The 113,966-nt window shown below is 72.1% G+C and carries 96 protein-coding genes, 1 tRNA gene and 4 pseudogenes (1 of these 101 running past the window's edge); 33 read left to right on the top strand and 68 right to left on the bottom strand.

Annotation, left to right across the window (positions count from 1 at the left end; genetic code table 11):
• The 3 genes from ACIQPQ_RS32450 to bldG form a co-directional block, all read right to left on the bottom strand.
• Positions 1-1,425, bottom strand: partial view of a sodium-translocating pyrophosphatase gene (locus tag ACIQPQ_RS32450; RefSeq protein WP_401311091.1) — the 5' portion only. The gene continues 999 nt to the left of window position 1, outside the view; the window shows 1,425 of its 2,424 coding nt (coding positions 1-1,425); the start codon lies at positions 1,423-1,425; its stop codon lies off the left edge, out of view.
• 393 nt (positions 1,426-1,818) lie between these two features.
• Positions 1,819-2,250 (bottom strand): ATP-binding protein, encoded by a 432-nt coding sequence (locus tag ACIQPQ_RS32445; RefSeq protein WP_383771965.1) that lies wholly within the window; start codon positions 2,248-2,250, stop codon positions 1,819-1,821.
• Positions 2,251-2,384: 134 nt separating this feature from the next.
• Positions 2,385-2,726 (bottom strand): anti-sigma factor antagonist BldG, encoded by a 342-nt coding sequence (gene bldG / locus ACIQPQ_RS32440; protein ID WP_383771963.1) that lies wholly within the window; start codon positions 2,724-2,726, stop codon positions 2,385-2,387.
• An 81-nt stretch (positions 2,727-2,807) separates the two neighbouring features.
• Here bldG and ACIQPQ_RS32435 point away from each other — a divergent pair, with 81 nt between their 5' ends.
• Positions 2,808-5,384 carry a DEAD/DEAH box helicase gene (locus ACIQPQ_RS32435; protein ID WP_401311088.1) on the top strand — a complete coding sequence of 859 codons (2,577 nt, stop codon included), beginning with the start codon at positions 2,808-2,810 and terminating at the stop codon, positions 5,382-5,384.
• A gap of 384 nt (positions 5,385-5,768) precedes the next feature.
• On the opposite strand, the pseudogene ACIQPQ_RS32430 reads toward ACIQPQ_RS32435, so the two are convergent.
• The 7 genes and pseudogenes from ACIQPQ_RS32430 to ssd all read right to left on the bottom strand — a co-directional run.
• Positions 5,769-6,140 (bottom strand): annotated as a pseudogene (locus ACIQPQ_RS32430) (Rv3654c family TadE-like protein); the annotation flags it as partial.
• On the bottom strand, positions 6,137-6,541 hold the full coding sequence (locus ACIQPQ_RS32425) for a TadE family type IV pilus minor pilin (RefSeq protein WP_401311085.1): 405 nt from the start codon (positions 6,539-6,541) through the stop codon (positions 6,137-6,139). The pseudogene ACIQPQ_RS32430 and the gene ACIQPQ_RS32425, both read right to left, overlap by 4 nt.
• Positions 6,528-6,752, bottom strand: coding sequence for a DUF4244 domain-containing protein (locus tag ACIQPQ_RS32420; protein WP_401311082.1), 225 nt, complete (start codon positions 6,750-6,752; stop codon positions 6,528-6,530). Before ACIQPQ_RS32420 ends, ACIQPQ_RS32425 begins: the two co-directional genes overlap by 14 nt.
• Before the next feature lie 235 nt (positions 6,753-6,987).
• The gene (locus ACIQPQ_RS32415; protein ID WP_401311079.1) at positions 6,988-7,776 is read right to left on the bottom strand and encodes a type II secretion system F family protein; all 789 of its coding nucleotides are present in this window, start codon (positions 7,774-7,776) and stop codon (positions 6,988-6,990) included.
• 157 nt (positions 7,777-7,933) lie between these two features.
• Entirely contained in the window at positions 7,934-8,821 is an 888-nt protein-coding gene (locus ACIQPQ_RS32410) for a type II secretion system F family protein (protein WP_401311076.1), read from the bottom strand.
• Between the two features lie 63 nt (positions 8,822-8,884).
• Entirely contained in the window at positions 8,885-10,081 is a 1,197-nt protein-coding gene (locus ACIQPQ_RS32405) for a TadA family conjugal transfer-associated ATPase (protein WP_401311073.1), read from the bottom strand.
• On the bottom strand, positions 10,078-11,193 hold the full coding sequence (gene ssd, locus ACIQPQ_RS32400; protein WP_401311070.1) for a septum site-determining protein Ssd: 1,116 nt from the start codon (positions 11,191-11,193) through the stop codon (positions 10,078-10,080). The genes ACIQPQ_RS32405 and ssd overlap by 4 nt, the downstream gene beginning before the upstream one ends.
• 573 nt (positions 11,194-11,766) lie before the next feature.
• Here ssd and ACIQPQ_RS32395 point away from each other — a divergent pair.
• Positions 11,767-12,600 carry an HAD family hydrolase gene (locus ACIQPQ_RS32395; protein WP_401311067.1) on the top strand — a complete coding sequence of 278 codons (834 nt, stop codon included), beginning with the start codon at positions 11,767-11,769 and terminating at the stop codon, positions 12,598-12,600.
• A 477-nt stretch (positions 12,601-13,077) separates the two neighbouring features.
• Here the strand turns inward: ACIQPQ_RS32395 and ACIQPQ_RS32390 are convergent, their stop codons facing one another.
• The gene (locus ACIQPQ_RS32390; protein WP_401311064.1) at positions 13,078-13,902 is read right to left on the bottom strand and encodes an oxidoreductase; all 825 of its coding nucleotides are present in this window, start codon (positions 13,900-13,902) and stop codon (positions 13,078-13,080) included.
• Positions 13,903-14,003: 101 nt separating this feature from the next.
• On the opposite strand from ACIQPQ_RS32390, the gene ACIQPQ_RS32385 reads away from it, so the two are divergent.
• Positions 14,004-14,984, top strand: a complete 981-nt coding sequence (locus tag ACIQPQ_RS32385; protein WP_401311061.1) for an ATP-binding protein — start codon at positions 14,004-14,006, stop codon at positions 14,982-14,984.
• Positions 14,985-15,002: 18 nt separating this feature from the next.
• On the opposite strand, the gene ACIQPQ_RS32380 is transcribed toward ACIQPQ_RS32385, so the two are convergent.
• Positions 15,003-16,283, bottom strand: coding sequence for a hypothetical protein (locus tag ACIQPQ_RS32380; protein ID WP_383771939.1), 1,281 nt, complete (start codon positions 16,281-16,283; stop codon positions 15,003-15,005).
• A gap of 266 nt (positions 16,284-16,549) precedes the next feature.
• On the opposite strand from ACIQPQ_RS32380, the gene ACIQPQ_RS32375 reads away from it, so the two are divergent.
• The 6 genes from ACIQPQ_RS32375 (at position 16,550) to ACIQPQ_RS32350 (ending at position 25,361) form a co-directional block, all read left to right on the top strand.
• On the top strand, positions 16,550-19,522 hold the full coding sequence (locus ACIQPQ_RS32375; protein WP_401311057.1) for a SulP family inorganic anion transporter: 2,973 nt from the start codon (positions 16,550-16,552) through the stop codon (positions 19,520-19,522).
• A 287-nt stretch (positions 19,523-19,809) separates the two neighbouring features.
• Positions 19,810-21,765 carry an acetate--CoA ligase gene (gene acs / locus ACIQPQ_RS32370; RefSeq protein ID WP_401311054.1) on the top strand — a complete coding sequence of 652 codons (1,956 nt, stop codon included), beginning with the start codon at positions 19,810-19,812 and terminating at the stop codon, positions 21,763-21,765.
• Between the two features lie 150 nt (positions 21,766-21,915).
• Complete coding sequence (nhaA, locus tag ACIQPQ_RS32365; RefSeq protein ID WP_401311051.1) at positions 21,916-23,451, top strand: Na+/H+ antiporter NhaA; 1,536 nt, start codon at positions 21,916-21,918, stop codon at positions 23,449-23,451.
• Positions 23,452-23,612: 161 nt separating this feature from the next.
• A complete protein-coding gene (locus ACIQPQ_RS32360; protein WP_401311048.1) occupies positions 23,613-24,101 on the top strand; it encodes a phage holin family protein in 489 nt (162 codons plus the stop codon).
• Entirely contained in the window at positions 24,098-25,051 is a 954-nt protein-coding gene (locus tag ACIQPQ_RS32355) for an alpha/beta fold hydrolase (protein ID WP_401311045.1), read from the top strand. Before ACIQPQ_RS32360 ends, ACIQPQ_RS32355 begins: the two co-directional genes overlap by 4 nt.
• A 127-nt stretch (positions 25,052-25,178) precedes the next feature.
• The gene (locus tag ACIQPQ_RS32350; RefSeq protein ID WP_383771928.1) at positions 25,179-25,361 is read left to right on the top strand and encodes a hypothetical protein; all 183 of its coding nucleotides are present in this window, start codon (positions 25,179-25,181) and stop codon (positions 25,359-25,361) included.
• A gap of 58 nt (positions 25,362-25,419) precedes the next feature.
• Here ACIQPQ_RS32350 and ACIQPQ_RS32345 read toward each other — a convergent pair whose 3' ends face one another.
• From ACIQPQ_RS32345 to nth, 3 genes are all read right to left on the bottom strand, one after another.
• Positions 25,420-26,619, bottom strand: coding sequence for a MarP family serine protease (locus ACIQPQ_RS32345; RefSeq protein ID WP_401311042.1), 1,200 nt, complete (start codon positions 26,617-26,619; stop codon positions 25,420-25,422).
• 95 nt (positions 26,620-26,714) lie between these two features.
• Positions 26,715-27,410, bottom strand: coding sequence for an NUDIX hydrolase (locus tag ACIQPQ_RS32340; RefSeq protein ID WP_401311039.1), 696 nt, complete (start codon positions 27,408-27,410; stop codon positions 26,715-26,717).
• A 124-nt stretch (positions 27,411-27,534) separates the two neighbouring features.
• The gene (nth, locus tag ACIQPQ_RS32335) at positions 27,535-28,533 is read right to left on the bottom strand and encodes an endonuclease III (RefSeq protein WP_401311036.1); all 999 of its coding nucleotides are present in this window, start codon (positions 28,531-28,533) and stop codon (positions 27,535-27,537) included.
• Between the two features lie 353 nt (positions 28,534-28,886).
• Here nth and ACIQPQ_RS32330 point away from each other — a divergent pair, with 353 nt between their 5' ends.
• A complete protein-coding gene (locus ACIQPQ_RS32330; protein WP_133928442.1) occupies positions 28,887-29,561 on the top strand; it encodes a Crp/Fnr family transcriptional regulator in 675 nt (224 codons plus the stop codon).
• A 222-nt stretch (positions 29,562-29,783) separates the two neighbouring features.
• On the opposite strand, the gene ACIQPQ_RS32325 is transcribed toward ACIQPQ_RS32330, so the two are convergent.
• The 4 genes from ACIQPQ_RS32325 to ACIQPQ_RS32310 all read right to left on the bottom strand — a co-directional run bounded on the left by ACIQPQ_RS32325 (position 29,784) and on the right by ACIQPQ_RS32310 (position 32,347).
• Complete coding sequence (locus ACIQPQ_RS32325; protein WP_401311033.1) at positions 29,784-30,614, bottom strand: MBL fold metallo-hydrolase; 831 nt, start codon at positions 30,612-30,614, stop codon at positions 29,784-29,786.
• Complete coding sequence (locus tag ACIQPQ_RS32320) at positions 30,611-31,537, bottom strand: NUDIX hydrolase (RefSeq protein WP_401311030.1); 927 nt, start codon at positions 31,535-31,537, stop codon at positions 30,611-30,613. The genes ACIQPQ_RS32325 and ACIQPQ_RS32320 overlap by 4 nt, the downstream gene beginning before the upstream one ends.
• Positions 31,538-31,727: 190 nt before the next feature.
• Positions 31,728-32,192, bottom strand: a complete 465-nt coding sequence (locus ACIQPQ_RS32315; RefSeq protein ID WP_383771915.1) for a RidA family protein — start codon at positions 32,190-32,192, stop codon at positions 31,728-31,730.
• Complete coding sequence (locus tag ACIQPQ_RS32310; protein ID WP_020129281.1) at positions 32,189-32,347, bottom strand: DUF4177 domain-containing protein; 159 nt, start codon at positions 32,345-32,347, stop codon at positions 32,189-32,191. The genes ACIQPQ_RS32315 and ACIQPQ_RS32310 overlap by 4 nt, the downstream gene beginning before the upstream one ends.
• Before the next feature lie 163 nt (positions 32,348-32,510).
• Here ACIQPQ_RS32310 and ACIQPQ_RS32305 point away from each other — a divergent pair, with 163 nt between their 5' ends.
• Together ACIQPQ_RS32305 and ACIQPQ_RS32300 are read left to right on the top strand one after the other, a co-directional pair.
• Entirely contained in the window at positions 32,511-33,491 is a 981-nt protein-coding gene (locus ACIQPQ_RS32305; protein ID WP_383771913.1) for an ArsA family ATPase, read from the top strand.
• Positions 33,488-35,035, top strand: a complete 1,548-nt coding sequence (locus tag ACIQPQ_RS32300; protein WP_401311025.1) for an ArsA-related P-loop ATPase — start codon at positions 33,488-33,490, stop codon at positions 35,033-35,035. The genes ACIQPQ_RS32305 and ACIQPQ_RS32300 overlap by 4 nt, the downstream gene beginning before the upstream one ends.
• 108 nt (positions 35,036-35,143) lie before the next feature.
• Here the strand turns inward: ACIQPQ_RS32300 and wblA are convergent, their stop codons facing one another.
• Positions 35,144-35,482, bottom strand: coding sequence for a transcriptional regulator WblA (gene wblA, locus ACIQPQ_RS32295; protein ID WP_383772153.1), 339 nt, complete (start codon positions 35,480-35,482; stop codon positions 35,144-35,146).
• A gap of 633 nt (positions 35,483-36,115) precedes the next feature.
• On the opposite strand from wblA, the gene ACIQPQ_RS32290 reads away from it, so the two are divergent.
• The 3 genes from ACIQPQ_RS32290 (at position 36,116) to ACIQPQ_RS32280 (ending at position 39,631) form a co-directional block, all read left to right on the top strand.
• Positions 36,116-38,428, top strand: a complete 2,313-nt coding sequence (locus tag ACIQPQ_RS32290) for a transglycosylase domain-containing protein (protein ID WP_401311022.1) — start codon at positions 36,116-36,118, stop codon at positions 38,426-38,428.
• 226 nt (positions 38,429-38,654) lie between these two features.
• On the top strand, positions 38,655-39,161 hold the full coding sequence (locus tag ACIQPQ_RS32285; RefSeq protein WP_401311019.1) for a hypothetical protein: 507 nt from the start codon (positions 38,655-38,657) through the stop codon (positions 39,159-39,161).
• 215 nt (positions 39,162-39,376) lie between these two features.
• Positions 39,377-39,631 carry a LuxR C-terminal-related transcriptional regulator gene (locus ACIQPQ_RS32280; protein WP_401311016.1) on the top strand — a complete coding sequence of 85 codons (255 nt, stop codon included), beginning with the start codon at positions 39,377-39,379 and terminating at the stop codon, positions 39,629-39,631.
• A gap of 298 nt (positions 39,632-39,929) precedes the next feature.
• Here ACIQPQ_RS32280 and ACIQPQ_RS32275 read toward each other — a convergent pair whose 3' ends face one another.
• Complete coding sequence (locus ACIQPQ_RS32275) at positions 39,930-40,394, bottom strand: GatB/YqeY domain-containing protein (protein ID WP_401311013.1); 465 nt, start codon at positions 40,392-40,394, stop codon at positions 39,930-39,932.
• Between the two features lie 142 nt (positions 40,395-40,536).
• On the opposite strand from ACIQPQ_RS32275, the gene ACIQPQ_RS32270 reads away from it, so the two are divergent.
• The 3 genes from ACIQPQ_RS32270 (at position 40,537) to ACIQPQ_RS32260 (ending at position 42,466) form a co-directional block, all read left to right on the top strand.
• Complete coding sequence (locus tag ACIQPQ_RS32270; protein ID WP_383771905.1) at positions 40,537-41,466, top strand: metallophosphoesterase; 930 nt, start codon at positions 40,537-40,539, stop codon at positions 41,464-41,466.
• Between the two features lie 93 nt (positions 41,467-41,559).
• Positions 41,560-42,351, top strand: a complete 792-nt coding sequence (locus ACIQPQ_RS32265) for a Pr6Pr family membrane protein (RefSeq protein ID WP_401311010.1) — start codon at positions 41,560-41,562, stop codon at positions 42,349-42,351.
• A 41-nt stretch (positions 42,352-42,392) separates the two neighbouring features.
• Positions 42,393-42,466 (top strand) — tRNA-Pro (locus tag ACIQPQ_RS32260).
• Between the two features lie 116 nt (positions 42,467-42,582).
• Here the strand turns inward: ACIQPQ_RS32260 and ACIQPQ_RS32255 are convergent.
• From ACIQPQ_RS32255 to ACIQPQ_RS32185, 15 genes and pseudogenes are all read right to left on the bottom strand, one after another.
• Positions 42,583-42,825, bottom strand: a pseudogene (locus ACIQPQ_RS32255) (tyrosine-type recombinase/integrase); the annotation flags it as partial.
• A 28-nt stretch (positions 42,826-42,853) separates the two neighbouring features.
• Positions 42,854-42,934, bottom strand: a pseudogene (locus ACIQPQ_RS32250) (hypothetical protein); the annotation flags it as partial.
• Between the two features lie 241 nt (positions 42,935-43,175).
• Positions 43,176-43,484, bottom strand: coding sequence for a SpdD protein (locus tag ACIQPQ_RS32245; protein WP_401311007.1), 309 nt, complete (start codon positions 43,482-43,484; stop codon positions 43,176-43,178).
• A 37-nt stretch (positions 43,485-43,521) separates the two neighbouring features.
• A complete protein-coding gene (locus ACIQPQ_RS32240; RefSeq protein WP_179165911.1) occupies positions 43,522-43,677 on the bottom strand; it encodes a hypothetical protein in 156 nt (51 codons plus the stop codon).
• A gap of 15 nt (positions 43,678-43,692) precedes the next feature.
• Positions 43,693-43,872 (bottom strand): mobile element transfer protein, encoded by a 180-nt coding sequence (locus ACIQPQ_RS32235; RefSeq protein ID WP_085212113.1) that lies wholly within the window; start codon positions 43,870-43,872, stop codon positions 43,693-43,695.
• Between the two features lie 12 nt (positions 43,873-43,884).
• On the bottom strand, positions 43,885-44,610 hold the full coding sequence (locus ACIQPQ_RS32230; RefSeq protein ID WP_401311002.1) for a DUF2637 domain-containing protein: 726 nt from the start codon (positions 44,608-44,610) through the stop codon (positions 43,885-43,887).
• An 88-nt stretch (positions 44,611-44,698) separates the two neighbouring features.
• Positions 44,699-46,078 (bottom strand): FtsK/SpoIIIE domain-containing protein, encoded by a 1,380-nt coding sequence (locus ACIQPQ_RS32225; protein WP_401310999.1) that lies wholly within the window; start codon positions 46,076-46,078, stop codon positions 44,699-44,701.
• 5 nt (positions 46,079-46,083) lie between these two features.
• Positions 46,084-46,431 carry a hypothetical protein gene (locus tag ACIQPQ_RS32220; protein WP_085212119.1) on the bottom strand — a complete coding sequence of 116 codons (348 nt, stop codon included), beginning with the start codon at positions 46,429-46,431 and terminating at the stop codon, positions 46,084-46,086.
• 220 nt (positions 46,432-46,651) lie between these two features.
• The gene (locus ACIQPQ_RS32215) at positions 46,652-47,485 is read right to left on the bottom strand and encodes an integrase (RefSeq protein ID WP_401310996.1); all 834 of its coding nucleotides are present in this window, start codon (positions 47,483-47,485) and stop codon (positions 46,652-46,654) included.
• Positions 47,482-48,336 carry a sigma-70 family RNA polymerase sigma factor gene (locus ACIQPQ_RS32210; RefSeq protein ID WP_401310993.1) on the bottom strand — a complete coding sequence of 285 codons (855 nt, stop codon included), beginning with the start codon at positions 48,334-48,336 and terminating at the stop codon, positions 47,482-47,484. The genes ACIQPQ_RS32215 and ACIQPQ_RS32210 overlap by 4 nt, the downstream gene beginning before the upstream one ends.
• 172 nt (positions 48,337-48,508) lie before the next feature.
• Complete coding sequence (locus ACIQPQ_RS32205; RefSeq protein WP_401310990.1) at positions 48,509-48,913, bottom strand: ATP-binding protein; 405 nt, start codon at positions 48,911-48,913, stop codon at positions 48,509-48,511.
• Between the two features lie 95 nt (positions 48,914-49,008).
• On the bottom strand, positions 49,009-49,854 hold the full coding sequence (locus ACIQPQ_RS32200; RefSeq protein WP_401310987.1) for a helix-turn-helix domain-containing protein: 846 nt from the start codon (positions 49,852-49,854) through the stop codon (positions 49,009-49,011).
• A gap of 429 nt (positions 49,855-50,283) precedes the next feature.
• Positions 50,284-51,174: a restriction endonuclease gene (locus ACIQPQ_RS32195; protein WP_401310984.1), complete on the bottom strand. Its 891-nt coding sequence runs from the start codon at positions 51,172-51,174 to the stop codon at positions 50,284-50,286.
• Between the two features lies 1 nt (position 51,175).
• Positions 51,176-52,252, bottom strand: coding sequence for a ParB N-terminal domain-containing protein (locus ACIQPQ_RS32190; RefSeq protein ID WP_401310982.1), 1,077 nt, complete (start codon positions 52,250-52,252; stop codon positions 51,176-51,178).
• A gap of 933 nt (positions 52,253-53,185) precedes the next feature.
• A complete protein-coding gene (locus tag ACIQPQ_RS32185; RefSeq protein ID WP_401310979.1) occupies positions 53,186-53,584 on the bottom strand; it encodes a hypothetical protein in 399 nt (132 codons plus the stop codon).
• A gap of 182 nt (positions 53,585-53,766) precedes the next feature.
• Here ACIQPQ_RS32185 and ACIQPQ_RS32180 point away from each other — a divergent pair, with 182 nt between their 5' ends.
• The 7 genes and pseudogenes from ACIQPQ_RS32180 to tyrS all read left to right on the top strand — a co-directional run bounded on the left by ACIQPQ_RS32180 (position 53,767) and on the right by tyrS (position 65,618).
• The gene (locus tag ACIQPQ_RS32180) at positions 53,767-54,168 is read left to right on the top strand and encodes a hypothetical protein (RefSeq protein ID WP_401310976.1); all 402 of its coding nucleotides are present in this window, start codon (positions 53,767-53,769) and stop codon (positions 54,166-54,168) included.
• Positions 54,169-55,677: 1,509 nt separating this feature from the next.
• Positions 55,678-57,471, top strand: coding sequence for a DNA/RNA helicase domain-containing protein (locus tag ACIQPQ_RS32175; RefSeq protein WP_401310973.1), 1,794 nt, complete (start codon positions 55,678-55,680; stop codon positions 57,469-57,471).
• Positions 57,472-57,578: 107 nt separating this feature from the next.
• Positions 57,579-57,794, top strand: a pseudogene (locus tag ACIQPQ_RS32170) (transposase); the annotation flags it as partial.
• 239 nt (positions 57,795-58,033) lie between these two features.
• Positions 58,034-60,442: a UvrD-helicase domain-containing protein gene (locus tag ACIQPQ_RS32165; RefSeq protein WP_401310971.1), complete on the top strand. Its 2,409-nt coding sequence runs from the start codon at positions 58,034-58,036 to the stop codon at positions 60,440-60,442.
• Between the two features lie 127 nt (positions 60,443-60,569).
• Positions 60,570-60,908, top strand: coding sequence for a hypothetical protein (locus ACIQPQ_RS32160; protein WP_401310968.1), 339 nt, complete (start codon positions 60,570-60,572; stop codon positions 60,906-60,908).
• 453 nt (positions 60,909-61,361) lie between these two features.
• A complete protein-coding gene (locus ACIQPQ_RS32155; RefSeq protein WP_401310965.1) occupies positions 61,362-63,758 on the top strand; it encodes a hypothetical protein in 2,397 nt (798 codons plus the stop codon).
• A 444-nt stretch (positions 63,759-64,202) separates the two neighbouring features.
• Complete coding sequence (gene tyrS, locus ACIQPQ_RS32150) at positions 64,203-65,618, top strand: tyrosine--tRNA ligase (RefSeq protein ID WP_401310962.1); 1,416 nt, start codon at positions 64,203-64,205, stop codon at positions 65,616-65,618.
• A 56-nt stretch (positions 65,619-65,674) separates the two neighbouring features.
• Here the strand turns inward: tyrS and ACIQPQ_RS32145 are convergent, their stop codons facing one another.
• Entirely contained in the window at positions 65,675-66,454 is a 780-nt protein-coding gene (locus tag ACIQPQ_RS32145; protein ID WP_401310959.1) for a TIGR03943 family putative permease subunit, read from the bottom strand.
• Complete coding sequence (locus tag ACIQPQ_RS32140) at positions 66,451-67,539, bottom strand: permease (protein ID WP_401310956.1); 1,089 nt, start codon at positions 67,537-67,539, stop codon at positions 66,451-66,453. The genes ACIQPQ_RS32145 and ACIQPQ_RS32140 overlap by 4 nt, the downstream gene beginning before the upstream one ends.
• A 167-nt stretch (positions 67,540-67,706) precedes the next feature.
• On the opposite strand from ACIQPQ_RS32140, the gene ACIQPQ_RS32135 reads away from it, so the two are divergent.
• Positions 67,707-69,764, top strand: coding sequence for an NAD-binding protein (locus ACIQPQ_RS32135; protein WP_401310953.1), 2,058 nt, complete (start codon positions 67,707-67,709; stop codon positions 69,762-69,764).
• 202 nt (positions 69,765-69,966) lie between these two features.
• Here the strand turns inward: ACIQPQ_RS32135 and ACIQPQ_RS32130 are convergent, their stop codons facing one another.
• Positions 69,967-71,802, bottom strand: a complete 1,836-nt coding sequence (locus ACIQPQ_RS32130) for a prolyl oligopeptidase family serine peptidase (RefSeq protein ID WP_401310950.1) — start codon at positions 71,800-71,802, stop codon at positions 69,967-69,969.
• Between the two features lie 228 nt (positions 71,803-72,030).
• On the opposite strand from ACIQPQ_RS32130, the gene ACIQPQ_RS32125 reads away from it, so the two are divergent.
• Positions 72,031-72,915 (top strand): SURF1 family protein, encoded by an 885-nt coding sequence (locus ACIQPQ_RS32125; protein WP_401310948.1) that lies wholly within the window; start codon positions 72,031-72,033, stop codon positions 72,913-72,915.
• On the opposite strand, the gene ACIQPQ_RS32120 is transcribed toward ACIQPQ_RS32125, so the two are convergent.
• The 7 genes from ACIQPQ_RS32120 to ACIQPQ_RS32090 all read right to left on the bottom strand — a co-directional run bounded on the left by ACIQPQ_RS32120 (position 72,885) and on the right by ACIQPQ_RS32090 (position 79,712).
• On the bottom strand, positions 72,885-74,228 hold the full coding sequence (locus ACIQPQ_RS32120) for a hypothetical protein (RefSeq protein ID WP_401310945.1): 1,344 nt from the start codon (positions 74,226-74,228) through the stop codon (positions 72,885-72,887). The genes ACIQPQ_RS32125 and ACIQPQ_RS32120 overlap by 31 nt on opposite strands.
• Entirely contained in the window at positions 74,225-74,893 is a 669-nt protein-coding gene (locus ACIQPQ_RS32115; RefSeq protein WP_383780514.1) for a SigE family RNA polymerase sigma factor, read from the bottom strand. Before ACIQPQ_RS32115 ends, ACIQPQ_RS32120 begins: the two co-directional genes overlap by 4 nt.
• A 443-nt stretch (positions 74,894-75,336) precedes the next feature.
• Positions 75,337-76,398, bottom strand: a complete 1,062-nt coding sequence (locus ACIQPQ_RS32110) for an aspartate-semialdehyde dehydrogenase (protein ID WP_401310942.1) — start codon at positions 76,396-76,398, stop codon at positions 75,337-75,339.
• A 25-nt stretch (positions 76,399-76,423) separates the two neighbouring features.
• On the bottom strand, positions 76,424-77,716 hold the full coding sequence (locus ACIQPQ_RS32105; RefSeq protein ID WP_383780510.1) for an aspartate kinase: 1,293 nt from the start codon (positions 77,714-77,716) through the stop codon (positions 76,424-76,426).
• Between the two features lie 236 nt (positions 77,717-77,952).
• A complete protein-coding gene (locus ACIQPQ_RS32100; RefSeq protein WP_401310938.1) occupies positions 77,953-78,615 on the bottom strand; it encodes a DUF5063 domain-containing protein in 663 nt (220 codons plus the stop codon).
• A complete protein-coding gene (gene recR / locus ACIQPQ_RS32095) occupies positions 78,608-79,207 on the bottom strand; it encodes a recombination mediator RecR (RefSeq protein WP_401310935.1) in 600 nt (199 codons plus the stop codon). The genes ACIQPQ_RS32100 and recR overlap by 8 nt, the downstream gene beginning before the upstream one ends.
• A 166-nt stretch (positions 79,208-79,373) precedes the next feature.
• Entirely contained in the window at positions 79,374-79,712 is a 339-nt protein-coding gene (locus ACIQPQ_RS32090) for a YbaB/EbfC family nucleoid-associated protein (RefSeq protein WP_401311341.1), read from the bottom strand.
• Positions 79,713-80,011: 299 nt separating this feature from the next.
• On the opposite strand from ACIQPQ_RS32090, the gene ACIQPQ_RS32085 reads away from it, so the two are divergent.
• Positions 80,012-80,749 carry an SLATT domain-containing protein gene (locus ACIQPQ_RS32085; protein WP_383780547.1) on the top strand — a complete coding sequence of 246 codons (738 nt, stop codon included), beginning with the start codon at positions 80,012-80,014 and terminating at the stop codon, positions 80,747-80,749.
• A 367-nt stretch (positions 80,750-81,116) separates the two neighbouring features.
• On the opposite strand, the gene ACIQPQ_RS32080 is transcribed toward ACIQPQ_RS32085, so the two are convergent.
• From ACIQPQ_RS32080 to ACIQPQ_RS32070, 3 genes are all read right to left on the bottom strand, one after another.
• Entirely contained in the window at positions 81,117-83,024 is a 1,908-nt protein-coding gene (locus ACIQPQ_RS32080; RefSeq protein ID WP_401310932.1) for a protein kinase, read from the bottom strand.
• Between the two features lie 78 nt (positions 83,025-83,102).
• Positions 83,103-83,516: a MarR family winged helix-turn-helix transcriptional regulator gene (locus ACIQPQ_RS32075; protein ID WP_383780545.1), complete on the bottom strand. Its 414-nt coding sequence runs from the start codon at positions 83,514-83,516 to the stop codon at positions 83,103-83,105.
• Between the two features lie 185 nt (positions 83,517-83,701).
• The gene (locus ACIQPQ_RS32070; RefSeq protein ID WP_401310929.1) at positions 83,702-84,358 is read right to left on the bottom strand and encodes a DJ-1/PfpI family protein; all 657 of its coding nucleotides are present in this window, start codon (positions 84,356-84,358) and stop codon (positions 83,702-83,704) included.
• A gap of 241 nt (positions 84,359-84,599) precedes the next feature.
• On the opposite strand from ACIQPQ_RS32070, the gene ACIQPQ_RS32065 reads away from it, so the two are divergent.
• The 4 genes from ACIQPQ_RS32065 (at position 84,600) to ACIQPQ_RS32050 (ending at position 90,425) form a co-directional block, all read left to right on the top strand.
• Positions 84,600-85,955: an aspartate aminotransferase family protein gene (locus ACIQPQ_RS32065; protein WP_383780498.1), complete on the top strand. Its 1,356-nt coding sequence runs from the start codon at positions 84,600-84,602 to the stop codon at positions 85,953-85,955.
• A gap of 289 nt (positions 85,956-86,244) precedes the next feature.
• Entirely contained in the window at positions 86,245-86,946 is a 702-nt protein-coding gene (locus ACIQPQ_RS32060) for a GntR family transcriptional regulator (protein WP_401310926.1), read from the top strand.
• Between the two features lie 89 nt (positions 86,947-87,035).
• Positions 87,036-89,663, top strand: a complete 2,628-nt coding sequence (locus tag ACIQPQ_RS32055) for a glycosyltransferase (protein WP_401310925.1) — start codon at positions 87,036-87,038, stop codon at positions 89,661-89,663.
• A 111-nt stretch (positions 89,664-89,774) separates the two neighbouring features.
• Positions 89,775-90,425 (top strand): hypothetical protein, encoded by a 651-nt coding sequence (locus ACIQPQ_RS32050; RefSeq protein WP_383780489.1) that lies wholly within the window; start codon positions 89,775-89,777, stop codon positions 90,423-90,425.
• A 110-nt stretch (positions 90,426-90,535) separates the two neighbouring features.
• Here ACIQPQ_RS32050 and ACIQPQ_RS32045 read toward each other — a convergent pair whose 3' ends face one another.
• Positions 90,536-91,819, bottom strand: coding sequence for an adenylosuccinate synthase (locus tag ACIQPQ_RS32045; RefSeq protein WP_383768789.1), 1,284 nt, complete (start codon positions 91,817-91,819; stop codon positions 90,536-90,538).
• 218 nt (positions 91,820-92,037) lie between these two features.
• Here ACIQPQ_RS32045 and ACIQPQ_RS32040 point away from each other — a divergent pair, with 218 nt between their 5' ends.
• Positions 92,038-92,958 carry a diacylglycerol kinase family protein gene (locus tag ACIQPQ_RS32040; RefSeq protein WP_401310921.1) on the top strand — a complete coding sequence of 307 codons (921 nt, stop codon included), beginning with the start codon at positions 92,038-92,040 and terminating at the stop codon, positions 92,956-92,958.
• 344 nt (positions 92,959-93,302) lie between these two features.
• On the opposite strand, the gene ACIQPQ_RS32035 is transcribed toward ACIQPQ_RS32040, so the two are convergent.
• From ACIQPQ_RS32035 to ACIQPQ_RS31950, 18 genes are all read right to left on the bottom strand, one after another.
• Positions 93,303-94,523: a cytochrome P450 gene (locus ACIQPQ_RS32035; RefSeq protein ID WP_401310918.1), complete on the bottom strand. Its 1,221-nt coding sequence runs from the start codon at positions 94,521-94,523 to the stop codon at positions 93,303-93,305.
• A 62-nt stretch (positions 94,524-94,585) separates the two neighbouring features.
• On the bottom strand, positions 94,586-95,251 hold the full coding sequence (locus ACIQPQ_RS32030) for a response regulator (protein ID WP_401310915.1): 666 nt from the start codon (positions 95,249-95,251) through the stop codon (positions 94,586-94,588).
• Positions 95,248-96,615, bottom strand: a complete 1,368-nt coding sequence (locus tag ACIQPQ_RS32025) for a sensor histidine kinase (RefSeq protein WP_401310912.1) — start codon at positions 96,613-96,615, stop codon at positions 95,248-95,250. The genes ACIQPQ_RS32030 and ACIQPQ_RS32025 overlap by 4 nt, the downstream gene beginning before the upstream one ends.
• 207 nt (positions 96,616-96,822) lie before the next feature.
• Entirely contained in the window at positions 96,823-97,497 is a 675-nt protein-coding gene (locus tag ACIQPQ_RS32020) for a response regulator (RefSeq protein WP_401310909.1), read from the bottom strand.
• Positions 97,494-98,963, bottom strand: a complete 1,470-nt coding sequence (locus ACIQPQ_RS32015) for a sensor histidine kinase (RefSeq protein WP_401310906.1) — start codon at positions 98,961-98,963, stop codon at positions 97,494-97,496. The genes ACIQPQ_RS32020 and ACIQPQ_RS32015 overlap by 4 nt, the downstream gene beginning before the upstream one ends.
• Positions 98,960-100,204 carry an acyltransferase gene (locus tag ACIQPQ_RS32010; RefSeq protein WP_401310903.1) on the bottom strand — a complete coding sequence of 415 codons (1,245 nt, stop codon included), beginning with the start codon at positions 100,202-100,204 and terminating at the stop codon, positions 98,960-98,962. Before ACIQPQ_RS32010 ends, ACIQPQ_RS32015 begins: the two co-directional genes overlap by 4 nt.
• A gap of 61 nt (positions 100,205-100,265) precedes the next feature.
• Positions 100,266-101,243 carry an alpha/beta hydrolase gene (locus ACIQPQ_RS32005; RefSeq protein ID WP_401310900.1) on the bottom strand — a complete coding sequence of 326 codons (978 nt, stop codon included), beginning with the start codon at positions 101,241-101,243 and terminating at the stop codon, positions 100,266-100,268.
• Between the two features lie 320 nt (positions 101,244-101,563).
• Positions 101,564-102,454, bottom strand: a complete 891-nt coding sequence (locus ACIQPQ_RS32000; protein ID WP_401310897.1) for an alpha/beta hydrolase — start codon at positions 102,452-102,454, stop codon at positions 101,564-101,566.
• 408 nt (positions 102,455-102,862) lie between these two features.
• Entirely contained in the window at positions 102,863-104,131 is a 1,269-nt protein-coding gene (kynU, locus tag ACIQPQ_RS31995; RefSeq protein ID WP_401310894.1) for a kynureninase, read from the bottom strand.
• Complete coding sequence (locus tag ACIQPQ_RS31990; protein ID WP_401310891.1) at positions 104,124-104,963, bottom strand: tryptophan 2,3-dioxygenase family protein; 840 nt, start codon at positions 104,961-104,963, stop codon at positions 104,124-104,126. The genes kynU and ACIQPQ_RS31990 overlap by 8 nt, the downstream gene beginning before the upstream one ends.
• A gap of 193 nt (positions 104,964-105,156) precedes the next feature.
• Positions 105,157-105,570: a DUF3151 domain-containing protein gene (locus ACIQPQ_RS31985; protein ID WP_383768757.1), complete on the bottom strand. Its 414-nt coding sequence runs from the start codon at positions 105,568-105,570 to the stop codon at positions 105,157-105,159.
• Between the two features lie 174 nt (positions 105,571-105,744).
• Positions 105,745-107,328 carry an MFS transporter gene (locus ACIQPQ_RS31980; RefSeq protein WP_401310887.1) on the bottom strand — a complete coding sequence of 528 codons (1,584 nt, stop codon included), beginning with the start codon at positions 107,326-107,328 and terminating at the stop codon, positions 105,745-105,747.
• 105 nt (positions 107,329-107,433) lie between these two features.
• On the bottom strand, positions 107,434-108,465 hold the full coding sequence (gene fbaA, locus ACIQPQ_RS31975) for a class II fructose-bisphosphate aldolase (RefSeq protein WP_401310884.1): 1,032 nt from the start codon (positions 108,463-108,465) through the stop codon (positions 107,434-107,436).
• A gap of 224 nt (positions 108,466-108,689) precedes the next feature.
• Positions 108,690-109,238 carry an orotate phosphoribosyltransferase gene (gene pyrE / locus ACIQPQ_RS31970; RefSeq protein ID WP_401310881.1) on the bottom strand — a complete coding sequence of 183 codons (549 nt, stop codon included), beginning with the start codon at positions 109,236-109,238 and terminating at the stop codon, positions 108,690-108,692.
• Positions 109,239-109,248: 10 nt separating this feature from the next.
• Complete coding sequence (locus tag ACIQPQ_RS31965; RefSeq protein WP_401310879.1) at positions 109,249-110,037, bottom strand: aldose 1-epimerase; 789 nt, start codon at positions 110,035-110,037, stop codon at positions 109,249-109,251.
• Between the two features lie 61 nt (positions 110,038-110,098).
• Positions 110,099-111,103 carry an SRPBCC family protein gene (locus ACIQPQ_RS31960; RefSeq protein ID WP_401310876.1) on the bottom strand — a complete coding sequence of 335 codons (1,005 nt, stop codon included), beginning with the start codon at positions 111,101-111,103 and terminating at the stop codon, positions 110,099-110,101.
• 148 nt (positions 111,104-111,251) lie between these two features.
• Positions 111,252-112,781 (bottom strand): polyamine aminopropyltransferase, encoded by a 1,530-nt coding sequence (locus ACIQPQ_RS31955; protein ID WP_401310873.1) that lies wholly within the window; start codon positions 112,779-112,781, stop codon positions 111,252-111,254.
• A 222-nt stretch (positions 112,782-113,003) separates the two neighbouring features.
• Positions 113,004-113,528: a DUF2617 family protein gene (locus ACIQPQ_RS31950; RefSeq protein WP_401310870.1), complete on the bottom strand. Its 525-nt coding sequence runs from the start codon at positions 113,526-113,528 to the stop codon at positions 113,004-113,006.
• Positions 113,529-113,966: the final 438 nt, after the last annotated feature.

Below are 113,966 nucleotides of genomic sequence, written 5' to 3'. Positions count from 1 at the left end.
CATGGCGACGATCACACCGACGGTGGTGAGCAGGCCGGTGCCGGCCAGGGCGACCGCGAAGAGCGCGAGCATGATCGACGTACCGCCGAGCAGGAACGCGCCGTAGACGCCGAGGCCGATCAGCAGAGCCGTGTAGACGGCCGACTCCAGGCCCACGGAGACGCCGGCGAGGACGACGGTGGCGGGGCCGGTCAGCGAGGACTTGCCGATGTCGCGGACCGGGCGGCGGGTCGTCTCGGTGAAGTATCCGGTCAGTTGCTGGATGACGGCGGCCAGGAGGATGCCGATGGCGACGGCGACGAGGGCCAGAACGCGCGGGTCTCCGTTCTTGCCCTGGATCGCGGCGTCGGTCACGCCGTCGAGGTCGGCGTACTTCCCGGGGAGGTAGACGAACACGGCGACGGCGACCAGGGCGAGCGAGATGACCGCGGAGATGAAGAAGCCCCGGTTGATCGCGGACATGCCGCTGCGGTCGGTGCGGCGCGGGGCGACCGCGAAGATGCCGATCATGGCCGTGAGGACGCCGATGGCGGGCACGAGCAGCGGGAACGCGAGTCCGGCGTCGCCGAAGGCCACTTTGCCGAGGATCAGTGCGGCCACCAGGGTGACGGCGTACGACTCGAAGAGGTCGGCGGCCATGCCCGCGCAGTCGCCGACGTTATCTCCCACGTTGTCCGCGATGGTCGCGGCGTTGCGCGGGTCGTCCTCCGGGATGCCCTGCTCGACCTTGCCGACGAGGTCGGCGCCGACGTCGGCGGCCTTGGTGAAGATGCCGCCGCCGACCCTCATGAACATGGCGATGAGCGCTGCGCCCAGGCCGAAGCCCTCCAGGACCTTCGGCGCGTCGGCCGCGTACACGAGGACCACGCAGGAGGCGCCGAGCAGCCCGAGCCCGACGGTGAACATCCCGACGACGCCCCCGGTGCGGAAAGCGATCTTCATGGCTTTGTGCGAGACCTCGGTGAGATCCTTTTCCGGTTCTCCTTCGGCCGGAGTCGCTTCCCGGGCGGCCGCGGCGACGCGTACGTTGCTGCGCACGGCGAGCCACATGCCGATATAGCCGGTGGCCGCCGAGAATCCCGCTCCGATCAGGAAGAAGATGGACCGTCCGGCCCGCTGATTCCAGTCGTCCGCAGGAAGCAGCATGAGCAGGAAGAACACGACGACGGCGAATACGCCGAGGGTGCGCAACTGCCGGGCCAGATAGGCGTTGGCGCCTTCCTGGACCGCCGCCGCGATCTTCTTCATGCTGTCGGTGCCGTCGCCCGCGGCGAGCACCTGCCGCAGCAGTACGCCCGCGACCACGAGCGCGGCCAGCGCGACCACCCCGATGACCACCACGAGCACCCGGTTGCCGTCGGTCAGCACCGCGGCCGCGAAGGTCGTGGAGTGGTCCAACCGGTGAGGGGAAGAAAGCCCCGCCATTCGTCCTCCTTGACGCTTGGACTGAGCTCAAGATGTGGACGGATTGTAGGTACCGGAACCTGATCAAAACAGGGCGCGGCAATCGCAATTCACTTTCACCCGCGAGATCGCGACGGTCTCGCGAAGTAATGCCTTCGAGGCATTGTCGTTAGTGAATTGTTTCACTAAATTCCCGGCAAGATTCATTCGCCGCTCGCCGTCGGATTCACTCGCCGTTCGCGGCAAGATTCACTTCTCCGCGGCGGCGGGACTCACTTCTCCAAGATTCACTTCCTGGCACCACTGTAAGCGCGGGTCGGGACCCCCGCACACGCCGAAGGGCCCCGCCGGAGCGGGGCCCTTCGATCACGTGTCTACGACGGTGCGCGGCGGCACCGGGCGGGACGGGGGGCGTCAGACGAGCGCGGTGGCCGGCGGCGCGGTCGGCCAGGTCATACGGATCAGGCCGCCGTTCTCGCCCGCGGTGACCTCGACGTCGTCGACCAAGCCGCTGATGACCGCGAGGCCCATCTCGTCCTCCTCGGCCTCCACGTCGATGTCCCCGGTGCCGGGAGCCCGGTCGCCGGGAGCCACGCGCGGTGCCTCGTCGCCGACCTCGATGGAGAACTGCTTCTCGTCCTCGATGAGCGACACCTTCACCGGCGAGCTGATGCCGCCGCTCTGGTGGAGCCCCACGGCACGGGTACAGGCCTCACCGACGGCGAGCCGGACCTCGTCGAGGACGGCCTCGTCCACCCCGGCCCTGCGCGCCACCGCCGCCGCCACCAACCGGGCGGTCCTGACATGCTCGGGCAGCGCGCTGAAGCGGAGTTCAACGGTGGCCATGCGTCCCCCTCGGAACTACGGGCGTGCGGTCGGGGGGCCGGGCCACCGAAGCCCGATCCCCCCTGGTGTACTCGGCTGGACCGGCCGAGCGCGCCACAGGGCGCGGGCCCGGGACCGGTGGTTCAGTCGCGAGGTCAGTCGGTCGCCGCCACCGCTTCGTCCACCGAACCGTGGATCGGGAACACCTTGGTGAGACCGGTGATGCGGAAGATCTTCAGAATGCGCTCCTGGTTGCACACCAGGCGCAGCGAGCCCTCGTGGGCACGCACACGCTTCAGACCGCCGACCAGGACGCCGAGACCGGTGGAGTCGAGGAAGTCCACGCCCTCCATGTCCACGACGAGGTCGTAATTCCCGTCGTTCACCAGCTCGACCAACTGCTCGCGCAGCTTGGGCGCGGTATAGACGTCGATTTCTCCACCGACCTCGACGACCGTGCGATCGCCGACGGTACGGGTCGACAGGGACAGGTCCACGGATCCTCCAGCACCTTGCTATCGAGCGGTCGTCCCATGGGACACCTCGGCAGGAGCCCCCGGGACGGTTCGCCAGCCGCGATGGCATTCAATCACTTACCGGCAGGCGTGCACGACGCCTTGGCTCCATTGTCCGTCACGCCAGTGACACACTCGGTGCCGATGGCCAAGAATCACCGATCCGATCGACCCCCGGCACAGCCCGTGTCGCGCCTGTCACCGGGCGCGGTCCTGGACCGGCTCGCCCCGGGCCCGAGCCGGGCGTCGCGCATCACTCATACGGAGCACTTGCCCCCGCGGGCGGGGCGGCATGCCGTCTGGCCCGACCGTATTCGCGCCGAGGTCCTCGCGGCCGTGGCGGCCTGCGGCATCGAGCATCCCTGGGCCCACCAGGCGGCCGCCGCGGAGCACGCCCTGGACGGCGAGTCGGTGGTGGTCGCCACCGGCACCGCCTCCGGGAAGTCCCTGGCCTATCTGGTGCCGGTGCTCTCCCGCCTCCTGGACGGCTCCGAGGCCCCGAACGGCCGCGGCGCCACCGCGCTCTACCTCGCCCCGACCAAGGCCCTGGCGGCCGACCAGTGCCGCTCGGTGAAGGACCTCGCGCGCCCGCTGGGCAGCGCGGTCCGCCCTGCCGTGTACGACGGCGACACCCCGGTCGAGGAACGCGAGTGGATCCGCCAGTACGGCAACTACGTGCTGACCAATCCGGACATGCTGCACCGCGGCATCCTGCCCTCCCACCCCCGCTGGTCCTCCTTCCTGAAATCGCTGAAATTCGTCGTCATCGACGAGTGCCACACCTACCGCGGCGTCTTCGGCTCCCACGTCGCGCAGGTGCTGCGCCGTCTGCGCCGCCTGTGCGCCCGCTACGGCGCCGACCCGGTCTTCCTGCTCGCCTCGGCCACCGCGGCCGACCCGGCCGTCACAGCGGGCCGCCTGACCGGCCTCCCGGTCGTCGAGGTGGCCGACGACGCGTCGCCCCGCGGTGAACTGGTGTTCGCCCTGTGGGAGCCGCCGCTGACCGAGCTGCACGGCGAGAAGGGCGCCCCGGTCCGGCGGACCGCCACCGCCGAGACCGCCGACCTGCTCACCGACCTCGCCGTCGAGGGGGTCCGCACGGTCGCCTTCGTCCGCTCCCGGCGCGGCGCCGAGCTGATCTCCCTCATCGCCCAGGAACGGCTGGGCGAAATCGACCGTTCCCTGGCCCGGCGTGTCGCGGCCTATCGCGGCGGCTACCTCCCCGAGGAGCGCCGTGCCCTGGAACAGGCCCTGCACTCCGGGGAACTCCTCGGCCTGGCCGCCACGACCGCCCTGGAACTCGGCATCGACGTCTCCGGCCTCGACGCCGTCCTCATCGCCGGCTACCCGGGCACCCGCGCCTCGCTCTGGCAGCAGGCCGGGCGGGCAGGCAGGGCGGGGCAGGGCGCGCTGGCGGTCCTGGTCGCCCGCGACGACCCGCTGGACACCTTCCTGGTCCACCACCCCGAGGCGCTCTTCGACCGTCCCGTGGAGTCGACCGTCCTCGACCCCGACAATCCGTACGTCCTCGCCCCGCACCTCTGCGCCGCCGCCGCGGAACTGCCGCTGACCGAGGAGGACCTGGCCCTCTTCGGCCCCGAGACGGCCGGTCTCCTGCCGCAGTTGGAGGCCGCGCGGCTGCTGCGCCGCCGGACGAAGGCCTGGCACTGGACCCGCCGGGAGCGGGCCGCCGACCTCACCGACATCCGCGGCGAGGGCGGACGACCGGTCCAGGTCGTCGAGTCGGGCACCGGCCGCCTGCTCGGCACGGTCGACGAGGGCGCCGCCCACTCGACCGTCCACGAGGGCGCCGTCCACCTCCACCAGGGCCGCACCTACCTGGTCCGCTCCCTGGACCTGGACGACTCCGTCGCCCTGGTCGAGGAGGCCGCCCCGCCCTACACGACGGTGGCCCGCGACACCACAGCCATCTCCGTCCTGGACACCGACATCGAACTCCCCTGGGGCGAGGGCCGCTTGTGCTACGGCTCGGTCGAAGTCACCAACCAGGTCGTCTCCTTCCTGCGTCGACGCGTCATCACCGGTGAAGTCCTGGGCGAGTCGAAGCTCGACCTCCCTCCTCGTACGCTGCGCACCCGCGCCGTGTGGTGGACGGTCACCGAGGACCAGCTGGACCGCGCCCGCGTCGATCCCGAGATACTCGGCGGCGCCCTGCACGCCGCCGAGCACGCGTCCATCGGCATGCTCCCGCTGTTCGCCACCTGCGACCGCTGGGACATCGGCGGGGTCTCGGTCCCGCTGCACCCCGACACCCTCCTGCCGACCGTCTTCGTCTACGACGGCCATCCCGGCGGCGCGGGCTTCGCGGAGCGCGCCTTCCACACGGCCCGCGCCTGGCTGACCGCGACCCGCCAGGCCATCGCCTCCTGCGAGTGCGACGCCGGCTGCCCCTCCTGCATCCAGTCCCCCAAGTGCGGCAACGGCAACGAGCCCCTGCACAAACGCGGCGCCATCCGACTCCTCACGGAACTCCTCCGGGAGGCGCCCTCGGAGGGGGAAGGTGGGCGGGGGGAGGCGGGCGAGAGGGCTGTGGAGAAGGCCTCGCGGCAGGCAGCCCCTCGGGAGGGGGGCGGCTCGGCGCGGGAGGTCTCGGAGGCGGGGGTCTCGGAGACCGGGTGATGCGCCCGGTACGAGGAGGCAGGGGGTCCGAGGAGGCAGGCGCGGCGGGTGCCGACCCTCCCTTCCCTTCGGCGTGCGACACGGGCGATCTGCACGCCGACTTGCGGTTCGTGCTTCCCCAGGCTGCGGAAGCCCTTGCCTCCCAGCCAAGGTTGGCCGAAAACAACGCCTGCTCGGATCGGCAGGATGCTCCGAGCCAGGGACACGGGGTGGCGCCTGTGCGGGAGGTTGAGCCGACGCCACCCCAGACACGAGGGCCAACGCCACGGCAGACGCGTGGGGCGCCGCGACTGCGCGGGCGTAGGCGTACGCGCCTGTCGCCAGATCGGCCGACGAAACGGCTGGCACTTCCGTCGACAACTGTGCCGCCTCTGCCGACCGCCCCGTCCCCGCAGGCCCCGTCCCGGCAGGACCAGCCCGCGCCCTGGCCTCCGCCGTGAACAGCCCCCGCCCCGACACGGCCGTCAGGTCAGCGACCTCGCCGACGACCATGCAGCGGGCCACCCGCGCCCGCTGCGCCCGAGCCACCCGGTCCGCCCGAGCACAGGCCGCAGCAGGACCCTCCATCCAGTGGTCCGCGGCAGCGAGCGCCGCGAGGTCGGCGGCCCCGGCCGCGCGATGCCGGGCCAGGACGGCCTGCCCGAGGGCGAGCACCACGCCGAACACCACGCACAGCACGGCGATCCCGCCCAGGCTCCAGACGGTGGCGGACCCGCGATCGTCGCGAATCCCCCTGACTGCGGGGAAGCGCCTCACACCCCCTCCCCCGGGTCGTCGGCCTGCGGAGCGGTCACCGTGTCCTCGGCGAGGGCCACGGCCTCCTCCCGCACTTCGAAGGGCAGTCCCCGCAGTACGGGCGGCCGGGCCACGACGACGACACGGACTTGGTCGCCCTCTCTGGTCACGGTGACCCGTGCGCCCCGGGGCGCGGTCGCCCGCGTCACCTCGGCGACCGCGTCGGGCGGGTCCTGGCGGGCGGCGGCGCGAGCGCCGGACCGGGCCGCGTCCACGCACTGGATCTGGGCGGCCATCACCATCAAGCCCCACACCAGCGCCATCGTGAACGCCACGAGGGTCGGAAGCATGACGGCCGACTCCGCCGTCACGAACCCCCGGTCCGCACGCCCCGCCCGACGGCCCGGCTCATGCCCCCGCACTGAGCGCCCGCTTGATGATGCCCTGCAACTCCTCGGAGACCATCCCGCTCGTCACCACCTTGTAGAGGATCACGGCGAACCCGACCGCCGCGACGATCCCCATCGCGTACTCGGACGTCACCATCCCCGCGTCCCGCCGCGCCGCGCAGGCGCGCCACGCCCTCCGCACCAGGGCGCGCACCCGCGCACGCGCTCGTACCGTCTTCTTCATCTCAACCCCCGTGAGGTTCGTGTCTGTTTGTTCCGTCGGCTCCGGTGAGCCGCCGGGTCCGTCGGGTCCACTGCTGTGGCTCCCGTTTCGTCGCAGGACCGGCTCACCGGCCCGCCTGTCCGCCTGTCCGCCTGTCCGCCGTGCCGGTGTCACCGACCGGGCTGTGCCCCTCGGTTCCTTCAGGCGTCCGTCGACACCCATCCGTCGTCGCGCGTCCGTGTCACTCCTCATGTCGTCACGGCGCGCCTCCTCCCAGTGCTCCGCCCGCCAGGCCGACCACGACGGGCACGATGCCGACCGTGATGAAGGCGGGCAGGAAGCACAGCCCCACCGGCGCCGCGACCATGACGGCCGCCCGGCGTGCCCCGGCCGTCCCGGCCCGTGCCCACGCGGCGCGGGCATCGGCCGCGAGCCGGGCCACCGGCCCCGCCGCCGGGAGACCCGACACCGTGGCCCGCTCCAGCAGCCGGGCCAATGGTTCCGCCCCCGGAGTCGCTGCCAACCCCCGCCAGGCCGTGGCGGGTTCACCGCCGAGCCGTATCTCGGCGGCGCCCCGCGCCAGCCCGTCCCCGACCGGCCCACCGAGGGCGTCGCCCACAGCCTGGGCCGCCGTCACCGGCGCCGCTCCCGCCGCGATGCACGCCGCCAGCAGGTCGGCGGCCAGCGGGAGTTGGCGTGCCGCCGCCCGCATCTCCGCCTTGCTCGGCGCATCCGGCGTCCGCAGCCGACGACGCCACCACCACACGGCCGCCGCCCCCGACAGCCCCAACAGGAGCCCGGGAAGGCCACCTACGACCAGCCATCCGGCGCCTGCCACCGCGATCTCGGGAATCCGCCGCCGCATGGCATCAGCCGTATGCCGCTCCGAGCCCTCCGGCTGGACCGGCAGGGTCGCGAGCAGTTCGACGAGCCGTCGCTTCGCGCGCCGCCTCCGCCGGGCCGCGTCCAGCCACCGCACCGCCCACCCCAGGGCCAGCAGTGTCCCCACGGCCACCCCCAGCCTGTGGACAACTTCCTCGCTCACCCAGACCTCCTCCTTGATCGACCTGCGTCATTCCTCGTCGCGCCCGTGTCCGCTGCCGCCCAGACCGTCCAGACCTCCACTCGTTCCTCCCGCTCCTCCCCACCCGCCCTGGCCTCCGCCCGAGCCGCCAAGCCCCGCGCGGGACCAGCCCGCCCCCTCACTCCCCCTCCGCCCCCCGCACGATCCGCGCCGCCCACCACATCCCCAGCCCTTCCAGGACTCCGCCGACGACCAGGCAGCCCAGCCCGACCCCGCTGTGCAGCAGCACGTGGAGCGGGTCGGCGCCGAGAGCGGTGCCGAGCAGCAGGCCGAGGACCGGCAGACCTGCGAGCATCACCGCTGTCGAACGCGCGCCGGCCAGCTGAGCCCGAAGGTCGGCTCGTTGGTCCCGCTCCGCCCGTAGCGCGGCTTCCAGGCGGTCGAGGCCGGCCGCGAGGCCCGCTCCCTGGTCCACGGCCACCCGCCAGCAGGCGGCCAGTCCCAGCAGGCCGTCCGCCCCGGGCCGCCGAGCCGCGGCGGCGAGCGCGCCGGGGACGTCCCCGCCGAAACGAGCCGCCGCCAGCACGGAGGCCTGCGCCGCACCGAGCCCCGCCGCGCCGAGCCCTCCGGACTGCCGCGCCGCGAGCCGCAGAGCCTCGCCGGGCTGCCGTCCCGCCCGCACCTCCCCCGCGAGCGCCGCGCACAGGGCGATCACCTCGTCCGCCCGCCGCTCCGCCGCCCGCCGCTGCGACCGGGCGCGGCGCATGCGGCTCAAGAGGGGCACCCCGGCCACCCCCGCGACCACGGGCAGCGCCGAACCTCCCAGCAGTCCGAGGGCCAGTCCCAGGACCGGCGACCACCATTCGGGCCGCCACCGGCCGCGTAACCGACGCGACACGTCGTCAAGGCCCCACCAGGGAGGCGGCCTCTCAACGACCACCCCACCTCCGGCCAGGAGCAGTTGCGCGCGCCTCGGCGCCGCATGCGGACCGCCCCACAACCAGATGGCTGCGCCCGCGCAGGCGGCGGCCGCTCCCAGCGGCATCTGGCCCACCACACCAGTCATTTCAGACACTCCTCTCACTCCCTGCCTGCTTCCGCCCACACCCGCCGTTCCCCTTCGCCCCGATCACGCGTCAGCCGCCTCCCACCCGCTCCCGAGCAGCCCTCGCAGCCGTTCCCAGCCCCTCTCCCGCACGAAGGCCTCCGTCTGCCACCGCAGCGCCGGGACCGTGCGCACCAGCCCGGAGGCGTCGCGTTCCAGGACGTGCACCTCGGCGATCCGGCGCCGCCCGGCCCGGTCGCGCACGAGGTGGAGCACCACCGACAGCGCGGCGGCCATCTGGCTGTGGAGGGCCGCCCGGTCGAGCCCGGCCGCCGTGCCGAGCGCTTCCAGCCGGGCGGGGACATCGGCGGCCGTGTTGGCGTGGACGGTCCCGCAGCCGCCCTCGTGACCCGTGTTCAGGGCCGCCAGGAGATCCACGACCTCGGGGCCCCGCACCTCGCCCACCACCAGACGGTCCGGGCGCATCCGCAGGGCCTGCCGCACCAGGTCCTCCAGGGTGACGAGCCCGGCTCCCTCCTGGTTGGCGGGTCTGGTCTCCAGCCGGACCACGTGGGGATGGTCCGGCCGCAGTTCCGCCGAGTCCTCCGCGAGCACGATCCGCTCGCCCGGTCCGACCAGGCCGAGCAGCGCGCTGAGCAGAGTGGTCTTCCCCGTACCGGTGCCGCCGCTGACCAGGAAGGAGAGCCGGGCCGCGAGCAGGGCCCGCAGCACCCGGTCCCCGCCGGGCGGGACGGTACCCGCGGTGACGAGTTCGTCGAGGGTGAAGGCCCTCGGCCTAACCACCCTCAGCGACAGGCAGGTGCTGCCGACGGCGACCGGGGGCAGTACCGCGTGCAGCCTGGTCCCGTCGGGCAGCCGCGCGTCGGCCCACGGCCGTGCGTCGTCCAGTCGCCGTCCGGCGACCGCGGCCAGGCGCTGTGCGAGGCGTCGCACGGCCGCCGCGTCCGGGAAGGCGACGGCGGTCAGCTCCAGACCGCCGCCGCGGTCGACCCAGACCCGGTCCGGCGCCGACACGAGCACGTCGGTCACCGACGGGTCGGCGAGGAGCGGCTCCAGCGGGCCGCTGCCGACGAGTTCGGAGCGGAGCTGCTCGGCCGTGCCGAGGACTTCCGCGTCGCCGAGGACCCGGCCCTGTTCGCGCAGTGCCTGGGCCACCCGGGCGGGTGTGGGTTCCGCGCCGCTCTCGGCGAGCCACTGCCGGACGCCGTCGAGCAGCGTGCCGGTGGCGACGGCCGGGCCACGGCCGGGGGCGGCGTTCACGCGGTGCCCGCCTCGGTCAGGGCACGCTCCCAGAACTCCCTGCAGAACCTGGCCAGCGGGCCGCGCGGCAGCCCCCCGGGCGGGGCCTTGCCTCCGTCGGGGCGCAGCAGTCCGGACTCGACCGGCACCTCACCGGCCAGGGGCAGGCCGAGCAGCCGGGCCACCTCCCGGTCGTCGAGGCCGGGAGCGTACGGCCCGCGGACGGCCACCCGGAGGTCGCGCAGGACCATGCCGACGGCGGAGGCGACCCGCCCGGCGGCGGCGACGGCGCGCAGTTCGGCGGGGACCACGAGGAGTCCGACGTCGACCTGGGCAAGGATCTCCGCGACTCCGTCGTCGACGCGGCGGGGCAGGTCGACGACGACCGTGCCGCCCCGGCGGCGGGCCGCGGCGAGGACCGCGCGCACGGCCTGGGGCGGGACGGCGACGCAGTCGCCGCGGTCCCAGCTGAGCACGCGCAGCCGGTGGAGTTCGGGCAGGGATTCCTCCAGAGCGCCGCCGCCGACCCTCCCGCGGGAGGCGGCGAACGCGGGCCAGCGCAGGCCGTCGACGCTCTCGCCGCCGAGAAGGACGTCGAGTCCGCCGCCCAGTGGATCGGCGTCCACCAGGAGGGTGCGCAGGCCTTCGCGCGCCGAGGTGACGGCGAGGGCGCAGGCGAGCGTGGACGCTCCGGCCCCGCCGCGTCCGCCGAGGACGCCGACGGTGAGCGCGGGCCGCCCGACGCCCTCCGCGACGTCGGCGATCCGGTCGACGAGCCACTGCTCGCCGTCCGGGAGCACGAGGACGTGGTCGGCGCCGATCTCGACGGCCCTGCGCCACACTCCGGGGTCGTCCTGGTCCCGTCCGACGAGCACCACGCCGCGTCGGCGGGCGGCGCCTCGCACCCGGCGCGCGGCGTCGTCGCCGACCAGGACGAGCGGCGCCGACTCCCAGCCGCCGCCGCGCTGTCCGGGTACCGCGGGGTGCACCTCGGGTGTGGCACCGGCGGCGGCGCACAGCCGCAGCAGGTCGTCGAGGAGCTGCGCGTCCTCGGTGACGATCAATGGCCTGCCCTGCCGCCCTGAGGCGGCGGGCGGCGGGTCGTGCGTGACGGCTCCGGTCACGGTGTCCATCCCCCTTCGCCGCGCGGCGCGCAGTCCCCCGCGGCCCCGCGAATCCCGTACGAGTGGAGAACCGGTTGCCGGATCTCCCTTGGAACGTCCGACGGAAACCGGCCCGGAAGACCGGCAAAACGGAACCGGCCCTGAACTCGGTGCGAGCGAACGTGTGGGAATCACGGTGCGACGAACCAGGAAATCGTGTGGATCTTGGTGGATAACTGTGGACGAGTGGGGAGTTGTGAATATCTCCGCCACTCATACCGGTGAGCGCGGTCCGCCCTGTGGACGATTCCCGCAAAGCAGCCCGACCACTACGCACCGTGACGGCGAGCGGGCAGCGCGAAGAGGCGGCCGAAGCCGCCTCGGGACGGTGCCACCACCGTGAAGGGGAGGGGAAAATGCGTCCGGACATGCGACGACCCCCGCCGGGGGGGGGAGAGCGGGGGTCGTCTCCACGGCCGACTCGGGGGGGGAGGAGCCGGACCGGGTTAGCACGGTCGCGAACGATCCGTGACTTCCATGGTGTACCCGAGAGCCTTCTCAGGCAAACCCACGCGCCCACCTTACGCCGAATGGGCTGCCCCTATGCTCAGGGTTGTGGAAAACCACTCCTTGCCTCGCACAGCGGCCTTCTTTGACCTGGACAAGACGGTCATTGCGAAGTCGAGCACGCTCACCTTCAGCAAGTCCTTCTACCAAGGCGGGCTGATCAACCGCAGGGCGGCGCTGCGCACCGCGTACGCCCAGTTCGTCTTCCTCGTCGGCGGTATGGACCACGACCAGATGGAGCGGACCCGCGAGTACCTCTCCGGGATGGTCCGCGGCTGGAACGTCCAGCAGGTGAAGGAGATCGTCGCCGAGACGCTCCACGACCTGATCGACCCGCTGATCTACGACGAGGCGGCGTCCCTCATCGAGGAGCACCACACCGCCGGACGGGACGTCGTGATCGTGTCCACGTCCGGCGCCGAGGTGGTCGAACCGATCGGCGAACTGCTCGGCGCGGACCGGGTGGTGGCCACCCGGATGGTCGTGGGCGAGGACGGCTGCTTCACCGGGGAGGTGGAGTACTACGCCTACGGCCCCACCAAGGCGGAGGCCGTCCGGGAGCTGGCGGAGTCCGAGGGATACGACCTCGCGCGCTGCTACGCGTACAGCGACTCGGTGACCGATCTGCCGATGCTGGAGGCGGTCGGTCAGCCGCACGCGGTGAACCCGGACCGTGCCCTGCGCCGCGAGGCTGTCGCGCGCGGGTGGCCGATTCTCGACTTCCATCGGCCGGTCCGGCTGAAGCAGCGCATCCCGTCGTTCTCGGTGCCGCCCCGTCCGGCGCTCGTGGCCGCGGCGGCCGTGGGAGCGGCGGCGGCCACGGCGGGCCTGGTCTGGTACGCCAGTCGCCGCAGGGCGGCGACCGCCTGACCCGTACGCCCGCCTGACCCGTACGACCGCCCGGTCATCGGGCCGCCCTGGCACCGTCACCAGGTGCCCCAGGTCACCCGACCTGCGGCGCCTGGTGCGGAAGTCCCGCCCGCTTGCGCCCTGTTTGAGAGTAAAAGTAAAGAACAGGAGCGAGCACTTCCGCTCTTGGGGGTCCTGGAGTACAAAGGATTCAACGGCCCGCGAGACCAAGGACATCCGAAAGGATCACCTTCAACCACGCATTTGGCCCCACGGACCGCGCATGTGCACCGAGCACCCACGCGACGTCGACCCGTCGATTACGGGCCAGCCGCACCAGGTGACGGGCGAAGTTCCCGACCTGATGGGCACTACATCGAGGACGCTTGGTAACCCGGTGACCATGCCAGCGGCGGTACGAGCCCTCGTACCGCCGCAACTCTTTGCCTGGACGCCTGCGCACCCATGTCGGGACCCCCGGCGGGCACCTCTTCGCCGTCAGGCGGCGCCGCGCTGGAGCGCCTCGCACACCGCGGTCGACTCGCGCGCGCCGAGTTCGGCCGCCCTGCCGCAGTGGGCGATCCAGGCGGCCATGCCGTCCGGGGTGCCCGAGGCGTAGCCGTCGAGGGCGGCGAGGTAGGCGGCGCGCCCCTGCTCCGCGTGGCCGACCTCGGCCGGACAGACCGACTTGGGGTCCAGGCCGCTGCCGATCAGGACGATGCGTTCGGCCGCGCGCGCGACGAGGCCGTTGTGCGACACGAAGGGGCGCAGGGCCAGCAGTTCGCCGTGCACGATCGCGGCCGTGACCAGGGCGGGAGCGGAACTGCCCGCCACGATCAGCTCGGACAGGCCCTCCAGGCGTACGGAGACCTCGTCCGCGCCCGGCAGCGGCAGCTCGACCAGCGGCTCGCGCACCGCCTCGCCCGCCTGCCGGGGCCGGCCGACCTCGTCCTCCTGGGTGGCCGCGGCGACCAGGTGCAGCCGGGCGAGCACCCGCAGCGGGGACTGCCGCCAGATCGACAGCAGCTGACCGGCCTCAGCGGTCAGCCGCAGCGCGGAACCCACCACGCGCGCGTCGTCGTCCACCCCGAAGTCGCTGCGCCGCCGCACCTCCTCCAGAGCCCAGTCGGCGCCGGACAGCGCCGCGGAACCGCGCGCGCCGCGCAGGGCCGCCTCGGAGGTGACGGCGTTGCTGCGGCGGCGCATGACGCGGTGCCCGTAGACGCGGTCGACGGCCTTGCGCACGGTCTCCACGGAGTCGGCCACACCGGGCAGCGCACCCAGGGCGGCGAGCGGATCGGCGGTAGCACCTGTCGTACTCATGAGTACGACCCTACGCAACGGGCGCGCGCACCCCACGAAGGAGTGGTCTTCTTCACGCGCTGGTGCCCGGGAGCGCGATCGGACCACTAGGCTTTATGAACATGAAAATTGCTTTCGTTGGGAAGGGCGGCAGCGGCAAGACCACGCTGTCCTCCCTGTTCATCCGCCACCTCGCGGCGTCCGGCGCCCCGGTGATCGCGGTCGACGCGGACATCAACCAGCACCTCGGGCCCGCCCTCGGCCTCGACGAGGCGGAGGCCGCCGCGCTCCCCGCGATGGGCGACCGGCTGCCGCTGATCAAGGACTACCTGCGCGGGGCGAACCCGCGTATCGCCTCCGCCGCGACGATGATCAAGACGACTCCGCCCGGCGAGGGCTCCCGGCTGCTGCGGGTGCGCGAGGACAACCCGGTGTACGACGCGTGCGCCCGGCCGGTGGAACTCGACGGCGGCGCCGTCCGTTTGATGGTCACGGGCCCCTTCACGGACGCCGACCTGGGGGTCGCCTGCTACCACTCCAAGACCGGAGCGGTGGAGCTGTGCCTGAACCACCTGGTCGACGGCCGCGAGGAGTACGTCGTGGTCGACATGACCGCGGGCTCCGACTCCTTCGCCTCCGGCATGTTCACCCGCTTCGACGTCACGTTCCTCGTCGCCGAACCGACCCGGAAGGGGGTCTCCGTCTACCGCCAGTACAAGGAGTACGCCCGTGACTTCGGCGTCGAGCTGAAGGTCGTGGGCAACAAGGTGCAGGGCCCGGACGACCTCGACTTCCTGCGCGCCGAGGTCGGCGAGGACCTGCTCGTCACGGTCGGGCACTCGGACTGGGTGCGCGCCATGGAGAAGGGCAGGCCGCCCCGGTTCGACTCCCTGGAGGAGACCAACCGGGACGCCCTGGAGCGCCTGCGGACGACCGCCGACGCGGCGTACGGACGGCGGGACCGGGAGCGCTACACCCGTCAGATGGTGCACTTCCACCTGAAGAACGCCCAGTCGTGGGGGAACGAGCGCACCGGAGCCGACCTGGCCGCGCAGGTCGACCCCGGTTTCGTGCTCGGCGAGAGCGTCACCGCCCCGGCGTGACGGCGTCCCCCGCCGTGGCTACTGCTTGACGGCCGGTGCGCCGGGCACGCCCTTCGGGGCTGGCGCGGGACGGGCCGACAGGAAGGACGTCCAGCCCTGCTGGGGCGCCTGGCCGACGCCGAGCGTGCGCAGCTTGGCCAGAGTCTGCGGGTCCTGGGCGTCCAGCCAGTCGGCGAGCTGCCGGAAGGAGACGCAGCGCACCTCCTCCTTGGTGCACACGTTCTCCACGACCTCCTCGACGGCGCGCATGTACGTGCCGCCGTTCCAGGACTCGAAGTGGTTGCCGATGATCAGCGGCGCCCGGTTGCCGTCGTAGGCGCGCCGGAAGCCGCTGAGGAGGGCGTCGCGCATCTGGTCGCCCCAGAGGGCGTGCTTGGCGGGGTCGCCCTGGGTGGCGGTGCCGGACTGGTTGACCATGAAGTTGTAGTCCATGGTCAGCTGCTCGAAGGTGTGGCCGGGGAAGGGCACGAGCTGCATGGACAGGTCCCACAGGCCGTCCTTCTTGCCCGGCCAGACCTGGTTGTTGACGCCGCTGGTGTCGTAGCGGAAGCCCAGTTCGCGGCCGGCCTTGCGGAAGTTCTCCTGGCCTTCGAGGCAGGGGGTGCGGGCGCCGATGAGTTCCTTGTCGTAGTCGAAGGGCAGCGGGGCGGCCTTCGACATGCCGGTGTTGGTCTTCCAGGTCTTCACGAACTGCTTGGCCTGGGAGATCTCGTCCTTCCACTCCTCGACCGACCACTCGCCGACCCCGCCGGACGCGCCGCAGAAGTGGCCGTTGAAGTGGGTGCCGACCTCGTTGCCCTCCTGCCACGCCAGGCGCAGTTGCTTCACGGTGTCGGCGATGCCCTGCGCGTCGTTGAAGCCGATGTCGGAGCGGCCCGGCGAGTGCTGCGGCGGCCGGTAGAGGTCGCGCTTCTCCTCCGGCAGCAGGTACACGCCGCTGAGGAAGTACGTCATGGTGGCGTTGTTGTCCTTGGCCACCTTGCGGAAGTGGGAGAACAGCCGCTGGCTGTCCTCGCCCGCGCCGTCCCACGAGAAGACGACGAATTGCGGTGGCTTCTGGCCGGGCTTGAGACGCTCGGCCCGCGGCAGGTACGGCTGGGCGCCGGTGAACGCGGTGGAGCCGTCGCCGATCAGGCGGACGGCGCTCTTGGGAGCCGGGGCCTGCTTGACCTTGCGGGGGCCGGACGCCCCTTCCCCGGAACCTTGGGAACCGTCGGTTCCGGTGGCGCAGCCGGCGAGCGACACGGCGACAACCGCGGCGATCACGGCGCCTGCGGCGATCCTCTGGGTGGCGGCCATCTTCCGCCCACCTTCTTCCTTCTCCTGGGGCCTACAACGGCGCCGCCAAGGTCACACGGGACCGAGAAGGAATTAATACGACAAGCCGACCAAATGACCACTACCACTCATCAGAGTGGCAAGTTGCACCATTTGCCGCGAAAATCCATGCTGAGCCTTTACTCTGGATTACTGTTCGTTTACTAAGCGTTAATCCATCCCGCCGCTGTACGCCGTGACCCACGGCCGCACCCCTGCGACCGCGCAGCCCCGGAGGAGACGGGAACATGACTGCCTACGTCCCCACTCGTACGCCCACCACGCCGCACCCCGAGCGTGCCCACCCCCCGCACAGCCCGCCGCGGCCCCCGCGCCGCCGCTTCCGTGTCGCGGGAGCCGACGTGTCGGCCGCGATCGCGGTCTTCCTCATCGCCCTTCCCCTGTCCCTGGGCATCGCCCTGGCCACCGGCGCACCGCTGCAGGCCGGACTGGTGGCGGCCGCCGTGGGCGGTCTGGTCGCCGGACGGTTCGGCGGCGCGCCGCTCCAGGTCAGCGGCCCGGCCGCCGGGCTGACGGTCGTCACCGCCGACCTCATCCACCGGTACGGCTGGCGGACGACCTGCGCCATCACCGTGTTCGCCGGTCTCGCCCAACTCGGCCTCGGCTGCCTGCGGGTGGCCCGCAGCGCGCTCGCCGTGAGCCCGGCCATCGTGCACGGCATGCTCGCGGGCATCGGCGTCACCATCGCCGTCGCCCAGGTGCACATCGTGCTCGGCGGGAACCCGCAGAGCTCCGTGCTCGACAACCTCCGCGCCCTGCCCGCGCAGTTGACCCATATCCGGCCCGCCGCGCTGGCCGTCAGCGTCCTGACCCTGGCCCTGCTGTTCCTCTGGCCGCGCCTGCCCGGCCGGGCGGGCCGCCTGCTGGGCAAGGTGCCCGCCGCGCTGATCGCCGTCACCGGGGCCACCGCGACCGCGGCGCTGGCCGGACTCGACCAGCCCCGCGTCGACCTGCCGTCCTGGAGCAGCCACGCCCTGGCCGGACTGCCCGAGGGCCCGGTGCTCGGCATCGTCGCCGCCGTCCTCACCACCACCCTGGTGTGCAGTGTGCAGTCGCTGCTCGGCGCGGTCGCCGTCGACAAGCTGGTCGCGGGCCGACCCGCGCTCCCGGCCCGCGTGGGCCGCTCCGACCTCGACCGCGAACTGCTCGGCCAGGGCGCCGCGAACGTGGTGTCGGGCGCGCTCGGCGGACTGCCCGTCGCCGGAGTCGCGGTGCGCAGTTCCGCGAATGTGCGAGCGGGTGCCGTCAGCAGGAACTCGACGATGCTGCACGGCGTTCTCGTAGTAGTCGCCGCGTTGCTGATGGTCCCGATCCTTGAGTTCATCCCGCTCGCCTCACTCGCCGCCCTGGTGATGGCCGTCGGTATCCAGATGGTGTCCCTGCACCACATCCGCACGGTGACCCGCCACCGCGAGGTGCTGGTGTACGCCGTCACCACCCTCGGTGTCGTCGTCCTCGGTGTCCTGGAGGGCGTGGTCCTCGGGATCGCCGTGGCCGTCGCCGTCTCGCTGCACCGCCTCACCCGCACGCGTATCACCCACGACGAACTGGAAGGAGTCCACCACGTACAGGTCAGAGGGCAGTTGACGTTCCTCGCGGTGCCGCGCCTGAGCCGCGCCCTGCACCACGTCCCCCAGGGCTCCTCCGTCATCGTGGAGTTGGACGGCTCCTTCATGGATCACGCCGCGTACGAGGCGCTCCAGGACTGGCAGCGGACCCACACCGCGCGGGGAGGCGCCGTAGAGCTGACGGGCCGCCGCGCCGCGACGCGGGGGAAGATCACCGAACTGAACAGTGAAGCAGCCGCCGCCCGGACCGCCCCGGGCTCAGCGGACCCGGTGGACAGCGCGCTCGCCGACTGCCGTTGCGGCCCCTGGACGCCGTGGCGCAACCACCAGTGCGAGGGGGAGCGGCCGTCGTCGACGCCGACCGGGCCGGGCGCACCGTCCGGTCCAGGCGCATCGGCCGCACCGGCCGCCCGGACCGAGCACGCGGAGCGGGCCGGCGCCGACCAGTCGACGTACCCCGTCGAACCGGTCGAACCGGTGGACGCGGCCGAACGCCCGGCCTCACCCCGGCCGTCGGCCTTGGCGGAACCGACCCGGTCCACGGAGCGGGCCACGCTCACCGCGAGGGCCGTACGGACGGAGCGGACCGAGCGCGCCACGCTCGCTGAGCGGGTCCCGCAGACCGGGTCGGCCGAAAGAGCCGCGCCCGGCAGTCCCGCCGGACAGGTCCGCCCCGAGGGCGAGGACAGCCCCGCCTCTCCTCCGTCGGGCCCCGGAGCCACCGGCGCCGACCGGGTCGGCGACGCCCACGCAGCCACCCATGCCGACGCGGACACGAGATCGGCCCCCGCCACGGGATCGGCTCCCGCCGCAGATCCGACGGCGGACGACGAACCGGAAACCGACACCACCGGGCCAGGCATCGCCCAGGCGAACACAGGCGATGCAAGCACCACCGGCACCGACACAGGCACCGGCACCGGCCCCGTCCAGGCAAGCACCGCCCCACCCAGGAGCGGGCTCCGCCTCGTGCGTGGGATCAGCGCGTTCCAGCGGAACACCGCGCCCCTGGTGCGGGGCGAGTTGGCGCGGCTGGCCCGGGAGGGCCAGCAGCCGTCGCAGCTCTTCCTCACCTGCGCCGACTCCCGGCTGGTCACCTCGATGATCACCTCCAGTGGTCCGGGCGACCTGTTCGTGGTGCGCAACGTCGGCAACCTGGTCCCCCCGCCCGGCGAGGAGAGCGGGGACGACTCGGTGGCGGCGGCGATCGAGTACGCGGTGGACGTGCTGAAGGTGCGGTCCATCACGGTGTGCGGGCACTCCGGGTGCGGCGCGATGCAGGCGCTGCTCGCGGCCGAACCGGGCGGGGCGCGGACGCCGTTGAAGCGGTGGCTGCGGCACGGGCGGCCGAGCCTGGAGCGGATGGCCGACGGCGACCGGTCCGGGGTGCGGCTGGCCGGGCGGGCCCCGGCCGACACGGTGGAGCAGCTCTGTCTGACCAACGTGGTCCAGCAGTTGGACCATCTGCGGGCCCACGAGTCGGTGATCCGGGCGCTGCGCGCCGGGGAGTTGGAGCTGCACGGCCTCTACTTCCACGTAGGGGAGGCACAGACGTATCTGCTGGGCGACGCGGCGCAGGGCGCGGACGGGGAGGTGTTCGACCACGTAGGGGTGGCGGATCTGCGGGTGTGAGACCGGGGTGGGGCGCGGGGCCGGCAGGTGCGGGGAGGGCGGGTGTGGCGCGGTGCATGTCTCCGGACGTGTGAAAGGCGTTACACCGTCCGACCCCGGCGGGGCTGAACCCGGTCCCGTCGAGGTCCGTGGGTACAGGTGACCCAGGTCGGCGGTGCGAGCCGCGCCCTCCCCACGGACACCCCCACAGGTCTAAACCAATTTTCCGTCGGCCCTTGTCACCGGGCCCCCAGGTCTGATGAGCTGTGGCCTGGGACACAACGGACACCCTTCGAAAGGGAGATGTCGTGAGCAACGAGAGCCTGGCCAACCTGCTCAAGGAAGAGCGCAGGTTCGCGCCGCCCGCCGACCTGGCCGCGAACGCCAACGTCACGGCGGAGGCGTACGAACGGGCCAAGGCTGACCGGCTCGGCTTCTGGGCCGAGCAGGCCCGCCGGCTGAGCTGGGCCAAGGAGCCGACGGAGACGCTGGACTGGTCGAACCCGCCGTTCGCCAAGTGGTTCAAGGACGGCGAGCTGAACGTCGCGTACAACTGCGTCGACCGCCATGTGGAGGCCGGGCACGGCGACCGGGTCGCGATCCACTTCGAGGGCGAGCCGGGCGACAGCCGCGCCGTGACGTACGCGGAGCTGAAGGACGAGGTCTCCCGCGCCGCGAACGCGCTGCTGGAACTGGGGGTGCGCAAGGGCGACCGGGTCGCCGTCTACATGCCGATGATCCCGGAGACGGCCGTCGCGATGCTGGCGTGCGCCCGGATCGGCGCCGCGCACTCCGTGGTCTTCGGCGGCTTCTCCGCGGACGCGCTCGCGACCCGCATCCAGGACGCGGACGCGAAGGTCGTCATCACCTCCGACGGCGGGTACCGGCGGGGCAAGCCGTCGGCGCTCAAGCCGGCCGTGGACGACGCGGTGTCCCGCCTGGACAGCGTGGAGCACGTGCTGGTCGTCCGCCGTACCGGGCAGGACGTGGCCTGGGACGACAGCCGGGACGTGTGGTGGCACGAGGCGGTCGGACGGCAGTCGGCGGAGCACACGCCCGATGCGTTCGAGGCCGAGCACCCGCTGTTCATCCTCTACACCTCCGGCACGACCGGTAAGCCGAAGGGCATCCTGCACACCTCCGGCGGCTACCTCACCCAGGCCGCCTACACCCACCACGCGGTCTTCGACCTCAAGCCGGAGACCGACGTCTACTGGTGCACGGCGGACGTCGGCTGGGTCACCGGCCACTCCTACATCGTGTACGGGCCGCTGGCCAACGGCGCGACGCAGGTCATGTACGAGGGCACGCCCGACACCCCGCACCAGGGCCGCTTCTGGGAGATCGTGCAGAAGTACGGGGTCACGATCCTGTACACCGCGCCGACCGCGATCCGTACGTTCATGAAGTGGGGCGACGACATCCCCGCGAAGTTCGACCTGTCGAGCCTGCGGGTGCTCGGTTCGGTGGGCGAGCCGATCAATCCCGAGGCGTGGATCTGGTACCGCAAGCACATCGGCGCGGACCGCACCCCCATCGTCGACACCTGGTGGCAGACCGAGACCGGCGCGATGATGATCTCGCCGCTGCCGGGCGTCACCGAGACCAAGCCCGGTTCGGCGCAGCGCCCGCTGCCCGGCATCGCCGCGACCGTCGTCGACGACGAGGCGGGCGAGGTCCCCGACGGCGGAGGCGGCTACCTGGTCCTCACCGAGCCGTGGCCGTCGATGCTGCGCACCATCTGGGGCGACGACCAGCGGTTCCTCGACACCTACTGGTCCCGTTTCCCCGGCCGCTACTTCGCGGGCGACGGCGCGAAGAAGGACGACGACGGCGATATCTGGCTGCTCGGCCGGGTCGACGACGTGATGCTCGTGTCGGGCCACAACATCTCGACCACCGAGGTGGAGTCGGCCCTCGTGTCGCACCCGGCGGTCGCCGAGGCCGCCGTGGTCGGCGCGGCGGACGAGACGACCGGTCAGGCCATCGTCGCGTTCGTGATCCTGCGCGGTACGGCGTCCGAGGACGACAGCCTCGTCAACGACCTGCGCAACCACGTCGGCGCCACGCTCGGCCCGATCGCCAAGCCCAAGCGGGTCCTGCCGGTGGCCGAGCTGCCCAAGACGCGCTCCGGCAAGATCATGCGGCGGCTGCTGCGGGACGTGGCGGAGAACCGGCAGCTCGGTGACGTCACCACGCTCACCGACTCCACCGTCATGGACCTGATCCAGACGAAGCTGCCCGCCGCGCCCAGCGAGGACTGAACCGGCGGGAGCCCACGCGGCGGCAGGCCCGACGGCGGGGCGGGGCGGACCAGGTGTCCGCCCCGCCCCGCTTAGGTAAAGTAAACAAAGGTGCGCCGGGAAGTCTGGTCGGCAAGCGCTTCGTGCTGCCCACCTCCGGAAGGCCCCACCGTGACCCCGCCGCGCACCCCCGCGACCCCCACCCCGCCGCCCGCCCCCACGCCCGACGCGGACACCGCGACGCGGGACGGGGACACCTCGGCCCGCGTCCGCCGCAAGGTCCTCGGCCGGCTGTCCCTCCCCGAGCGGACCTACGTCGCCGACGCGCTGCGCACCGAGACCGTGGGCGGGGTCCTGCTGCTGGCCGCCGCGGTCGCCGCGCTGATCTGGGCGAACGTCCCCGCGATCCGGGACAGCTACACGACCGTCAGCGACTTCCACCTCGGCCCCGCCGCCCTCGGCCTCGACCTGTCGGTCGCGCACTGGGCCGCCGACGGCCTCCTCGCCGTCTTCTTCTTCGTCGCCGGGGTCGAGCTGAAACGCGAACTCGTCGCCGGGGACCTCAAGGACCCCCGCGCCGCCGCACTGCCGGTGGTCGCCGCCCTGTGCGGCATGGCCGTCCCCGCACTCGTCTACACGCTGACCAACGTCACCGGCGGCGGCTCGCTCGCGGGCTGGGCGGTGCCCACCGCCACCGACATCGCGTTCGCGCTCGCCGTGCTGGCCGTCATCGGCACCTCCCTGCCGAGCGCCCTGCGCGCCTTCCTGCTCACCCTCGCCGTCGTCGACGACCTCTTCGCCATCCTGATCATCGCGGTGTTCTTCACCGCCGACCTCGACTTCGTCGCGCTCGGCGGCGCCGCGGCCGGACTCGTCGTCTTCTGGCTGCTGCTGCGCGCGGGCGTACGCGGCTGGTACGTGTACGTGCCGCTCGCGGTCGTCGTCTGGGCGCTGATGTACAACAGCGGCGTCCACGCCACCATCGCCGGGGTCGCGATGGGCCTGATGCTGCGCTGCACCACCCGGGAGGGCGAGGACCGCTCCCCCGGCGAGCGCGTCGAACACCTGGTGCGGCCCCTGTCGGCGGGGCTCGCCGTGCCGCTGTTCGCCCTGTTCAGCGCGGGCGTCACGGTCGGCGGCGGCGCGCTCGCGGACGTGTTCACGCGGCCGGAGACCCTGGGCGTCGTCCTCGGGCTGGTCGTCGGCAAGGCGGTCGGCATCTTCGGCGGGACCTGGCTGACCGCGCGCTTCACCCGCGCCTCGCTCAGCGAGGACCTCGCCTGGGCCGACGTGTTCGCGGTCGCCACCCTCGCCGGGATCGGCTTCACCGTCTCCCTCCTCATCGGCGAACTCGCCTTCGACGGCGACGCCGCCCTCACCGACGAGGTCAAGGCGGCCGTCCTGACCGGCTCGCTGATCGCGGCCGTCCTGGCGACCGCGCTGCTCAAGGCGCGCAACGCCCGCTACCGCCGCCTGTGGGACGCGGAGGAGCGCGACGACGACGAGTCGGGCGTGCCGGACGTGTACGAGCAGGACGACCCGGCGTACCACCTGCGCATGGCGGCCGTCCTCGAACGGAAGGCCGCCGAGCACCGCAGGATCGCCGCGGAGATGGCCGGGAGCACGTCCGGCGGGGCGACCGCGACGCGCCACGAAGACCCCGAAGTGGCGGGCGGGGCGGGCGAGGAGGGCGACCGTCCGGCATGATCTGACGGGACGGTACAAAAGAGGGGACCGCACACCGCCGGACGGACGACGACCACGGACGCCAGACCCTGGCCGACACACCACGGTCGTCGGACGACGGTCGCCGGACGACGGACGGCTGCGGCACCCCGTACGAGACGAGCAAGACGAGGGAGAACGCGATGAGCGCACCCGACGGCAGCCCGGTCGGCGCCGAACGCAGCATCGGCCAGCTGTTCGCCTCCGCGACGACCGAGATGTCGGCGCTGGTGCACGACGAGATCGCGCTGGCGAAGGCCCAGCTCAAGCAGGACGTCAAGCGCGGGGCGACCAGTGGTGGCGCGTTCACGCTCGCCCTGGCCATCCTGGTGTTCTCGCTGCCGATGCTGAACTTCGCGCTCGCCTACGGCATCCGCACCTGGAGCAACTGGAACCTGGCGCTCTGCTTCCTGCTGTCCTTCGCGGCGAACGTCCTCATCGCCGTCGTCCTGTCGCTGATCGGCGTCGCCTTCGCCAAGAAGGCCAAGCAGGGCAAGGGCCCGCAGAAGGTGGCCGCGTCCGTGAAGGAGACCGCGGGCGTCCTCCAGAACGCCAAGCCGCACCCGCGGCCCGAGGTCGCGGCGGACGGCGGCCCGCAGGCCATCGAGGCTGTGGCACGCTCGTCGTCATGACGGACCCCGCCACCCCTTCGGCCCAGCCCGCCGCATCGGTCGTACGCCCGGACCTCGTCCTGGACCGGAAGGTGATCCACCGCGAGGTCGCCGCCAACGGCGCGCGCTTCCACATCGCCGAGATGGGCGACGGCCCGCTCGTGATGCTGGTGCACGGCTTCCCGCAGTTCTGGTGGACGTGGCGGCACCAGCTGGCCGCGCTCGCCGACGCCGGGTTCCGCGCCGTGGCGATGGACCTGCGGGGCGTCGGCGGCAGCGACCGCACCCCGCGCGGCTACGACCCGGCCAACCTCGCCCTCGACATCACCGGCGTGATCCGCTCGCTCGGCGAGCCCGACGCGGCGCTCGTCGGCCACGACCTGGGCGGCTATCTGGCCTGGACGGCGGCGGTCATGCGCCCCAAGCTCGTACGGCGGCTCGCGGTCGCCTCGATGCCGCACCCCCGCCGCTGGCGCTCGGCCATGCTCGCCGACGTCCGCCAGACGACCGCCGGTTCCCACATCTGGGGCTTCCAGCGGCCGTGGGTCCCGGAGCGGCAGCTCACCGCCGACGACGGCGCCCTCGTGGCGAAGCTGATCCGGGACTGGTCCGGCCCCCGGCCCGCCGACGACGAGGCGCTGGAGATCTACCGGCGCGCGATGTGCATCCCCTCGACGGCGCACTGCTCGGTCGAGCCGTACCGCTGGCTGGTGCGGTCGCTGGCCCGGCCGGACGGCGTCCAGTTCTACCGGCGGATGAAGCGGCCGGTGCGGGTGCCGACCCTGCATCTGCACGGCTCGCTGGACCCCGTCCTGCGCACCCGCAGCGCGGCCGGGTCGGGCGAGTACGTCGAAGCGCCCTACCGCTGGCGGCTGTTCGACGGGCTCGGGCACTTCCCGCACGAGGAGGACCCGGTCGTCTTCTCGACCGAACTGGTCAACTGGCTGAAGGATTCCGAACCCGACCGGTGACGGTCCGGTCGCATCCGGTACCCGGTGGGGAACGCCTGTCCTACGAACTGCCACTTGCCCGGCGCATAGGCCAATTCGCGCTCCGGGCCGGGGTTATGGACCTTGGGGCGGGGGCAGAGGACCCGGTATGGGCTGGACGCACGACTACAGTGACGCAGCACGCGACCGCCGCTCGACCGGCGGTTTCGGCTCCCACCGGCGGGGCGACGCCGTGCAGTTGCCGGAGGGCGACCTCCGCGTGGGCATTCCGCGCATCCTGCGCCGCCGGGCCCGCTGGGTGTCCGTACGGCTGCGGCATCCGCGCACCTGACGAAACCGCCCCGACTTCCGGCTGACGGCCCCTCAGGCGTCCGCTCCCCGCGGCCCGCTCACAGCGCGCAGTTGTCGCTGTCGACCTGCTGGTTGGCGGTGCGGCCCTTGGCGATGTCCTGCTGGATCTCGTCGGCGGTGAGCGCGTAGCCGGTGGAGGCGTCGTCGAGGGACTTGGCGAAGACCACGCCGTAGACCCGGCCGTCGGTGGTGAGCAGCGGGCCGCCGGAGTTGCCCTGGCGGACCGTCGCGAAGAGCGAGTACACGTCACGGCGGACGGTGCCCCGGTGGTAGATGTCCGGGCCGTTGGCGGTGATACGGCCCCGCACGCGCGCCGAGCGGACGTCGTACGCGCCGTTCTCCGGGAACCCGGCGACGATCGCGCTGTCCCCGCTGTCCGCGTCACCGGTGGCGAACCGGAGGGCGGGCGCGTCCAGGTCGGGTACGTCGAGGACGGCGATGTCGCGCTTCCAGTCGTAGAGGACGACCGTGGCGTCGTACTTGCGGCCCTCGCCGCCTATCTGGACGGTGGGTTCGTCGACGCCGCCCACGACGTGCGCGTTGGTCATGATGCGGCGCTCGCCGAAGACGAAGCCGGTGCCCTCCAGGACCTTGCCGCAACTCTCGGCGGTGCCCATGACCTTGACGATGGAGCGCTTGGCGCGCGCGGCGACGGGGCTGCCCGCGAGGGCCGGGTCCGGCGGCTCGACGTTCTTGATGGGCTCGTTGGAGAACGGGCTGAAGACCTGCGGGAAGCCGTTCTGCGCGAGGACGGAGGAGAAGTCGGCGAACCAGGTGTCGGCCTGCGCGGGCAGCGTCCGCGACACCCCTTGCAGCACCTGCGAGCTGCGCACCTCCTTGCCGAGGGTGGGCAGCGTGGTCCCGGCCAGCGCCGACCCGATCAGCCAGGCCACCAGCAGCATCGCGACGACGTTGACCAGGGCGCCGCCCGTCGCGTCGAGCGCGCGCGCCGGGGACCAGGTGATGTGGCGGCGCAGCTTGTTGCCCAGGTGGGTGGTGAGGGCCTGGCCCACGGAGGCGCAGACGATGACGACGACCACCGCGACCACGGCGGCCGTGGTGCTCACCTCGGAGTTGTCGGTGAGCGCGTCCCACAGGACCGGCAGCAGGTAGACGGCGACGAGGCCGCCGCCGAGGAAACCGATCACCGACAGGATGCCGACGACGAAGCCCTGGCGATAGCCCACGATCGCGAACCACAGCGCCGCGACCAGCAGCAGGATGTCCAGCACGTTCACCGAATCAGGCCCTCGCCTCTTTCTTCCGGCCGCGCCACCACGGCCGGACCCCCCGGGAATGCTCCCCGGTCAGCCACACCACGGAGCACACCCTGTCATGACCGCCAGTTGAGCGGGACCTGCTTGTCCCGGTCCCAGGGACGCTCCCAGCCGGCGAAGTGGAGCAGCCGGTCGATGACACCGGCGGTGAACCCCCACACCAGCGCCGATTCGACCAGAAATGCCGGACCTCGGTGCCCGCTGGGGTGGTACGTCGTCGCGCGGTGGGCGGGGTCCGTGAGATCCGCCACGGGGACGGTGAAGACGCGCGCCGTCTCGTTCGGATCGACGACGCCGACCGGGCTCGGGCGGCGCCACCAGCCCACCACCGGGGTCACGACGAATCCGCTGACCGGGATGTAGAGCTTGGGGAGGACTCCGAAGAGCTGGACGCCCGTGGGGTCGAGGCCGGTCTCCTCCTCGGCCTCCCGCAGCGCGGCTCTCAGCGGCCCGTCCCCTTGCGGATCGCCGTCCTCCGGGTCGAGGGCCCCGCCGGGGAACGAGGGCTGTCCCGCGTGCGAACGCAGCGAGGTGGCGCGCTCCATGAGCAGCAGCTCGGGGCCGCGCTCGCCCTCGCCGAAGAGGATCAGCACGGCCGACTGGCGTCCACCGCCGTCCGCCGGGGGCAGGAAGCGGCTCAGCTGGAGCGGCTCGACGGTCTCGACCGCGTCCACCACCGGGTCCAGCCAGGCGGGCAGCCCCTCCTTGCTCAGCGCCACCGCACCGCCCTGCGTCTCACTCGCTCGCGTCACCGCCGCACCACCCCCCGTTCTGTCCGCTCCAACGCGCGACGCCCCACGGATCGTTCCAGCCAGCCTCCTGCACGGCCGGGCCGTAGGCCGTACGGGTGACGTGGGCCGCCTTCCGTACGGCCGCTCATACGGTGCCCAGCGGCGGGGCGGGGCGTCCGCCCGCGTCCAGGTAGGCCTGGGGCGGGTTGAGGCGCTGGCCGGGGAAGCCGCCCTTCTCGTACTTCAGGAGCTTCCTGGCCTTCTCGGGGTCGGTCTCGCCCACGCCGAACGCCGGGCAGAGCGGCGCGACGGGGCAGGCACCGCAGGCGGGCTTGCGGGCGTGGCAGATCCGGCGGCCGTGGAAGATCACATGGTGGGAGAGCATCGTCCAGTCGCTCTTGGGGAAGAGCGCGCCGACGGCGGCCTCGATCTTGTCCGGTTCGGTCGCCTCGGTCCACTTCCAGCGCCGTACGAGCCGCTGAAAGTGGGTGTCCACGGTGATGCCGGGGCGCCCAAACGCGTTGCCGAGGACGACGAAGGCCGTCTTGCGGCCCACGCCGGGCAGCTTCACCAGGTCCTCCAGGCGGCCCGGCACCTCGCCGTCGAACTGCTCGACCAGGGCTTTCGAGAGCCCTATGACCGACTTCGTCTTCGCCCGGAAGAAGCCGGTGGGGCGCAGGATCTCCTCCACGTCCTCGGGGTCGGCGACGGCCAGGTCCTCCGGGGTCGGGTACTTGGCGAAGAGCGCGGGCGTCGTCTGGTTCACCCGCAGGTCGGTGGTCTGCGCTGACAGGACCGTGGCCACGACCAGCTGGAAGGGGTTCTCGAAATCCAGCTCGGGGTGGGCGTACGGGTAGATCTCGGCGAGCTCGCGGTTCATACGGCGGGCACGGCGGACGAGGGCGGTGCGGGACTCGGGCTTTCCGGGAGTGGTCGCCTTGGCGGGGGTGGCGGCGGCTTTCGCGGGGGTGGCGGCTTTGGTGGCCTTGGCGGGGGTGGTCCGCTTGGCCGACTTGGTGGGGGCGGCGGTTCCGGTGGCCTTGGCCGGGGTGGCCCGCTTGGCAGGGGCGGGTGCCTTGGCGGTCTTGGCCGGTGTAGAGGATTTCGTGGTTTTGGCGGGCTGGGTCGACTTCGCTGACTTCATCGGTTTCACTGGCTCCACGGTCGCCTTCTTCACGGCTTTCGCCGTCCTCTCACCACCACCGGAGACCCGTTCGCCCACAGCGGAATCGGGACGTACCACCACCCGGGCGGCCCCCTCGGCCCGTGCTCTCACCGGCGATTTGGACACCCGGCCAGCCTAGAGCCCGGCACTGACATCCGCCCCGGACCCTGAAGATCAGCCCCCAATTGGACCCCTGCCGCTTACCTCAGGACATGTGTGCGGCATCCTTGTGACAGATCACACTGTTTGGACCGCCCGGCAGAATGGGGAACACGGTCCCCTGGCACACGGGGGAGCACGATCCCCCGAGCAGGTCGACAAGGAGAGAACTCGTGGACGACGTTCTGCGGCGCAACCCGCTCTTCGCGGCTCTCGACGACGAGCAGGCCGCCGAGCTGCGCGCCTCCATGAGCGAGGTGACGCTCGCACGCGGCGACTCCCTGTTCCACGAGGGAGACCCGGGCGACCGGCTCTACGTCGTCACCGAGGGCAAGGTCAAGCTCCACCGCACCTCCCCGGACGGCCGGGAGAACATGCTCGCGGTGGTCGGCCCCAGCGAGCTGATCGGTGAGCTGTCGCTCTTCGACCCCGGCCCGCGCACGGCCACCGCCACCGCGCTCACCGAGGTCAAGCTGCTCGGCCTCGGCCACGGCGACCTCCAGCCCTGGCTGAACGCGCGGCCCGAGGTCGCCTCCGCGCTGCTGCGCGCGGTCGCCCGCCGCCTGCGCAAGACCAACGACGCCATGTCGGACCTCGTCTTCTCCGACGTGCCCGGCCGCGTGGCGCGCGCGCTGCTCGACCTCTCCCGCCGGTTCGGCGTGCAGTCCGAGGAAGGCATCCACGTCGTCCACGACCTCACGCAGGAGGAGCTGGCCCAGCTGGTCGGCGCGTCCCGCGAGACGGTGAACAAGGCGCTGGCCGACTTCGCGCAGCGCGGGTGGCTCCGCCTGGAGGCGCGCGCGGTGATCCTGCTGGACGTGGAGCGGTTGGCCAAGCGGTCTCGCTAGCCGCTGGGCTGGGCCGGGGGCGGGGTCTGCGCGTCCGGCGCGCGGCGCGTGCGGGTCTGTCGCGCGCGCCGTGCGGGGGCTGCCGCCCCCACGCCCCCGCTTCGGCCCTGGACGGGCCTCGTCCTCAAACGCCGGACGGGCTGTTTTCCCGGACGTGGGCTCGTACGCGCCGCGATGGCCGATTTCCGGACGGGCGCTCTCCACGCGGCGCGCCATGTGGCCCTAGATCAACCCGTGCTCCCGCAAATACTCGATCTGCGCGCGTACCGACAGTTCCGCCGCGGGCCACAGGGAGCGGTCCACGTCGGCGTAGACGTGGGCCACGACCTCGGACGGGGTGAGGTGGCCGTTCTCGACGGCTGTCTCGACCTGGGCGAGGCGGTGGGCGCGGTGGGCGAGGTAGAACTCGACGGCGCCCTGGGCGTCGTCCAGGACGGGGCCGTGGCCCGGCAGGACGGTGTGGACGCCGTCGTCGACCGTGAGGGACCTCAGGCGGCGCAGGGAGTCCAGATAGTCGCCCAGACGGCCGTCGGGGTGGGCCACGACCGTCGTGCCGCGGCCGAGGATCGTGTCGCCGGTCAGGACCGCGCGGTCGGCGGGCAGGTGGAAGCAGAGCGAGTCGGCGGTGTGGCCGGGGGTCGGGACGACCCTCAGCTCCAGACCGCCGGTCGTGATCACGTCCCCGGCGGCCAGTCCCTCGTCCCCGAGCCGCAGCGCCGGGTCCAGCGCGCGCACGCCGGTCCCGGTGAGTTCGGCGAAGCGCGCCGCGCCCTCGGCGTGGTCGGGGTGGCCGTGCGTGAGCAGCGTCAGGGCGACCCGCTTGCCTGCTCGCTCGGCGGTGTCGACGACCGCGCGCAGGTGCGCCTCGTCCAGCGGACCCGGGTCGATGACGACGGCCAGGTCGGAGTCCGGTTCCGCGACGAGCCAGGTGTTCGTGCCGTCCAGGGTCATCGCGGACGGGTTGGGCGCGAGCACGTTCACCGCGCGCGCGGTGGCCCGTCCGGAGAGGACCGCGTCCCGGGGCTGGCCGGGAAGGGCTGCTGCGTCCGTCATGCGGGGGCTCCCCCGGTCGGGATGTGCTTCGTGAACTCGTCGTGTCCGGGCCAGGACAGCACGACCTCGCCGTCTTCGAGGCGGGCGCGTGCGAGGACCGGCGTGAGATCGCGCGCGGGCGCGGCGGCCAGGGCCTCGGCGGCCGTGGCCCACGGCAGGAGCTGGCGCAGCGTGGCGATCGTGGGCGGCATCATCAGCAGCTCGCCCCTGTCGTACCCGGCGGCGGCGTCGGCCGGGCGGATCCAGACCGTACGGTCGGCCTCGGTGGACGCGTTGCGCGTGCGCTGGCCCGTCGGGAGCGCGGCGACGAAGAAGAAGGTGTCGTAGCGGCGCGCCTCGAACTCCGGGGTGATCCACCGTGTCCAGGCGCCCAGCAGGTCGGAGCGGAGCACCAGGCCGCGGCGGTCCAGGAACTCGGCGAAGGACGTCTCGCGCGCGACGAGCGCCGCGCGGTCGGCCTCCCAGTCGGCGCCCGTGGTGTCCCCGACGACGGAGTCGGGCGTGGACCCCGCGAGCAGGACACCGGCCTCCTCGTACGTCTCCCGTACGGCCGCGCAGACGATCGCCTGGGCCTCCGTCTCCCCGACGCCGAGCCGCGCGGCCCACCACGCGCGCGAGGGGCCCGCCCAGCGGACGTGCCGGTCGTCGTCGCGCGGGTCCACCCCGCCCCCGGGATACGCGTACGCGCCCCCGGCGAACGCCATGGAGGCCCGTCTGCGCAGCATGTGGACCATCGGCCCGCCCCCGGTGTCCGGTGAGCCGCCCGGAGAGGCCTGGGATTCCGGGGAGTCGGGGGAGCCCGGGGTGTCCTTCAGCAGCATCACGGTGGCCGCGCGCTTCGGGGCGACCGGCGTGAGGGTGCCGTCCGCGAGCGCGCGGATGCGCTCGGGCCACTCCGGGGGGAACCACTGCCCATTCGCCATGGCCGGAGGCTATCTCGCGGCGGGCGAATGTTCGAGGGGCGCCTGAGGCGGGGGCGCCCGCCCTGACCGGCGCGGACACCGGCCCCGAACGGCAGGGCGCGCGCAGTCGTCGTACGCCGACGGCCCACGCGCGCGGCATCGACCCGCACGCGCTCCCCCGTGGCCGGGGTCCACGCGCGCGGGTCGGCGGTTACTCCGCCAGCTCGACCTGGATCTCGACCTCGACGGGCGCGTCCAGGGGCAGCACGGCGACGCCGACGGCGCTGCGGGCGTGGACGCCCTTCTCGCCGAGGACCTCGCCCAGCAGCTCGCTCGCGCCGTTGAGGACGGCGGGCTGACCGGTGAAGTCCGGGGCCGACGCGACGAAGCCGACGACCTTCACGACGCGCGCGACGCGGTCCAGGTCGCCCGCGACCGACTTGACGGCGGCGAGGGCGTTCAGCGCGCACACGCGCGCGAGGTCCTTCGCCTCCTCGGGCGTGACCTCGGCGCCGACCTTGCCGGTGACGGGCAGCTTGCCGTCGACCATGGGCAGCTGCCCGGCGGTGTAGACGTACGGGCCGGTCCGCACGGCGGGCTGGTAGGAGGCCAGCGGCGGGACGACGGCGGGCAGGGTGAGACCCAGTTCGGCGAGGCGCGCCTCGACCGCGCTCACGCCTTGGCCCGCTTCAGGTAGGCGACGAGCTGCTCGGGGTTGTTCGGCCCGGGGACGACCTGGACGAGCTCCCAGCCGTCCTCGCCCCAGGTGTCCAGAATCTGCTTCGTCGCGTGGACGAGAAGCGGCACGGTTGCGTATTCCCACTTGGTCATGGGGCGACTGTAGCGGCTGGGGAGAGCGGGTTCCGTGCCAGGCCGGGCGGGGGCCGCAGGGGCAGCCGGGGGCCGGTTGTCCACAGGGTTCGTACAGCCTCGCGGGGCCGGTTGTCCACAGCCTGCGGATTGGCTCGGGCGCGGACTGGTTACGCTCGAAGACGTGAGCAGGCTCCAGGTCGTCAGCGGCAAGGGCGGGACCGGAAAGACCACGGTCGCCGCCGCTCTCGCGTTGGCTCTCGCGACCGAGGGGAAGCGGACGCTTCTCGTCGAGGTCGAGGGACGCCAGGGCATCGCGCAGCTCTTCGAGACGGAGGTGCTGCCATACGAGGAGCGGAAGATCGCCGTCGCTCCCGGGGGCGGGGAGGTGTACGCGCTGGCGATCGACCCCGAGCTGGCCCTGCTGGACTACCTCCAGATGTTCTACAAGCTGGGCGGCGCGGGCCGGGCGCTGAAGAAGCTCGGCGCGATCGACTTCGCCACCACGATCGCGCCCGGCCTCCGCGACGTCCTCCTCACCGGCAAGGCCTGCGAGGCGGTGCGCCGCAGGGACAAGGACGGCCGGTTCCGCTACGACCACGTGGTGATGGACGCCCCGCCGACGGGCCGCGTCACCCGCTTCCTGAACGTGAACGACGAGGTGGCGGGGCTGGCCAGGATCGGCCCGATACACAATCAGGCGCAGGCCGTGATGCGGGTGCTGAAGTCCCCCCAGACGGCCGTCCACCTGGTGACGCTGCTGGAGGAGATGCCGGTCCAGGAGACCGCCGACGGCATCGCCGAACTCCGGGCGGCGCACCTGCCGGTGGGCCGGGTCGTGGTCAACATGGTCCGGCCGGAGGTGCTGGACGGGGACGGGCTGGACCTGGTCCGCTCGGTGCCCCGGTCGGCCGTCGCCAAGTCGCTGTCCGCGGCCGGGCTCGGCGGGGCACGGCGCGGCGGGCACGCCGAGCGGCTCGTGGACCCGCTGCTGGACCAGGCGGGGCAGTACGCCGAGCGGTACGCGCTGGAGCAGGACCAGCGGGCCGTCCTGGGCGAGCTGGGCCTGCCGACGCACGAACTGCCGCTGCTCGCGGAGGGCATGGACCTCGCGGGCCTCTACGAACTCGCCACCGAACTGCGGAAGCAGGGGATGCCGTCATGAGTCCGGACAAGGCGCAGCGGCCGGGGGCGCGAGGGAAGGCGGACGAGGCGTCGGCGGGAGCCGGGTCGGCGGCGCAGGGCGGCCGCCGTATCTCCCCCACGCGCGCGCTGGACGTGGACCTGCTGCTCGACGATCCGGGCACCCGGATCGTGGTGTGCTGCGGTTCGGGCGGCGTCGGCAAGACGACGACGGCCGCGGCCCTGGGGCTGCGGGCGGCCGAGCGCGGCCGCAAGGTGGTCGTGCTGACCATCGACCCCGCGCGCCGCCTCGCCCAGTCGATGGGCATCGACTCCCTCGACAACACCCCGCGCCGGGTGAAGGGCGTCGAGGGCGACGGCGAGCTGCACGCGATGATGCTCGACATGAAGCGCACCTTCGACGAGGTCGTCGAGGCGCACGCGGACCGCGAACGGGCGGCCGCGATCCTGGCGAACCCCTTCTACCAGTCGCTCTCCGCGGGCTTCGCCGGCACGCAGGAGTACATGGCGATGGAGAAGCTGGGCCAGCTGCGGGCGCGCGACGAGTGGGACCTGATCGTCGTCGACACCCCGCCGTCCCGGTCCGCGCTGGACTTCCTGGACGCGCCGAAGCGGCTGGGGTCGTTCCTCGACGGGCGGCTGATCCGGCTGCTGACGGCCCCGGCGAAGCTGGGCGGCCGGGCGGGCATGAAGTTCCTGAACGTCGGGATGTCGATGATGACCGGCACGCTCGGCAAGCTGCTCGGCGGTCAACTCCTCAAGGACGTCCAGACGTTCGTCTCCGCGATGGACACCACCTTCGGCGGTTTCCGCACCCGCGCCGACGCCACGTACAAGCTGCTCCAGGCGCCCGGGACGGCGTTCCTGGTGGTGGCGGCGCCCGAGCGGGACGCGCTGCGCGAGGCGGCGTACTTCGTGGAGCGGCTGGCCGCCGAGGACATGCCGCTGGCCGGGCTGGTGCTCAACCGGGTCCACGGCAGCGGTGCCGCCCAGCTGTCCGCCGAGCGGGCGCTCGCCGCCGCCGAAAATCTTGAAGAGCCCCGCATTGTGGATCAGGACGGCGGGAAAGCTGGACTTCGTAACTCTCCCGACACGTACGAGACTTCGACGCCCGGCTCCGGGGCGTCCGACACTTCCGCGTCCGGCACGGCGGCGCGTTCCGAGGGCGGCTCCCCCACCGGCCCGGACGCCGAACCGGCGGACGATCTGCCGGACGCCGACCCCTCCGGCCCCGGGTCTCCCGCGTCCGACCCTGGAGGGTCAGCTGCTGGACGGCCGGACGCCGGGCGAGCGGACTCCTCCGCTTCGGACGCGCGGACGGACACCGAAGCGGCGGCCGACCGGCTCACGGCCGGACTGCTGAGACTGCACGCCGACCGGATGCATCTGCTCGCGCGCGAACAGCGCACGCGCGACCGCTTCACGGCACGCCACCCCGAGGTGGCCGTGGCCGAGGTCGGCGCGCTGCCCGGCGACGTCCACGACCTGGTGGGCCTGCGCGACATCGGCGACCGGCTCGCGACCGACCGGCCGGAGCTGCCGACGACAGAACTGCCCACCGCGTAGCCCCCGCAGCCCACGTAGCCGCACGAGGCGGACCCGTGGCGCAGGTGTGACCGGCGGCCCGCCCGATGAGCGGGCCGTCCACCGGGGTGGCTGGCCACCCGGGTGGGCTCAGCCCACCGCCGCGTAGTTCTCGTACACCTGGTCGTCGTCGAGCGGCAGGATTCCCGAGCCGCGCTCGTACTCCGAGCGCGCGGTCTCCAGCAGCCTGCGCCAGGACGTCACGGTCGGCCGCCTGCGCAGCAGGGCGCGCCGCTCGCGCTCCGTCATGCCTCCCCACACGCCGAACTCGACGCGGTTGTCCAGCGCGTCCGCCAGGCATTCGGTCCGCACCGGGCATCCGGTGCACACCGCCTTGGCCCTGTTCTGCGCTGCTCCCTGAACGAACAGTTCATCCGGATCAGTAGTGCGGCAGGCGGCCTGCGCACTCCAGTCGGTTACCCAGCCCATACCGGCGCCGTCCTCTCCCGAATCGAGGCTCCCCCACGGCGGCAGCGGCATATTCACCGCCGCCAGTTGAGGACGTTACGGAAGGTGGGCACAGCGCAACACCCCCTTCGGGCCCAATCTTGAATGGCCCGAACGGACTATGCGTAAGCGGCAGATCACCCGGGGGAGTGAGCCTGCGACATGCACGACTATCCCCTGCAAATAGGGACAGTTTCCTTGAGTCACAACGGACGCCTGATGACACATGAGGCGAACTCGGGCACGCCCTCATCAGAAAACAGAGGAACTTCCGGAACTATTCGGGGTCGCCGGACGTATTGATACGTAGCCCTGCTGCTGTGACAGTTGAGAGCAGCTTAGGCCAAGGCATTGACGTGTGTCCGGCGAATGGCGACGTCGGCAGGTCCGCTCGGCGCGCCGCCGCGTCGGCGCAGCCGTGCCCGCGGTCGCGCGCGGGCTCCGGCGGCGGCGCGACCAGGGCCCCACCGACCGCCGCGCACACGCGCCCGCACCTGCCCGCACCGGGACCGGCACCCGCCCGCACCTGCTGTCTTTTGTCACGATCCCGCACCCGAACACCCCGCGGGGCCCCGCTCCGCCGGAACGCTCATCAGTACGGATTAGGCTGCCCCCATGCCAAAGAAGCGCTCCGACGGTGGTCTGACGGCGACGCAGCAGGCCGCCAAGTTCCTCGGTGTCAGCGTGCTCGCGGGAGCCGTGCTGGCCGGCATCGCCCTGCCCGCGGTCGGCGCGCTGGGCCTGGCCGCGAAGGGGTCGGTGGAATCCTTCGACGAACTCCCCGCCAACCTCAAGACGCCGCCGCTGAGCCAGCGCACCACGATCCTCGACGCCGAAGGCTCCCAGATCGCCTCGGTCTACTCGCGGGACCGCACGGTCGTCGACCTCAAGAACATCTCGCCGTACATGCAGAAGGCGATCGTCGCGATCGAGGACTCGCGCTTCTACCAGCACGGGGCGGTCGACCTCAAGGGCGTGCTGCGCGCCGTGAACCAGAACGCGCAGAGCGGCGGGGTCGCGCAGGGCGCGTCGACGCTCACCCAGCAGTACGTGAAGAACGTCTTCGTCGAGGAGGCGGGCGACGACCCGACCAAGGTCGCGCAGGCCACCCAGCAGACCATCGGCCGCAAGATCCGCGAACTGAAGTACGCGATCCAGGTCGAGGAGGAGCTGGGCAAGAAGAAGATCCTGGAGAACTACCTCAACATCACGTTCTTCGGACAGCAGGCGTACGGCGTCGAGGCCGCGGCCCACCGCTACTTCTCCAAGTCCGCCAAGGACCTCACCCTGCCCGAGGCGGCCCTGCTCGCCGGCATCGTCCAGTCCCCGAGCCGCTACGACCCGGTGAACGACGAGGCCGAGGCCGTCAAGCGCCGCAATGTCGTGCTGGAGCGGATGGCCGAGGTCGGCGACGTCTCCCAGGCGGAGGCCGACAAGGCGAAGGCGGCCCCGCTCGGCCTCAAGGTCACCCAGCCGAAGAACGGCTGCATCACCGCCACGAAGGGCGCCAGCTTCTTCTGCGACTACGTGCGCAAGGTGTTCCTGAACGACCCGGTCTTCGGCAAGACCAGCAAGGACCGCGCGAAGATCTGGAACCAGGGCGGTCTGACGATCCGCACGACACTGGATCCGCAGGCGCAGAAGGCGGCCCAGGCGTCCATCAAGAAGCACGTTTACAAGAAAGACGAAGTGGCGACCGCCGCCACCGTCGTCCAGCCCGGCACCGGCAAGATTCTGGCCATGGGCCAGTCGAGGCCGTACGGTCTCGACTCCAAGGACCACCAGACCACGATCAATCTCTCCGTGGACCAGAGCATGGGCGGCGGCGTCGGCTACCAGCCGGGGTCGACGTTCAAGCCGATCGTGGCCGCCGCAGCCATAGAGGGCGGCACCCCGGCGACCAAGCAGTTCTCGTCGCCGTACGAGATGGACTACCCGAGTCCGGTGTCGATCTGCGGCAACAAGACCTGGCGCAACGACCCCAACAATCCCGCCGAGCTGACCAACGAGAACGAGTCGGAGCGCGGCCCGTACGCGATGAAGGAAGCGACCGCGAAGTCGGTCAACACCTACTACGTGCAGCTGATCAGCGACATCGGTATCTGCCCGGTCGTCGAGATGGCTGAGAAGATGGGTGCGAGCCGGGCGGACGGCCGCAAGATCACCCAGGCCCCGTCCATCGCGCTGGGTACCCAGGAGATGTCCCCGCTGGCGATGGCGAACGCGTACGCGACCTTCGCGTCGCGCGGCATGTACTGCACCCCGGTCGCCATCGAGTCGATCACCCAGACCGTCAACAACCAGAAGAAGTCGCTGGAGGTGCCCAAGTCGACCTGCTCGCGGGCGATGTCGGAGACCACCGCCGACACCGTCAGCACGCTGCTGAAGGGCGTGGTCGAGGACGGTACCGGCCAGCAGGCGGGCCTCGGCAGCCGGCCGAGCGCCGGCAAGACCGGTACGACGGACAGCCGTTACGCGGCCTGGTTCGTCGGCTACACCCCCAACATGGCGGGTGCGGTCTGGGTCGGTGACCCTGCTCACAAGCGCCGCATGATCGACATCACCATCGGCGGTGTCCCGCACGCGAAGGTCTACGGCGGTGACACGCCGGGCCCGATCTGGCGGGACATGATGAGCGGCGCGCTCGAAGGAAAGCCCGCTCCGGACTTCGAACTGGTCACGATCCCGGACCCGCCCGCGGAGAAGGGCGACCGGGACAGCGGCGGCACGGGGAACCAGGACGACGGGAACCGCGACGACGGGAACAACGGTGGTGGGAACAACGGTGACGGAGGCCTCCTCGGCGGCCTGACCGGCGGGAACGGCGGCGCGGGGGGCACCGGCTCTCCGAACCCGGGCTTCACCCTCCCCGAGGGGTTCTTCCAGGGGCAGGACGGAGGCAACGGGAACGGAGGCCAGCGGGGCTGAGACCCCGCCCTTCCCTTTGAAAAAGGATCGGTCCGCTCGGGCGGACCGATCCTTTTTGGTCTTTCGGGCCGACAGGCCTTGGCCGGAATTCCGCACGAGGCATCCGGCGCAATTACGCCAGCCAGATCGAGTGCATCACACACCAGGCACGTGAAATATTGCATTCGACCTCACACGAGGTGCCTATTTCGCCACTCATTGACTTCTTCTGGCCCCTGGAGGAAAAGTGAAGACTCGCCGCCGCATCGGTGCCACGCTCGGCGTGCTGCTCAGTTCCGTCGCCCTCGCCACGATGTCGTCCGGTACGGCCTCGGCCGCCGCGCTCGCCTGCGACAACTTCAGCTGCGACGGCCACGATCCCAACGTCCAGAGCTGGCAGTCCGGGCCGGTCAGCCCGCACGGCCCTTACGACCTGGGCAACTCGTTCAGCTACGAGCTGCGCTGGGGCAAGACGGACGGAGACCAGTACAGCTGGGCCCGCCTGCAGTACGTCAGCGGGTCGAACGCGAGCGACTGGACCGTGTACGTCCAGCGCTGCACCAAGGACCAGTCCACCTGCTACTGGCGGCTGGGCGCGAAGTCGGGCGGTACGTCGGGCTGGTCCACGAAGGTGGCGGGAACGGCCAACACCTACGTGACCCGCACCCCGATGTACTACAACCCGTCGACACACATGACGCGCGCCTGCGTCGACACGCCGTCGAACGTACAGAAGTGCACTCCTTGGTACTGAGCCGTCCCGGCACCGAACGGCGCCGACGACGCCGGAGCGGTACCGAGCCCGGCGGAGCACGGGCAACAAAGAGGGGCGGATGGGGTGACGCAATTGCGTCGCCCCATCCGCCCCTCTTTGCCGTCCTTTGCCAAAATTATCCGACTGTTCGTGGCGCGAATTGTTTTCTAAAATGCGGATACGGAAATGGAGAAACATGCACGGGGGAGAGCGAAGTGAGCACCACACCGACGTGGAAGAAAAACGCACCCCAACTGGATGACAATGACCGCAGAATATTGCGTCACCTGTACAGCGGTTTGAGTGATGCGTCGATCGCCCGTCACCTCGGTGTGGGGCACCGCACGATCCAGCGCAAAGTGCAGCGCCTGATGGAACACCTCCAGGCCAACGGACGGGTCGCCCTCGGCGCCCGCGCCCAGGAGCTGGGGCTGCTGGACGAGAACACCAGGGGATCGGCGGGGCGCTGACCGGGCCGACCATGCCCCTCCGGGGCACCGGAGCCGACCCCGACCTCCCGGCGTGATCCGCGGATCAGCGGGTCGGCCGCAGTCGGCCCAGGTTGTCGGTCGGTCGGCAGGTCGTCGACGTCATTCCGTCGGCGCACGGTTGGTCGACGTTCAGTCCGTCCGCGTGCAGTTGGTTGACGTTCCGTTGGTCGAGGTAGTGGCCGCGTCCCAGCGGCCGGCCACTGGTAACTGGTCACCGCTTCGGTGATCGCCGGTTCGCCGGTCGCCGACCTCCGGGGTCGGCTGACAGCCGAGCGGTTCAGCCCGCCAGCAGCCTCTTCACCACCGCGGCGACCCGGCCGCCCTCCGCCTGACCGGCCACCTTCGGGTTCACGATCTTCATGACGGCGCCCATGGCGCGCGGCCCCTCCGCACCGGCCGCCTTCGCCTCCTCGACGGCCTGCGCCACGATGGCGTGCAGCTCGTCGTCGCCGAGCTGCTTCGGCAGGTACGCGGCGAGGATCTCGCCCTCCGCCGTCTCGCGCTCGGCCGACTCGGCGCGACCGCCCTGGGCGAAGGCGTCCGCGGCCTCGCGGCGCTTCTTCGCCTCCTTGGTGATCACCTTGAGGACCTCGTCGTCGGAGAGCTCGCGCTTCTCCTTGCCGGCGACCTCCTCCTTGGTGATCGCGGCGAGCGTCAGCCGGAGCGTCGAGGAGCGCAGCTCGTCGCGCTGCTTGATCGCGGCGTTCAGGTCATCGTGGAGCTTGGCCTTGAGGGTGGTCATGACTCGATTGTCGCAGGTGCGCGCGGCAGGCCGCCCCTCCATTTAAGGGGTCCCGCGTCAGGGGCACTTGAGGGTCGTACCGGGGAAGGCTCCGGGGCACCTCGGGGTCCGTCGGGGCGCGGCCGTCTGACACGATGGTCGTATGCGCGCGCGATATGCGGTACCCCTGTCCATCGCGGCGGCTGGCGCCGCCGGTGTGGTGTACGCGGCGGGTTTCGAGGCCCGCTCCTTCCGGCTCCGCCGGGTGACGGTCCCCGTCCTCCCGGCCGGGATGCGGCCCCTGCGCGTGTTGCAGGTGTCCGACATCCACATGGTCGGCGGGCAGCGCAAGAAGCAGCGCTGGCTGCGCTCGCTGGCCGGGCTCCGCCCCGACTTCGTGATCAACACCGGCGACAACCTCTCCGACCCGGAGGGCGTCCCGGAGGTCCTCGACGCGCTCGGCCCGCTGCTGGAGTTCCCCGGCGCGTACGTCTTCGGCTCCAACGACTACTACGGCCCCAAGCTGCGCAACCCGGCCCGCTACCTGCTGGAGAAGGCGCAGGGCAAGCACGGCCTGAACGGCAACGCCCCGGCCGTCGGCGTCGTCCACAACCCGTGGGAGGACCTGCGGGACGGGTTCGACGGCGCGGGCTGGCTGAACCTCACCAACACGCGCGGCACGCTCAAGATCGAGGGCGTGTCGGTGGAGCTGACGGGCCTGGACGACCCGCACATCAAGCGGGACCGGTACGCGGAGGTGGCGGGCGGCCCGTCGGAGTCGGCGGACTTCTCGATGGGCGTGGTGCACGCGCCGTACCTGCGCGTCCTGGACGCCTTCACGGCCGACGGCTACGGCCTGACGCTGGCCGGTCACACCCACGGCGGCCAGCTGTGCATCCCCTTCTACGGCGCGCTGGTCACCAACTGCGACCTCGACACCGACCGCGTGAAGGGCCTGTCGACCCACACGTCGGGCGGCCGTACGTCGTACCTCCACGTCTCGGCGGGCTGCGGCGCGAACCGCTACACGCCCGTACGGTTCGCGTGCCCGCCGGAGGTGACGCTGCTGACGCTGGTCGAGCGGGAGGAGTAGCCCCTACGGGCGACGGCGGCTCTGTGGGCGGTCGATCCCCCGAACGGCCCACCCACATAGCCCGAATCACCCCGTATTCCTAGCGTGAGGGGCATGACCGCCCCGATACCGAGGGACATCCCCGACCTGCCGGCGATCCCGCGGACCCACCACACGCTCCTGCCCTCCTACGTCCCCGCCTCGGCGGTCGTGACCCCGGTCCGCCGCCCGCTCACCGCCGTCCTCCGGCTGCTCATCGCCGCGACGGCGGCGGGGTCCGTGACCCTCGCCGTACTGCTCGGCGAGCTGGCCCGCGTGCTGAGCCACTTCGCGGTGCAGAGCGCGGCCCTGCTGGCCCTCGTCACCGTCGTGTCGGCCCGCCGCGCCTGGACGGCCCGCCGCCCGGTCCCCTCCGCCCTGACCGGCGCGACCCTGCTCTACGCCGTGATGACGGCCGTGGTCTACCACGTGCTGCTGGCCGACCGGACGCCGTCGTTCTCGCTGACCACGACGGGCGGCGCGGCACCGTCCGGATGGCACGCGGTGGCCGGCCACCTCCTCCACACGGTCGTCCCCGCCCTCGCGGTGGCCGACTGGCTCCTGCTGACCCCACCGGGCCGCATGCGCCTCCGCCGCGCGGCGACCTGGCTGATCTACCCGATCGCCTACCTCGCCTTCCTCCTCACCCGCGCCGAACTCCTGACCCCCGGCACACCGGGCCGCTCCCTCTACCCTTTTCTCGACACAGCGGCCCACGGCTACAAGCACGTCCTCGCCAACGCACTCCTGCTCGGCCTGGCCTTCTACGCCCTCGCCGTCCTCCTGGTCGCCCTCGACCACGCCCGCCCGAACCCGGTCCGCGCCCGCGCCAAAACCGGATTTCGTCTCCAGCCACCGGTGGGCTAAAGTAAACGACGTCGCCGCGACAGGCAGTACAGCAGCGACATCGGGGTGTGGCGCAGCTTGGCAGCGCGCTTCGTTCGGGACGAAGAGGTCGTGGGTTCAAATCCCGCCACCCCGACAGCTAGATAGCAGATCAGAGGGCCCTTACCGAGTCGGTGAGGGCCCTCTGGCGTTGCCGCGTGTCTAACTGCGTGACTATCGAAACGGGGTGCGTCCCGAGCACCTGCTGAGTGTCTAGGGCCGCCGTTCCTGCAGGCCGAAGATGCCGTCCATGACCACTGCGCCGGTCTGGATCACGGGCCGGATCTGCTTGCGGTAGACCTCCTCGGTGACGGCCGTTCCGGAGTGACCGACGAGCCGGGAGATCTCCTCCAGCGGAACGCCGCGGTCGGACAGCAGGGACACGAAACTGTGCCGCAGCTCCCGAGGCGTCCACTCGGCCGCGTCGAGGGGCGCAGGCCGAACAGCGCGTCGCACGGCGGTTGTTGCAGCGGATGAGGAGCTGACCGGCCGGGAGGGCGGAGTCGGTGATCTCGCGGACGATCTCGCCGGTCGCGGCGTGGACGTCCAGGCGGTGACCCTCCATCCGCACAGGGCGCTCGCAGCCGCCGAGACGCTGGATCTGGCGGGCGTAGCCGCTCAGGTCGCCGCCGTGGCGGGCAAGGGCGGACAGGTGGCGGACGGCTCCAGGGGCGGGAGCCTTGGTGCTCATGGGCGGGGTTCTCCTTGGCCGAGGGGAGTGCGAGGGGAGTTCAAGGACCGGACCCCGGACTACCCGTCCAGGGGGCTAGACAGCATGGGCAGGCCGAGGCGCCGGGAACGGGGATTCAGCGGCGGTCGCTCTTGAGGACCGAGCGGACGACGACCGCGCAGACGGCGACGGACGAGGCGGTGACCGCGACGGCCAGCAGCATGGAGACCAGGACGGCGCCGACGACGAGCACCAGGGCGCCACCGGAGGCGGCCAGGGTGAGCGTGCTGCCGGGCGTGAGCTGGACGGTCGGGCGGTTCGAGGGCGAGGAGTGGTGGGGCTGGACCGGGGCCGGGGCGTACGGGACCGGCATGTGGACGGGCGGGACGTACGGCGCGGGGGTGGCGGGCGCGGTGTCCGGGGTCGGGTACTTCGGGGTGAACATGCGGGCGATCCCTTCTGGTTGGCGGGCCGGGGCGGGGTCAGTCGAGGAGCGTGGCGACGGCGGGGGCGAGGACGCTGTGGGCGACGAGGTAGCCGCCGAGGAGGAGCAGCACGACCAACCACCACGGTGGGCGGGCCAGTTGGATGCCGAGGACGGCGACGACGAGGACGGCGAACCAGAGCGGGACGGTCATGGCGGGGACCTCCTGTCAGGCCTTGCAGCGGTGGGTGCGGGCGGCAAGTTCGGCGGCGGCGCGGCTGTCGTACTCGGCGGCGAAGTCGCAGCGGGGCGCCGTGCAGGCGGCCAGGTGGCGGGTGCGGCCACGGGCGAGGAAGGTGGCGACCTGGACGGGGCCGATACGGCGGACGTCGCGGAAGCGCGGGGTCATGGGGGTCCCTTCTCAGAGGTGGGCGGCGACGGACGGCGTCATGGACGGGGGCAGGCCGAGCCGAACACGTACGGCGTCGGGGTCGGCGGCCCGGCCGGTGGTGGCGCGGTGCTCTGCCGCCAGGGCGCGGACGCGGTCCACGAGGGCGGGCGGGAGGGGCGGGACAGGGGTGGCAGGAGCGGCAGGGGCGGGGGCTGTCGTAGTGGTCGAGGTGGACGGGGTGGACTCCTGCGGGCCCTGCGCGGCGGGGAGTTCGGGGGTCGGGTCAGCAGGTGGTACGTAGGCCGGGACTGGGGCAGGGCCGGGGGTCGGATCAGGAGCGGTGTCCTCGGTCGCCGGTACCGCCGTACGCCCGTCCGTCGCGCGGGGTGTGTGGGCCAGGAGCGTGCCGCCGAAGAAGGCGACAGCGGGCCAGCCCGCCACGATCACCCGGAGGGGTGCGGGGACGGCGTCCAGGTCGAGGAGTCCGGCGGTGGCGACGTTGGCGCCGAGGGAGGCGGCCAGCGCGATCAGGAACCAGAGCCTCGGTCCCCCGGCGGGGTGTCCGGCGCGCTGCTGTTCGCGCATCCGGCGCCAGGCGGCGACCAACAGGAGGTCGACGCTGACCGGGTAGGCCCACGCCTTCCAGCCGCCCTGTCCCGCGGCTTCCGCGAGGTCGTGCAGGTGGGAGAAGGACAGGGCGCCCGCGATGACGGCTTGCACGATCACGGCGTCGAGGCGGGCGAGGTGGGCGCGCATCGGTGCGTCTCCTTCCGGTGTGAGGCATGGGAGGGGTAGGGACGTGGCGCGAGGCGGTCACGCCGACCGGGTGGGGCGGGAACTCGGGCTACTCGGTCGCCGGGCGGGGCGCGGGCGGTGCGGTGGCCAGGCCCGAGGGTCCGGTGGACTCAACCGGGGCGGTGGTTGACGTAGCCGGGCGGAAGGCGTCGAGGCGCGGGAGGTGCGGTGCGAGTGCGGCGGTGGCGCGGCAGACGGCCGCCGCGTCGTCGAGGGTGAGGTGCGGGGAGCGGGCGCGGGACCAACCGCCGGACGCGTCACCGACGATGGCGACGCCGGGCCGGTCGGCCGGAATGCCGGTGGCGGCGAGGGCCGCCTCCGGGGAGATGTCGGCCAGGGCCATGTTCGCGGACGACTCGTCGTTGACGCGGTGGCAGACGCGGCCCGTGAGCTGGGCGCGGAGCATGGTGGCGCCCTTGCCGAGTTCGGAGCCGAAGCGCTGCCCGCACACCTCCAGGTAGATGCCGGCCGCGCGGCCAAGCTGCGCGATCCGGATGAGTTTGGTGACCATGGCGTCCCGGCGCTTCTCGTCGTCGCGGCTCGCGGCGAGGAAGAGTTCCGCGACCTCGTCCACGACGACCACGACCGGCACCGGCCGGGTGCTCTCGGGCAGGCCCCACACGTCCGAGGTGAGTACGGCGTCCGGCCCGGACACCGACGTCAGGCCGATCAGCCGGAACCGCGCCTCCATCTCGTCCAACAGGGCGTCGAGGAGTTCGTTCGCCCGGTCGGGACTGTCCGCGAGCGCCGACAACCGGGGTGCGAACGGGGCCAGTTCGACACCCCACTTGCAGTCGATCCCGACGAGGACGACCGGCCGACGGGCGAGGCCACACAGCAGGTTGCGCAGGTAGACCGACTTGCCGGACTGCGTGGCGCCGAGGATCAATTCATGCGGCACGGTACGGAAGTCCCGTACGTGCCACCGCCCGTCGTCCCGCAGGGCAAGGGGAAGGGACAGCGGGCCGCCTTCGTCTCGGCGCCGGGGCCGTCGTACGTCCGCGAGCACGTCCCAGCCGATCAGGCGCAGTTCGAGCCAGCCGGGGCGGGTGGGGCGGATGTGCACGGCGTGCGCGGCCCACGCGTGCCGCAACCGATCGGCGGAGGCGAGGAAGTCCTCCGGGGCCTGACCGGTCGCCATCCGGAGCCTCATCACCAGGCCGAACCCGGTGGGCAGCGGCAGCGACCGGCGCGGCGGCACGGGCGCGGCCTCCCGCCCGACGAGCCGGGCCGTGGCACGGCGTACGGCGGAGGCGGGCACCGTCAGCCCGCAGGCGTCCATCGTGGTCCGGTAGGTGGCCAGGACACGCACGGCGACGATCGGATAGCCGACGAGCCACCAGAACGCGACCGGCACCCGGCGGCGGAGCATGAGCAGCGCGGCGACTGCCACCAGGAGGAGCGTCAGGGTCCACACGGCGTCGGTCATGGCGCTCAACCCTGGGCCGGGGCAGGCACGTTGACCATGACGGCGTCGGCCCGGTAGGCGATGCCGTGCCGCATTCGGCCGCCGAACTCGCTCTCCCACGGCCGGGCGACGAGACCGGACAGCACGACGGGGGCGCCCATCACCAGGCCCTCACCGATGCCGGGCTCCGGAACGGTCACCTTGATCATGTCCGACCCGCCCTGCGCGATGAACACCAGCTCCAGCACCATGAGCCGCGCGTTCGTCACCGGGTCCACGGCGACCTCACCGGTCTGCCGGTCCTTCACCTTCACCTCGGGCAGCTTCGTGACGAGCAGCGTGGCGGCCGAGACGTCTACGGGGATGACTCGCATGGCAGTTGACCTCACTGAGTGGTGGCGGGCGGCTCGCACCGCCGACGCGAACGAACTGGATACCCCCCTAGACAGCAAGGGGGCGGCCCGCCCTGAACTGTCTAGGGGGGTTGACGGAACAGTAAGCCGACGACCCATCAACTGTCTAGGGGGGTAAACGAGCGTGTCGCGGTCTGGCCGAGGGCCGGGCCGGAGGGGGCGGAGGGCGGGGCCGCTTCGGCTAGGTCGTCAGCGTCCAGTGCACGGCGGTGGCGTCGTCGTGTGCCTTGCCGCGTGGCCAGCGTCGGCCCTCGGGGTCGCCGTCCTCGGCGGCACGTACGCGCTGAACGACTTCCGCGGGCCCGGATGCGTCGAGGACGCTCAACAACCCTTCCCACGAGTCGAGTTCGAAGCGGTCCACGTGTCGTGTGGCGCCGTCGCTCAGCAGGGAGACGGAAGCCAGCGAGGTCCGGGGGGCGGTGCCGGTGAGGGCGTGTTCGGCGGCGCGGGGGTCGGGTCCGGCGATCCAGAACCCGTCGGGCCGGTTGCGCAGACCGGTGAGGGCCTCGCGGTACTCGGCCAGGGCGCGGGCGTGCTCGGGGGTGCCGGTCGGGAGGGCGTCGACCGGTCCGCGCAGGCGCTTGCCGACGTCGTCCAGGCGCCGGTCAGTGACGGCGGTGACCTTGCCGTCCCCGTCCGCCAGGAGGAGCGTCGAGTCCCCGAGAACCAGGTACTCGACAGCGTCCGCGCCGACGCGGACGGCGACGACCGTACTGGTGGGACTGGCCCGGTGGACCAGGTCGCACGTGCCGCCGTGCAGGGCTCTGACGCCGGTCATCGCGTCGGCGAGGCAGTCCGCCAACGGCCGTACGGGGTGCGCCGTGACGGCGCTCAGCAGCAGGCCGCCGAGGGTCGCGGAGAACCAGGCGACACCGTGCGTGCATCCGGTCTCCGCGCCCGCGACGCCGGCGCCGTCCAGGAGCACGGCAGCACCGGGAGCGACGGCGGCGAAGTCCTCGTTGCCCCGGCCGGGTTGGTCGGGTTGGCCGGGTTGCGAGTCGAGGGTGACGCTCACGCGTCCGGCTCTTCGTCGTCGTGCCGGTAGAGGGGGGTGAGCAGTTCGACGGAGCGCGGCTCGCTCGTCTCGGGGTCGTACTCGACTCCGACGAGTGCCGAGAACCGGTGCTCACCGACCTGCCCCCACAGCGAGTTCAGGTCGGAGGCGAGCAACTGGACGACGCCGAGTGAGCCTTGCGTGTGGATACCGGCGATGGCGAGCAACGAGCCCCGGCTGTCGGGCCGTAGGAGCCTGCCGACATAGCCGACGTCGTACGGGCGCGCCGGGTCGCTGTCCTGCCCGGAGCGATGGGCCGTACCGGTCCGTCGGTCGAGAATCGTCCAGTTACCGTCCTCGGCGCGCTCCCAGTGCAGAACCGGGTCCTGGCCGTACGTGTCCCACATCTGCTGGGACATGCGCGGGCCGCAGACGACGACCAGGCCGTCCCGGTTCAGGTCGATGTCACCGGCCACGGGGACGTGCTCGGAGGTGACGTCGAGACCGTAGGACCGTGCCAGGTCCTCCAGCCGCTTGCCGGAGCTGACGTCGTCCACGGCGACGACGGTGCGCCCACGTTCGTCGTCCCGGCGGAGCGGGGTGGCGACGGTGACGGCGCCGCGCCCGAGGAAGGCGCCTTCCGGGGCCGGACCGGTGTGGCGGATCTGGTGGATGCGCCCGCGGCTGAGTCCGGCCTCGGTGGCGATCTGCGCGTACGAGAGGCCCTGCGCGTGGAGGTCCTGGACGACGCGGCGGCGCAGCCGCGCGAGTTCCGTGACCTCCTGCTGCGCGTCGGCCAGCCGGGTCGTGACCTCCCGCAGGAGTTGATACGGGTCATCGATCGCCATGATGCGCCGCAACTCGTCCGACATGACCTCTCCTCCTAGGATCACCCAGGAGTCTAGGGCTCTAGACAGAACGGGCGCGAGCCGCCGACCCGAACGGACGCCGATGACGTAGAAGGTGGCTCGCCGTCTCGGGACGCCTCTGGGGCTCACCGTCGGACCCCGTGGCGCACAGGATGGGGCGGCACTGCGGTGCGGATCATCCGGCGGGCACGCGGGGCAGGTCGGCCCAGACCGAGCACTCTCCCTTGGCCAGGTTCTTCACGCCCCAGTCCTTGGCGCTGGCGGCCACCATGCTGAGGCCGCGCCCGCCCTCTTCCACCGCGGAGACGTGCTCGCGGAGCCGGGGTTCCGTGTCGCCTCCCTGGTCGATCACCTGGATACGGATCAGTTCGTCGTTGAACCCGACGATCACCAGGAACCAGCCCCGGTACCAACCGCTCCGGGTGTGCCGTACGGCGTTGGCCGCCAGTTCTCCCACGACGAGCACGGCGTCATTGATCAGGCCCGGATGTTCGCCCTCCAGCAGACCGGCGACGTAGTGGCGCGCTTGAGCCACCTGCCAGGCCTGACCAGGGAAGATGCGGGACCACTTTGCGGACATGCACTCTCTCCTCCGCGTCTAGGGGGCTAGACGATGCAGTGAGCAGAGTATGACGGAGTCAGGCGCCAGACTAGGTATCGAAGAGAATTATTCCTCTAACGAGTGGTGCTCTCGTCCAGATTCCGGAAGTCCTTCATCACACCGAGTACCAGCTCACGGGCTTCTGCCCCGAAGTCGGCGGCTTCCTCGAAGCAGGTGAACGTGTCCTCGTAGACGACGACTTCGGCCGGGTCGTCCAGGACTCGTTCGTCCCGGAGGGTCTCGACGGCGACGGCGGTGCGGTCGAGGAGGGTGAAGCCGTGGCGCGGTAGGGCGGGTACGGGGCGCGTCCAGGGGATGACGCCGAGGCGGACGGTGCTCAGGCTTTCGACGGCGAGCAGGCGATCGAGCTGGGCGAGCATCAGGGAGGGTGTGCCCGGCCAGGTACGGAGGACGCCCTCGGTGAGCACGAACACGGACTCGCGGCCCGGCTCGTAGAGCACGCTCTGCCGCTCGACGCGGGTGGCGACGGCCCGGCCGACGGCTTCCGGGGTGACGCCGGGTGCGCTCTGGAAGGCGTGGCGGGCGTACTCGGCGCTCTGGAGCATGGCGGGGAGAACGACGCACTGGAACGAGCGGACGAGGCGGGCGGTGCGTACGGCGTCATCGAGCAGGGTCCCGGCGGGGGTAGCGGTGTTGGGGGTGTCCGGCGCGGCGGTTTCTACAGCGATCAGGAGGTCCCGCACCTCGCGGACGGTCGGGGCGTCGAGGCCCAGGCCGTCACAGAGGCGCCCCAGGACGTCGGGGCTGGGCACCATGCGCCCGTTCTCCACCTTCGACACGGTGGGCTGACCGACCCCGGCCCGCTCCGCCAGCACCGCACCCGTCAAACCCGCCTCAACCCGAAGCCCCCGAAGACGCACACCCAGCGCCCTCATCCGCTCCCGCCGCTCACTCCCCATGCCAGCGTTCTACACCACCGGGGCGCCCGACCCCGGATCGCGGGAGTCGGCCAACGCCAAGAGCAGGCTTCGGGCCCGTGATTCAAACTTTCTCTACTGGTTCAAGGCGGCTCGCTCCGCTCCCCGCACGCGGCCCGGCCCCCGGCCGGGCCTGCGCTCCTGCCTTCGTCCCGCTCCAGCCCGGCCGGCGCCCGTGCCGCGCGCACAGCAATCAGCCGCCTGATGTCAGAGAAGGGGTACGTCGTGGCTGGGGCGGTCGGCTCCACGGCTTTACGGAGCCACTTTGGCGCGAGCCTCGCAGATCATGGCTCCAACGTCGTGCTTTACCGGGCAGGTCCACAGACTGCCCGACGCGCCGGAAGCTTACGGGGCCATGATCACTCGCGCCAAAGCAGCGCCACCCCAAAGCCGCTCCACCAACCTGATGCGTCATCTGACAACCGGCTGCTTTTCAGCAATGAATGCCCTAAGTTTTTCAACAGCCTGGAGACCAGGGGCATCCAACTCGATACTCGTCTCAGAAAGTATGTGAGAAAAAGAGTCACCGTCGATCGCGATCACTCCACTGTTGCGGCACAAGAGCCAAGCTTCTCGACTGATAGTTCCGCTCGTCATGAAGAGGCTGAAGATTGGATCACAAGACCTAATCTTCATGTCCGGATACCTGTCATTGACGGAGCCGTACTCTCCGCTGCGCGCCAGTTGAACCGAACCTACAAGCTCTCGAAGATCGAAAGTCGCCACCTGAGTTGCTTCGAAGTGCTTGGCCTGCCCGATCACCCAAACGCAAAACTTGTCGAAAACTGGTGGGTATCCTGCGATATCAGCCAGCGCGCCACCTACCCTTAGGCGACCATAAAAATCAATACCTTGATCGGCTCTGTAAGGGGTTAGTTTCACTTCATATGCGCCCAGGCCTTCGAGCGCTATAACGCACAATTTTTCGAACTCCGCTGGCTCTAGTTGACCAATAGCTGAAGCCAGACGATGAGTGGCACTCCGACGACGTTTACGGCTAGCCGTATCTTCGTCATCTATGCCACTTTCAATGAAGCATGCCCCTTGCAGATACAGGACGTCCGATGAGTTGAACGCATATCGCAGGCTTCGCCCATCTTGAATTAGCTCATTATGCAGAGCAGTAAGCCGCTGTGAGACTCTACGCAGCGAGTCCTCAGCCCACATCTGCGCATCCAGCTCGGGTACGGAAAGTTGCGCGTACGCTGCCGTTATCAGCTCTACTAAATGCTGTGGCGGATCATCGATGTCGACTGAGGCAATCAGCCTGTCGACAAGGACGTTGAATCTGGGTCTAGCCATGCTATGAGAGAGCCAGGCGACGGTACGTGTCGAGGACGTCCTGCAGGGTCTGACTCAGGGTCTCCAATACGGCTAGGTGTTCCGGCTCAAGCCTCCGCAGTTCGAGAGCCGGGATGCCCGCCAAGGCCTTGTTTGCCTCAGCTACCTGAGTGGTCCAAGCGTGCTGCAACTCCTCAGTCTTCGCTACGGCGAGAGCCTCCGCAAAGCTGCGATTAGGATCGGTGAGCACCAAACGAGCCTCGGGTGAGCCAATAATAGTCTTAAGCTCGCGCACTTCATTAGCAGTAGTGATCTTCGCTTTGGTTTCCAACCCCTCGTCGTTTTGAATCGAAGCAATCAACTCATAGAAGTGGCGAAGGTTTGTTTCATCCTTAAACTCTGAAGACGACTCGTCCCACTGAAGCCACTGACGAATCATCGGCTGAGATACTGCCTCATGGAACATTGGATACATTCGCCGCTCGCAGTACTCCGAGAACTCCTCATCCTCCTCCATTTGGCGGAGGGCTTTGAAAGCGCGAAAACGGCGAGTGACTTCACGCGTGGACATACCAAGACGCGCGCCGATCTCTGAAAACTCCAAATCATGTTCATCATGTAGCTCGGAAACCAATTTGGAGCTCTGATAGGAGCCCCACTGCCTCACCCCACTCACGTGACGAATACCCATGAGTGACAGATGGAGGGCGGAGTCATCACTTTCGACGCAGGAGACAGGGAGCTCCTGAAATACAGTCACAACCCCCTGCGGCACCTCGATTCCCGCCTCATGGTCCTCTTTCAGGGAGCGCAATGCAGCAACGCGCCTGTTTCCCTCAATTACAACGAAGAGATCTCCTCGCCCGTAAGGCCTTACTATGATGCGCTCGAAGGTCAGAAATCCGTTATGCCTGATCGAGGCTTTGAGATCATTGATCCCCTCGCCACGGATCCTTTCGAACGTCTTACGCTGAACCATTGCTTCATGGAATCGCGTCGCCTGCGCGAACTGGAATGTGGGGTCATCCTGGAAGCGGTAGTTGTTCGGATCCAGCAACAGTTGATCGAGCTTCACGATTCGCTCGACACCGTTTTGCATAACTACACCCCTTTAGTCACGCGCATGCGATAAACGACGCAGGGAGCGGATTCTACAGCATATGCGCAACACGTTGGCAGGGGACACAGTTACTGGGAGAGGCGAGGAAGCAGATAGGGCCGTGCTCAGTCTTACAGTCGTCAACAAGGGAAGACTGCCCAAGCCGTTGCACTCCGACACACAAGCGCCCTCCCAGGCCGTCCTGGGGCTGTGGAAGGGCGCTCGGTGGTGACCGACGTCGACAAGTGCCGACAGCTCGGTAGCGGGTCGCAGCGTTGATCGATGGGGCGGCCGCAGGACGCGGCCGCCTGTGATCAGTTGTGGCTGTGCAGGTCATCGGTCACCGGGGGTCCATGTTCAAAAACGTCGACGAAGCACGGTGCTCCCCGCAGACAGCCCACCAGCCTTCGCCGCCCTTGTGCCAGACCCGTGCCAGATCGTGCGGGGAACCACGGGGAACACCGGGGAGCCGGCCGACCGCCCATAGAGCCCCGACACTGCTCCGTCGCATCTCAACCCCAGAACGAGCCCTAAACACCCTTAGCTTCCCAAGCTGATGGCCCGTGCTCGGTCGTCACGGGGCCGGCCGTCGCGGGGTGCTCTGGTCGGCGGCGCAGGCCAGCAGCGTGGCTGAGGCCGGTGGGGGTGCAGTGAGGCATACGCGCGCCTGGTCGATCGGCGCACCCGCCGTCGTGGCTGACTGTCGTCGGCTGAGGTTCGTGCCCCTGCCGTGCCAGATGCAGCGGTCAGCCACGATCAACGCGGGCGTCTGGCGGTCGAGTTGCTGGGCGCTCACCGGTCATGGAAGCCCCAGGTCACCGGCCCGACGACCCGGCCTATCTCTCAAAACGGATTTTCCGTTTCAAATCCCAGCGAATTCTGCAGCAGCTCCGCCAGCACTCCACAGGAATGAAAGGCCGCAGTGCCCTCCGCTCAAACCGCGGTCTCGTAGAGCCACCGGCGAACCACGGTGTAACCGTCAGGAAGCTCGTTCCCTGTCAGTTCCCTGTGCCTCGCCTTGGCCTCTTCTCTGGCGTTTTGGCCAGCGGGAAGCCTCCGCAGGAAGGGGTCACGGTCAGGGTCGAGGAAGGACTGACGAGATTGCCCCTCCGCCTCTTCAGGCGCAGAGAGCGGGTCCCAATCCTCGACCTCGTACCTCTCGGCGTCCCGCCCTTCGATGCGATTGGCGATCACAGTGGCCAGGATCACGCCGCCGATGGCCAGAGTTGCGCCACCAGCGGCGCGGAACTTCGGCTCGTGCTTCTTGCACCAGTTCTTCGCCTTGGCGAAACGGGTGGGCTCGCCATCCTCGAGGAGCGCAGAGTCGTTCACACGCACATACTTACCGGACCCATCCCTCACCTGTCAGGCAATCACCTGACATCGCCCGATCAAGGTCCCTAGCCAGTCCGGCCAGCCCGCGCGTCTCAGCTTCCGTCTCATGCAGCCCCGTTCACGGCCATGCAGCGTGCGCGGCAACGGCGCTGTCAGAGCCTGGGCTTACGGTCCAGGATATGGCAATCAGACCATCAACACGTTGGCGTGCGCGCCTGGACGAAGAGGCAAGAGAACTCGCGGCCGGGACGCGAGCCCCGAGTGATGCCGTTCTGTCGAAGCTCTTCCCTGAGTCGCTGCTGGCGGCGACGGATGAGGCGCTGCGCGCGTTCGAGTCGGACGTAGAGGCGCACCGGGACCAGGACGACAAGCAGGTCTTCAAAACGATCAAGCGTGCCGTTCTGGTGCTGAACGAGATCAACGAGGATCACGATGGTGGCGGCTACGAGACTGAGGAGCGTGAAGAGTTGTGCCTCTACATTGATCAGACGCTGATGGAGCACGGCATAGATGTCCCTGCTCTGGCAGCGAGGCGAGGCATCAGCCGCACCGAGATTACGGACGACTGGCGGGATTGGTAGCCGTTGCTGTACAGCAACCACCAGCGACCGACACCAGCCCGCACGACCCGCCCCTCAGCTCGTATGACCCCCGATGACCGATCTCTCCAGAGCTACGGGTCAGACGGTGCCCGTGCCCCTGTTGTGCCCGATCGCTCGGGAACTGGCGGGGAACCACGGTGACGAGCAGGCACCGCCCAGCAGAACGGCCCCCGACCGATTTACCTGGTCAGGGGCCGTTTCACCTGGCGGTGGGTGTGGGATTTGAACCCACGGTGACATCGCTGCCACGACGGTTTTCAAGTTCGTCAGCTCAGGTAAGGGGTGGCAGACCGGCCACGCAGTTTGCCCCGACTGCCCCGACCACATCCAATGCAGCCACAACAATCAGTCTTCCTCTACCCATAAGCGAACTCCCTTCACTCTGTGCCCAACGGTTTCTGGAACTTTCCAAGGCCAGACAAACAAACCGCAACACAATCAGAGCCAAGACAGCCAGGGCGAGAACTGCCATCTGAGTCGAACAGATGCTCCATACCCCTTGCCTCAACTGACGACAGCGGCAGCCTAACGCACACCCGCTGTCGAGATGGCTGGTTCACCTGATCTTAGGGGCGGTGAGTGTCTAACTGCGTGACAACGCCAGCGAACAGCGGCGGACAAGCGTGGACGCGTGCGGACCATCACAGCAGCTCAGGCGCCCACTAAAGCCAGGTGCAACGCCCACCCAAGTTGCTTCGGGACGAAGAGGTCGTGGGTTCAAATCCCGCCACCCCGACAGCTAGATAGCAGATCAGAGGGCTCTCACCGGATCGGTGAGAGCCCTTTGGTGTTGCCGCGTCTAGGGGGTAAGCGGGCGTGTCGCGGTCCGACCGAGGGCCGGGCTGGAGAGGCGCGGAGGGCGAGGCCGCTTCGCCTAGGACCGTCAGCACCCCGTGCACGGCGGTGGCGTCGTCGTGTGCCTTGCCGCGTGGTCGGCGTCGGCCCTCGGGGTCGCCGTCCTCGGCGGCACGTACGCGCTGAATGACTTCCGTGGGCCCGGATGCGTCGAGGACGCTCAACAGCCCTTCCCGCGAGTCGAGTTCGAAGCGGTCCACGAGTCGTGTGGCGCCGTCGCCCAAGAGGACGCAGGCGCTGTTGACGTAGTCGGCGCGTGCATCGCCAGACCTTCGCGGTTGAGTCTCGGCGGCGCGGAAGCGAGTCGATGAGCTTACGCTCGGTCGCGTGTCCGGCTGCCGAGACGTTGACTGTACCTTCGGCTGAAGATCGCTTGTTGTCGTTCAGTGCTGCCGGGACACTCAAGCTCCAATTGCAAACCGATATAGGCGCTGACGAGTCCCAGGCCACATTGGGCTCTGGACGAGCAGCATTGAGGATGAGTGATGCATGGGTAGCGGGGGCACGTGGGCAGAGCTTGAGGCGTACTGGCCCGCCGAGGAGATGGTACGAGACCGGGAGCGCCTCAGAGGCAAGATCGCTGAGCTCTACAAGGCTGCCCATCCGACTCAACAAGACCCCTCCACAGGAGACATGACCTCGTGGAGTGAGAGCGTCTACGAGGTGGCGACAGCGCTCAAGGATCGGGGCCTTGGGCAAGTCTGGGTGTTCGTGGAGTACCGGGTGCACCCCCAGATGAACCCGATTGATGTTGTTCTGGCCGGCCACCACCCAGGTGGAGGGCTGAGTTTCGCAGCCATTGAGCTGAAGCAGTGGGGAAGCGTCGACCGTCCCGATCCCACCCACGGCACGAAGGGCTTGTGTGCCGCATGCAAAAGCTCCACCACCGGACAGCTGTGTGAGCTGTGCTCACTAGATCGGGTATACGCGCCGTTCTATACGTCTCACAAGAAGCATCCGGCTGTGCAGGTCCGGGACAACATGGAGGCGCTCAAGCGCCACCACAGCATGTTCGACGATCGTTATGTCCACCTCGTGGGTGCCTCTTATCTCCACAACCTCAAGGATTCACAGTCGCAGTGGATCAGCCAGGTCATGCCGTGTCCCGGCATCCGCACCTTTACTGCGCGCCATCCTGCGAAGCTGCGGGATTTCCTCCAGGCACACTTCAGCTCGGAGGACGGTGCCGATGCTGCCGAGGCGATGCTTGAGCGCCGAAGGTCAACAACGCTGCTGACCTCGGAGATCGGCTCGGTCGTCAACGGCTACACGCGCTTCAGCCTGGTGGAGAACCAACTCCAGGCAGTGAGCAGCATCATGGAATCGGTCCGTAAGCCTTCTGTCGGCCTCAAGAAGGTCTACGTGGTCCGAGGACGGGCGGGTACCGGCAAGTCCCTGGTTGCTCTCACCCTGCTTGGCGACGCGCTCAGGGACGGATTCGAGGCCCTCTTTGTCTCCGGAGGTGTGGCTTCTCGTGAGAACTTCAGGCGGGGGGCAAAGGGTCATGGGAAAAAGTTCATGACGCTGAACAAGGTCGCGGACAGCCTGAAACCCGACGAAATCGACATCTTGTTGTGCGACGAGGCGCATCGGCTCAGTGAACGCCCGATGAAAGGTTCGTTCTATATGAGGCCTGGCGAATCGTCCGTGGAAGTGATCGTCTCACGGGCAAGGGTCCCCGTTTTCTTCATCGACGGCGATCAACGTCTGTTCGATGAAGAAGTGTGGTCCGAAGAACTACTTCTCGAAGAGATCATGAAGTTGCGGGCGGAAGTTGTGCCGATCGACTTCGATCGCCCTCTGCGCTCAGTCGGCAGTTCCACTTTCGACACCTGGGTGAAAAATCTGCTTCTAGGCAACCCTCTGCCCTGGCGAGCCGACGACGGTACGGACTCGGACCCGTTCGAGTTGTACTACACCGACAGCGCGCCGCAGATGGAGAAGTTCTTGCAGTCCAAGTTGGACTCAGGTGCCAGCGCCCGCATGACAGCCGGCATGTGCTGGGAGTGGAGCGACACAACCGGGACGCAGCCGGATGTAGCCCCAGAACCGGGCTGGGCACGGCCTTGGAACGCGGAGGACTCGCCCCAGAACGCCGATGTGCCGAAGCGGCATTTCTGGGCGACAGATCCGGGCGGCTTCAACCAGATCGGCTGCGTACACACGGCTCAGGGGCTCGAGTACGAGTGGGGAGGCGTGATCATGGGGCTTGACCTCACATGGAGCGGAAGCTCCTGGCTCTTGGATCGGCAGCATGTGAAAAGCAAGGCCATCCGGATCAGCTCTGACGATGTCCTGACGCAGCGGATCCGCAACGCTTACGGGGTACTGATGACCCGGTCGATCCGGGGCACCGTGCTGTACGCAGTTGACCCGGCAACGCGGCAGCTTTTCGCCGATCTCGGCGTACCCAAGCTGTCAACCTGAAGCGCGCCAGCAGTAGTTGGCCGCAGGAGCGCCGAACGCCCTGAGCATCGGTCGGGCCGTTCCTGGGCCGTCCGAGGTTGCTCCCCCGACACCACCGAGCAACCGGCGGGCCCAGCCCCCTCGACCGCGCACGGCCGGGCAGCAAGCACCACGGCCTCACCGACGCACAGGGCATCCCGCTCGCAGTGTCGCTGACCGGCGGGAACCGTAACGGCGTCACGCAGTTGCTGTCCTTGCTGGACAAGGTTCCGGCCGTGGCCGGCGTCGTCGGTCGGCCCGGACGCCGGCCCGACGCGCTCCTCGCAGACCGCGGCTACGACCATGGACGCAGGGGTAACGCCTGCCCTGGGAGACGGCGCCCACAGGACGGGGCAGCGGTCGCCGGTCCCGGATGCCGACCAGGAGACCAACCCTGGACGCCGATCCAGGAGTCCGGCCCCGGAAGCCGAACCAGGACACAGCGCCAGGCACCGAACGTAGGACGATATTGACGGTTGGTGACAGAGAAGGGCAGCCTTGCTGGCTGCGGTACACGTAGCCGCTCTTCCCAGAAAGGACTCCTGTGGCCATCGCGCCGACCCAAGAGCAGCAGGCGGCCCGCGAGCTGTTCGCCTCAGGACGGGACCTGGCGCTGGTCGCCGGGGCCGGGACCGGCAAGACGTCCACGCTGATCCTGATGGGCTCCGCGACGCGTAGACGCGGGTTGTACGTGGCCTTCAACCGGTCGATCGCCGACGACGCGCGGGGACGTTTCGGGGCGAACGTGCAATGCCGTACCGCGCATTCCCTCGCCTTCCAGGCGGTGGGGCATCACTACCGCGAGCGCCTCGACAACTCGGCGCGTATCCCCGCCAGGTACACCGCTCAGTTGCTGGGCATCACCCGCGACCTGGACGTCAACTCCCGTCGCATCAAGGTCAATCACCAGGCGCGCCTCGTGATGGGCATGGTCCGGAAGTTCTGCTACACGACTGACCGGCAGGTCATGGCCCGCCATATGGAGTGGGTCAACGGCCTCGACCACCAGGGGCAGGAGTTCCTCGCGCGCACGCTGCTGCCGTACGCGCATCGCGCCTGGCAGGACATCTGCTCCGACACGGGCAGGCTGCGGTTCGAGCACGACCACTACATGAAGCTGTGGGCGATGACCGAACCGGTGCTGCCCGCCGACTTCGTCCTGCTCGACGAGGCGCAGGACACCAATCCCGTCCTGGAGGAGGTCTTCCTCGCCCAGGACGCGCAGCGGATCTGTGTCGGTGACCCGGCCCAGCAGATCTACGGATGGCGCAGCGCGCGGGACGTGATGACAGGTTTTCCGGCCGACCACCTCCACCTCACCCAGTCCTTCCGCTTCGGTCCGGCGATCGCCACGGTCGCCAACCGCTGGCTCCGGCACGCCGAGTCCGAGATGCAGCTCACCGGGCACGGCCCCAGCTCTTCCCGCATCGACAAGCTGGCCCACCCGGACTCGGTGTTGTGCCGCGGCAACGCCGATGCCATGCAAGAAGTACTGGCTTTCCTGGAGTTGGGCGTCCCGGTGGCGCTGACCGGCGGCGGCAGCGCGCTTCAGCGCATCGCACAGGCCGCGATGGAGCTGAAGGCCGGACACCGCACCAGCCACCCCGAGTTGTTCCTGTTCGGTTCCTGGGGCGAGGTGCAGGAGTACGCCGAGCAGGACAAGGCGGCTCAGGACCTCAAGGCCATCGTGCAGCTGGTGGACACCTACGGCCCGGACCAGATCATCGCCGCGGTGGACCGGCTCTCCTCGGAGCAGGACGCGAAGGTCACCGTCTCCACCGCGCACAAGGCCAAGGGCCGCGAGTGGCCTTCGGTCCGGATCGGCAAGGGCTTCGTGGCTCCCTCCGTCGACGACGACGGCCTACAGCGTTCGCTGAACTCCGGTGAGGCACGCCTGATCTACGTCGCGGTCACCCGGGCCCGTCACGCGTTGGACATCGATGCGATCGGCTGGATCGACGCGTACGAGACCGCCATGGCCGGTGCCGGCCGGGACGGCACCGTGGCCGGGCGACCGATGATCGAACTGAGCCTGACCGGACAGTTGAAGTACGACACCTCGCCCATCTCGCAGTTCATGGCGCACAGCCTCCCTCACAGCGAGAACCTGGTGCGCGACTACCTGGGCCGCATCGCTCGCCTTCCACAGCCCGTCCAGCCCATCGACGTACAGCATCCGAACTGGTCGGCGCTCGGCCACGCCATCGACTACCGGCTGCGGCTCTCGCTCGGCGGACGGCTCGGGCCCGCCGTAACCCTGGGCGTCTGGGCCCTGGACGGGGCAGAGCCGCTTCGAGGGGCCCCCGGGCCGGAGAGCCGCAAGGCCCTGCACGCCGCGGGACAGCAGCTTCTGGCCACCGTCGACGCCTGCCTCGCCGCCCCGGGAAGCATGGATGAAGACACGCTCACCCGGTTGTGCTTCGTCGCCGGGTTCTTCGAGGACATCGCCCGCACCGGTCAGATCCGCCGGTTCAGCATGCTCGCCGGGGCCACCCCCGCGACCAACCTGGCCGACCTCACGGACGCTGTCCCCGCGTACGTGCTCGACGACATCAGCCAGCAGATGCGGCTCGCCACCGGCCCCTTCTCCCGCCTCCGCGGTCTGCCGCGCGAGGCCCGCGTCTGCGGCCCGGTGTTCACCGGCAGCAACGACATCGGAGGGGCCGACGCCGACTTCATACTCGACGGCCTCCTGCTCGACTGCAAAGCCACCAAAGACCCTCGCCGCCTGGGCCGCGACGAGATCTACCAGATCGCCGGTTACCTGCTCCTCGACTACGACGACCGGTACGGCATCGACCACGTCGGCCTCTACCTCTCCCGCCAGGGCGGCCTGGTGACGTGGGAGGTGGGCGAGTTCCTCCGACGGCTCGGCGCCGACGCTCCGCTCCCGCGACTGCGCGACCGGTTCCGCCTGCACCTCCACCGCTCAGGCCGTCAGCACGGGTCGTGACGGCACGGGTTCTCCTCATCGTGACGGCCCGGCCGACCTGGGCCGTCACGACGGGGTGGCGGCCCGTGCCGAGGATGAGCCCCCGCCCCTCCTCAACTCGCTTATTAACTCAGTAATGTACTGAGTTATGGACTTCACAATTATCAAGCACGCCGTCGAGGTGGACCACGGCATCAAGCGCTTGTCCATGCACTTCATCAAGAAGCATGCCGCGCCGGGGCGGGCTCGGCTCAGCTCCGAGCTGTGCACACTGATCAGTGAAGAGTTCGAAAGGATCGGGCTGACCACCTTGCCGCGGACGCTGCCGTCGTCCGAGAGCGCGTTCGTCTGGGTCATTCAGCGTGAGAGCGTCCTGGGCGAGGTCGCTGCCGTCGCCGCCGCGCTCGCACATCTGGACACGCTGGGGATGAATCCGCTGCCACAGGTGTTCGATAATTATCCGAAAGCCAAAGACAACCTCAGCTGAGGAGCAGAAGCGGAACATCCGCTTTCTGCGCAGCGCTTACATCACCTTACGTAGCTCTTGCGTCATTCCGGCGCGAAAGCCGAAAGTCTCTGCGCAAGCCACAGCCTGCCCATACGGTGGCATCAACAGGCCGCGCCAGCCCGGCTGATGACAACACGTCACCTCTGCCTCCCCTGCCCAAGCGGTACTCCCGACAGGCGAAGCACGACATCCCAGCGGCCAAGAGTGTGCTTTTTCTAACCCTCGTAAAACTCAGGGCGTACGCCGCTTATCAGCAGCGGAATTACCCGAACGCGAAGTGCGGGCCGAGCGGTCTGCCGCCGGAGTCGCCCTGGGCAGGCGCCCCTGTCCCGACGGATATCCCGAACTGACGATCCGGGTGGCGCGTCAGGGGAACCGCCCCCTTCGTGACGGCCACCGCAAGCTCTTCACACCCCTTGGAGATCGGTACTCATGACCACCGGCACACCCGCTCCGCTTTCCATCGACGTCAACTGGGGCGCGGACACGATCCGGGTGACCAACATTTCGCCCCGTCTCCCCACCGACTCGACGGAAAGCCAGATCGCGGCCGTGGCCGCGGCGGGCCGGGCCAACCCGAGCACGCAACTGCCGGACGCCTCCTGGGACGCCATAGCCCGTGCCACAACTCGCCCCGAAGCAATGGCAGTTCAGCTTCGCCCGACGTCGGACGAGCACGCTGGTCTCCTGATGGTCGAGAATGTCGAGGGGGCGACGCTCCGGTCGGCCGTCACGCGTGTCCTGCTGAGCGAGCTGTTCCCCGGCCCCCAGCCCCGCACCGGCATGGAGGTGTCGGAGGTGGCCGACCCTCAGGTGCACGGCATCACCCACGACGGGCATCCGAGCGCGATCGTGCAGTACCGCTACGAGAACCTCGTCCACCTGCGGAATCACGTCTGGCAGACCCTCCACGCGACGCTGTCGCTCAACAGCTACGCGGCCTCCATCCTCACGCGCTCCGTCACCCGCAACCTGATCACCCACCCGGTCGAGATCACCTTCGAGGACGGTACGGAGCCGCTCCACGTTCTCGTCGTCCGTGACGGGATCACCCGGCTCGCCAGCGCCTGGAGCGTACTGGCCGGGCACGACGCCGACCCCGCCGAGGTGGCCACCCTGGCCACGGACGCACTGCTCGGGCGTACTTCCGCGGCAGGGGCGGGCGCGGGGCCAGGTCTCGGCCAGCGGCTCGCGGCCGGCCGGGCGCAGTGGCGCCAGTCGCGGCGACAGCAGTTCGACGACGAGATGAAGAGCGCGACGCCTGGGGTCCTGGCCGCTCAGATCGCTCAGTCCTACGTCGTTCCCGCACAGATCGCCGTCGGGATCGAAGGCCACGACGGCCGGGTGCTGTCGCCGGAGGACATCTTCGACGACGCCGTCCGCTCCGTACTGGCCTCGGTGCACGTGGAGTTCAAGCAGTGGGACGCGGCGGCCCAGAACGTCGAGGTCATCACCCGGGCCCTGAAGCGGATCATCCAGCAGGGTGACCCCCGCTGGAACACGGCCGACCTCCAGGCGGTGTACGGCCTCGCCGTCGGCCGGATCCCCGTCACCGAGCTTCCGAAGGTCTTCGGAGGCGACCCGGCACCTCCCGGAACCGCCTTGTGGCGTGCCGTCTACCTGGTCAGCGCCCTGACCCAGCCGGACCTCCTCGAACTGGTCAAGGACCAGGCCAAGGCCATCAAGGGCGGCCAGCGCATGAGCATGAAGGGCTTCGGCGAGCTGCTCGGCCCCATCGTCGACCTGCCCTGGCGCGCGAAGAAGAAGCTGGTCACCAAGCAGGCCCGCAACGCGTGGAACAACGGCGGTGTCCTGTCGGCCGATGTCACGCAGGGCTGGACTCCGGTCCCCACCGAGGACTTCACCACGCTGATCGAACCGGCGATGAACGGTGACGACAACGCCCGTCGCACCCTCGCCGTGGCCGGCGGTACCGCGTTGATCGCTGACAAGCTGCTCACCAGGAATGTCGGCTCGTCGCTGGGGGGCAGGAAAGAGAAGGGCGGAGTCCCCTTCCGCGCGGACGTGAACAAGGTCATCGAGGGACTCTCCAGGTCGACGAACGAACTCGGCCTCTGGACGCTCGCGCTGGCCGCCAACACCTTCCGCGGCAACGACCTGCCGCAGAACTCCGTGCCCAAGCAGAGCCTCACGGGCAAGGAGTCGCCCGAAACCGACGAGCCGCCGTACATCTACTTCAAGGTCGACCTCGCCGCGGAGGACCGTATCGCCGTCGATGCCGACGGTGTGCCGGCGCCGCTGTACGAGTGGGATGTCGTCGCCGCCTCGGACCCGGACCGCGTGGCGAGGCTCGCGTCGCCGATCACCGTCGTGGCACCTCCGGCTCCGGCCACGCCGGACCAGGGGACCATGCCGACCGAGGAGACGGCGCCGGACCTGGACGGGACACCTGCTGAGGGATCCGGTGCGACGTCCGCGGCGGCAGCCTCCGGGACGCCTCTGTTCCTGTCCGCAGGCGTCGGCGCAGGGGTCGGGGCCGAGGGCGCGGCCACGGTCGGGGACCTGTTCCCCGAACCGCGGGACGAGGGCGTCCAGGTTCCGCCCAGTCAGCGCGCCGCCGCACATCGCAGGAGCCTGCGCCTCGGGGTGCAAGGCGCCCGGGACGCACTCGACCATCTGCACGCGCTGGAGCCGGACGTCGGGGACCACACTCCTATCGTCCCGGTGGACCAGCTCGACCATCTGCACACCCTGCTGATCGGCATCCTGACCGACGTGGAGAACCTGCGGCGCAGGACCGTGGAGAAGCCCGCGCCGGACGAGGACGGTGCGGAGTCCGAGGGCTCCCCGGAGAGCCACCTCGACTGACCGGTGCGCCAGCCGAGGAATTTCATCCCGCCACCCCCTTCAGGCACCGGGTCAGGGCCGGTGCTGAGAGAGCCGGGGAACTGGGCGACCGGCGACGGCGTGCCGAGTGAGAGGCCTGCCGGAATTCCGGCATACGTTTCCACCGTGTCACGAATTGTCGGCGACGGCTTCGCTGCCGACACCATCCTCTGAGGTCACGCTCCCTGCCCCATACGCGCGGTGGGGCAGGGAGCACGACTTTTGCCGCAGAATTCAGCGCCTCCCCTTTCATCCCATGTCCACTTTCCGGAACAGGAGAAGGGCAATTAATGAGCGCGCGACAATCCTGGCCGGATCATCACGGAAGGGAAGCAGGTGACCGATAAATAAGAAGACGATGGACTCGGCGGTTCGGGTAGACTCCGTTCGTTCTATGAGAAGAGCCTCGATCAATACAGGAACCCCATGACACGCCTCAGCGAGTCCGTAGCGCGCACCCTTGAGCTCCTTGGACGGGATCTCTCCTCCGACAAGGTGGTGGAGGAGGTGCTGGCCGAGACGAGTGCTCGGCGGCAGCTCGATCTGTCCGACCTGTCCGCGGAGGAGCAGGCTCGGCTGATCGCCGGGCGGACGGTCGGGGTGCTGCCGTCGACCGAGGCGCTGGCCTCGGCGATCGACGGGGCGCGGGGGGAGGGGCGGCCGCTGCGGGTGAAGCTCGGGATCGATCCGACCGCCGCCGACGTCCACCTCGGGCACACGGTTCCGATGATCATCCTGAGCCGGTTCCAGCGGATGGGGCATCAGGTCGTCCTCATCATCGGCGACATCACCGCCAAGATCGGTGACCCGTCGGGGCGTTCGGACGAGCGGCCGCCGCTCACCGACGACGACATCGCGCAGAACTTCTCCACGTACCAGGACCAGGTGCGGCCCTTCTTCGACTTCGACAAGGCGGAGTTCCGGCGCAACAGCGAGTGGCTGTCGGAGATCCGGCTGCCCGAGCTGATCGGTGTGCTCTCCCAGATCCCCGTGTCGATGTCCCTCCAGCGCGAGGACTTCCGTACCCGGCTCGCCGAGGGCCACGGGCTGGCCATGTCGGAGTTCATCTACGCCGTCGTCATGGCCCTCGACTCCGTGAAGATCGACGCCGACATCGAGCTGGGCGGCGTCGACCAGCTGCTGAACATGCAGATGGGCCGCAAGGTCATGGAGATCTCCGGGCAGAAGCCGCAGCTCGTCATCAGCATGCCGCTCATCGAGGGCACCGACGGCACCGGCGCCAAGATGAGCAAGAGCAAGGGGAACTACATCCCCCTCACCGCGTCCCCCGACGACATCTACGGCAAGATCATGTCGATCCCGGACCGGCTCACCGTGCAGTACCTCAAGGCGTGGACCGAGTGGACCGACGCCGAGGTGGAGGCCGCGACCGCGCGCGTCGAGGACAAGTCGCTGCACCCGATGGACCTCAAGAAGCTCGTCGCCGGTGAGGCCGTCGCCGCCCTGCACGGCACCGAGGCCGCCGCCGCCGCCCGGCACCACTTCACCGCCCAGTTCTCCAAGCGCACCTTCGCCGACGTCGACTCGCTGCCCGTCATCGGCGCCGAGCACGCCGACGAGTCCGTCGGCACCGTGCTGACGCAGGTCCTGGAGTTCACCCCCAGCACCTCCGCCGCCCGCCGCCTCGCCAAGCAGAACGGGCTGCGCGTGGTCCTGGAGACCGACGAGGGGCAGCAGACCGCCAACCTCGCCGAGGCCGACGTGCAGCGTCCGCTCGTCGCGGCCGTGCTCGACGCCCTCGCCGGGGCCGGGCTCGTCGCCAAGGCGGACAGCGTGTACCTCAAGGCCGGGCGGAAGGTCGCGCGCGTCGACGGGCTGTAGCGAGCGGTCGGAGTACGTGGGGTGCGGGTCGTGTCTCTTCGGGGCGCGGCCCGTTCCTATGTGTTCCAGCTTTCGTCGTACGGGTCTCTCGGGGGCGGGACCGGGCGGGCTCTCGTCACCTCGATGAACGGGATCGGGCCGTCGTTCACCGGGTCGTGCGCGCGGCGCGGGGTGTACGTGCCGGTGATCTCCAGCCAGGTGTCCGGCTGGAGGACCGGCGGGACCTCGCCGGTCAGGCCGACCTTGACCGGCTGGGCGTCCGCCGCGCAGCAGTTGAGGGCCATCCGGACCAGGTACGGCGTGCCGTCGTGCTCCAGGGCGACGAAGCCCGTCAGGCGGACGGTGCGGCCGGTGAGGGTGCGGCCGTCGTCGTACACCGCGCGGCCCGCGTAGTCGACCACGCTGAGGGGGAGCGGGTCGGTCGCGGGCAGCCTCGGGTAGGCGAGGGGTTCCTGGAGGGCCGTACCGGTGCGGGTCGCGCTGTACGAGCCCAGCGCGGGCGGGGCCAGGAGGATCAGGGCGAGGAGGGGGAGCAGGAGGAGCCAGGAGATGCGGGGTTCGGGGTGCGTGTCCGTCACGGGGCGCGCGTCCTTCGAGAGACTCACCGTCTCCGCAGGGCGCGGGTCCTCCGACGGGTGCGGGGCCTGCGGGGCTCGTCTCGCGCGCCACTCGTACCAGGTCGTCGCCAGCGCCGTCAGGATCAGGGCCGCGCCCGCGGCCAGGACCAGGGGGCGCAGGCCCTCCTTGACGTAGCGCAGGTAGAGGTCGGTCGTGGCGGCGTGCAGGAGGCTCGCGCCGAGCAGGAACAGGACCGCCGCCTGCGCCTGGCGGTTCACAGCAGCACCGCCCCGGTCAGGACCGCCCCGGCGACCGCCAGGACGAACGTCGCGGGCGCGAACCGTACGGCGAAGGAGCGGCCGAACGTGCCCGCCTGCATCGCGAACAGTTTCAGGTCGATCATCGGGCCGACCACCAGGAACGCCAGCCGTGCCGTCAGCGAGAACTGGGTGAGCGAGGCCGCCACGAACGCGTCCGCCTCCGAGCAGATCGACAGCACCACCGCGAGCAGCGCCAGCGTCAGGACCGCCACCGCCGGGTGGTCGGTCGCCGCCCGCAGCCAGTGCTCGGGGGCGACCGCCTTCAGCGTCGCCGCCGCCATCGCGCCCACCACGAGGAAGCCGCCCGCGTGCAGCACGTCGTGCCGCGTCGCGTCCCAGAACGCCTGGCCCCGCGTCTGGCCCGCGCGGTGGGCGTGCGTGGGCGGGCGCAGCCAGTCCGTACGGCCGACGCGGTGCCACAGCCAGCCCATCGCGCACGCCACCAGCAGGCTCGCCACGAACCGGGCCAGCACCATCTCGGGATCGCGGGGGAACGCCACCGCCGTCGCCGTCAGCACGATCGGGTTGATCGCGGGCGCCGAGAGCAGGAACGCCAGGGCGGCGGCCGGGGGCACGCCCCGGCGGACCAGGGCACCCGCCACCGGCACCGACGCGCACTCGCAGCCGGGCAGTACCGCGCCCGCCATCCCCGCCACCGGCACCGCGAGCGCGGGACTGCGGGGCAGGGCGCGGGCGAAGAAGGACGGCGGGACGTAGACCGCGATCGCCGCCGACAGCAGCACGCCGAGGACCAGGAAGGGCAGCGCCTGGATCATCACCGCCACGAAGACCGTCGTCCAGCTCTGCATCACGGGGGTGGAGAGCGCGCGGCGCAGCGGGGACTGCGCCAGGACCATGAGGAGGAGGAGAAGGGTGAGGGTGAGGGGGGAGGTCAGGCGGGGGCGGGGGGTCGGGGTGGAAGGGGCCGGGGTGGGGGGAGCCGGGGAAGGGTGCGCGCCTGGGGCCGGGTGCGGGTGCGTGTCCGCGGGCGTGGATGGGGGCGGTCCGGGGTGGGGGGTGGTGGCCGTCGTCGGCTTGGTCATGTGTTCTCCCGCCCCGTGGTTCCCTACTTGTTTCGTACGGCCGGAAACCGTCGTGCGTTCAGCCGGTCGCCGGGCCGTCTGGAACCGGTGGTCCCGGTGGGGCAGTCTTCTCCCTCGTGGCTGTCGTTCCGAATCAGGGTCCCGCGCCGGGCGATGCCGGCGGACACATGGTCGTCTGCGGTGACGACGGGCTCGCGCACCGGCTCACCGCCGAACTGCGGGGCGTGTACGGGGAGCAGGTCACCCTCGTCGTCCCGCCCTCCGAACGCAGCGTACGGCCGCCCGTGGTGGGGCGGGCCCGCGCGGTGTCGGCGGCGCTGCTCGACCGGATGGTGAGCGCCGCCGTGAACCGCGCGGCCGGGGGGCCCGGCGCGGGCAGCGCGGGTGGCAGCGGTGGCGGGGAAGGTGAACCGGCCTTCGGCGCGCGGGTGTTGGAGGCCGCCGAGGCGACGGAGGCGGTGCTCGCCGAGGCGGGCGTCGAGCGGGCCGCCGCGCTGGCGCTCGTCTACGACGACGACGAGACGAACATACGGGCCGCCCTCACCGCCCGCCGGCTCAATCCCCGGCTGCGGCTCGTCCTGCGGCTCTACAACCGGCGGTTGGGCCAGCACATCGAGGAACTCCTCGACCAGGCGGCGCTGTTGGCGGGGGGCGAGGACGGTGCGGGGGTCCTGGGTGACGTCTCCACCACCGTGCTGTCCGACGCCGACACCGCCGCGCCCGCGCTCGCCGCGACCGCTGTCGTGGGCACCTCGAAGGTGGTGCAGACGGACGGGCTGATGCTGCGGGCGGTCGAGCGGCCCGCGAGGGGGCCCTCCGGGGCGGGCGCCGGTCCCTCCGGGGCGGGCAGTGGCTCGTCCGGGGCGGGTGGGGCGAGCGGGGCGGGTGGGGCTTCGGGTGGGCTCGCGACGCTCGCGTTGCTGTCGGCGGCCGTCAACGACCCCGCCTTCGCGGACGGTTCGGAGAACAGCGGGGCGCACGGGCCGCTGCTGCTGCCGGACGCGGCGGCCGTGGACGCGGCGAGCGGGCGGGGCAGTCTCGTGCTGGAGCAGGTGACGTACGCGGCCGGGGCGGGGGCCAGGGGCGCGGGTACGGCGGGGACCGACGGCCGGGCGGAACGGCGGTCCGGGCGGTGGGGGGCCGGGCTCGTGGCGCCGTTCGGGACGCTGTTCTCGCGGCGGCTGCGGTGGTCGCTCGCCGGGCTGGTCGGGTGTGTCGTCGCGCTGGCGGTGACGCTGTGGGTGGTGACCGGCATCCATCCGCTCGGGGCGTTCTATCTGACCCTGCTGGACCTCTTCTCCATCAACGAGCCCGCGCTCGGCTCCAGCACCGAGCGGCAGGTGCTCCAACTCCTCTCCGGGCTGGTCGGGTTGCTGCTGCTGCCGGTGATGCTGGCGGCCGTGCTGGAAGGGCTCGGGACCTTCCGGGGCACCGCCTCGCTGCGGCGGCCGCCGCGCGGGCTCGGCGGGCATGTGGTGCTGCTCGGGCTCGGGAAGATCGGCACCCGTGTGCTGATCCGGCTGCGGGAACTGGACATCCCCGTGGTGTGTGTCGAGGCGGGGCCCGAGGCGCGCGGGATCTCCGTGGCGCGGCGGCTGCGCGTGCCCGTCGTACTCGGGGACGTCACCCAGGAGGGGGTGCTGGAGGCGGCGAAGATCCATCGCGCGCACGCGCTGCTCGCCGTGACGAGTTCTGACACCACCAATCTCGAAGCGGCGCTGTACGCGCGGACCTTACGGCACGATCTGCGGGTCGTGCTGCGGCTCTACGACGACGACTTCGCGACCGCCGTCTACCGCACCCTGCGGGCCGCGCATCCGCAGGCCCTGACGCGGAGCCGGAGCGTCACGCACCTCGCGGCGCCGTCGTTCGCCGGGGCGATGATGGGGCGGCAGATCCTGGGGGCGATTCCGGTCGAGCGGCGCGTGCTGCTGTTCGCCGCGCTGGAAGTGGGGGGATGCCGGCAGTTGGCGGGGCGGACTGTGGGAGAGGCGTTCCAGGCGGGGCGGTGGCGGGTGCTGGCGTTGGACACGCGTGGCTCGGCGAGTGGCTCCGCCGGTGGGGCGGGGGGCTCTGCCGGTGGGGCGGGGGGTGAGGTGCCTGGGGCCGGGCTGGTGTGGGATCTGCCTGATACGTATGTGCTGCGGGATGAGGATCGGGTGGTGCTGGCCGCCACCCGGCGGGGGATGGCGGAGTTGCTGGGGCGGAGGGGGCGGGTGGCCTAGGGGGGGAGGGAGGGGGTGCGTTTACGGCCTCGGCTTCGCCTTCGGCACCCTTCGTCTCCCACCCGCACCGCCCGTGCGGCATGCGTCTTCGGGTGCGGGTGGCCCCCTGCGACGCCTCCGCCGTCGGCGGCCGCCGGGTGCGGGGGCCATCGCCCCACCCCCGGTGCCCGCCCCGCTCCCCTACGGAGTCCCCCTCACCACCTCACCCCGTCTCCCCCACTCCCGCCCCCAGATAGCGCTCCGCGAACTCCAGTTCCAGGCGGACCTGCTTGATGCGTTCGTCTACCACTAGGGAACCGTGGCCCGCGTCGTAGCGGTAGACCTCGTGGACGGCTTCGCGGGCCTCCAGGCGGCGGACGTAGTTGTCGATCTGGCGGATGGGGCAGCGGGGGTCGTTGACGCCGGCCGAGATGTAGACGGGGGCCTTGACCTGGTCGACGTAGGTCAGGGGGGAGGACGCGGCGAAGCGGTCGGGGACCTCCTCGGGGGTGCCGCCGAGGAGGGTGCGGTCCATCGCCTTGAGGGCTTCCATCTCGTCGTGGTACGCCGTGACGTAGTCCGCGACGGGCACCGCCGCGATGCCCACCGCCCACAGGTCGGGCTGGACGCCGAGGCCGAGGAGGGTGAGGTAGCCGCCCCAGGAGCCGCCGGTGAGGACGAGGCGGGCGGGGTCGGCGAGGCCCGAGGTGACGGCCCAGGCGCGGACGGCCTCGATGTCCTCCAGCTCGATCAGGCCGACCCGGTGCTTGAGGGCGTCGGTCCAGGCGCGGCCGTAGCCCGTGGAGCCGCGGTAGTTGACGCGGACGACGGCGAAGCCGTGGTCGACCCAGGCCGCCGGGGCCGCGGCGAAGGAGTCGCTGTCGTGCCAGGTGGGGCCGCCGTGGATGTCGAAGACCGTCGGCAGCGGGCCGGTCGCGCCCGCGGGGCGCTGGACCAGGGCGTGGATGCGGCCGCCGGGGCCCTCCACCCACACGTCCTCCACCGGGACCGAGCCGGGCGACTTCATGCCGGGCGGGTCGAGGACGACCTCGCCGGTGGTGGAGCGCACGGCGGGCGGGCGGGCCGCGGAGGACCAGAGGTACTCCACGGTGCCGTCGGGGCGGGCCGTCGCGCCGGAGACCGTGCCCGGCGGGGTCGGCACCCGGACCAGTTCTCCGCTCGACAGGTCGTACCGGAAGAGTTCGCTGCGGGCCTCGAAGCCGTGCGAGACGAGCAGGCCGGAACCGTCCGGGTACCACTCGGCGCCCACGTCGCCCGGCAGGTCCAGGCGCAGGTCGGTCTGCTCGCCGGTGGCGACGTCCCACACCAGGGGCTCCCAGCGGCCCCGGCGCTGGTGGCCGATGAGCAGGCGGGTGTCGCCGTCGACGGGGGCGAAGCCGAGGACCTCCAGGCCGAGTTCCTCGGTGCCGCCGCGGGTGTCGTCCAGTTCGGCGACGGTGGTGCCGTCGGGGCGCAGGACGCGCAGCGCGGAGTGCATGGCGTCGCCGTGCTCGGTGTGCTCGACGGCGATCAGGGTGCCGTCGTGGGAGAGGTCGCCGACGCCCGCCGACTCGCGGTGGCGGTACAGCTCGAAGGGCGGTTCGCCGGTCCGCGTCACGTGGAGGGTGGTGCCGTCCTCGTCCGTGGAGCGGCCGACCACCGCGGTGCGGCCGTCGCGGCCGAGGGCGAGGCCCGCCGGGTACGACGGCTCCAGGCCGGGGGTGGCCGGTTCGTCGGGGCCGCCCTCGAAGGGCTGGCGGCGCCAGACGCCGAACTCGTCGCCGTCCTTGTCGTCGAACCACCAGATCCAGGCGCCGTCGGGGGAGAGCACGCCGTCGGTCGTGCCGTTCGCCCGGTCGGTCACCTGGCGCCGGGCGCCGGTGGCCCGGTCCCACGCGTACAGCTCATAGGTCCCCGTCGCGTTGGACACGAACAGGGAGCGGTCCGGTGCGTCCTCCGCCCAGTCGGGCAGCGACACCCGGGGCGCCCTGAAGCGCCTCTCCCAGTCCGGCATCTCCTCGAACCGCTGTGGTGCGGCGGACCCGTTGCTCTCAGTCATGGCCCCATACTGCCCGTCCCCGGCGGCAAAGGAGCGTCAAGGTTCTCAGCCTGTGGATATCTACGAGAGACCGGCACCGCGGAACGCGCTTTCTCCCCCTCCGACCACCGCGGTCGGACGCCGTTGTCCACAGGCGTGCCGCTCCCCCACCTCCGCCGTGCTCTCCCGCCCCGGCTTCGCGCACCCCCGCGGGCCGACGGTCCGCGAGCGCCCCGTACGGTGGTGTCCGTGTACCGGTTTCTGCTGACGCCCCGTTGGTGGGGAATCAACGTCTTCGTGCTGCTGGCCATCCCCTTCTGCGTGTTCATGGGGTCATGGCAGCTGAGCCGGTTCGAGGCGCGCGTGGACGACCAGCGCCGGGCGGAGGCGCAGGCCACCTCGGCCCGTACGGAACCGGCCCGTCCGCTCGCCGAGCTGCTCCCCGTGGACAAGGAGACCTCCGGTCGCCGGGTCACGGCGCGCGGACAGTACGGTGAGCAGCTTCTCGTCCCCGACCGGCGGCTCGACGACCGGGAGGGCTTCTACGTCCTGACGCTGCTGCGCACCGACGGCGGCCGGACCCTGCCCGTCGTGCGCGGCTGGCTGCCCGGCACCGCGGACGCCGCGAAGGCCCCGGCCCCGCCGTCCGGCGAGGTCTCCGTCAGCGGCGCGCTCCAGGCCTCCGAGACTCCGGGCGACAACGGCGTGAGCGCCCGCGGCGGTCTCCCCGCCGGGCAGATCGCCGCGATCAGCTCGGCCTCGCTGGTCAACCTGGTCTCCGACGAGCTGTACGACGCCTGGGTCACGCTGAGCAGCGCCGACGGGGGCATGACCGCCGTACCGGCGAGCACGCCCACCGGGACCGGGCTGGACCTGAAGGCGTTCCAGAACCTGGGCTACACCGGCGAGTGGTTCGTGTTCGCCGGGTTCGTGGTGTTCATGTGGTTCCGGCTGCTGCGCCGCGAGGTGGAATTCGCGCGCGACGCCGCGCTGGGCATCTCCCCCGAGGGCGAGCCCGTCGCAGCGCCGGTGGCGGCAGCAGAGCCGGTGGGCGGCGCGCACGCCGCGTCCGACGCGCCCCCCGCAGGACCCCGTGCCGCGGATCAGGACGAGGCGAGCACGCCCGTCCGGTAGACGGTGCCCGCGCAGGCCTGTGCCACGGTGGCGCTGACCGTGGGCGATCCGCCGGGCGCGGTGTAGGTGACCAGGACGCTGCCGTCGGCCGAGCCGTCCGCGGGGAACAGCTGGGGCGCGGTGCCGGACGCGCCGTCGGTCGTGCCGCCCGCGCCCGCGCCGGGCTGCTCGCTCGGGGTGGGCTCCGGGGAGGACGTGGGGCCGCCGCCGTTGTCGCCGCCGCCGTCGCCGGGGCCGCCGGTGGTGGGGCAGGTCTCCGAGGGCACCCAGGCGAACCTGACGTCGTAGGCCGATCCGGGGGCGAGGGTCAGCTGGGCGACGTTGAGGGACGGGTCGGGCAGGCCCGCTGCGGCGTCGCCGGAGGCGTGGGTGCGGACGCCGATCTTGGCGGCGTCGGCGGCGCCCTGGGGCGTCGACGTCACGGAGACGTCGCCGCCGACGGTACAGCCGCTGTCGGAGACGTTGACGACGCGGAAGGTGCCGTAGACGATGCCTGCCGCGTCGGGGACCGCGACCGTGGCGCTGGAGTCGCCGAGCTGGGTGGCGGTGCAGGCCGACGCGGTGGGGGCGGCGGTGGCGGCGGGGCCGGTGCCGTCGGGGGAGCCGGACGGGCTGCCCGTGTCCGTGTCCTCGCCGGTGCGCTCCGGGTCGCCGGGGCGCTGTCCGCCGGAGTCGCCGGGCGGGGAGCCGATCCTGCCGGTGGAGGTGCCGTCGGGGTCCTTGAGGCCGTCGCCGCCGCCCTGGGTCTCGGAGGCCTGGCCCGCCATGGCGGGGTTGGCCTCGGAGCCGCCGGTGTTCGAGACGTGCAGCAGGGCGGGTACGGCGGTGCCGACCAGGAGGGCGGCGGCGGCCATGCCGACGACGGCCTGCCGTTTGCGGGCCCGGCGGGCGGGAACGGCCCGGCGCAGGTGGTCGAGCGTCCCGTCGCGGGGCTCCATCTCCTGGACCGCGTGGTGCAGCATGCGGCGCAGGGCCAGCTCGCCCGAGTCGAGCCCTTCGGGGCCCTGTCCGTCGAGGTGGTGGTTCACGGTTGCGTTCCCAGCGTGCGAGGGCTTCGGGTGGTGCTCGTGGCGGGACTCCGGCGCGGGATCGGACTCCGGCGCGGGGTCGCCACCGGGTCCGGGGTCGCTACGGGGTTCGGGGGCGGACTCGGACGCAGTCAGGGTCTCGAACCCGGCCTCGGGCTCGGACACCGGCCCGGACGAGGACTCGGACCCGGACTCGGGCTCCACCATCGCCCCGGCCCCGGCCTCCGGCTCGACGACCGGCGTCTCGCCCGCCGTACGTTCGTCTCCGTCCGTGGGGCCCGTCATGCCGGGGCCTCCATGGCGACGCGCAGGGCGGCTATGCCGCGGGAGCCGTAGGCCTTGACGGAGCCGAGGGATATGCCGAGGGTCTGGGCGACCTGGGCCTCGGTCATGTCGGCGAAGTAGCGCAGGACGAGGACCTCGCGCTGGCGGCGCTGGAGGCCCTTCATCGCCTTGATGAGGGAGTCGCGCTCCAGCAGGTCGTAGGCGCCCTCCTCCGCGCTGGCCATGTCCGGCATCGGCTTGGAGAGGAGCTTCAGGCCGAGGATGCGGCGGCGCAGGGCGGAGCGGGAGAGGTTGACGACGGTCTGGCGGAGGTAGGCGAGGGTCTTCTCGGGGTCGCGGACCCGCTTGCGGGCGGAGTGGACGCGGATGAAGGCCTCCTGGACGACGTCCTCGCAGGAGGCGGTGTCGTCGAGGAGGAGCGCGGCGAGACCGAGGAGCGAGCGGTAGTGCGCGCGGTAGGTCTCGGTGAGGTGGTCGACCGTGGTACCGGCGGCCACCGTCTCGTCGGTGTCACGCTGGCCGGGGATGCGGGTGGGACGCGCTGCGGGCATCGGCGCGATCACCGGCATGCCGCCGGGCGCACCGGGCACGCGGGGTCGGAGGGCGGCGCGGGGCGGCCGGAGGGCCGTGCCGCGGGTCGCCGGGAAGTCGAGTACCTCTGCCACGCCAGTTGGACACGCGTCCCCCCGCCGGGGTTGTACGGGCCGGCCGCCGGTTTTGCGGCGGTCGGCGAAACACCCGGCCGCGCCGGTGTGCCGGACGCCTGCGGCGCTCCGGCCGGCAGCGGCACCGACGGCGTCTCACATGCCCTCATGTGCACCGCTCTTCCCCTATTTCCCATCAGACGGGAGCATCCCGTACGCACGGGCGTCCCCACGCCCCGATCACGGCGTCCCCACGCCGGGACCGCACCCCTGCGGACCTCGGAGAGTGACCGCAAAGACGCTCCCCGCGCTCCGCGTGGTTGCGGAAGGGCGGGGAGCAAATCTTCAAACGCCAAAGGTGCCGGATACAAGTGTTTCCGGGGGTCGACCGGCTCACATCCGCTGCCGAAGATCCTACAAACGGTCCTGGCTCTGGCCAGCAATTTTCCGGCGGCGGACCGGCGTCACGTCAGGTCGGCCGCCACCAGCTCCGCGATCTGCGCGGTGTTGAGCGCCGCGCCCTTGCGGAGGTTGTCCCCGCACACGAAGAGGTCGAGCGCGGTCGGGTCGTCGAGGGCGCGGCGGACCCGGCCGACCCAGGTGGGGTCGGTGCCGACGACGTCGGCCGGGGTCGGGAACTCCCCCGCGGCCGGGTTGTCGAAGAGGACGACGCCGGGCGCGGTCGCGATGATCTCGCGGGCGCCGTCGACGGTGACCTCGTCCTGGAAGCGGGCGTGCACGGTCAGGGAGTGCACGGTGACCACCGGCACCCGGACGCAGGTGACGGCGACGGGCAGCCGGGGCAGGCCGAGGATCTTGCGGGTCTCGTCGCGGACCTCCATCTCCTCCGAGGACCAGCCGTCCTCGCGCAGCGACCCGGCCCACGGCACCACGTTCAGCGCCACCGGCTCCGGGAACGGCCCGGTCCGGTCGCCGACGGCCCGCCGTACGTCGCCGGGGTTGACGCCCAGCTCCGTACCGGCCACCAGGGACAGCTGCTCGCGCAGGGTCTCCACCCCGGCCCGGCCCGCGCCGCTGACCGCCTGGTACGAGGAGACGACCAGCTCGCGCAGGCCGAACTCGGCGTGCAGCGCGCCCAGCGCGACGATCATCGACAGGGTGGTGCAGTTCGGGTTGGCGACGATGCCGCGCGGCCGGGAGCGGACCGCGTGCGGGTTGACCTCGGGGACGACCAGCGGCACGTCCGGGTCCATCCGGAAGGCGCCGGAGTTGTCCACCACGACCGCGCCCATGGCGGCGGCGACCGGCGCCCAGTGGGCGGCGACCTCGTCGGGGACGTCGAACATGGCGACGTCGACGCCGTCGAAGGCCGCCTCGGTGAGCGCGGTCACCTCGACCTCCTCGCCGCGCACGGCCAGCTTGCGGCCGGCCGAGCGCGGGGAGGCGATCAGACGGATCTCGCCCCAGACGTCGGCGCGCTGGGACAGGATGCGCAGCATGACCGTGCCGACCGCCCCGGTCGCCCCCACGACCGCCAGCGTCGGCCGTACGGGCCGGGCGGTCATCGGCAGGTGCCTCCGTGCGGGGCGGTCATCGGCCGGTGCCTCCGTAGACGACGGCCTCGTCGCTGTCGGAGTCGAGGCCGAAGGCGGTGTGCACGGCGCGCACGGCCTCGGGGACGTCCTCGGCGCGGGTGACGACCGAGATGCGGATCTCGGAGGTCGAGATCAGCTCGATGTTCACGCCCGCGTCGGAGAGCGCCTTGAAGAAGTCGGCCGTGACACCCGGATTGGTCTTCATGCCCGCGCCGACCAGGGAGATCTTGCCGATCTGGTCGTCGTAGCGCAGGGAGTCGAAGCCGATGCCGCCCTTGTTCTTCTCCAGGGCGTCGATGGCCTTGCGGCCCTCGGACTTCGGCAGGGTGAAGGAGATGTCCGTGAGGCCGGTGGCGGCGGCGGACACGTTCTGCACGATCATGTCGATGTTGATCTCGGCGTCGGCGATCGTGCGGAAGATCGCGGCGGCCTCGCCCGGCTTGTCGGGCACGCCGACGACGGTCACCTTGGCCTCGGAGGTGTCGTGCGCGACACCGGAGATGATGGCCTGCTCCACCTGGCTGTCCCCTTGCTGGTCTGTCGGTCGGGCGAGTCGCTCGCTGCTGACCCACGTGCCCTGGAGTCCGCTGAACGACGAGCGGACGTGGATCGGGATGTCGTAGCGGCGCGCGTACTCCACACAGCGGTGGAGGAGGACCTTGGACCCGGACGCGGCCAGTTCGAGCATGTCCTCGAAGGCGATCCAGTCGATCTTGCGGGCCTTCTTCACCACGCGCGGGTCGGCGGTGAACACGCCGTCGACGTCGGTATAGATCTCGCAGACCTCGGCGTCGAGGGCGGCGGCCAGGGCCACCGCCGTGGTGTCGGAGCCGCCGCGGCCCAGCGTGGTGATGTCCTTGGTGTCCTGGCTGACGCCCTGGAACCCGGCGACGATGGCGATGTTGCCCTCGTTCAGCGAGTCGCTGATCCGGCCCGGCGTCACGTCGATGATCCGGGCTTTGTTGTGGACCGAGTCGGTGATGACTCCGGCCTGGCTGCCGGTGAAGCTCTGGGCGGAGTGGCCCAGGTTCTTGATGGCCATGGCCAGCAGGGCCATGGAGATCCGCTCCCCGGCGGTCAGCAGCATGTCGAGCTCGCGCCCGGCAGGGATCGGGGATACCTGCTCGGCGAGATCGATCAGCTCGTCCGTCGTGTCGCCCATCGCGGAAACGACGGCCACCACCTGGTGGCCGTTCTTCTTCGCTTCCACGATCCGCTTGGCGACGCGCTTGATGCCCTCGGCATCGGCTACGGAGGAGCCTCCGTACTTCTGCACGACAAGGCCCACGTGCGCTCCTCGCTCAGTTCGTCTTTTTCCGCACATACGCCCTTGTACTGCGGTCGGCTCAGTCTAACGAGCGCCCGCGCAGTGACCCCGGGGTATCGCATGGTGAGACCCCGGGGAGGCGGCGCGGGGCCGTCGTCCCGTCCAGGACCCTGCCCAGCGGAGCGCGGCTGAGGCTGTGACCTACGTTGCAGTCGCCCCGGCCGGGGCGGACCGCCGCACGGGCGCGCGCCGGAAGGTCAGGAGCGCGCCTCGCGCAGGCCGAGGGGGGTGCCGATCTCCTCGGCCATCACCCGGCCCGCCTCGAACTCCAGGGTGTCGTCGCCGATGCCCTGGTCGGTGTCGAGGCCGTCCAGCTCCTCCAGGGGCTGGTTGAGGCGGACGTGGGCGAGCACCGAGTGCAGGGCGCGCAGGGTGGCGGAGGCGGTGGAGCCCCAGTTGGAGAAGTAGGAGAACTGCCACCACCACAGGGCCTCGGTGGTGCGGCCCGCCCGGTAGTGGACCATGCCGTGCCGCAGGTCGGTGATGACGTCGGTGAGGTCGTCGGAGATCCGGGCCGGGACGGGCGCGGTGCGCGGCTCGTAGGGGTCGAAGACCTCGGAGTAGACGTCGATCGGCTCCAGCAGCCGGGCCAGGTTCTCCCGGAGGGCGTCCACGTCCGGCTCGGGGCCGGGATCGGGCTCGTAGCGCTCGTCCGGGACGATGTCCTCGTGCGCGCCGAGGCGGCCGCCGGCCAGCATCAGCTGGGAGACCTCCAGCAGCAGGAACGGCACGGCGGAGTCCGGCTCGTCGCCCTTGGCGACCTCGGCGACCGCGACCAGGAAGCTCTCGATCTGGTCGGCGATCTGGACCGCGAAGTCGTCCGGGTCCCGGTCGGTCGCGTGCAGCGTGGCGTCAGACATCTAGGAGTCGTCTCCCCTCGAAGGCGCGGCCGAGGGTGACCTCGTCCGCGTATTCCAGGTCGCCGCCCACCGGGAGGCCGCTGGCCAGGCGGGTGACCTTCAGGCCCATGGGCTTGATCATGCGGGCGAGGTAGGTGGCGGTCGCCTCGCCCTCCAGGTTGGGGTCGGTGGCGAGGATCAGCTCGGTGACCGTGCCGTCGGCCAGGCGGGCCAGGAGCTCCCGGATGCGCAGGTCGTCGGGGCCGACGCCCTCGATCGGGCTGATCGCGCCGCCCAGCACGTGGTACCGGCCGCGGAACTCGCGGGTGCGCTCGACCGCGACGACGTCCTTGGGCTCCTCGACGACGCAGATGACCGCGGGGTCGCGCCGGGGGTCGCGGCAGATGCCGCACAGCTCCTCCTGCGCCACGTTCCCGCAGGTCGCGCAGAAGCGGACCCTCGCCTTGACCTCCATGAGGGCCTGCGCGAGCCGCCGTACGTCCGTGGGTTCCGCCTGGAGGATGTGGAAGGCGATCCGCTGCGCGCTCTTGGGACCGACGCCGGGCAGCCGCCCGAGTTCGTCGATGAGGTCCTGGACCACGCCTTCGTACACCGGACCGCCGTCCTTCCTTGGTTCCTTGCCATACGTACGGTAGTTGGCCGCCGCCCGTCCTAGGAAGGCGGCGGGGTGACGTCCCGGTGACGGGCGCCGGAAGCGGCGGGGGCGGAGCGGGGCCCGAGCCGGGGCGGGCGCGGGAGGGCCGGTCCGGTCCGGGGGGTCAGAAGGGCAGGCCCGGAATGCCGCCGCCGAGGCCCTGGGCCAGCGGGCCGAGCTTCTGCTGCTGGAGGTTCTGCGCGTTCTCGTTGGCCGCCTGGACGGCCGCGATCACCAGGTCGGCGAGGGTCTCCGTGTCCTCCGGGTCGACCGCCTTCGGGTCGATCCTCAGCGCCCGCAGTTCGCCCGAGCCGGTCACCGTGGCCTTCACCAGGCCGCCGCCCGCCTGGCCGTCGACCTCGGTGTTCGCCAGCTCCTCCTGGGCGCGGGCGAGATCCTGCTGCATCTTCTGCGCCTGCTGGAGCAGCTGCTGCATGTTGGGCTGGCCACCACCGGGAATCACGATCAGCTCCTCCTCCGCGTACGGGGTTCTCCCGCTCGGCACGAGCCTACGTGGTCTGTGCGGGTGTCGCCCCAGCACTCTTTCGAGTGAGTCTTGTGCGCGGTCTATACCTGATCAAGGCCCACTTCCGGGCGGAAAGGAGACGAAACCTTCCTCTTCGCCACCCATTGGGAGGTAGGAAAGGGGCGGCGCACGCGCAGCACGCGCCACGGCGTCACACGACGTGAGCGGCCGGTCGGGGTGATCAGTGGTGATCCGTGGTGATCAGTAGGGAGTGCCGGGTGGGTCAGCAGCCGGAGATGCAGCCCGGGGGGCCGCCTCAGGACGAGCGGGGCGAGGGCGCGTCGGGCCTGCGGCCGGACGACCTGACCGGGCGGGCGTTCCCGCTCGGGGACTGGGGCGAGCCCGCCGAGCGGCTGGACGAGCTGTACCGGTGGGTGGAGCGGGGGGCGCTGGAGACGGCGTCCTGGTACCTCGCCGACCGGGTGTGGAAGCGGCGCGGCGCGCGGGCCCTGCGGGGCGGGGCGGCGGCGGGCGCGGTGTGCGGGGCGGCGCTGCCGCTGCTGGACCTCACTCGCGTGCTGGGCGGGGTCGCGCCCTGGGGGTACCTGGCGCTGCTGCTGGCCGTGGCGTGCGTGGGTGTGGACCGGTTCTTCGGGGTGACGTCCGGGTGGATGCGGGACGTGGCGACGGCGCAGGCGGTGCAGCGGCGGTTGCAGGTGCTCCAGTTCGACTGGGCGTCGGAGAGCGTGCGGGAGGTGCTGGGCCCCGCCGACGGGACGGCGAGCGAGGCCGCGGACCGGTGCCTGGCCGTGCTGCGGCGGTTCTCGGAGGACGTGACGGAGCTGGTGCGGGTGGAGACGGCGGACTGGATGGTGTCGTTCCGTACGGGGTCGGCGCCGATGGGGTTGCAGGGGGTGGTGGTCTCCTCCGGCGGGCGCGGTGAGGCGGGGTCCGGGGCGGGGCGGTTCCCCATGCCGCCGGGGGCGCCGGCACGGCCGAACATGCCTCGGCAGCGGCCGCCTGAGCCTCGATGAGGTGACGCTGCGCTGGGCTGGGGGCTGGGGGGGTTGTGCTTGCCGTCACGGTGTTTGCCCACCCACCCGCCCGTCTCGGTTTCTTGAAACGTCCGGGTCCAGGGTCGGCCACCGCCGCGTCGGCCTGTCGGCTCGCGGGGTTGCGCTCACTGTCACGGTGATTGCCCACCCACCCGCCCGTCTCGGTTTCTTGAGACGTTCGGGTCGGAGGTCGGCCACCGCCGCGTCGGCCTGTCCGCTCGCGGAGTTGCGCTCACCGTCACGGCGATGGCCCACCCACCCGCCCGTCTCGGTTTCTTGAGATGTTCGGGTTCCTAGGTTCGTCTCAGTCCGCGATGTGGAGGGCTCGTGGTCCGCCGTCGTGGGGTCAGCGCTTCGTGTAGGTGAGTTTTTCGCCGGTCGACGGGTTGAGGCGTTGGAGGCGGCCGTCGGGGAGGAGGGTGACCTCGGTGGGGTCGCCGGGGGTGCAGGAGGTGCGGGGTTCGCCGGTGGTGACGGTGGAGGGGCCGAGTTCGAGGGGGCCGTCGTCGCCGGGGCGGCGGGTGAGTTCGGCGGTGAACTCGCAGTGGTAGCTGTCCCCGTCGGCGATCAGCTTCAGGACCGTGTCGCCGACCTCGCCCTGGGCGAGGGTGAGCCGGCGGGTGTCGGTGCCTGCCTCGTTGTCGATCGTGGTGGTCCAGGTGCCGAGGTACCCGGCGGGGATGGTGCCCGTGGAGGGCGACGGGGACGGGGACGACGAGGGGGACGGTGCCTCGGACGTGGACCCGGAGGGGTCCGGGGCGGACGCGGACCGGGTCGGTTCGGGGCCCGCGGTGGAGGAGTCGTCGCCGTTCATGAGGGCGTACACCGAGCCGCCCGCCGCGAGCGCGACGACCACGCCGACCGCGACGAGCAGCGCGGTGGCCCGGCGGGAGCGGCGCGGCTCCTCCTCCGGCTCGTCGGGGCCGTACCTCTCGGGGCCATACGCCTCGGGGCCGTATCCGGCGGGGGCGGGGCCGAAGCCGCCCTGGTCGTAGCCGCCCCGGTCGTGGCCGCCGCTGTCCTGGCCGGGTACGCGGGGGACGGGGGCGGTCGGCTGTGCGCCGTACGGGTCGTAGGGGGTGGCCTGGGGGTACGGGGGCCCGGCGCTGTAGGGGTTGTGGGGGCGGTAGGGGCCGGGGGCGGGCTGCGGGTGCTGCTGGGGGTGGCCGTAGGCGGGGTGCGGCGGGGCGTGCGTGGGGGCGCCCGCGACGAGGGTGGGGTGGCGGCCGTCGGCGCCGCGCGGCCCCGAGTGCTGGGGGGCGGCCTCGGCGCCACCGGGGTCCCCCGGCCCTTCGGGGTTCTCGGTCTCCAGCAGCCGTACGGCGTGCCGTCCGAGCTGGGCGACGAGGGTGCCCGGCAGCCAGGGGTCGCGGGAGCGGCCCTCGGCGACGGTGTCCTCGGCGCCGGTGCGCTCCAGGATCCAGTCGAGGGCGGGCCGGGCGGCGGGGTCCTTGCGCAGGCAGGCCCGGACCAGGTCGGCGACGCCTTCGGGCAGGCCCGCGAGGTCGGGTTCCTCCTCGGCTATCCGGAAGAGCAGGGCGTGCACGCCCTGGGTCTCGGCGGAGCCGAAGGGGAGGGCGCCGGTGGCGGCGTAGTAGAGGACCGAGCCGAGGCAGAAGATGTCGCAGGCGGGGGTGATGCGTTCGCCGCGGACCTGCTCGGGGGCCATGAAGCCGGGCGAGCCGACGACGGCGCCGGTCTGGGTGAGGTTCTGGTCGACGGTGCGGTCGCCGAGCCGGGTGAGGCCCGCGTCGCCGCTCAGGGTCTCCAGGGCGCGGGCCACGCCGAAGTCGATGACGCGGGGGCCCTCGATGGTGACCATCACGTTGGACGGCTTGAGGTCGCGGTGGACGATCCCGGCGGCGTGGATGTTGGTGAGGGCGTGCGCGAGCCCGGCGGCGAGGATGCGTACCGACCGTTCGGGGAGGGGGCCGTGGTCCTCGCCGACGACCTGCTGGAGGCTGGGTCCGGCGACGTAGCCGGTGGCGACCCAGGGCACGGCGGCCTCGGTGTCGGCGTCCAGCACGGGCGCGGTCCAGAAGCCGCCGACCCGCTGGGCGTTGCGGACCTCCTGCCGGAAGCGGGCGCGGAACTCCTCGCGGGCGGCCAGCTCGGTGCGTACCAGCTTCACGGCGACGGTGCGGCCGCGGTCGGAACGGGCGAGGTAGACCTGGCCCATCCCGCCTGCTCCGAGCCGTCCGAGCAGGCGGTAGCCGCCGATGCGCTGCGGATCTCCCGGTCCCAGTTTCTCCATGGCAGCGCCGCCTTTCCCCCACAGGTGCGATCGAGCCGAGGATAAACCGGCCATTCGGGGAGTCGCTCGGAGTCCTGTCTACGGTTCCGTAACGGCCGGGGCGGGGGGACCGAGCCGCTCCAGGACGTCCGCGAGCCGTTCGAGCGCCCGTACGGCCTCGACCAGCTCTTTCTCGCCGTACGCCGTCGCGAGCCGGTCGGCGAACGCGGCGTGCCCGGGGTCGATGCGGGCGACGGCCGCGCGGCCCGCCGCGGTCGGCGCGAGGAGTTTGGCGCGGCGGTGGGCGGGGTTGGGCCGGTACGCGGCGAGGCCGTCGGCGACCAGCAGGTCGGCGATCCGCTGCACGCTCTGCCGGGTGATGCCCATGGCGCGGGCGACCCCGGCGACGGGCAGCGGCGCGGGCAGCACCGCGCCGAGCACCTGCCAGCGGGCGGCGGTCAGCGCGGCGGGGCGGGCCAGTTCCTCCGCGACGGCGAGGAACTGACCGTTCAGCCGGAAGACGCCGAGGGCGCCGCGGCTGAGGAGGTCCTGCCGCGCCTCCCCGGACGGGCGGGAGACGTCCGCGGGCGCGTCCCCGGAATCGGGCGGTCCGGCCCGCTCGGCGTCCCTGGGCGCCCCCGCACCCTCGGCGCCCCCGGTCGGTCCGGACCCGTCGGCGGGCCGCCCGTGCCGCTCGCTCACAGCGCCCCGGCCTTCGCCAGCACGCCGTACGCCTCGGGGTCGGAGTCGTGGAAGAGGCGGAACCAGGCGTCGAGGACCTCGCCCTCGTACACGCCGAGCAGGCCGAGGATCTCGCGGGCGAAGGCGACGGGGTCGGTGGGACCGGCGGTGACCAGGCCGTCGTCGGTGACGGCGTCGGTGTCGACGTAGCGGTCGCCGCCCGCGTAGCCGGTGGCGGCCAGGTAGAAGGAGACGGCGCCGGTGTGGGCGCGGGTGTCGAGCAGGCCCTCGCGGGCGAGTCCGGCGGTGGCGCCGCAGATCGCGGCGACGGGGGTCCCGGCGTCGAGGAAGGCGCGGGCCGCGCGGGCGAAGGGGGCGAGGTCGTCGCCGGTGTCCCAGCGGTCGGCGCCCGGCAGGATCAGCAGCGCCGCGTCCTCGGGCCGTACGGCGTCCAGGGCCAGGTCGGGCAGGACGCGCAGGCCGCCGATGCTGGTCACCGGGTCGGTGGTGGCGCCGACCGTGCGGATCTCGTACCCGGCGCGGGCGAGGTGGGCGGTGGCGTGGCCGGTCTCCCAGTCGGCGAAGGTGTCGTAGACCGCGAGGTGGACGACACGGCGGCCGGACGGGGTGGCCTCGCCGGCCGGGGTGCCGGCGGGGGTGGTGGTGTCGCTCATGGTCGGCTCCTTCTGACGGGACCTGTGGCGAGGTGCGTCGCCGCTCGGGTTCTCCGGGCCGTTCGTTCGCCCTTATGACAGCATCCTGTCGTTTCGACAGCTTGCTGTCAATAGCGGGGCGTGCGCCGGTGCCCAGCGGTCCGTCCGCCGGGGACTCCCGACAACCTGTCGCGGAAAGCCCGCGGTCCCCGGACAGGACGCCGATATCGCCCCCGCCGCACGGGCCTCTACCCTCGGCCGCATGACCCCTCAGCCCCAGCCCCAGGCCGGCGCCGCCGTGAAGGCCGCGGACCGCGCGCACGTCTTCCACTCCTGGTCCGCGCAGGAACTCATCGACCCGCTCGCCGTGGCCGGCGCCGAGGGGTCGTACTTCTGGGACTACGACGGCAAGCGCTACCTCGACCTCACCAGCGGGCTCGTCTACACGAACATCGGCTACCAGCACCCGAAGGTCGTCGCCGCGATCCAGGAGCAGGCGGCGCGGATGACGACGTTCGCGCCCGCCTTCGCCGTCGAGGCGCGCTCCGAGGCGGCCCGGCTGATCGCCGAGCGGACCCCCGGCGACCTCGACAAGATCTTCTTCACCAACGGCGGCGCCGACGCCATCGAGCACGCGGTGCGCATGGCCCGGCTGCACACCGGCCGCGCCAAGGTGCTGACGGCGTACCGCTCGTACCACGGCGGCACCCAGCAGGCGATCAACCTGACCGGTGACCCGCGCCGCTGGGCCTCCGACTCGGCCTCCGCCGGGGTCGTCCACTTCTGGGCGCCGTTCCTCTACCGCTCGCGCTTCTACGCCGAGACCGAGGAGCAGGAGTGCGCGCGGGCGCTGGAGCACCTGGAGACGACGATCGCCTTCGAGGGGCCCGCGACCGTCGCCGCGATCGTGCTGGAGACGATCCCCGGCACGGCCGGGATCATGGTGCCGCCGCCGGGCTATCTGGCCGGGGTCCGCGAGATCTGCGACAAGTACGGCATCGTCTTCGTGCTGGACGAGGTCATGGCCGGGTTCGGGCGGACCGGCGAGTGGTTCGCGGCCGACCTCTTCGACGTCGTGCCCGACCTGATGACCTTCGCCAAGGGCGTCAACAGCGGCTACGTGCCGCTCGGCGGCGTCGCCATCTCCGGCGCGATCGCCGAGACCTTCGGCAAGCGGCCCTACCCCGGCGGCCTCACCTACTCCGGGCACCCGCTGGCCTGCGCCGCGGCCGTCGCGACGATCGGCGTCATGGCGGAGGAGGGCGTCGTCGAGAACGCCCGCACCCTGGGCGCGACCGTCGTGGAGCCGGGGCTGCGCGAGCTGGCCGCCCGCCACCCGAGCGTCGGCGAGGTGCGCGGCACCGGCATGTTCTGGGCGCTGGACCTCGTCCGCGACCGGGAGACGCGGGAGCCGCTGGTGCCGTACAACGCCGCCGGTGAGGCGAACGCGCCGATGGCCGCGTTCGGCGCCGCCGCGAAGAAGGCCGGGATCTGGCCCTTCGTGAACATGAACCGCACCCACTTCGTGCCGCCGTGCAACGTCAGCGAGTCCGAGGTCAAGGAGGGCCTCGCGGCGCTGGACTCGGCGCTGTCGGTGGCCGACGAGTACACCGTCTAGGACGGCCACGCACACCGTCCACGACGACCGCGTACGCCGTCCAGGACGACCGCGTCCGCCGTCGGGGACGGGCAGGTGCACGGTCCGCAGCGCCCGCCCGTGCCCCGCGGCGGCCTGTCCGGACCGCCCGTCCGGACAGGTTTCCCGCACCCGGCCGGGTGTTCGTCGAACGCGTAAGGTGGCGTGCCCGTACATATCGACGAGCACGCCACCGGCCGATGTGCGCGCGCCGTCCCGTCCCCGGGCCCGCGCGCCACGGCCTCCGTACGACGAGGGAGACGTCCCGACCATGCCCGGACGCAGCGGCCACGGCGCGGTGACCCGCAGCACCCTGCGGCAGCAGATCGCCGACGCGCTGCGCGACGAGGTCCTCGCGGGACGGCTCCAGGCGGGCCGGGAGTTCACCGTCAAGGAGATCGCGGAGCAGTACGGCGTCTCGGCGACCCCCGTCCGCGAGGCCCTGGTGGACCTGTCCGCGCAGGGGCTGCTGGAGGCCGACCAGCACCGCGGGTTCCGGGTGCACGAGTACAGCGTCGAGGACTTCCGGGGGATGGTCGAGGCGCGGCGGCTGATCACCGAGGGCATGTTCCTCGCCCTGGACGACGGCCGGCAGCCTTACCAGGACCTCACCGACCCGCGGGTCGCCGCCGCCGTGGCGGGGGTGCGCCGACGCGGCGAGGAGGCCCAGCGGGCGGCCACCGCCGGGGACCTCACCGTGCTGATCGGCTACGACCTGCGGTTCTGGCGGGAGTTGAGCGCCCTGTTCGGCAACCCCTACCTCACCGACTTCCTGCACCGGCTGCGGGTGCAGACCTGGGTCTGCCTGGTGCAGCATCTGCGGGTGCTGCACGAGGTCCGCGGCCACCTGTGGTCCGGCCACACCGAACTGGTCGAGGCGCTGTATGTCCGCGACACGTCGACCGCGCGCCGGATCATCGACGCGTACAACGCGCACTCGGTCGCGCTGATCGAGCGGCTGGCGGCCCGGTGACGGCGCGGGACCCCCGCGCCCCCGCCCCCGCTCCCGCCCCGCCAGCGACCCCAGTGGTCCCCGTAGTACCCGCGACGCCCACCCTCTCCATGGTGATCCCCGACCTCTCCGTGGTGATCCCGGCGCACGACGAGGAGCGGCGGCTCGGGCCCACGCTCGACCGGCTGGTGCGGCATCTGGAGGCGGACGGCGGCCGGCGCGGCGGCTGGGAGATCGTGGTCGCGGACGACGGGTCCACCGACGGCACCCGCACGGTCGTCACCGGCCGGGCCGACCCCCGGATACGGCTCGTCGCCTGTGCGCGCCGACGCGGCAAGGGACACGCCCTGCGGCTCGGCGTCGCCGCCAGCCGGGGGCGCCGCGTGCTGGTGACCGACGCCGATCTCGCCACGCCCGTGGCGGAGTTGGCGCGGCTGGAGCGGGCCCTGGACGAGGGCGGAGCCGCCGCGGTGGGGTCCCGGGCCGTGGCGGGGTCCACCCTCGGCGCGCGGCAGCACCGGGTCCGCGAACTCCTCGGCGCGGCGGGCAACCTGCTGATCCGGGGCACCGCGGTACGCGGGATCAGGGACACCCAGTGCGGGTTCAAGCTGTTCGACGGGGAACGGGCGCGCGCCGCGTTCGCCGCGTCCCGGCTCGACGGCTGGGCCATCGACGTGGAGATCCTCCGCCACTTCCAGCGCGCGGGCTGGCCGGTCACCGAGGTCCCGGTGCACTGGTCGCACCGGCCCGGCTCGAAGGTCCGCCCGCTGGACTACCCGCGCGCGCTGGGCGACCTGGCCCGCCTGCGCCTGCCCCTCCCGACCCGTACGACCCGTACGACCCGTACGGCCCACCCCACGCCACCGGCCCGCTCCACGGCCCCCGGCCACCCCGCAGCCCCCGCCCACCCCGCGCCCCCGGCGCGCCGCACGCCGTGGGCCCGCGCCGACCTCCTCGCCGCGTTCCTCTTCCTCGTGCTCTCCGTCGCCCTGTTCGGCGGGCGGCTGCCCGACCCCGCGCGCCGCTACCTCACCGACTCCCTCCAGGACCAGAACCAGTGGGAGTGGTTCTTCGCGGTCACCGCCGACAACGTGGCCCATCTGCGCAACCCGCTCTTCAGCGGCCTCCAGGGCGTGCCCGACGGCGTCAACCTGATGGCGAACACGGCGATGCTCGGCCTGTCCGTGCCGCTCACCCCCGTCACCCTGCTGCTCGGCCCGGCCGTCGCCCTCGCCCTGGTGGCGGCGCTGGGCCTCGCCGCGACCGCGACCGCCTGGTACCGGCTGATCCTGCGCCGGGTCGCGCCCCGGCGCGCGGCGGCCTTCACGGGCGCCGCGCTGGCCGCGTTCGCGCCCCCGATGGTCAGCCACGCCAACGCGCACCCCAACTTCGTCGTCCTGTTCATGATCCCGCTCATCACCGAGCGCGCCCTGCGGCTCTGCGCGGGCACCCGCGTCGTCCGCGACGGCGTGGCCCTCGGCCTGATGGCGGCCTACCAGGTCTTCCTCGGCGAGGAGGCGCTGCTGCTGGCCGCGCTCGGCCTGCTCCTGTTCGCCGCCGGGTACGCGGCGGCCCGCCCGGCGACCGCCCGCCGCGCCCTGCGGCCCCTGGCGCGCGGCCTCGCGATCGCCGCCGCGGTCTGCCTGCCCCTGGTCGTCTACCCGCTGGCCTGGCAGTTCTCCGGCCCGCAGAGCTACAGCCACCTCGACCACGGCCCCGGCAGCGCCAACACCGTACGCGCCCTGCTCACCTTCGCCGAGCGCTCCGCCCTCGCGGGCGACGCCGACCGCGCGGCGGCCCTCTCCCTCAACCCCACCGAGCAGAACGCCTTCTACGGCTGGCCGCTGCTCCTGCTCGCCACCGTGATCACGGTACGGCTGCGGCGCCGCCCGGCGGTCCGCGCGCTGGCGTTCACCGCCGCCGCCGCGGCCCTGCTCTCCCTGGGCGCGCGCGTCCGCGTCCCGTTCACCGGCGCCGAGGTCCCCGGCCCCTGGGCACCCCTGTCCGGGCTGCCGCTGCTGGAGTCGGTCATCGAGAGCCGGGTGGCGATGATCTGCGCGCCCGCCCTCGGCATGCTGCTCGCCGCGGCCCTGGCCGCCCTTCGGCCCGGCACCCCGGACGGCGACCCCGCCCGCCCCTCCGCCGCCCCGCCCGGCCGGTGCACCGCGCCCCTCCGCCGGTACGCCGGACCACCCCTCCGCCGGTACGCCCTCCCCGTCGCCGTCGGGCTCGCCCTGCTGCCGCTGGTCCCGGCCCCGCTGCGGTCCGAGCCGCGCGCCGAGGTGCCCGCCTTCTTCACCGACGGCGCCTGGCGGGCGTACGTCCGCCCCGGCGAGTCCCTCGTCCCCGTGCCGCTGCCCGAACCCGCCGACGCCGGGGCGCTGCGCTGGCAGACCGCCACCGGACTCGGCTTCCCGGTGCCCGGCGGCTACTTCAACCGGCCCTACGGCGACGGCGACCGCACCGGCGTCTACGGCGTCCCCCTGCGCTTCACGGCGAGCCTCCTCCAGGACGTGCGGGTCACCGGGACCGTGCCCGTGATCGACGCGGGCGCGCGGGCGGCGGCGGCCGAGGACCTGGCGTACTGGCGGGCGGGCGCGCTGGTGCTCGCCCCGCAGCGCCACGACGGCCCGCTGCGCACGGCCGTGGAGAAGCTCACCGGCCGTCCCGCGAGGTGGGAGGGCGGCGTCTGGGTATGGGACCTGCACGGGGGAGCCGAGGAGCCGCGGGGCGGCTGATGAGGACGGGATCTGCGGGAGGGGGAGCCGGGGCGTGTCGGACCGACTACCCTTCGCAGACCGGCAGAGCATGCCCCACGGCTGCGGAACGCACTGAGTGAGGAGCCCTCTTTGGCCTGTGACCTGTGGCTGGTACCGCTCGTCGACGTGTTGTGCCACACCCCGGACAACCCGTTCGCCGAGGAACTCGCGCAGTACAACAAGGTGCTCGGCGAGGCCGGGCTGCCGCCCGTTCCGGTGTACCAGTACATGCCGGGCCTCTCGGGTGACGTCGCCCCGGTGGCCGGTTTCGACTACGACGCCCTGCACTTCCTGCGCCGCGCCTATCTGCTCCAGGTGTGCGGGCTGCCGGTGACCCCGGTGGACGCCCTCGGCGGCGACTACGAGCAGCTGCTGGAGATGTTCGAGACGACGGCCCAGCAGTCCCACCTGGTGTGGCACTACGACCACGCGGGCGCCTACGTCCCCGTGGAGTTCCCCCGGCCGCTCGCCGACGAGGACCTGCTCGCCGGGGGCGGCCCGCTCGGGTCCTCGCAGACGCTGCTGCGCGAGCTGGAGGTGGTGGCGCCCGCGATCGGCATCGATCCGGCCAACCCGCCCGCTCCCCCGCAACCGCCCGCCGCGCCGACCGAGTTGGAGGAGCCCGCGGTCGCGGCGCCCTACGACCCGAGCCCGTTCGCCCGCGAGCGGCACGTCTGGCTCGGCCTGCACGCGGCGGCGACCCGGAGCCTGGCCCAGGGATCGATGATCGTCTTCAGCTGAGCGCACCGCCCGGCCGCAGCGGGCGGGCACGCACGGGACGGGAACGGCCGCGGGCCGGTCACGGAGATCGTCCGTGACCGGCCCGCGGCCGTCGTCGGGTGAAGGGGGGCTCAGATGAAGGAGTTGATCTCGATCGTCTCGTCCCGGCCCGGACCCACGCCGATCGCGGAGATCGGGGCGCCGGACATCTCCTCCAGCGCCTTCACGTAGTTCTGGGCGTTCTTCGGCAGGTCGGCGAAGGTCTTCGCCTTGGTGATGTCCTCCGACCAGCCCGGCAGGGTCTCGTAGACCGGCTTGGCGTGGTGGAAGTCCGACTGCGAGTACGGCAGTTCCTCGACCCGGCGGCCGTCGACCTCGTAGGCCACGCACACCGGGATCTCCTCCCAGCCGGTCAGGACGTCCAGCTTGGTGAGGAAGAAGTCGGTCAGGCCGTTCACGCGGGTCGCGTAGCGGGCGATGACCGCGTCGAACCAGCCACAGCGGCGGTCGCGGCCGGTGGTGACGCCCCGCTCGCCGCCGATCCGGCGCAGCGCGTCGCCGTCCTCGTCGAACAGCTCCGTCGGGAACGGTCCGGCGCCCACCCGCGTCGTGTACGCCTTGAGGATGCCGATGACCCGGCTGATCTTCGTCGGACCGACGCCCGCCCCGGTGCAGGCGCCGCCCGCGGTCGGGTTGGACGAGGTGACGAAGGGATACGTGCCGTGGTCGATGTCGAGCAGCGTGCCCTGGCCGCCCTCGAAGAGGACCACCTTGTCCTGCTCCAGGGCCTGGTTCAGCACCAGGACCGTGTCGGCGACGTACGGGCGGAGCTTCTCCGCGTAGTCCAGCAGCTCCTCGACGACCTGGTCGACGGCGATGGCTCGGCGGTTGTAGAGCTTCGTGAGCAGCTGGTTCTTGACGTCGAGCGCCGCCTCGACCTTCTGGGTGAGGATCGACTCGTCGTACAGGTCCTGGACGCGGATGCCGACCCGGTTGATCTTGTCGGCGTAGGTCGGGCCGATGCCGCGGCCGGTGGTGCCGATCTTGCGCTTTCCGAGGAAGCGTTCCGTCACCTTGTCGACCGTCACGTTGTACGGCGTGATGACGTGCGCGTTGCCGCTGATGAGCAGCTTCGACGTGTCGACGCCGCGCTCGTTCAGACCGCTCAGCTCGGAGAGCAGGACCGACGGATCCACGACGACGCCGTTTCCGATGACCGGCGTACATCCCGGCGAGAGGATTCCGGAAGGGAGCAGGTGGAGTGCGTACTTCTGGTCGCCGACGACGACCGTGTGACCGGCGTTGTTGCCGCCCTGGTAGCGCACTACGTAGTCCACCGAGCCACCGAGCAGGTCGGTGGCCTTCCCCTTGCCTTCGTCACCCCACTGAGCACCGAGCAGCACAAGTGCGGGCACGCGCGTACACCCCTTCCGGGTGGGGCATGTCCAGGGTCAGGGGCGTACGCGGAGGCTCATACCACCGCGTGCACCGCGACCGTCGTTGGCCGCCACGCGACCGTCGTCGGCCGCACACCGTCGGACCCGGATGCCCCGGAATAGACGAAGCCCCTGGCGCAATAGCGCAAGGGGCTCTTGCACAAAGATGCTACCCGAGGAAGTGAGGCAGGACCGAGGTGGCGACTTCCGCGAGGCCGGACCAGCTGCTGGTGATCATCGATCCGGTCGCCCGGAGGACGGACGGAGAGGCCGTACGCATCGCGAAGGACGTGCTCAGCGCGGGTGCGGCGGCCAAGGTGTGTCTCCCCGAGGACGCCGACGAATTCGCCCGGGTGCTCGCGCGCCGGGGCGCACGGCGGCCCGTGGTCGTCGGCGACGACCGGGCGCTCACCCGCGCGGTGACCCTGCTGCACCGGCGGCGGGAGCTGGCCGGATGCGTGCTGTCGATGGTGCCCGTGGGGGGCGCGCTCGGGGTCGCACGGGCGCTCGGGGTGCCCACCGGCGCGGTCGCGGCGGCGCGCGCCGTGCTGGACGGGGTGGAGCGGCGGCTCGACCTGCTGGTCGACGACAGCGACGGGGTGGTGCTGGGGGCGCTGCGGATTCCTTCCGTGCCGGGCGCTCCGCGGGTGGACGGGGGCGGGGTGCCGGGCGGGCGGGGGGCGCGCGGGGTGACCGAGGCGTCCGGGGCGTCCGGGGCGGCGCACGGGGGTGCGCGGGAGTGGTTGCGGACGTGTCAGTCGCTGGTGCGGACGCTGGTGCCGTCCCGGCCTGGGGCGGGGGTCTCGGGCGGGGGGCCGGTGGGGCCCGCGCGGTTGCGGGTGGAGGTGGACGGGGTGGTGCTCGTCGATCTCGACCAGCCGGTGGAGGCCGTGACGGTCACGCCCGGTTCCGCCGAGGTGGGGGGCGGGGTGGCGCTGGTGGAGGTACGGCCGCTGTCCGTCGGGGCGGCGGCGACGCCGCTGGCGGCGCGGGGGCGGTCGGTGACGGTGTCCGGGGCGGACTTCCGGTACCGGGTGGACGCGGGGGTGGCGGGGCCGGTACGGCGGCGGACGTGGGTCGTACGGGAGGGGGCGCTGGGGTTGGTTCTGCCGGGGTAGGCAGCGGTGTCTGCTCCGCAGGGGGTGGTTGGGGGCCGGGGGTGAGGGGTCGGAGGTGAGAGGTGCCGTGGGGACGGTGCTGTGCGCGGTTCCTCGCGCCCCTGGGGGGGTGGCCGGGGGCCGGGGTTCAAAAGTGCCGTGGGGAACGGTGCTGTGCGCGGTTCCCCGCGCCCCTGAGGGGGTGGCCGGGGGCCGGGGGTCAGAGGTGCTGTGAGGAGCCGTGCTGTGCGCGGTTCCCCGCGCCCCTGAGGGGGTGGCCGGGGGCCGGGGTTCAAAAGTGCCGTGGGGAACGGTGCTGTGCGCGGTTCCCCGCGCCCCTGAGGGGGTGGCCGAAGGGGGGTGGGTCAGGGGAGGGTTACCTCTAGGGCCTCCAGGCCTCTGATGACGAAGTTGGGTTTGCGGGTGGGGGGTTTGGTGGGGGTGAGGGTGGGGGCTCGGTCGAGGAGGGCCTTGAGGGAGGCGGCCAGTTCCATGCGGGCCAGGGGGGCGCCGATGCAGTAGTGGATGCCCGCGCTGAAGGAGATGTGGGGGTTGTCGCGGCGGGTCAGGTCCAGGCGGGCGGGGTCGGTGAAGACGGCCGGGTCGTGGTTGGCGCTGCCGAAGAGCAGGGCGACCTCCGCGCCGCGGGGGACGGTCGTGCCGTCGATCTCGATGTCGTCCAGGACCCAGCGTTCGAAGAGCTGGAGCGGGGTGTCGTAGCGCATCAGCTCCTCGACCGCCGTCGGGATCAGGCGGTGGTCGGCGCGCAGGGCCGCGAGCTGGTCGGGGTGGCGGAACAGCGTCCACCAGCCGTTGACCGTGGCGTTGACGGTCGCCTCGTGGCCCGCGTTGAGCAGCAGGACGGCCGTCGAGATCATCTCCTGCTCGGTGAGCCGGTCGCCCTCGTCGTGGGCCGCGATGAGCCCGGAGATCAGGTCGTCGCCGGGCCGCTCGCGCCGCAGGGCGATCAGTTCGCGCAAGTACGCCGAGAACTCGACCGACGCGCGCACCGCCCGCCGCGCGGTCTCCTCCGACGGATTCAGCTCGTACATCCCGCAGATCTCCGCCGACCAGGGCCGCAGCGGGCCCCGGTCCCCCTCGGGGATGCCGAGCATCTCGGCGATCACCGCGACGGGGAGCGGTTCGGCGACGTCCTTGAGGAGGTCGCCGCCGCCCGCCGCGACCAGCCCGTCCACCAGCTCACCGGCCAAGTCCTCGACGTACGGCCGCAGGCGTTCGACGGTGCGCGGAGTGAAGGCCTTGGAGACCAGGCGGCGGATGCGGGTGTGGTCCGGCGGTTCGAGGTCGAGCATGCCGTGGTCGTTGAGCGTGTGGAACGGCTCCTGCTCGGGCGGGGGCGCGGTCCGGCCGAAGTCCTCGTGGGTGAAACGGTGCTGGTAGGTACGGCCGAGGCGGCGGTCGCGCAGCAGGGCGGAGACGTCCGCGTGGTGCGGGACGAGCCACTGGTCGGTCGGCTCGAAGCGGATCACCCGGCCGCGCCCGCGCAGCTCGGCGTAGGCCGGGTAGGGGTCGGCGAGGAACGCCGGGTCCCAGGGGTCGAAGCGGAGGTCGTCAGCTGCTGCCATGACCGGACGCTAGCCGAGGCCCCGCGCGCTGACCAGGGGGGGGCGTGGGCGGGGCGGGCCGCTCAGCCGGGGGTGACGAGGCGGGCCTCGTAGGCGAAGACGGCCGCCTGGGTGCGGTCGCGCAGGCCCAGCTTCACCAGGATGCGGCTGACGTGGGTCTTGATCGTGGACTCGGCCACCACCAGCCGCTCGGCGATCTCCGCGTTGGACAGGCCCTGCGCGATCAGCACCAGCACCTCGGTCTCCCGGTCGGTGAGGTCGCCGTACGCGGCGTGCGCGGCACGCGGCAGGCGCGGGCCGTCGGTCAGCTTGGCGAACTCGGTGATCAGCCTGCGGGTGACGGACGGGGCGAGCAGGGCCTCGCCCGCCGCGACGATCCGGACCCCGTCGGCGAGCTGCCGGGCGGAGGCGTCCTTGAGCAGGAAGCCGGAGGCCCCGGCCCGCAGCGCCTGGTAGACGTACTCGTCGAGGTCGAAGGTGGTGAGGACGAGGACCTTCGCGGAGCCGTCGGCGGCGACGATCTCGCGGGTCGCCTCGATGCCGTTCATCTCGGGCATCCGGATGTCCATCAGGACGACGTCCGGGCTGAGTTCACGGACCCGGTCCACCGCCTCCCGGCCGTTCACGGCCTCGCCGACGACCTCGATGCCGGGCATCGCGTTGAGCAGGACGGAGAAGCCCTCGCGGACCATCATCTGGTCGTCCGCGACCAGCACGCGGATCGTCATGCCCCCGCCCCGGTCTCGTCCTCGACGGCGGACGGCGCGACCGGCAGGAACACGGCCACCTCGTACCCCCCGTCGGCGGTGGGCGCCGACGTCATCTCGCCGTTCAGCATGGTCACTCGCTCCCGCATGCCGGTGATGCCGTGGCCCGCGCCGGGCGAGGGCTTGAGCAGGGCCGGGTTGGGCGGCGGCCCGTTGACGATCCGCAGGCCGAGCCCGCCGAGCACGTACGCCACCTCGACCCGGGCGTCCGCGCCGGGCGCGTGGCGCAGGGTGTTGCTCAGCGCCTCCTGCACGATCCGGTACGCCGACAGCTCGACGCCCTGCGGCAGCTCCCGCACCCCTCCGATGACGGTCTTCTCCACCGGCAGCCCGGCCTCCCGCACGTTGGCGAGCAGGCCGTCCAGCTCGGCGAGGGTGGGCTGCGGGGTGTCCGGTGCCTCGTAGTCCTCGGCGCGGACCACGCCCAGGACGCGGCGCAGTTCGGTGAGGGCCGCGACCGCGTTCTCCCGGATGGTGGCGAAGGCCTTCTCCAGCTCGGGCGGCGGGTTCTCCACCCGGTAGGGGGCGGCCTCGGCCTGGATGGCGACGACCGACATGTGGTGGGCGACGACGTCGTGCAGCTCGCGGGCGATGGTGGTGCGCTCCTCCAGCAGGGTGCGGCGGGACCGCTCGTGCGCGGTGACCGTCTGCTGGGCGGTGACCTCCTCCTCGGCCTGCCGGCGCACGTGCCACACGGTCACGGCGAGCAGGGCGAGCGCGGAGCACACCAGCATGGGGGCGACGGTCGTGCCGTACTGGTGGACGCTGAAGATCGTCTCCGCGACGAAGCCGTAGGCCGCGGTGAGCAGCCACATCCAGGCGGCGGTGCGCGGGCGGGTGCGGATCGCGACGACCACCATGACGGTGAGGTGGGATATGAAGCTGCCCGCCATCCAGGGCCAGCCGCCGAGGGAGTCACCGGCGGAGGCGAGGATCGTGGTCGCCACCAGCGACGCCCAGAACGCGCCGACCGGCCGCACCAGGGTCAGCAGCACCGGGCCGAGAGTCAGCAGGCTGGTGAACAGGCCCGGCAGCGCACCGCCCGTGTCGACCCAGCCGATCATCATCGCGAACGTCCCGACGGCGACGACGAACGCGTGCGGCCGCCAGGACGCGTACTGCCGCTTGCGGCCCTTCAGCCGCCGTGAGAAGCGGCCGGTGGGCTCCCGGGGCGCCAGCGGTCGGTAGGCGAAGGCGTCCCGGAAGAGGTCCTCGCGCAGCCCTTGCAGCGCGCCCACGGCCGCCCGGAACTCGGGGCTGCGGGACCGGTGGGCCTCGAAGGGATCGCCCGGGGGCGTCGGGTGCGTCTGCGTCGTCTCGGTCACGCTACAAACGGTAGGCGCCGACCCGGGTCGCGGTCGTCACCATGGAGAGGGGTTCCCGGAGGTCCCTCTCAGGTACTACGGGGTGTGCAGGCAGGGCTACTGCGGGGTGGCGAGCCGGCTCCCGCGCGGCCGACGGGCCCGTGCCCGCGGACGCGGGCGGGCCGGTGCCCGGAGTCCGCCCCCGTGCACCGGCCCGCCCGTCCGCCGTCAGTACCCCGCAGGTCTGACCAGCCCCGACTCGTAGGCGAAGACCGCCGCCTGGGTGCGGTCGCGCAGGCCCAGCTTCACCAGAATCCGGCCCACGTGGGTCTTCACGGTCTGCTCGGCGACGACGAGCCGCTCGGCGATCTCCGCGTTGGACAGGCCCTGCGCGATGAGGGACAGCACCTCCGTCTCCCGCTCGGTGAGGTCGCCGATCCGCTCCTTGAGCGGGGCGCGGGGCGTGCCGTGCAGCCGGGCGAACTCGGCGATGAGCTTGCGGGTGATGCCGGGCGCGAGCAGGGCGTCCCCGGCGGCCACGATGTGCACCGCCTCGGCGAGCTGGTCGGCGGAGGCGTCCTTCAGCAGGAACCCGGACGCCCCGGCCCGCAGCGCCTCGTACACGTACTCGTCGAGGTCGAAGGTGGTGAGCACCAGGACCTTGATGCCGGGGGTGGCGGCGGTGATGCGGCGGGTCGCCTCGATGCCGCCCAGCTCGGGCATGCGGATGTCCATCAGGACGACGTCCGGGGAGAGTTCGGCGACCCGCGCGACGGCGTCGAGGCCGTCGACCGCCTGCCCGACCACCTCGATGCCGGGGCGGGCGTCGAGCAGCACGGTGAAGCCCTGCCGGACCATCTGCTGGTCGTCGGCGATCAGTACACGGACGGTGCCGCTCGTCATCGGGCGTCGTCTCCTGTCGGGGGTCGGGCGGGCGCCCCGGAGCCGGGCAGCCGGGCGGAGGCCGGGCCGAGGTCCGGGTCGAACTCGGGGTGGAGGCCGCGGCCGGGCATGGGGAAGGTCAGTTCCAGGTCGCGGGCGGGGGGCGGGTCGTCGGGCGGCGGGGTGGCGGTGCCGTCCTTCGGCAGGAACGCCGAGACCAGGAACCCGCCGTGCAGCGTCGGGTGGGCGGTGAGGTGGCCGCCCAGCATCACGGCCCGCTCCCGCATGCCGAGCAGCCCGTGCCCGGCGCCGGGCACGGGCCGCACCGGCAGGGTGGGCGCGGAGTTGAGCACCTCCACGGCGAGACCGCGCGGTCCGTGGGTGAGGGCGACGCGGACTCCGGCGCCGGGGGCGTGCCGCAGCACGTTGCTGAGGGCCTCCTGCACGATGCGGTACGCCGACAGCTGCACGCCCGGCGGGTAGGCGGGTGCCTCGCCGCGGATCGCGGTGACGATGTCCAGTCCGGCCGCGCGGGTGTTGTCGAGGAGGCCGTCCAGCCGGTCCAGGGTGGGCTGCGGGGCGTCGGGGGCGGCGCCGTCCCCGGCCGCCGGGCCGAGGCCGTAGGGGTCGTCGGGGTTCTCGGAGCGCAGCACGCCGAGGACCCGGCGGAGTTCGGTGAGGGCTTCCAGGGCGTTCTGCCGGATGCCCTCCAGGTTCTCCCTGAGCGCGTCCGGCGGGTCGTCGACCAGGTAGGGCGCCACCTGGGCCTGGATGGAGATCACCGACATGTGGTGGGCGACGACGTCGTGCAGCTCGCGCGCGATGCGGTTGCGCTCCTCCAGCAGGGTGCGGCGGGCCCGCTCCTCGTGGGTGATGCCCGCCTGCTCGACCAGCTGGTGGCGGGCCTCGCGCGCCCCGCGCAGCGCCGTGCCGAGGAGGAGGACGACGGCGAAGGTGGACACCGCGAAGAGGCCGGTCGGCTGATACGGCCCCGGCGCGCCGAGGACGCCCTGCACGAGCCAGGTGGCGAGCAGGGTCAGGGCCAGCGCCCCGGCGGAGACCCGGCCGGGCACCCGCAGCGCCAGCAGGAACAGGATCACGGCCTGCGCGACCAGGGCGGGCGGGGTCCACGGCCACTGGACGGAGCCGAGCGGCGGGTCGGCGAACATGGCCGCGCGGGCGCTCAGCGCGGCGGCGACGGTCAGCGCCGTCGACAGCCACCACGCCGGGACCGGCCGCCACAGCGCGAGGCCGACGGCGACGCCCTGGAGGGCCGCGCACAGCAGGCCGTACTGCATGCCGAGGCCGTAGCGGTCGACGAGCTGGTCGGCGGCGGCGATCGCGGTGCCGAGGGCGGTCAGGAGGACCAGGCCGTGCGGCAGCCAGCGCAGCCACACCGACGGCGGCAGCGGGGCCGCGCGGGTCGTCCACAGATCGTCGCGCAGTGTCCGCAGCGCGGCGGACAGCGCCTTCCCCACCCCGTTCATCGCCCCCACCTAAGCACGCCCGCGCGGGCGGTCTCCCGCGGCTGCGGGGGCCGCGGCCCCGGTCCGGCCCGCACCACGCGCGTCACGGACCTGTCGGGCCGAGGGCCGCGCGGCCCGTTCCGGCGTCCGCTGCCGCGCTCGAAGCTGTGGAACGCGGCCCCGCACACCAGCAGCGCCGTCGCGAACACCGGCAGCCACAGCAGCCGGGCCGCGACCCAGTCGAGGCCGTCGGGCGGGGTGTGCAGGCCGGGCAGCCGGCCCGAGAGGAGGCCGGTGGCGGTGGTCGCCATCAGCGCGGTCTGGTGCCACAGGAACACCGTCATCGCGGAGAGGTTGACCAGCGCGACCGCCGCCCAGGCCACCGGGCGCCGCAAGGCCCGCCGCAGCGGGTCGCGCAGCAGGAGCGCGAGGCCGCACTGTGCGAGGCCGAAGGTGACGGCGGCCAGCGTCGGCGGGTCGAGGTTGGACACGGCGGCGCCGGGCACGCCGACCATCGACGCGGGATAGCCCGCCCACCCGACCAGCACCGCGGTCGCGGCGGCCCCGCCGAGGCACAGGACCCAGCCCGCGCGCCGCTGCTCCAGCTCGCCGCGGGTCCAGGCCGCCCCCAGGGTATAGGGCACCAGCCAGCCGGCCGCCACATTCACCCAGCCGAGCGAGTCGGGGCCGCCGAGTCCGAAGCGGACCAGGTCGACGTGGAGGACGACGGCCAGCGGCCACAGCGGGTTGAGGCGGGCCAGCAGCGGGGTCGCCGCCGTCAGCGCGCAGAACACCAGCAGGAACCACAGCGGCGACAGCGCCAGCTTCACCACCGTGTGCACGGTCGTGTAGGACGCGCCCCCGACGAGCAGCCCCAGCGCCGCCACCGTCCACAGCGCGGCCATCGCGGCGACGGGTACGAGCAGCCGCGTGAGGCGGGCGCGCAGCCAGCCGCCGTAGGTCCCGCCGCGGGCGCGGGTCACGGCGAGGCCTCTGGTCGCGACATGGCCGCCCACCATGAAGAACACGGCGAGGGTCTGGAACACCCAGGACACGGGGGCGAGCCACGGCATCGCCGCCAGCGGGCTCGCGGCGCGCAGGGTGCCGCTGTCGGAGACGAGGGCGGTCACCAGCCAGTGGCCGAGGACGACGCCGAGGATCGCCAGGGCGCGCAGCGCGTCCACGGCGCGGTCGCGGCCCGGCGGGGTGGCCGCCTCGATCCGGGCCGCCGCCCGCCGGACCCGGGCCGGGAGGGCACGCACGGCACCGCTCCGGGTACGGGCGCCCGAGGGAGCCGGAGCAAGGGTTCGGGTGGGGGTGGGGTCAGTCACGGCCCGCCTCCTCGGTCGTGCCGAGGACGATCCGGGCGAGGCTCGCCAGACAGACCGAGCCCGGCCGGAAGTAGTCGCTGTGGCCGCCGTCCCCGGCGTCGAAGACGCGGGCGCCGAACGCGTCGGTCATCGGGTCCCGGCCGAAGCCGACCGTGGCCCCCGGCAGGCGGACCTCGACGTGCGGGACCTCCGCCACCCAGTCGTCGGCGCCCCGGCCCGCCCAGATCCGGGCGCGGGTGCGCAGCTCACGGGCCCGGTCCACGCCGGTGCCGGGGCTGCCGAGGAGGACCAGGTCGGTCACGTCCAGGCCGGGGGCCGCCCGGCCGCACACCACCGAGCCGTACGAATGGCACAGGAGGGAGAGCCGGGTGTGCGGGCCGGTGAGGTGCCGCAGCAGGCGGACGAACTCCCGCAGTTCCGGGGCGGCCTCGTCGGCCCGGTCCGGGGTGACGGCGGCCGTGCTGACGGTGCCCGGCGTGGCGTAGCCGAGCCAGGCCACCACCGCGGTCGGGGTGCCCGCGGGGGCCCGGCGGGCCAGCTCGCGGTGCAGCGCGGCCGCGGCGGTGTGGAAGCGGTCGTAGGTGTCGAGCGAGGTGTCCGAGCCGGGCACCAGGACGGCGACCCGGCGGGCGTGGGCCAGGTCGCCGAGGACCTCGGCCGTCCGGCCGGGGCCCCGCCCGTCGAAGCGGAGCAGCCGGCTGCCGGGGGCGGCGAGCGCGCGGTCGGTGGCCGCGCGGCGCCGGTCGCCGTGGTCGGCGGCCATCCGGGCGGCGAGCGCCGCGTTGGCCCGGTTCGCGGCGTAGGCCCGCTCCAGGGTGGCAGCGGTGAGCGGGCCGAGGGCGGCCGGGGGCGGGGCGGGGACGCGCGGGCGGACGGCCGCGGTCAGCGGGACGACGACGGCCGCCGTGACCAGCAGGGCGAGCAGTGCCCGCCACCGTCGCCGGACACGAGGCCCACGTTCCGCGCGCACCGCCCTCGGGCGGACGTCCCGCCCCGCACGGTCCCGCGGCCTCTCGCCCCCGTCCCCCTGCCGTCCGTTCCCCGGTCGTGCCTCCATCGCCGTGCCCCTCCCCGCCAGCTCAGCCCGGCCATCGGGCGTCCTGGGACGGGAAGTTACGGAGCCTCAGGTGTCGACCGCGTCCCGCTCAGGAGCTGTCCTCGGAGGTAGCTCTCAGGTATGACGGGTATGACAGGGCCGCCCACCGCAGGCGGACCGCAGGCGGACCGCAGGCGGACCGCAGACGGGCCGCAGACGGTCCGCCGACGGACAGAACCGGCGAACCGACCGTGTCACCAGGCCAGTTGGGCGATCTCCTCCGCCACGACCGCGCACGCGTCCGCCGCGGGGTCGATGAGGGGGAAGTGGCCGACGTCCGCGAGCAGGGTCAGGCCGACCACCTCGCCCGCCTTCGCCGCCGCGTCCGCGTAGGACTCGGCGACGGCCTCCGGGACGTCGAGGTCGGTGCGGCCCTGGACGAGGGTGGTGGCGATGCCCGTCGGCAGCAGGAGGACCGGGTCGGCGTACGGCCGCCGTTCCTCGAAGTGCTCGACGCCGCCGAGGAGTTGCCCGGAGGCGCCGCCGCAGACCGCCAGCTTCTCGGCGACCTCGAAGTCCGCGATCGGGGCGAGCGCGACGACGCCCCGCAGGGCGGGCGGGCCGTCGGTGCGCCACGGGCTGCCGGGCGGCAGGACGTGCCGGGCGGCGGCCCACAGCGCCAGGTGGCCGCCCGCGGAGTGCCCGGTCAACACCGTGCGCCGCGGGTCGGCCTGGGGCAGCGCCGTCCGGGCGAGGGCGGGCAGCGCGTCCAGGGCGGCGGCCACGTCGTCGAACGTGTCGGGCCAGCGGCCCGCGACCGGCGCCCCACCCGCACCGGACACGCCCGGCGCGTCGGACGGTGAACTCCCGCGCCGGTACTCCACGTTGGCCACCGCGAACCCCCGCCGGGCCAGGAACGCCGCGAACGGCGTGACGTGCCGCCGGTCGTACGGCGCCCGCCACGCCCCGCCGTGCAGGAGAGCCACCAGCGGGGCGGGCCCGGCCGCGCCGCGGGGCGCGTAGAAGTCGATCACCTGGTCGGGGTGGTCGCCGTAGGGAGCGGTGGCGTCGGGCTCGACCGCCGGGTGGGAGAAGGCCGACTCCTCCTCGGCGGCGGCCCTGGCTGCGACGACGTCGTCCGGCATGCTCCAACCTCTCAGCGAATGAACCGAATTGAGCGGCGCGCACGCTGGCGGGACCAGGTGGTGTTCGGCCGTTGGCGGGGACGGTATCAGGCCGGTGACGTGCGCGGACACACGGATGTCACGCTGGGTGAGGGGCAAAACGGTTCTGTTCGCGGCGGTCGGTGACGATACGTCGGCTTCGGCCCACCCGCCCCGGACGAGCGCCGGATCGCACCCTCGCGCGAGCGCCGGATCACGTTCCGCAGGGGCACCGACCCACCTCCCGCACCGGCACCGACTCTCTCCCGTACGGGCACCGACCCGCCTCCCCGTAGGGGCCGGCTCAACGCCCCTACGGGTGGGCCGCCGCCCCTACGGGTAGGGGGACCCGCTTCTCGCGAGCGCGTCCCCGAACCGCTCCCCGACCCCCTACTCGCTCGCCTCCCCGAGCACAGCCCCCAGCACCGCCGCCGCCCGCTCGACGTCGCCGAAGCCGACGTACAGCGGGGTGAAGCCGAAGCGGAGGACGTCGGGGCGGCGGAAGTCGCCGACGACGCCGCGCGCGATCAGCCGCCGCATGACCTCGCCCGCGTCGGCGCAGCGCAGCGCGATCTGGCTGCCGCGCTCGGCGTGCGCGAGCGGGGTGAGGACGTCCACCCGGCCGGCGGGGACGTACGCGCCGACGCACTCCAGGAAGAAGTCCGTCAGGGCGAGGGACTTGGCGCGCACGGCGTCGACCGTCACGCCCTCCCACACCCCGAGGGCCGCCTCCAGCGCGAGCATCGACAGGATGTCCGGCGTGCCGACCCGGCCGCGCAGTGCGCCCGCCGCGGGCTCGTAGGCGGGCCGCATGCCGAAGGGTTCGGCGTGCGAGTTCCAGCCCGGCAGCGGGGAGTCGAAACGGTCCTGGAGGCCGTGGCGCACGTACAGGTAGGCCGGTGAACCGGGCCCGCCGTTCAGGTACTTGTAGGTGCAGCCGACGGCGAGGTCCACGCCGTGCGCGTCCAGGCCGACCGGCAGGGCGCCCGCGCTGTGGCACAGGTCCCAGACGGAGACGGCGCCCGCCGCGCGGACGGCGGCGGTGAGGGACGGCAGGTCGTGCAGGCGTCCGGTGCGGTAGTCGACCTGGTTGAGGAGGACCGCGGCGGTGCGGTCCGACAGCGCGGCGGGCACGTCGGCCGGTTCGACGGGGCGCAGGGTGCGGCCGGTGAGCCGGGCGGCGGACCCGGCGATGTAGCCGTCGGTGGGGAAGGTGGAGGCGTCGACGAGGATCTCGTCGCGCCCCTCCCCCGCGAGGCGTACGGCGCCGACCAGGGCCTTGAAGATGTTGACGCTGGTGGAGTCGCCGACCACGATCTGTCCGGCGGCGGCGCCGACCAGCGGGGCGATGAGGTCGCCGGTCCGTTCGGGCGCGGTCCACCAGCCGCTCTCGTCCCAGGAGCGGATGCGCAGTTCGCCCCACTCGCGGCGGACCACGTCGTCGAGGCGGCCCGGTACGGCGGCGGGCAGCGCGCCGAGCGAGTTGCCGTCGAGGTAGACGGTGTCGTCGAGGACGAACTCCTTGCGGCGGCCGGCCAGCACGTCGGCGGCGTCCAGCGCGCGGGCCCGCGCGCTGAGCGCGGCGGAGGCGGGCGTCTCGGACCCGACGGAGGCGGGCGTCTCAGAAACGGGCGTCTCGGAAACGGGTGTCTCAGACATACGACCTCGCCGTCCACAGCTCGGGGAAGACGTTCTTGCGGGCGCGCTTCTCCAGCCAGGCCACCCCGGCGGAGCCGCCGGTGCCGGTCTTCGAGCCCATCGCGCGGCGGGTGGCGACGAGGTGGTCGTTGCGCCAGCGCCAGACGAGTTCGGCGACGTCGGTGAGGGCCTCGCCGAGGCGGGCGGCCTCGTCGTCGGCGGCACCGGAGTAGACGGCCGTCCAGACCGCCTCGACCTCCGCCGACGGCTCGTGGCGGAGGGAGACGTCGCGGGTCAGGGTGGCCTCGGGGACCGGGTGCCCGCGGCGGGCGAGGAAGCGCAGCACCTCGTCGTAGAGGCTCGGCTCGTGCAGGGCCTTCTCCAGCTCGGCGTGGACGCGGGGGGCGCCCCGGTGCGGGACGAGCATCGACGCGGACTTGTCGCCGAGGAGGAACTCCATCCGCCGGTACATCGCGGACTGGAATCCGGAGCCCTCGCCGAGCGCGGAGCGGTAGGCGTTGAACTGGGCGGGGGTGAGGCGGCCGAGCGGCTTCCAGGAGGCGTTCAGCGCCTCCAGCTCGTGCGCCGAGCGGCCCAGCGCGGCGACGGCGGTCGGTACGTCGTCCCGGCGCAGCGCGGCCGCCGCGGTCTCCCACTCGTGGACGATCACCGTGAACCACAGCTCCATGACCTGGGTGGTGACCAGGAAGACCATCTCACCGGGGTCGTCGGAGAGGGTGTGCTGGAGGTGGGTGAGCACGTCCGCCTTGACGTAGTCCTCGTACGGTGTCGTACCGGCGAAGTCGAGATGCGGAGTCGAGGGTTCCTGAGCCTCGCGAGTCTCGTGGGACATCGCTGTCTCCTGTTGTGTACTCCGGGTAGCGGTCCGCCCCTGCCGTTACCGACACGGGGGCCCCGGTCCCCGTGGGGCATCCTCCGCAATGGTCACCCGAAAGTGCAAGGCCCGCCCGACCGGCCACGCGGACCGGGCGGACCCGTACGCCCCCTACGCCCTGAGGGGGATGCCCACACCCCGAGAGGTGTGCCTAACCGAGCGTGCTCGCCGCGGTCGGCGAGGAGTCCTTGAGGAACTGCGTGCAGCGCTCGTACTCCTCGCGCTCCCCGATGGCCTCGGCGGCGCGGGCGAGGCCGTGCAGGGCGCGCAGGAAGCCGCGGTTCGGCTCGTGCTCCCACGGCACCGGGCCGTGGCCCTTCCACCCGTTGCGGCGCAGGCTGTCCAGACCGCGGTGGTAGCCGGTACGGGCATAGGCGTACGACTCGACGACGCTGCCGCGCTCGAACGCGTCGTCGGCGAGGCGGGCCCAGGCGAGGCAGGAGGTGGGGTACTTGGCGGCGACCTCGGCGGGCGCCGTCCCGGCGGCGAGCAGCTCGCGCGGCTCGGGGTCGTCGGGGAGGTGGGTCGGGGGCGGTCCCCCGAGGAGATCCTTGTGAATGGCCATGCCTCCAGTCTGGGGGATGCGGGGCACGCCCCCACCCGGGGTCCGGAATTCCCCCCCCCCAGGCCCCCTGAGGACCGCCGGGGACCCCGACCCCCAGGCCCCCTGAGGACCGCTGGGGACCCCGACGGACCCCCTAGGGAGCCCCAGAGACCCCTGGAGACCCCAGGGGGACTGTCAGCCCTCCCCCAGCCGCTTCCGGCTCCCCCCGGCCTCCAGGGGTGGTGACACCACGCTGGCGTGGGTCGTGCACTCGGGGCGGCGGCAGTCCGGAGGCAGATGGCGGACGGTGGTGAAGGCGACCACCGCGCCCGCCACCAGCGCCCCCGCGCAGAGCCACATCGCGCGGTCGAAGGAGGTGTCGAAGGCGTCCGGGGAGCGGTACGCCTCGGCGCCCATGCCGGTCAGCAGCGGCAGGGCGGCCACCGCGACCAGGCCCGCCGCCCGCGCCGCCGCGTTGTTGATGCCGCTGGCCAGGCCCGCGCGGGTGACGTCCACCGAGGCCAGCACGGTCGCCGTGAGCGGCGCGACCAGGGTGACCAGGCCGCATCCGAGGACCAGGACGGCGGGCAGCACGTCGGCCGGGTAGGAGGCGTCCGGGCCGACCCGCAGCATCAGCAGCATCCCGGCGGCGCACAGCAGCGGCCCGACGGTGAGCGGGACCCGCGGCCCGATCCGGTCGGCCAGCTCGCCCGAGCGCGCCGACAGCAGCAGCATCAGCACGGTCGGCGGCAGCAGGGCCGTACCGGCGCCGAGGGCGGAGTACCCGGCGACGACCTGGAGCTGGAGCGCGGAGAGGAAGAAGTAGCCGCCGAGGCCCGCGTAGACGCACAGGGTGACCAGGTTGACGGCGGTGAACTGGCGGGAGGCGAAGATGTCCGGCGGCATCATCGGGTCGGGACGCCGCCGCTCCACGACGACGAACGCGACCCCGGCCGCGACCCCGGCCACCGCCGTCACCACGACGACGAGCGAGCCCTCCGCCGCCTCGATCAGGGCGTACGTGACCAGCGCGAGCGAGAGCGCGCCGAGGGCGGCGCCCAGGACGTCGAAGTGCCCGCGCGCCTCGCGGGCCGCCGCCCCGGAGCCCGGTACCGCCGTACGGGTGACGGAGTCGGACCCGGAGCGGACACCGGACCCAGACCCGGAGCCTGAGCCGGAGCGGCCCCCCGCCGGGACCCCCGCCGACGACTCGGGCACGTGCCGCAGCGCGACCGGCACGCAGAGCGCCGCGAGCGGCACGTTGATGAGGAACACCCACCGCCAGCCCGGCCCGTCCACCAGCCAGCCGCCGAGGAACGGCCCGACGGCCGCGCCGACACCGCCGAAGCCCGACCAGAGGCCGACGGCCCGCCCCCGGTCGTCGGGGTGGAAGGAGGCCTGGATGAGGGCGAGGGAGCCGGGGGTGAGGAGGGCGCCGCCGATGCCCTGGAGGGCGCGGGCCGCGATCAGCACCTCGGCGGTGGGCGCGAGCCCGCACAGCAGGGAGGCGACGGCGAACCAGACGACGCCGATCACGAACACCTTGCGGCGGCCGTAGCGGTCGCCGAGGGAGCCGCCGAGCAGGATCAGCCCGGCCAGCGTGAGCATGTAGGCGTTGACCGTCCACTGGAGCGCGGACAGCTCCGCGTCGAGGTCGCGGCCGATGCGCGGGAGCGCGACGTTGACGACGGTCGAGTCCAGCAGGGCCATGCTGGAGCCGAGGACCGTGGTGAGCAGAATCCACTTGCCCCGGGGCGAGGCCAGCCTGACGTCGGGCATGCCTCCAGGTATACAGCGGGCCCGGTGCGATGGCACCGGGCCCGTCGTGCGCGGCCCCGCGCGGGCAGGCGTGCGCCTGCCCGCGCGGGGCCTCCGCGGAGGGAACTACTTGATCTTCGTACCGGCCGAGCGCAGGTGCTGGGTGGCCTCGACGACACGGGCGGCCATGCCCGCCTCGGCGAGCTTGCCCCAGGTCCGCGGGTCGTACGTCTTCTTCGAGCCGACCTCGCCGTCGACCTTGAGGACGCCGTCGTAGTTGCGGAAGACGTGGTCGACGACCGGGCGGGTGAACGCGTACTGGGTGTCGGTGTCGATGTTCATCTTGACGACGCCGTTCTCCAGCGCGGTCGCGATCTCCTCGGCGGTGGAGCCGGAGCCGCCGTGGAAGACGAAGTCGAACGGCTGCGAGCCGGCCGGCTTGCCGAACTTGGCGGCGACGCCCTCGTTCAGCTGCTTCAGCAGGTCGGGGCGGAGCACGACGTTGCCCGGCTTGTAGACGCCGTGGACGTTGCCGAAGGACGCGGCGAGCAGGTAGCGGCCCTTCTCGCCGAGGCCGAGCGCCTCCACGGTGCGGATCGCGTCGTCGACCGAGGTGTACAGGGAGTCGTTGATCTCGTGCGAGACGCCGTCCTCCTCACCGCCGGTCGGGGTGATCTCGACCTCCAGGACGATGCGCGCGGCGCGGGCCTTCTCCAGCAGCTCCTGGGCGATCGCGAGGTTGTCGGCGAGGGTCTCGGCGGAGCCGTCCCACATGTGCGACTGGAACAGCGGGCCGAGACCGGCCTCGACGCGCTTGCGGGAGATCTCCAGCAGCGGCCGTACGTAGCCGTCGAGCTTGTCCTTCGGGCAGTGGTCGGTGTGCAGGGCGACCGTGACCGGGTACTTCTCGGCGACGATGTGCGCGAACTCGGCGAGCGCGACCGCGCCGGTCACCATGTCCTTGCTGTACTGGCCGCCCAGGAACTCGGCGCCGCCGGTCGAGATCTGGATGATGCCGTCGCTCTCCGCCTCGGCGAAGCCGCGCAGAGCCGCGTGCAGGGTCTGGGTCGAGGTGACGTTGATGGCCGGGTAGGCGAACTTGCCTGCCTTCGCCCGGTCGAGCATCTCGTTGTAGACCTCGGGGGTTGCGATGGGCATTCGTCCGCTCCTTGGGTGTGCGGGTGGGAATCTGCTACCTACGGCCCTGACCTAGACCTGGTGTGCGAGACCTGGTGTGCGACGTCATCGTCGCGCCCATCTTTCCAGAACCGCGCGCCCGGTCCACCGGCTGGACGGTCGGCCCGCCGGGCGCACGGCCGGAGCGCGATGGGAGCGGGACGAAGGGGGGCCGCTCCGGGCCGAGTTCGTCCCCGGAGGATCGATCAGTCGAGGCCGAGTTCGTCCTTGGAGTAGGCGAACAGGTAGGGCACCCCGGCGCCCTGCTCGATCTTCTCGGCGGCGCCGGTGGCCCGGTCGACGATGGTCGCCACGCCCACCACCTCGGCGCCCGCCTCGCGGACGGCCTCCACGGCGGCCAGCGGGGAGCCGCCGGTGGTGGAGGTGTCCTCGACGACCAGCACGCGACGCCCCCGGATCTCCGGGCCCTCGACGCGGCGCTGGAGCCCGTGCGCCTTGGCCGCCTTGCGCACGACGAAGGCGTCGAGAGCACGGCCGCGGGCGGCGGCGGCGTGCAGCATGGCGCCCGCCACCGGGTCGGCGCCCATGGTGAGGCCGCCGACGGCGTCGAAGTCGAGGTCGGCGGTGAGGTCGAGCAGCACCTGCCCGACCAGGGGGGCGGCGGTGCCGTCGAGGGTCACGCGGCGCAGGTCGACGTAGTAGTCCGCCTCCAGGCCCGAGGAGAGGGTGACCTTGCCGTGGACCACGGCCTTGTCCTTGATCTGGTGCAGCAGCGCGTCGCGTACGTCCGTCATGCCGACCAGCTTAGAGGCGCGTCCAGCGCCAGGTCGTGGTGGCCTCCAGCGGCTCCAGGGGCGTGACCAGGCGCGGGAGGGTGTTCATGCCGTTCGGCGGGCCGGTCTGCGGCTCCACGCACACGGCCTCGGCCTGCTCGTCGTAGACCACGACCCACTTCTCCGGGCTGGTGACCTCCAGGCGGAGCCGCTCGGGCCAGGTGAGGGTGACGTGGACGCCGTCGGGCATGCCGAAGCAGTCGTCCCAGGGGCCCGGCTCCGGCGCGACGCGCACGCCGGTCGGCAGGTGGTCCTCGCCGCGCTCCTCCTGCCAGGCGGGCGCGAAGTCGACCACCGCGTCCGGCCCGCCGAGGCTGCGCCGGAACCAGGGGTGCCAGCCGATCTGCGCGGGGAAGGAGTCGCCGTACGTCTCGACGGCCGCCGTCAGCGTCAGCGCGTCCTCGCCGAGCGCCACGCTCTGGGTGACCCGCGCCGGGTAGGGCCACGGCGCGACCAGGTCGTACGTCAGGACCAGTTCCCCGGCCGTCCGGCGGGCCACCTTCCAGGCGCCGTCGCGGGCGGTGCCGTGGATGGCGTGCGGCGGGGAGTTCAGCGGCATCTGCTGGACGTCGGCCCCGTTGCGGAACCGTCCGTCGCGGATGCGCCCGCACCAGGGGATCATCGGGAAGCACCCGAACCGCTCCCCCTGCCGCAGCAGTTCGTCCCCACCGATCCGCAGCCCACCGAGGCGGCCGCCCCTGCCGGGCAGCACGGTCACTTCCGCGTCACCCGCGGTCAGCGTGATCTCTTCGTCGCTCACGGGATGACCTTATCCAGCGGCCCCGGAGGGCGTCGGGTCCGCCGGGCGGTCGCGCGCGGGGTCAGTGGCGGCGGCGCAGCGCCCGGCCGACCACGATCGCGGAGGCGACGGCCAGGGCGGCGGCGGGGGCCGCCCAGCGCAGGACGTTGTCGCGGGCGATGGTCTGCGGGGCGGGGACGGGGGCGTACCGGCCGCGCGGCGGTGCGTGGTCGACCTCCTCCGCGCTGCGGCCGATCATCGTGCGGCGGGCGTGCGCGGCCTCGGCGGGCGGCTCGGCACCCTCGGGCGAGGCGGGGACCGTGCCGCCGGTCTCGTCGCCCTCCGGGCCGTCGGCGTCCTGACGGGCCGGGCCGGTCCGGGCCGCCTGGTCCGCGTAGTCGATGTCGTCGACGTCATGGGCGTCGTCGACGTCGTCGAAGCCGGACGGCGGGATGTCGGTGTCGAAGATGCCGGTGGGCGCGGGGCCGGTGGGGTCGGGGAGCGGGCCGGTGGCGGGCGGCGCGTCCTCGACGGAGTCGTCCCGGTCGTCGGCGGGGGCGGCCTGCTCGTCGGCCGCGGGGGCAGGGGCAGTGGGGGCCTGATCGTCGTGGTCGGGGTCGTCGGACGGGGTCCCGGTGTGCTGCCGCGCCTCGTCCCGGTCGGCCGGGGGCGCAGACGCCAGGTGCTCGACGCCGCGGACGAGGAGCCGTACGGCCGCCGCGGTCGTGGTCTCCGGCGGCAGCTCGGCGATCCGGCCGTCCGCCGAGGCGGTGCCCGCGCAGGTCACGGCCGTGCCGTCGGCGTCCTCGCGCAGGGTCAGGGTGAGCGCCAGCTCGACCGTGCCGGTGCCGCGGGCCTCGGTCGCCCGGCCGGTCACGGCGTACGTCCCGTTCGCGCGCGGGGTGACGGCGAGGGTGCCGCGGTAGGTGATGGTGTGGCCGCCGACGCGCAGCTTGATCCGGCCCGCGACGGGCGCGGTACCGGCGTCCTGCTGGAAGCCCGGAAGGGCGCGGGCCACCCGTGCGGGGTCGGCGAGCGCCGCCCGCAGCCGCTCCACCGGAACCGGAACGCGCACCTCATGCTCCATAAGGCCGGAGCCTACCCACGCGCCCCGCGAAAGCACCCGCCGAACCGCGATTCCGGCCCGCCCCGGACACCGGGGGCGTACGGTGCCGCCCCGACCCCTGGCTCCGCCCCGCGCGGCCCTCGGTCCCCCGCCCCCGCCCTCGGCGGGCTCAGTACCGCGGATGCACCAACGTGGAAGCCCGCAGGCCCGTCATCCGGGTGTGCAGGGGCCGCTCGTCGGGGCCGAGGTGGAGGGCGGGGCGGGCGGGGGCGGCGGCGAGGACGAAGCCCCAGTCGGCGCGGGCCCGGTAGGGCGCGGTGCTCAGGCCCGCCGCGCGCAGGGTGGTCTCGACGGTCCAGAAGAGGCGGGGGCGGCTGTCGACCGGTCCGGCGTGGACGGCGAGGCGGCCGCCGGGGCGCAGGGCGCGGTGGACGAGGCCGTAGAACTCCTGCGAGTACAGCTTGGTGCTGGCCGTGATGCCCGGGTCGGGGAGGTCGGCGATGACGACGTCGTAGGTGGCGGGCGGGGTCGTCCGCAGGCGGCGGAACGCGTCGGCGACGGTGACGCGGACGCGCGGGTCGTCGATGGCGTGGCCGTTGAGCCGGGAGAGCGCGGGGTCGGTGCGGGCGAGGCGGATCAGCGCGGGGTCGAGGTCGACGACGTCGACGCGGCGGGCACCGGGGTGGGTGAGGACCTCGCGGGCGGCGAGGCCGTCGCCGCCGCCGAGGACGAGGACGCGGGCGTGCGGGCCGCTCATCGCGGGGCCGACGAGGGCTTCGTGGTACCTGCGCTGGTCGTGGCCGCCGCCGCGCAGCCGCCCGTCGAGGTAGAGGGCGAGGGGGCGCCCGTCGGTGCCGCCGGTGAGGACGACCTCCTGGACGCCGGTCTGGAGGGCGACGCGGACGTCGTCGCCGTAGACGGCCTGCCGGGCGGCGCGTTCGAAGTCGCCGACGAGGACGGCGGCGGCGGCGAGGAGGCCGAGGACGAGGACGTTGGCGACGATCAGCAGGCGGCGGGCGCGGCGGCTGAGGTCGCGCCGGAAGAGCCCGAGGACGAGGGCGGCGCCCGCGACGACGTTGACCGCGCCGGTCAGCAGGGAGCTGCTGAGCTGGCCGAGGAGCGGCAGCAGCAGGAAGGGGAAGGCGAGCCCGCCGACGAGCGCGCCGACGTAGTCCGCGGCGAAGAGGTCGGCGACCGCGCCGCCCGCGTCCTGGCGGCGGATGCGCTGGATCAGCTCCATCAGCAGGGGCACCTCGGCGCCGATGAGGAGGCCGATGGCGAGGGAGAACACGACGAGCAGGACGCGGGGGCCGCTCGCCCAGAGGCCGCCCCAGTCGCCGGTCCAGGCGAACGCGGCGTACAGGGCCATGGCGCTGGTGCCGCCCAGGAGGGCGAGGGTCACCTCGACGGCGGCGAACCCGGCGGCGGCGTGCGGCCGCAGCCGTTTCGCGGCGAGCGAGCCGATGCCCATCGCGAAGACCATGACGGAGAGGACGACGGAGGCCTGGGTGACCGAGTCGCCCATGAAGTAGGAGGCGAGGGCGACCAGCTCCAGCTCGTACACCAGTCCGCAGGCGGCACAGACGAAGACGCAGCCGAGGACCAGGAACCGTCCGGTGGCCGGCCGGACGGGCAGCCACGCGGGGCCGGGCCACGGCGGTGGAGCGCCGGGCGGGGCGGGTGGATGCGGATCGATCACGACTGCGACGTTACGTGACGGCTCCGGTACGCCATGTCACCCACACGTGTGGAACTGCCGGGCAGTCGGGCGACGCGCGTTTGGGACACCGCCGACGCGGTTCGCGGAGACGGAGGGCCGCCGTCGGCGCGGATTCACCGGGCGCGATCGACCCGCCCCGCCCGCCCGTGCCCCCCGCGGCGCGGCCGGGCACCCTCAGCCCCGCTCACCCCGCTCACCCCCTCACCCCGCCTCCCCCACCGGCACCCGCACCCCCACCCGCGTCCGCGTGGCCACCAACTGCCCGTCCTGCGGGTAGGCGTGCCAGGTCCGCCAGTGCACGCCGCCCTCGTGCCGCTGGGCGAGCAGGGCGGTGAAGGCGTGCGGGCTGCCGGGGAAGACCCCGGCGAGGCCGTGCGGGTGGTCGGAGACGAGGGCGATGAGTTCCTGGGCGCGGCCCGCGAACTGGCCCGGCGTCAGGGCCTCGACGCGCGCCGCGAACTCGTACTCCCAGTCGCCGACGCGCTTGGCGACGCCGAGCGGCAGCGGGGTGCTGCTGCCGGGGATGCAGGCGACCGTCTCGGAGCAGGAGCCCTGCTCCTCCTCCACCAGCACCTGGTGCGAGGCGCCGAGCAGCCGCAACTGGAGCTTGGCGCCGGACAGTTCGAGGTCGAGCGTGGCGAGGGCGGGCAGTGGCTCCCGCCCCAGGGCCCAGGCGAGGTCGGCCGCGCAGGTGTCGGTGTAGGAGGTGTTCAGGGTCGTGAGCATGACTCGGCTCCGCTAGAACGCAACAGGCAAGAGGATTGGTCCGGCGCGCCCCGGTCGACTTCGGGGGTGCACCCCGGTCGGCCCGGTCCGGCGAGGGCGTCCGCGCGGGACGTCCGGGGTCCGAGGGGCTGCGTAGGTGCTGAGGGGCTGCGTAGGTGCTTTAGAGGGAATCATGAACTGTGGTGCCACCACAGCGTTTTTACCCAAGTTCGTGGGGTTTCCATCCCTCAGAGGGCTGCACAGCTCAACTGTTCAACTACGGCGTACGCCGTGCGGCCTGGACACACCACCCTTTCGCGCCCCACCCCGGACGCGGGGGGGGGGGGGGGGCCCCCCCCGGGGGGGGGCCCCCCCCCCCCCCCCCCCCCCCCCGGCCCCCCCCCCCCCCCCCCCCCGGCGCCCCCCCCCCGTGGGGGGGGGGGGGGACCCCCCCCCCCC

Origin of the sequence: Streptomyces sp. NPDC091281, assembly GCF_044757425.1 — a bacterium.
GTDB lineage: Bacteria > Actinomycetota > Actinomycetes > Streptomycetales > Streptomycetaceae > Streptomyces.
Note: the sequence above shows the minus strand (reverse complement) of the source record. Positions and strands in the feature narration are given on the sequence as shown.

Excerpts from the sequence above, each read along its gene's own strand:
- ACIQPQ_RS32445 (WP_383771965.1), bottom strand. The coding sequence starts at position 2,250 with ATGGCCACCGTTGAACTCCGCTTCAGCGCGCTGCCCGAGCATGTCAGG.
- ACIQPQ_RS32435 (WP_401311088.1), top strand. The coding sequence starts at position 2,808 with ATGGCATTCAATCACTTACCGGCAGGCGTGCACGACGCCTTGGCTCCA.
- ACIQPQ_RS32420 (WP_401311082.1), bottom strand. The coding sequence starts at position 6,752 with ATGAAGAAGACGGTACGAGCGCGTGCGCGGGTGCGCGCCCTGGTGCGG.
- ACIQPQ_RS32410 (WP_401311076.1), bottom strand. The coding sequence starts at position 8,821 with ATGACTGGTGTGGTGGGCCAGATGCCGCTGGGAGCGGCCGCCGCCTGC.
- ssd (WP_401311070.1), bottom strand. The coding sequence starts at position 11,193 with ATGGACACCGTGACCGGAGCCGTCACGCACGACCCGCCGCCCGCCGCC.
- ACIQPQ_RS32395 (WP_401311067.1), top strand. The coding sequence starts at position 11,767 with ATGCTCAGGGTTGTGGAAAACCACTCCTTGCCTCGCACAGCGGCCTTC.
- ACIQPQ_RS32390 (WP_401311064.1), bottom strand. The coding sequence starts at position 13,902 with ATGAGTACGACAGGTGCTACCGCCGATCCGCTCGCCGCCCTGGGTGCG.
- ACIQPQ_RS32385 (WP_401311061.1), top strand. The coding sequence starts at position 14,004 with ATGAAAATTGCTTTCGTTGGGAAGGGCGGCAGCGGCAAGACCACGCTG.
- ACIQPQ_RS32380 (WP_383771939.1), bottom strand. The coding sequence starts at position 16,283 with ATGGCCGCCACCCAGAGGATCGCCGCAGGCGCCGTGATCGCCGCGGTT.
- ACIQPQ_RS32375 (WP_401311057.1), top strand. The coding sequence starts at position 16,550 with ATGACTGCCTACGTCCCCACTCGTACGCCCACCACGCCGCACCCCGAG.
- ACIQPQ_RS32360 (WP_401311048.1), top strand. The coding sequence starts at position 23,613 with ATGAGCGCACCCGACGGCAGCCCGGTCGGCGCCGAACGCAGCATCGGC.
- ACIQPQ_RS32355 (WP_401311045.1), top strand. The coding sequence starts at position 24,098 with ATGACGGACCCCGCCACCCCTTCGGCCCAGCCCGCCGCATCGGTCGTA.
- ACIQPQ_RS32350 (WP_383771928.1), top strand. The coding sequence starts at position 25,179 with ATGGGCTGGACGCACGACTACAGTGACGCAGCACGCGACCGCCGCTCG.
- nth (WP_401311036.1), bottom strand. The coding sequence starts at position 28,533 with ATGAAGTCAGCGAAGTCGACCCAGCCCGCCAAAACCACGAAATCCTCT.
- ACIQPQ_RS32325 (WP_401311033.1), bottom strand. The coding sequence starts at position 30,614 with ATGACGGACGCAGCAGCCCTTCCCGGCCAGCCCCGGGACGCGGTCCTC.
- ACIQPQ_RS32320 (WP_401311030.1), bottom strand. The coding sequence starts at position 31,537 with ATGGCGAATGGGCAGTGGTTCCCCCCGGAGTGGCCCGAGCGCATCCGC.
- ACIQPQ_RS32310 (WP_020129281.1), bottom strand. The coding sequence starts at position 32,347 with ATGACCAAGTGGGAATACGCAACCGTGCCGCTTCTCGTCCACGCGACG.
- ACIQPQ_RS32300 (WP_401311025.1), top strand. The coding sequence starts at position 33,488 with ATGAGTCCGGACAAGGCGCAGCGGCCGGGGGCGCGAGGGAAGGCGGAC.
- wblA (WP_383772153.1), bottom strand. The coding sequence starts at position 35,482 with ATGGGCTGGGTAACCGACTGGAGTGCGCAGGCCGCCTGCCGCACTACT.
- ACIQPQ_RS32290 (WP_401311022.1), top strand. The coding sequence starts at position 36,116 with ATGCCAAAGAAGCGCTCCGACGGTGGTCTGACGGCGACGCAGCAGGCC.
- ACIQPQ_RS32275 (WP_401311013.1), bottom strand. The coding sequence starts at position 40,394 with ATGACCACCCTCAAGGCCAAGCTCCACGATGACCTGAACGCCGCGATC.
- ACIQPQ_RS32270 (WP_383771905.1), top strand. The coding sequence starts at position 40,537 with ATGCGCGCGCGATATGCGGTACCCCTGTCCATCGCGGCGGCTGGCGCC.
- ACIQPQ_RS32265 (WP_401311010.1), top strand. The coding sequence starts at position 41,560 with ATGACCGCCCCGATACCGAGGGACATCCCCGACCTGCCGGCGATCCCG.
- ACIQPQ_RS32245 (WP_401311007.1), bottom strand. The coding sequence starts at position 43,484 with ATGTTCACCCCGAAGTACCCGACCCCGGACACCGCGCCCGCCACCCCC.
- ACIQPQ_RS32240 (WP_179165911.1), bottom strand. The coding sequence starts at position 43,677 with ATGACCGTCCCGCTCTGGTTCGCCGTCCTCGTCGTCGCCGTCCTCGGC.
- ACIQPQ_RS32235 (WP_085212113.1), bottom strand. The coding sequence starts at position 43,872 with ATGACCCCGCGCTTCCGCGACGTCCGCCGTATCGGCCCCGTCCAGGTC.
- ACIQPQ_RS32230 (WP_401311002.1), bottom strand. The coding sequence starts at position 44,610 with ATGCGCGCCCACCTCGCCCGCCTCGACGCCGTGATCGTGCAAGCCGTC.
- ACIQPQ_RS32225 (WP_401310999.1), bottom strand. The coding sequence starts at position 46,078 with ATGACCGACGCCGTGTGGACCCTGACGCTCCTCCTGGTGGCAGTCGCC.
- ACIQPQ_RS32220 (WP_085212119.1), bottom strand. The coding sequence starts at position 46,431 with ATGCGAGTCATCCCCGTAGACGTCTCGGCCGCCACGCTGCTCGTCACG.
- ACIQPQ_RS32210 (WP_401310993.1), bottom strand. The coding sequence starts at position 48,336 with ATGTCGGACGAGTTGCGGCGCATCATGGCGATCGATGACCCGTATCAA.
- ACIQPQ_RS32205 (WP_401310990.1), bottom strand. The coding sequence starts at position 48,913 with ATGTCCGCAAAGTGGTCCCGCATCTTCCCTGGTCAGGCCTGGCAGGTG.
- ACIQPQ_RS32200 (WP_401310987.1), bottom strand. The coding sequence starts at position 49,854 with ATGGGGAGTGAGCGGCGGGAGCGGATGAGGGCGCTGGGTGTGCGTCTT.
- ACIQPQ_RS32195 (WP_401310984.1), bottom strand. The coding sequence starts at position 51,174 with ATGGCTAGACCCAGATTCAACGTCCTTGTCGACAGGCTGATTGCCTCA.
- ACIQPQ_RS32190 (WP_401310982.1), bottom strand. The coding sequence starts at position 52,252 with ATGCAAAACGGTGTCGAGCGAATCGTGAAGCTCGATCAACTGTTGCTG.
- ACIQPQ_RS32180 (WP_401310976.1), top strand. The coding sequence starts at position 53,767 with ATGGCAATCAGACCATCAACACGTTGGCGTGCGCGCCTGGACGAAGAG.
- ACIQPQ_RS32175 (WP_401310973.1), top strand. The coding sequence starts at position 55,678 with ATGACCTCGTGGAGTGAGAGCGTCTACGAGGTGGCGACAGCGCTCAAG.
- ACIQPQ_RS32160 (WP_401310968.1), top strand. The coding sequence starts at position 60,570 with ATGGACTTCACAATTATCAAGCACGCCGTCGAGGTGGACCACGGCATC.
- ACIQPQ_RS32155 (WP_401310965.1), top strand. The coding sequence starts at position 61,362 with ATGACCACCGGCACACCCGCTCCGCTTTCCATCGACGTCAACTGGGGC.
- tyrS (WP_401310962.1), top strand. The coding sequence starts at position 64,203 with ATGACACGCCTCAGCGAGTCCGTAGCGCGCACCCTTGAGCTCCTTGGA.
- ACIQPQ_RS32140 (WP_401310956.1), bottom strand. The coding sequence starts at position 67,539 with ATGACCAAGCCGACGACGGCCACCACCCCCCACCCCGGACCGCCCCCA.
- ACIQPQ_RS32135 (WP_401310953.1), top strand. The coding sequence starts at position 67,707 with ATGGTCGTCTGCGGTGACGACGGGCTCGCGCACCGGCTCACCGCCGAA.
- ACIQPQ_RS32130 (WP_401310950.1), bottom strand. The coding sequence starts at position 71,802 with ATGACTGAGAGCAACGGGTCCGCCGCACCACAGCGGTTCGAGGAGATG.
- ACIQPQ_RS32120 (WP_401310945.1), bottom strand. The coding sequence starts at position 74,228 with ATGACGGGCCCCACGGACGGAGACGAACGTACGGCGGGCGAGACGCCG.
- ACIQPQ_RS32110 (WP_401310942.1), bottom strand. The coding sequence starts at position 76,398 with ATGACCGCCCGGCCCGTACGGCCGACGCTGGCGGTCGTGGGGGCGACC.
- ACIQPQ_RS32100 (WP_401310938.1), bottom strand. The coding sequence starts at position 78,615 with ATGTCTGACGCCACGCTGCACGCGACCGACCGGGACCCGGACGACTTC.
- ACIQPQ_RS32085 (WP_383780547.1), top strand. The coding sequence starts at position 80,012 with ATGCAGCCCGGGGGGCCGCCTCAGGACGAGCGGGGCGAGGGCGCGTCG.
- ACIQPQ_RS32080 (WP_401310932.1), bottom strand. The coding sequence starts at position 83,024 with ATGGAGAAACTGGGACCGGGAGATCCGCAGCGCATCGGCGGCTACCGC.
- ACIQPQ_RS32070 (WP_401310929.1), bottom strand. The coding sequence starts at position 84,358 with ATGAGCGACACCACCACCCCCGCCGGCACCCCGGCCGGCGAGGCCACC.
- ACIQPQ_RS32065 (WP_383780498.1), top strand. The coding sequence starts at position 84,600 with ATGACCCCTCAGCCCCAGCCCCAGGCCGGCGCCGCCGTGAAGGCCGCG.
- ACIQPQ_RS32060 (WP_401310926.1), top strand. The coding sequence starts at position 86,245 with ATGCCCGGACGCAGCGGCCACGGCGCGGTGACCCGCAGCACCCTGCGG.
- ACIQPQ_RS32055 (WP_401310925.1), top strand. The coding sequence starts at position 87,036 with ATGGTGATCCCCGACCTCTCCGTGGTGATCCCGGCGCACGACGAGGAG.
- ACIQPQ_RS32035 (WP_401310918.1), bottom strand. The coding sequence starts at position 94,523 with ATGGCAGCAGCTGACGACCTCCGCTTCGACCCCTGGGACCCGGCGTTC.
- ACIQPQ_RS32030 (WP_401310915.1), bottom strand. The coding sequence starts at position 95,251 with ATGACGATCCGCGTGCTGGTCGCGGACGACCAGATGATGGTCCGCGAG.
- ACIQPQ_RS32020 (WP_401310909.1), bottom strand. The coding sequence starts at position 97,497 with ATGACGAGCGGCACCGTCCGTGTACTGATCGCCGACGACCAGCAGATG.
- ACIQPQ_RS32015 (WP_401310906.1), bottom strand. The coding sequence starts at position 98,963 with ATGAACGGGGTGGGGAAGGCGCTGTCCGCCGCGCTGCGGACACTGCGC.
- ACIQPQ_RS32000 (WP_401310897.1), bottom strand. The coding sequence starts at position 102,454 with ATGCCGGACGACGTCGTCGCAGCCAGGGCCGCCGCCGAGGAGGAGTCG.
- kynU (WP_401310894.1), bottom strand. The coding sequence starts at position 104,131 with ATGTCTGAGACACCCGTTTCCGAGACGCCCGTTTCTGAGACGCCCGCC.
- ACIQPQ_RS31990 (WP_401310891.1), bottom strand. The coding sequence starts at position 104,963 with ATGTCCCACGAGACTCGCGAGGCTCAGGAACCCTCGACTCCGCATCTC.
- ACIQPQ_RS31985 (WP_383768757.1), bottom strand. The coding sequence starts at position 105,570 with ATGGCCATTCACAAGGATCTCCTCGGGGGACCGCCCCCGACCCACCTC.
- ACIQPQ_RS31980 (WP_401310887.1), bottom strand. The coding sequence starts at position 107,328 with ATGCCCGACGTCAGGCTGGCCTCGCCCCGGGGCAAGTGGATTCTGCTC.
- fbaA (WP_401310884.1), bottom strand. The coding sequence starts at position 108,465 with ATGCCCATCGCAACCCCCGAGGTCTACAACGAGATGCTCGACCGGGCG.
- pyrE (WP_401310881.1), bottom strand. The coding sequence starts at position 109,238 with ATGACGGACGTACGCGACGCGCTGCTGCACCAGATCAAGGACAAGGCC.
- ACIQPQ_RS31960 (WP_401310876.1), bottom strand. The coding sequence starts at position 111,103 with ATGGAGCATGAGGTGCGCGTTCCGGTTCCGGTGGAGCGGCTGCGGGCG.
- ACIQPQ_RS31950 (WP_401310870.1), bottom strand. The coding sequence starts at position 113,528 with ATGCTCACGACCCTGAACACCTCCTACACCGACACCTGCGCGGCCGAC.